Source organism: Actinobacillus indolicus, assembly GCF_004519515.1.
GTDB lineage: Bacteria > Pseudomonadota > Gammaproteobacteria > Enterobacterales > Pasteurellaceae > Glaesserella > Glaesserella indolica_A.
In genome coordinates this window covers 1,005,450-1,120,792 of sequence record NZ_CP038145.1, presented here as the reverse complement: position 1 = coordinate 1,120,792, position 115,343 = coordinate 1,005,450, and the positions used below count along the sequence as shown (strand labels likewise).

The 115,343-nt window shown below is 39.9% G+C and carries 110 protein-coding genes, 3 tRNA genes and 3 rRNA genes (1 of these 116 only partly in view); 84 read left to right on the top strand and 32 right to left on the bottom strand.

Features of this window, described 5'->3' with window-relative positions:
* The 11 genes from aldA to EXH44_RS05440 form a co-directional block, all read right to left on the bottom strand.
* Nucleotides 1–658 carry the 5' portion of an aldehyde dehydrogenase gene (gene aldA, locus EXH44_RS05490; protein WP_162856584.1) on the bottom strand. Its footprint begins 785 nt before the window's first position, so the window shows 658 of its 1,443 coding nt (coding positions 1–658); the start codon lies at nucleotides 656–658; its stop codon lies off the left edge, out of view.
* Between the two features lie 290 nt (nucleotides 659–948).
* Nucleotides 949–2,100 carry a lactaldehyde reductase gene (gene fucO / locus EXH44_RS05485; protein WP_162856583.1) on the bottom strand — a complete coding sequence of 384 codons (1,152 nt, stop codon included), beginning with the start codon at nucleotides 2,098–2,100 and terminating at the stop codon, nucleotides 949–951.
* 58 nt (nucleotides 2,101–2,158) lie between these two features.
* On the bottom strand, nucleotides 2,159–3,445 hold the full coding sequence (gene fucP / locus EXH44_RS05480; RefSeq protein ID WP_162856582.1) for an L-fucose:H+ symporter permease: 1,287 nt from the start codon (nucleotides 3,443–3,445) through the stop codon (nucleotides 2,159–2,161).
* Nucleotides 3,446–3,835: 390 nt separating this feature from the next.
* Nucleotides 3,836–4,783, bottom strand: coding sequence for an ABC transporter substrate-binding protein (locus EXH44_RS05475; RefSeq protein WP_162856581.1), 948 nt, complete (start codon nucleotides 4,781–4,783; stop codon nucleotides 3,836–3,838).
* A gap of 20 nt (nucleotides 4,784–4,803) precedes the next feature.
* Nucleotides 4,804–5,802, bottom strand: a complete 999-nt coding sequence (locus tag EXH44_RS05470; RefSeq protein WP_162856580.1) for an ABC transporter permease — start codon at nucleotides 5,800–5,802, stop codon at nucleotides 4,804–4,806.
* A gap of 11 nt (nucleotides 5,803–5,813) precedes the next feature.
* Complete coding sequence (locus tag EXH44_RS05465) at nucleotides 5,814–7,349, bottom strand: sugar ABC transporter ATP-binding protein (protein WP_162856579.1); 1,536 nt, start codon at nucleotides 7,347–7,349, stop codon at nucleotides 5,814–5,816.
* Nucleotides 7,350–7,660: 311 nt separating this feature from the next.
* Nucleotides 7,661–8,314 carry an L-fuculose-phosphate aldolase gene (fucA, locus tag EXH44_RS05460; RefSeq protein WP_162856578.1) on the bottom strand — a complete coding sequence of 218 codons (654 nt, stop codon included), beginning with the start codon at nucleotides 8,312–8,314 and terminating at the stop codon, nucleotides 7,661–7,663.
* A 9-nt stretch (nucleotides 8,315–8,323) separates the two neighbouring features.
* Nucleotides 8,324–8,764 (bottom strand): L-fucose mutarotase, encoded by a 441-nt coding sequence (gene fucU / locus EXH44_RS05455; RefSeq protein WP_162856577.1) that lies wholly within the window; start codon nucleotides 8,762–8,764, stop codon nucleotides 8,324–8,326.
* Nucleotides 8,765–8,863: 99 nt separating this feature from the next.
* Entirely contained in the window at nucleotides 8,864–10,297 is a 1,434-nt protein-coding gene (gene fucK, locus EXH44_RS05450) for an L-fuculokinase (protein WP_162856576.1), read from the bottom strand.
* A gap of 132 nt (nucleotides 10,298–10,429) precedes the next feature.
* Nucleotides 10,430–12,196, bottom strand: coding sequence for an L-fucose isomerase (fucI, locus tag EXH44_RS05445; RefSeq protein ID WP_162856575.1), 1,767 nt, complete (start codon nucleotides 12,194–12,196; stop codon nucleotides 10,430–10,432).
* Nucleotides 12,197–12,399: 203 nt separating this feature from the next.
* Nucleotides 12,400–13,146, bottom strand: a complete 747-nt coding sequence (locus EXH44_RS05440; protein WP_162856574.1) for a DeoR/GlpR family DNA-binding transcription regulator — start codon at nucleotides 13,144–13,146, stop codon at nucleotides 12,400–12,402.
* A 181-nt stretch (nucleotides 13,147–13,327) separates the two neighbouring features.
* Between EXH44_RS05440 and EXH44_RS05435 the strand changes: the two genes are divergently transcribed.
* From EXH44_RS05435 to EXH44_RS05305, 27 genes are all read left to right on the top strand, one after another.
* Nucleotides 13,328–13,567, top strand: coding sequence for a PTS sugar transporter subunit IIB (locus EXH44_RS05435; protein ID WP_162856573.1), 240 nt, complete (start codon nucleotides 13,328–13,330; stop codon nucleotides 13,565–13,567).
* 396 nt (nucleotides 13,568–13,963) lie between these two features.
* A complete protein-coding gene (gene mnmG / locus EXH44_RS05430; protein WP_162856572.1) occupies nucleotides 13,964–15,856 on the top strand; it encodes a tRNA uridine-5-carboxymethylaminomethyl(34) synthesis enzyme MnmG in 1,893 nt (630 codons plus the stop codon).
* Nucleotides 15,857–15,925: 69 nt separating this feature from the next.
* Nucleotides 15,926–16,672 carry a tetratricopeptide repeat protein gene (locus EXH44_RS05425; protein WP_162856571.1) on the top strand — a complete coding sequence of 249 codons (747 nt, stop codon included), beginning with the start codon at nucleotides 15,926–15,928 and terminating at the stop codon, nucleotides 16,670–16,672.
* Between the two features lie 15 nt (nucleotides 16,673–16,687).
* On the top strand, nucleotides 16,688–17,302 hold the full coding sequence (gene rsmG, locus EXH44_RS05420; RefSeq protein WP_162856570.1) for a 16S rRNA (guanine(527)-N(7))-methyltransferase RsmG: 615 nt from the start codon (nucleotides 16,688–16,690) through the stop codon (nucleotides 17,300–17,302).
* 248 nt (nucleotides 17,303–17,550) lie between these two features.
* The gene (locus EXH44_RS05415; protein WP_162856569.1) at nucleotides 17,551–17,937 is read left to right on the top strand and encodes an ATP synthase subunit I; all 387 of its coding nucleotides are present in this window, start codon (nucleotides 17,551–17,553) and stop codon (nucleotides 17,935–17,937) included.
* Nucleotides 17,938–17,965: 28 nt separating this feature from the next.
* Nucleotides 17,966–18,757: a F0F1 ATP synthase subunit A gene (atpB, locus tag EXH44_RS05410; protein ID WP_135676045.1), complete on the top strand. Its 792-nt coding sequence runs from the start codon at nucleotides 17,966–17,968 to the stop codon at nucleotides 18,755–18,757.
* A gap of 140 nt (nucleotides 18,758–18,897) precedes the next feature.
* The gene (atpE, locus tag EXH44_RS05405; RefSeq protein ID WP_005713637.1) at nucleotides 18,898–19,152 is read left to right on the top strand and encodes a F0F1 ATP synthase subunit C; all 255 of its coding nucleotides are present in this window, start codon (nucleotides 18,898–18,900) and stop codon (nucleotides 19,150–19,152) included.
* A 61-nt stretch (nucleotides 19,153–19,213) separates the two neighbouring features.
* Nucleotides 19,214–19,684 (top strand): F0F1 ATP synthase subunit B, encoded by a 471-nt coding sequence (atpF, locus tag EXH44_RS05400; RefSeq protein WP_005713636.1) that lies wholly within the window; start codon nucleotides 19,214–19,216, stop codon nucleotides 19,682–19,684.
* Nucleotides 19,685–19,697: 13 nt separating this feature from the next.
* Nucleotides 19,698–20,231: a F0F1 ATP synthase subunit delta gene (gene atpH, locus EXH44_RS05395; protein WP_135676040.1), complete on the top strand. Its 534-nt coding sequence runs from the start codon at nucleotides 19,698–19,700 to the stop codon at nucleotides 20,229–20,231.
* Between the two features lie 12 nt (nucleotides 20,232–20,243).
* Complete coding sequence (gene atpA / locus EXH44_RS05390; RefSeq protein WP_135676038.1) at nucleotides 20,244–21,785, top strand: F0F1 ATP synthase subunit alpha; 1,542 nt, start codon at nucleotides 20,244–20,246, stop codon at nucleotides 21,783–21,785.
* Between the two features lie 22 nt (nucleotides 21,786–21,807).
* On the top strand, nucleotides 21,808–22,674 hold the full coding sequence (gene atpG, locus EXH44_RS05385; RefSeq protein WP_135676037.1) for a F0F1 ATP synthase subunit gamma: 867 nt from the start codon (nucleotides 21,808–21,810) through the stop codon (nucleotides 22,672–22,674).
* A 20-nt stretch (nucleotides 22,675–22,694) separates the two neighbouring features.
* Nucleotides 22,695–24,068 carry a F0F1 ATP synthase subunit beta gene (gene atpD, locus EXH44_RS05380; RefSeq protein WP_005713629.1) on the top strand — a complete coding sequence of 458 codons (1,374 nt, stop codon included), beginning with the start codon at nucleotides 22,695–22,697 and terminating at the stop codon, nucleotides 24,066–24,068.
* 26 nt (nucleotides 24,069–24,094) lie between these two features.
* Nucleotides 24,095–24,511 (top strand): F0F1 ATP synthase subunit epsilon, encoded by a 417-nt coding sequence (locus tag EXH44_RS05375; RefSeq protein ID WP_021111663.1) that lies wholly within the window; start codon nucleotides 24,095–24,097, stop codon nucleotides 24,509–24,511.
* Nucleotides 24,512–24,558: 47 nt separating this feature from the next.
* A complete protein-coding gene (locus EXH44_RS05370) occupies nucleotides 24,559–25,200 on the top strand; it encodes a class I SAM-dependent methyltransferase (RefSeq protein ID WP_244238747.1) in 642 nt (213 codons plus the stop codon).
* 13 nt (nucleotides 25,201–25,213) lie between these two features.
* Nucleotides 25,214–26,203, top strand: coding sequence for a substrate-binding domain-containing protein (locus EXH44_RS05365; RefSeq protein WP_162856568.1), 990 nt, complete (start codon nucleotides 25,214–25,216; stop codon nucleotides 26,201–26,203).
* Nucleotides 26,204–26,316: 113 nt separating this feature from the next.
* Complete coding sequence (rbsD, locus tag EXH44_RS05360) at nucleotides 26,317–26,736, top strand: D-ribose pyranase (RefSeq protein WP_162856567.1); 420 nt, start codon at nucleotides 26,317–26,319, stop codon at nucleotides 26,734–26,736.
* A gap of 9 nt (nucleotides 26,737–26,745) precedes the next feature.
* Nucleotides 26,746–28,242 carry a ribose ABC transporter ATP-binding protein RbsA gene (gene rbsA, locus EXH44_RS05355; RefSeq protein WP_162857529.1) on the top strand — a complete coding sequence of 499 codons (1,497 nt, stop codon included), beginning with the start codon at nucleotides 26,746–26,748 and terminating at the stop codon, nucleotides 28,240–28,242.
* A gap of 14 nt (nucleotides 28,243–28,256) precedes the next feature.
* Nucleotides 28,257–29,216, top strand: a complete 960-nt coding sequence (gene rbsC, locus EXH44_RS05350) for a ribose ABC transporter permease (RefSeq protein ID WP_162856566.1) — start codon at nucleotides 28,257–28,259, stop codon at nucleotides 29,214–29,216.
* Between the two features lie 40 nt (nucleotides 29,217–29,256).
* Nucleotides 29,257–30,129, top strand: a complete 873-nt coding sequence (gene rbsB, locus EXH44_RS05345) for a ribose ABC transporter substrate-binding protein RbsB (protein WP_162856565.1) — start codon at nucleotides 29,257–29,259, stop codon at nucleotides 30,127–30,129.
* A gap of 71 nt (nucleotides 30,130–30,200) precedes the next feature.
* Nucleotides 30,201–31,115 (top strand): ribokinase, encoded by a 915-nt coding sequence (gene rbsK, locus EXH44_RS05340; protein ID WP_162856564.1) that lies wholly within the window; start codon nucleotides 30,201–30,203, stop codon nucleotides 31,113–31,115.
* Nucleotides 31,116–31,463: 348 nt separating this feature from the next.
* Nucleotides 31,464–33,003: ribosomal RNA gene (locus EXH44_RS05335) — 16S ribosomal RNA — on the top strand.
* Between the two features lie 103 nt (nucleotides 33,004–33,106).
* Nucleotides 33,107–33,182, top strand: a tRNA-Glu gene (locus EXH44_RS05330).
* Nucleotides 33,183–33,370: 188 nt separating this feature from the next.
* A 23S ribosomal RNA gene (locus EXH44_RS05325) occupies nucleotides 33,371–36,268 on the top strand.
* Nucleotides 36,269–36,418: 150 nt separating this feature from the next.
* Nucleotides 36,419–36,534, top strand: a 5S ribosomal RNA gene (rrf, locus tag EXH44_RS05320).
* The 16S, 23S and 5S rRNA genes sit together here with 1 tRNA gene alongside, the layout of an rRNA operon.
* 245 nt (nucleotides 36,535–36,779) lie before the next feature.
* Entirely contained in the window at nucleotides 36,780–37,754 is a 975-nt protein-coding gene (locus EXH44_RS05315) for an IS30-like element ISApl1 family transposase (protein ID WP_012478345.1), read from the top strand.
* 103 nt (nucleotides 37,755–37,857) lie between these two features.
* Nucleotides 37,858–41,262: a hypothetical protein gene (locus EXH44_RS05310; RefSeq protein ID WP_162856563.1), complete on the top strand. Its 3,405-nt coding sequence runs from the start codon at nucleotides 37,858–37,860 to the stop codon at nucleotides 41,260–41,262.
* The gene (locus tag EXH44_RS05305) at nucleotides 41,252–43,276 is read left to right on the top strand and encodes a hypothetical protein (RefSeq protein WP_162856562.1); all 2,025 of its coding nucleotides are present in this window, start codon (nucleotides 41,252–41,254) and stop codon (nucleotides 43,274–43,276) included. The genes EXH44_RS05310 and EXH44_RS05305 overlap by 11 nt, the downstream gene beginning before the upstream one ends.
* 7 nt (nucleotides 43,277–43,283) lie before the next feature.
* On the opposite strand, the gene EXH44_RS05300 is transcribed toward EXH44_RS05305, so the two are convergent.
* The 5 genes from EXH44_RS05300 to fkpA form a co-directional block, all read right to left on the bottom strand.
* Nucleotides 43,284–43,547: a DsrH/TusB family sulfur relay protein gene (locus tag EXH44_RS05300; protein ID WP_162856561.1), complete on the bottom strand. Its 264-nt coding sequence runs from the start codon at nucleotides 43,545–43,547 to the stop codon at nucleotides 43,284–43,286.
* Between the two features lie 9 nt (nucleotides 43,548–43,556).
* The gene (gene tusC, locus EXH44_RS05295; protein WP_016528613.1) at nucleotides 43,557–43,928 is read right to left on the bottom strand and encodes a sulfurtransferase complex subunit TusC; all 372 of its coding nucleotides are present in this window, start codon (nucleotides 43,926–43,928) and stop codon (nucleotides 43,557–43,559) included.
* Between the two features lies 1 nt (nucleotide 43,929).
* Nucleotides 43,930–44,283, bottom strand: a complete 354-nt coding sequence (gene tusD / locus EXH44_RS05290) for a sulfurtransferase complex subunit TusD (RefSeq protein WP_162856560.1) — start codon at nucleotides 44,281–44,283, stop codon at nucleotides 43,930–43,932.
* Nucleotides 44,283–44,939 carry a helix-turn-helix transcriptional regulator gene (locus tag EXH44_RS05285; protein WP_162856559.1) on the bottom strand — a complete coding sequence of 219 codons (657 nt, stop codon included), beginning with the start codon at nucleotides 44,937–44,939 and terminating at the stop codon, nucleotides 44,283–44,285. The genes tusD and EXH44_RS05285 overlap by 1 nt, the downstream gene beginning before the upstream one ends.
* A 67-nt stretch (nucleotides 44,940–45,006) precedes the next feature.
* Nucleotides 45,007–45,723, bottom strand: a complete 717-nt coding sequence (gene fkpA / locus EXH44_RS05280) for an FKBP-type peptidyl-prolyl cis-trans isomerase (RefSeq protein ID WP_162856558.1) — start codon at nucleotides 45,721–45,723, stop codon at nucleotides 45,007–45,009.
* Nucleotides 45,724–45,817: 94 nt separating this feature from the next.
* Between fkpA and EXH44_RS05275 the strand changes: the two genes are divergently transcribed.
* From EXH44_RS05275 to EXH44_RS05240, 8 genes are all read left to right on the top strand, one after another.
* Complete coding sequence (locus tag EXH44_RS05275; RefSeq protein WP_162856557.1) at nucleotides 45,818–46,042, top strand: SlyX family protein; 225 nt, start codon at nucleotides 45,818–45,820, stop codon at nucleotides 46,040–46,042.
* Between the two features lie 46 nt (nucleotides 46,043–46,088).
* Nucleotides 46,089–46,751, top strand: coding sequence for a thioredoxin domain-containing protein (locus EXH44_RS05270; RefSeq protein WP_244238746.1), 663 nt, complete (start codon nucleotides 46,089–46,091; stop codon nucleotides 46,749–46,751).
* Entirely contained in the window at nucleotides 46,751–47,443 is a 693-nt protein-coding gene (gene mtnN / locus EXH44_RS05265; RefSeq protein WP_162856556.1) for a 5'-methylthioadenosine/S-adenosylhomocysteine nucleosidase, read from the top strand. The genes EXH44_RS05270 and mtnN overlap by 1 nt, the downstream gene beginning before the upstream one ends.
* 164 nt (nucleotides 47,444–47,607) lie before the next feature.
* Nucleotides 47,608–48,939 carry a 30S ribosomal protein S12 methylthiotransferase RimO gene (gene rimO / locus EXH44_RS05260; protein WP_162856555.1) on the top strand — a complete coding sequence of 444 codons (1,332 nt, stop codon included), beginning with the start codon at nucleotides 47,608–47,610 and terminating at the stop codon, nucleotides 48,937–48,939.
* Nucleotides 48,940–48,957: 18 nt separating this feature from the next.
* Nucleotides 48,958–51,006: a UDP-glucose:protein N-beta-glucosyltransferase gene (locus EXH44_RS05255; RefSeq protein ID WP_162856554.1), complete on the top strand. Its 2,049-nt coding sequence runs from the start codon at nucleotides 48,958–48,960 to the stop codon at nucleotides 51,004–51,006.
* Nucleotides 51,007–51,212: 206 nt separating this feature from the next.
* A complete protein-coding gene (gene lptM / locus EXH44_RS05250; protein ID WP_162856553.1) occupies nucleotides 51,213–51,323 on the top strand; it encodes an LPS translocon maturation chaperone LptM in 111 nt (36 codons plus the stop codon).
* 65 nt (nucleotides 51,324–51,388) lie between these two features.
* Nucleotides 51,389–52,639 (top strand): diaminopimelate decarboxylase, encoded by a 1,251-nt coding sequence (lysA, locus tag EXH44_RS05245; RefSeq protein ID WP_162856552.1) that lies wholly within the window; start codon nucleotides 51,389–51,391, stop codon nucleotides 52,637–52,639.
* A gap of 17 nt (nucleotides 52,640–52,656) precedes the next feature.
* The gene (locus tag EXH44_RS05240) at nucleotides 52,657–53,274 is read left to right on the top strand and encodes a glutathione S-transferase family protein (RefSeq protein ID WP_162856551.1); all 618 of its coding nucleotides are present in this window, start codon (nucleotides 52,657–52,659) and stop codon (nucleotides 53,272–53,274) included.
* Between the two features lie 87 nt (nucleotides 53,275–53,361).
* Here EXH44_RS05240 and EXH44_RS05235 read toward each other — a convergent pair whose 3' ends face one another.
* Entirely contained in the window at nucleotides 53,362–54,315 is a 954-nt protein-coding gene (locus EXH44_RS05235) for a hypothetical protein (protein ID WP_162856550.1), read from the bottom strand.
* Nucleotides 54,316–54,699: 384 nt separating this feature from the next.
* Here EXH44_RS05235 and EXH44_RS05230 point away from each other — a divergent pair, with 384 nt between their 5' ends.
* The gene (locus EXH44_RS05230) at nucleotides 54,700–65,835 is read left to right on the top strand and encodes a YadA-like family protein (RefSeq protein WP_162856549.1); all 11,136 of its coding nucleotides are present in this window, start codon (nucleotides 54,700–54,702) and stop codon (nucleotides 65,833–65,835) included.
* Between the two features lie 174 nt (nucleotides 65,836–66,009).
* Here EXH44_RS05230 and mutS read toward each other — a convergent pair whose 3' ends face one another.
* The 3 genes from mutS to hslV form a co-directional block, all read right to left on the bottom strand.
* Complete coding sequence (mutS, locus tag EXH44_RS05225) at nucleotides 66,010–68,601, bottom strand: DNA mismatch repair protein MutS (protein WP_162856548.1); 2,592 nt, start codon at nucleotides 68,599–68,601, stop codon at nucleotides 66,010–66,012.
* A 163-nt stretch (nucleotides 68,602–68,764) separates the two neighbouring features.
* The gene (gene hslU, locus EXH44_RS05220; protein ID WP_162856547.1) at nucleotides 68,765–70,087 is read right to left on the bottom strand and encodes an HslU--HslV peptidase ATPase subunit; all 1,323 of its coding nucleotides are present in this window, start codon (nucleotides 70,085–70,087) and stop codon (nucleotides 68,765–68,767) included.
* Nucleotides 70,088–70,188: 101 nt separating this feature from the next.
* Nucleotides 70,189–70,710 carry an ATP-dependent protease subunit HslV gene (hslV, locus tag EXH44_RS05215; protein WP_162856546.1) on the bottom strand — a complete coding sequence of 174 codons (522 nt, stop codon included), beginning with the start codon at nucleotides 70,708–70,710 and terminating at the stop codon, nucleotides 70,189–70,191.
* 166 nt (nucleotides 70,711–70,876) lie between these two features.
* Between hslV and EXH44_RS05210 the strand changes: the two genes are divergently transcribed.
* Nucleotides 70,877–71,188 carry a PTS sugar transporter subunit IIB gene (locus EXH44_RS05210; RefSeq protein ID WP_162856545.1) on the top strand — a complete coding sequence of 104 codons (312 nt, stop codon included), beginning with the start codon at nucleotides 70,877–70,879 and terminating at the stop codon, nucleotides 71,186–71,188.
* 49 nt (nucleotides 71,189–71,237) lie between these two features.
* Here the strand turns inward: EXH44_RS05210 and sfsA are convergent, their stop codons facing one another.
* Nucleotides 71,238–71,954: a DNA/RNA nuclease SfsA gene (gene sfsA, locus EXH44_RS05205; RefSeq protein ID WP_162856544.1), complete on the bottom strand. Its 717-nt coding sequence runs from the start codon at nucleotides 71,952–71,954 to the stop codon at nucleotides 71,238–71,240.
* Complete coding sequence (gene gloA2, locus EXH44_RS05200; RefSeq protein WP_162856543.1) at nucleotides 71,954–72,346, bottom strand: SMU1112c/YaeR family gloxylase I-like metalloprotein; 393 nt, start codon at nucleotides 72,344–72,346, stop codon at nucleotides 71,954–71,956. The genes sfsA and gloA2 overlap by 1 nt, the downstream gene beginning before the upstream one ends.
* Before the next feature lie 110 nt (nucleotides 72,347–72,456).
* Between gloA2 and mutY the strand changes: the two genes are divergently transcribed.
* The 5 genes from mutY (at nucleotide 72,457) to EXH44_RS05175 (ending at nucleotide 75,267) form a co-directional block, all read left to right on the top strand.
* Nucleotides 72,457–73,602, top strand: coding sequence for an A/G-specific adenine glycosylase (gene mutY / locus EXH44_RS05195; protein WP_162856542.1), 1,146 nt, complete (start codon nucleotides 72,457–72,459; stop codon nucleotides 73,600–73,602).
* Nucleotides 73,592–73,867, top strand: coding sequence for an oxidative damage protection protein (locus EXH44_RS05190; RefSeq protein ID WP_162856541.1), 276 nt, complete (start codon nucleotides 73,592–73,594; stop codon nucleotides 73,865–73,867). Before mutY ends, EXH44_RS05190 begins: the two co-directional genes overlap by 11 nt.
* Nucleotides 73,868–73,878: 11 nt before the next feature.
* A complete protein-coding gene (mltC, locus tag EXH44_RS05185) occupies nucleotides 73,879–74,973 on the top strand; it encodes a membrane-bound lytic murein transglycosylase MltC (RefSeq protein ID WP_162856540.1) in 1,095 nt (364 codons plus the stop codon).
* Nucleotides 74,974–75,096: 123 nt separating this feature from the next.
* Nucleotides 75,097–75,172 (top strand) — tRNA-Phe (locus EXH44_RS05180).
* A 19-nt stretch (nucleotides 75,173–75,191) separates the two neighbouring features.
* Nucleotides 75,192–75,267 (top strand) — tRNA-Asn (locus EXH44_RS05175).
* Between the two features lie 342 nt (nucleotides 75,268–75,609).
* On the opposite strand, the gene dapF is transcribed toward EXH44_RS05175, so the two are convergent.
* Nucleotides 75,610–76,434: a diaminopimelate epimerase gene (gene dapF, locus EXH44_RS05170; RefSeq protein ID WP_162856539.1), complete on the bottom strand. Its 825-nt coding sequence runs from the start codon at nucleotides 76,432–76,434 to the stop codon at nucleotides 75,610–75,612.
* A 155-nt stretch (nucleotides 76,435–76,589) separates the two neighbouring features.
* Here dapF and EXH44_RS05165 point away from each other — a divergent pair, with 155 nt between their 5' ends.
* Nucleotides 76,590–77,912: an anaerobic C4-dicarboxylate transporter gene (locus EXH44_RS05165; protein WP_162856538.1), complete on the top strand. Its 1,323-nt coding sequence runs from the start codon at nucleotides 76,590–76,592 to the stop codon at nucleotides 77,910–77,912.
* Nucleotides 77,913–77,956: 44 nt separating this feature from the next.
* Here the strand turns inward: EXH44_RS05165 and EXH44_RS05160 are convergent, their stop codons facing one another.
* Nucleotides 77,957–78,499, bottom strand: a complete 543-nt coding sequence (locus tag EXH44_RS05160) for an RBBP9/YdeN family alpha/beta hydrolase (RefSeq protein ID WP_162856537.1) — start codon at nucleotides 78,497–78,499, stop codon at nucleotides 77,957–77,959.
* Between the two features lie 65 nt (nucleotides 78,500–78,564).
* Complete coding sequence (locus EXH44_RS05155) at nucleotides 78,565–79,323, bottom strand: DeoR/GlpR family DNA-binding transcription regulator (RefSeq protein WP_162856536.1); 759 nt, start codon at nucleotides 79,321–79,323, stop codon at nucleotides 78,565–78,567.
* A 178-nt stretch (nucleotides 79,324–79,501) separates the two neighbouring features.
* Here EXH44_RS05155 and ltnD point away from each other — a divergent pair, with 178 nt between their 5' ends.
* From ltnD to EXH44_RS05120, 7 genes are read left to right on the top strand one after another with little or no spacing between them, the layout of a single operon-like run.
* Nucleotides 79,502–80,410 carry an L-threonate dehydrogenase gene (gene ltnD, locus EXH44_RS05150; RefSeq protein WP_162856535.1) on the top strand — a complete coding sequence of 303 codons (909 nt, stop codon included), beginning with the start codon at nucleotides 79,502–79,504 and terminating at the stop codon, nucleotides 80,408–80,410.
* Nucleotide 80,411: 1 nt separating this feature from the next.
* Nucleotides 80,412–81,653 (top strand): 3-oxo-tetronate kinase, encoded by a 1,242-nt coding sequence (gene otnK, locus EXH44_RS05145; protein ID WP_075605897.1) that lies wholly within the window; start codon nucleotides 80,412–80,414, stop codon nucleotides 81,651–81,653.
* A complete protein-coding gene (otnC, locus tag EXH44_RS05140; protein ID WP_162856534.1) occupies nucleotides 81,650–82,291 on the top strand; it encodes a 3-oxo-tetronate 4-phosphate decarboxylase in 642 nt (213 codons plus the stop codon). Before otnK ends, otnC begins: the two co-directional genes overlap by 4 nt.
* Entirely contained in the window at nucleotides 82,284–83,066 is a 783-nt protein-coding gene (otnI, locus tag EXH44_RS05135; protein ID WP_162856533.1) for a 2-oxo-tetronate isomerase, read from the top strand. Before otnC ends, otnI begins: the two co-directional genes overlap by 8 nt.
* A gap of 24 nt (nucleotides 83,067–83,090) precedes the next feature.
* Nucleotides 83,091–84,038 carry a D-erythronate dehydrogenase gene (denD, locus tag EXH44_RS05130; RefSeq protein ID WP_162856532.1) on the top strand — a complete coding sequence of 316 codons (948 nt, stop codon included), beginning with the start codon at nucleotides 83,091–83,093 and terminating at the stop codon, nucleotides 84,036–84,038.
* Between the two features lie 11 nt (nucleotides 84,039–84,049).
* Nucleotides 84,050–85,516 carry a GntT/GntP/DsdX family permease gene (locus EXH44_RS05125; protein WP_162856531.1) on the top strand — a complete coding sequence of 489 codons (1,467 nt, stop codon included), beginning with the start codon at nucleotides 84,050–84,052 and terminating at the stop codon, nucleotides 85,514–85,516.
* Between the two features lie 58 nt (nucleotides 85,517–85,574).
* A complete protein-coding gene (locus EXH44_RS05120; RefSeq protein ID WP_162856530.1) occupies nucleotides 85,575–86,921 on the top strand; it encodes an alpha/beta hydrolase-fold protein in 1,347 nt (448 codons plus the stop codon).
* Nucleotides 86,922–86,962: 41 nt separating this feature from the next.
* Here the strand turns inward: EXH44_RS05120 and EXH44_RS05115 are convergent, their stop codons facing one another.
* Genes EXH44_RS05115 through def form a run of 5 tightly spaced genes read right to left on the bottom strand, consistent with a single transcriptional unit; the run spans nucleotide 86,963 to nucleotide 92,115 of the window.
* Nucleotides 86,963–88,054: an ABC transporter substrate-binding protein gene (locus EXH44_RS05115; RefSeq protein ID WP_162856529.1), complete on the bottom strand. Its 1,092-nt coding sequence runs from the start codon at nucleotides 88,052–88,054 to the stop codon at nucleotides 86,963–86,965.
* An 11-nt stretch (nucleotides 88,055–88,065) separates the two neighbouring features.
* Nucleotides 88,066–89,106, bottom strand: a complete 1,041-nt coding sequence (locus EXH44_RS05110; RefSeq protein ID WP_162856528.1) for an ABC transporter permease — start codon at nucleotides 89,104–89,106, stop codon at nucleotides 88,066–88,068.
* An 8-nt stretch (nucleotides 89,107–89,114) separates the two neighbouring features.
* The gene (locus EXH44_RS05105) at nucleotides 89,115–90,617 is read right to left on the bottom strand and encodes a sugar ABC transporter ATP-binding protein (protein ID WP_425266861.1); all 1,503 of its coding nucleotides are present in this window, start codon (nucleotides 90,615–90,617) and stop codon (nucleotides 89,115–89,117) included.
* A gap of 47 nt (nucleotides 90,618–90,664) precedes the next feature.
* A complete protein-coding gene (rfaD, locus tag EXH44_RS05100) occupies nucleotides 90,665–91,591 on the bottom strand; it encodes an ADP-glyceromanno-heptose 6-epimerase (RefSeq protein WP_160436381.1) in 927 nt (308 codons plus the stop codon).
* A gap of 11 nt (nucleotides 91,592–91,602) precedes the next feature.
* The gene (gene def / locus EXH44_RS05095; protein ID WP_005712670.1) at nucleotides 91,603–92,115 is read right to left on the bottom strand and encodes a peptide deformylase; all 513 of its coding nucleotides are present in this window, start codon (nucleotides 92,113–92,115) and stop codon (nucleotides 91,603–91,605) included.
* 96 nt (nucleotides 92,116–92,211) lie between these two features.
* Between def and dprA the strand changes: the two genes are divergently transcribed.
* A complete protein-coding gene (gene dprA / locus EXH44_RS05090) occupies nucleotides 92,212–93,339 on the top strand; it encodes a DNA-processing protein DprA (protein WP_162856526.1) in 1,128 nt (375 codons plus the stop codon).
* Nucleotides 93,340–93,383: 44 nt separating this feature from the next.
* Here dprA and fumC read toward each other — a convergent pair whose 3' ends face one another.
* The gene (gene fumC, locus EXH44_RS05085) at nucleotides 93,384–94,778 is read right to left on the bottom strand and encodes a class II fumarate hydratase (RefSeq protein ID WP_162856525.1); all 1,395 of its coding nucleotides are present in this window, start codon (nucleotides 94,776–94,778) and stop codon (nucleotides 93,384–93,386) included.
* Between the two features lie 176 nt (nucleotides 94,779–94,954).
* Entirely contained in the window at nucleotides 94,955–95,596 is a 642-nt protein-coding gene (locus tag EXH44_RS05080; protein ID WP_162856524.1) for a TfoX/Sxy family DNA transformation protein, read from the bottom strand.
* Nucleotides 95,597–96,053: 457 nt separating this feature from the next.
* On the opposite strand from EXH44_RS05080, the gene rpsJ reads away from it, so the two are divergent.
* The 33 genes from rpsJ (at nucleotide 96,054) to EXH44_RS04915 (ending at nucleotide 115,232) form a co-directional block, all read left to right on the top strand.
* Nucleotides 96,054–96,365 carry a 30S ribosomal protein S10 gene (gene rpsJ, locus EXH44_RS05075; RefSeq protein ID WP_001181005.1) on the top strand — a complete coding sequence of 104 codons (312 nt, stop codon included), beginning with the start codon at nucleotides 96,054–96,056 and terminating at the stop codon, nucleotides 96,363–96,365.
* Between the two features lie 16 nt (nucleotides 96,366–96,381).
* Nucleotides 96,382–97,008 carry a 50S ribosomal protein L3 gene (rplC, locus tag EXH44_RS05070; protein ID WP_005711168.1) on the top strand — a complete coding sequence of 209 codons (627 nt, stop codon included), beginning with the start codon at nucleotides 96,382–96,384 and terminating at the stop codon, nucleotides 97,006–97,008.
* 15 nt (nucleotides 97,009–97,023) lie between these two features.
* A complete protein-coding gene (gene rplD / locus EXH44_RS05065; protein WP_075621240.1) occupies nucleotides 97,024–97,626 on the top strand; it encodes a 50S ribosomal protein L4 in 603 nt (200 codons plus the stop codon).
* A complete protein-coding gene (gene rplW / locus EXH44_RS05060; RefSeq protein WP_005599290.1) occupies nucleotides 97,623–97,928 on the top strand; it encodes a 50S ribosomal protein L23 in 306 nt (101 codons plus the stop codon). Before rplD ends, rplW begins: the two co-directional genes overlap by 4 nt.
* Before the next feature lie 20 nt (nucleotides 97,929–97,948).
* The gene (rplB, locus tag EXH44_RS05055) at nucleotides 97,949–98,770 is read left to right on the top strand and encodes a 50S ribosomal protein L2 (protein ID WP_005711173.1); all 822 of its coding nucleotides are present in this window, start codon (nucleotides 97,949–97,951) and stop codon (nucleotides 98,768–98,770) included.
* A gap of 28 nt (nucleotides 98,771–98,798) precedes the next feature.
* Nucleotides 98,799–99,074 carry a 30S ribosomal protein S19 gene (gene rpsS / locus EXH44_RS05050; protein ID WP_005539416.1) on the top strand — a complete coding sequence of 92 codons (276 nt, stop codon included), beginning with the start codon at nucleotides 98,799–98,801 and terminating at the stop codon, nucleotides 99,072–99,074.
* Nucleotides 99,075–99,084: 10 nt separating this feature from the next.
* The gene (gene rplV / locus EXH44_RS05045; RefSeq protein ID WP_005599292.1) at nucleotides 99,085–99,417 is read left to right on the top strand and encodes a 50S ribosomal protein L22; all 333 of its coding nucleotides are present in this window, start codon (nucleotides 99,085–99,087) and stop codon (nucleotides 99,415–99,417) included.
* Between the two features lie 17 nt (nucleotides 99,418–99,434).
* Complete coding sequence (rpsC, locus tag EXH44_RS05040; protein ID WP_010786465.1) at nucleotides 99,435–100,139, top strand: 30S ribosomal protein S3; 705 nt, start codon at nucleotides 99,435–99,437, stop codon at nucleotides 100,137–100,139.
* A 12-nt stretch (nucleotides 100,140–100,151) separates the two neighbouring features.
* The gene (rplP, locus tag EXH44_RS05035) at nucleotides 100,152–100,562 is read left to right on the top strand and encodes a 50S ribosomal protein L16 (protein ID WP_006249357.1); all 411 of its coding nucleotides are present in this window, start codon (nucleotides 100,152–100,154) and stop codon (nucleotides 100,560–100,562) included.
* On the top strand, nucleotides 100,562–100,753 hold the full coding sequence (gene rpmC, locus EXH44_RS05030) for a 50S ribosomal protein L29 (RefSeq protein WP_005711179.1): 192 nt from the start codon (nucleotides 100,562–100,564) through the stop codon (nucleotides 100,751–100,753). The genes rplP and rpmC overlap by 1 nt, the downstream gene beginning before the upstream one ends.
* A complete protein-coding gene (rpsQ, locus tag EXH44_RS05025; RefSeq protein ID WP_005711180.1) occupies nucleotides 100,753–101,007 on the top strand; it encodes a 30S ribosomal protein S17 in 255 nt (84 codons plus the stop codon). Before rpmC ends, rpsQ begins: the two co-directional genes overlap by 1 nt.
* A 402-nt stretch (nucleotides 101,008–101,409) precedes the next feature.
* Nucleotides 101,410–102,306: a hypothetical protein gene (locus EXH44_RS05020; protein ID WP_162856523.1), complete on the top strand. Its 897-nt coding sequence runs from the start codon at nucleotides 101,410–101,412 to the stop codon at nucleotides 102,304–102,306.
* Nucleotides 102,307–102,412: 106 nt separating this feature from the next.
* Nucleotides 102,413–103,012 (top strand): hypothetical protein, encoded by a 600-nt coding sequence (locus EXH44_RS05015; protein WP_162856522.1) that lies wholly within the window; start codon nucleotides 102,413–102,415, stop codon nucleotides 103,010–103,012.
* Between the two features lie 13 nt (nucleotides 103,013–103,025).
* Nucleotides 103,026–104,741: an ion transporter gene (locus EXH44_RS05010; RefSeq protein WP_162856521.1), complete on the top strand. Its 1,716-nt coding sequence runs from the start codon at nucleotides 103,026–103,028 to the stop codon at nucleotides 104,739–104,741.
* Nucleotides 104,742–104,985: 244 nt separating this feature from the next.
* On the top strand, nucleotides 104,986–105,780 hold the full coding sequence (locus tag EXH44_RS05005; RefSeq protein ID WP_162856520.1) for a hypothetical protein: 795 nt from the start codon (nucleotides 104,986–104,988) through the stop codon (nucleotides 105,778–105,780).
* A 195-nt stretch (nucleotides 105,781–105,975) separates the two neighbouring features.
* The gene (gene rplN / locus EXH44_RS05000) at nucleotides 105,976–106,347 is read left to right on the top strand and encodes a 50S ribosomal protein L14 (RefSeq protein ID WP_005711998.1); all 372 of its coding nucleotides are present in this window, start codon (nucleotides 105,976–105,978) and stop codon (nucleotides 106,345–106,347) included.
* 12 nt (nucleotides 106,348–106,359) lie between these two features.
* A complete protein-coding gene (rplX, locus tag EXH44_RS04995; protein ID WP_135675885.1) occupies nucleotides 106,360–106,671 on the top strand; it encodes a 50S ribosomal protein L24 in 312 nt (103 codons plus the stop codon).
* A gap of 17 nt (nucleotides 106,672–106,688) precedes the next feature.
* Nucleotides 106,689–107,228, top strand: coding sequence for a 50S ribosomal protein L5 (gene rplE, locus EXH44_RS04990; RefSeq protein WP_047977345.1), 540 nt, complete (start codon nucleotides 106,689–106,691; stop codon nucleotides 107,226–107,228).
* A gap of 11 nt (nucleotides 107,229–107,239) precedes the next feature.
* Nucleotides 107,240–107,545 carry a 30S ribosomal protein S14 gene (rpsN, locus tag EXH44_RS04985; RefSeq protein WP_135675883.1) on the top strand — a complete coding sequence of 102 codons (306 nt, stop codon included), beginning with the start codon at nucleotides 107,240–107,242 and terminating at the stop codon, nucleotides 107,543–107,545.
* A gap of 36 nt (nucleotides 107,546–107,581) precedes the next feature.
* Entirely contained in the window at nucleotides 107,582–107,974 is a 393-nt protein-coding gene (gene rpsH, locus EXH44_RS04980; protein ID WP_005705955.1) for a 30S ribosomal protein S8, read from the top strand.
* Between the two features lie 16 nt (nucleotides 107,975–107,990).
* On the top strand, nucleotides 107,991–108,524 hold the full coding sequence (gene rplF, locus EXH44_RS04975; RefSeq protein WP_162856519.1) for a 50S ribosomal protein L6: 534 nt from the start codon (nucleotides 107,991–107,993) through the stop codon (nucleotides 108,522–108,524).
* A 14-nt stretch (nucleotides 108,525–108,538) separates the two neighbouring features.
* Nucleotides 108,539–108,892 (top strand): 50S ribosomal protein L18, encoded by a 354-nt coding sequence (gene rplR, locus EXH44_RS04970; RefSeq protein WP_005711987.1) that lies wholly within the window; start codon nucleotides 108,539–108,541, stop codon nucleotides 108,890–108,892.
* Nucleotides 108,893–108,906: 14 nt separating this feature from the next.
* A complete protein-coding gene (rpsE, locus tag EXH44_RS04965; protein ID WP_005711985.1) occupies nucleotides 108,907–109,407 on the top strand; it encodes a 30S ribosomal protein S5 in 501 nt (166 codons plus the stop codon).
* Nucleotides 109,408–109,413: 6 nt separating this feature from the next.
* Complete coding sequence (rpmD, locus tag EXH44_RS04960) at nucleotides 109,414–109,593, top strand: 50S ribosomal protein L30 (protein WP_005711983.1); 180 nt, start codon at nucleotides 109,414–109,416, stop codon at nucleotides 109,591–109,593.
* A gap of 4 nt (nucleotides 109,594–109,597) precedes the next feature.
* Complete coding sequence (gene rplO, locus EXH44_RS04955) at nucleotides 109,598–110,032, top strand: 50S ribosomal protein L15 (RefSeq protein WP_162856518.1); 435 nt, start codon at nucleotides 109,598–109,600, stop codon at nucleotides 110,030–110,032.
* 3 nt (nucleotides 110,033–110,035) lie between these two features.
* Nucleotides 110,036–111,358, top strand: a complete 1,323-nt coding sequence (secY, locus tag EXH44_RS04950; RefSeq protein WP_005711980.1) for a preprotein translocase subunit SecY — start codon at nucleotides 110,036–110,038, stop codon at nucleotides 111,356–111,358.
* A 25-nt stretch (nucleotides 111,359–111,383) separates the two neighbouring features.
* Complete coding sequence (gene rpmJ, locus EXH44_RS04945; RefSeq protein ID WP_005705974.1) at nucleotides 111,384–111,497, top strand: 50S ribosomal protein L36; 114 nt, start codon at nucleotides 111,384–111,386, stop codon at nucleotides 111,495–111,497.
* 138 nt (nucleotides 111,498–111,635) lie between these two features.
* Nucleotides 111,636–111,992 (top strand): 30S ribosomal protein S13, encoded by a 357-nt coding sequence (rpsM, locus tag EXH44_RS04940; RefSeq protein ID WP_005599322.1) that lies wholly within the window; start codon nucleotides 111,636–111,638, stop codon nucleotides 111,990–111,992.
* A 16-nt stretch (nucleotides 111,993–112,008) separates the two neighbouring features.
* Nucleotides 112,009–112,398, top strand: coding sequence for a 30S ribosomal protein S11 (gene rpsK, locus EXH44_RS04935; protein WP_005711978.1), 390 nt, complete (start codon nucleotides 112,009–112,011; stop codon nucleotides 112,396–112,398).
* 26 nt (nucleotides 112,399–112,424) lie between these two features.
* On the top strand, nucleotides 112,425–113,045 hold the full coding sequence (gene rpsD, locus EXH44_RS04930) for a 30S ribosomal protein S4 (RefSeq protein ID WP_005711975.1): 621 nt from the start codon (nucleotides 112,425–112,427) through the stop codon (nucleotides 113,043–113,045).
* Between the two features lie 32 nt (nucleotides 113,046–113,077).
* Nucleotides 113,078–114,067: a DNA-directed RNA polymerase subunit alpha gene (locus EXH44_RS04925; RefSeq protein ID WP_135675871.1), complete on the top strand. Its 990-nt coding sequence runs from the start codon at nucleotides 113,078–113,080 to the stop codon at nucleotides 114,065–114,067.
* Nucleotides 114,068–114,102: 35 nt separating this feature from the next.
* Complete coding sequence (rplQ, locus tag EXH44_RS04920; protein WP_005711970.1) at nucleotides 114,103–114,489, top strand: 50S ribosomal protein L17; 387 nt, start codon at nucleotides 114,103–114,105, stop codon at nucleotides 114,487–114,489.
* A gap of 155 nt (nucleotides 114,490–114,644) precedes the next feature.
* Nucleotides 114,645–115,232 carry an FMN-dependent NADH-azoreductase gene (locus tag EXH44_RS04915; protein ID WP_162856517.1) on the top strand — a complete coding sequence of 196 codons (588 nt, stop codon included), beginning with the start codon at nucleotides 114,645–114,647 and terminating at the stop codon, nucleotides 115,230–115,232.
* The last annotated feature ends 111 nt before the right edge of the window (nucleotides 115,233–115,343 follow it).

The window sequence follows — 115,343 nt, the reverse complement described above, 5'->3', positions numbered from 1 at the left end:
CTACTTTTGGATTTGCTGCTAATTCATTACCTACATCAGATCCTGAGCCATGCACAACGTTAAAGACCCCTTTTGGTAATCCAACACTATGTACCACCTCGGAGAACAACACGGCATTGATTGGTGAATCAACACTTGGTTTTAAAACGATAGTATTACCCGTCACCAATGCTGGTGCCATTTTGCGTGCAATGAGGAAGAACGGGAAGTTCCAAGGGAGAATACCTGTAGTTACCCCAATTGGTTTTTTATAGAGGAAAATATGCTCATTCGGGCGATCACTTTGAATAATTTCTCCTTCATAGCGGCGAGCCCATTCAGACATATAATCAATGTAATCTGCGGTGAAATTCACCTCCACACGAGCAAGTGGTAACACTTTCCCCATTTCAGATGAAATCACCTTTGCAATTTCTTCCGCTCTTGCACGAATGCCATCAGCAATTTTACGTAGATAACCCGCACGTTGAATTGCAGGCAATGCCGCCCATGCATCTTGTGCAGCTTCTGCGGCATCAATGGCTGCTTGAGCATCCTCTACAGTGCCTTTGGTAATGACACCAATTACTTCTTCTGTTGCTGGGTTTAAAACGTCAAAGGTTTTACCGCTATTGGAAATAACAAATTCACCGTTAATATACATTGGTAATGTCTTCATGTGTTTCCCCTTTATGAGTTGATGAATAAATCGGCTAGTTATGTTTATTTTTCATCACAAAAATAAAAAGATAAATTATTTTTACAATTTTGTTAAATTTTTGTGAAATAAATCACAAATCTAACCGCTTGTAGAAAAAGGAAGAGAAATAAAAATGCCCGAATTTTCGCTTTTATAGAAAATTCGGGCATACAGGAAATATCGACTTATTTTCTCACTTGCAAAATTCTAAGGGAATCTGACAGCTTGTAACTCAACAAGCGGTCTGTTTTTAGCAATTTTTTGCAAATTTAGAATGCAATTTTATACACTTCTAACAACTCTTCTGCGGTACAGTCACGAGGGTTGCCGCCAGTACAAACATCATTGAGTGCATCAATAGAGAGAGCTGGTAAATCTTCTTCTTTCACGCCGATTTGGGAAAGTTTTGGAGGAATACCAACATCAGTAGAAAGTTGTTGTACCGCTTGGATTGCAGCGTTGCGATACTCTTCTTGGGTCATGTTATCAACACCTTTCACACCCATTGCTCGTGCGATTTCACGGTATTTTTCACCTGTGTACTCTTTGTTAAATTCCATCACATAAGGCAGTAATACGGCGTTGGCGATACCGTGTGGAGTGTCGTAGTAAGCTGAAAGTGGGTGAGCCATACTGTGAACAACACCTAAACCAACGTTAGAGAAACCCATACCTGCAATGTATTGACCTAATGCCATTCCTTCACGACCTGCAGGATCGTTTTCTACCGCACCACGTAATGAACGAGCGATAATTTCAATCGCTTTTAAGTGAAGGGCGTCGGTTAATTCCCAAGCCGCTTTAGTAATGTAGCCTTCGATAGCGTGGGTTAATGCATCCATACCTGTTGCAGCAGTTAAGCCTTTTGGCATGGAGGACATCATATCGGGATCGACAACAGCAACAGCTGGCACATCGTGAACATCAACACAGACGAATTTACGTTTTTTCTCTTCGTCGGTAATAACATAGTTGATTGTCACTTCTGCCGCTGTACCTGCTGTGGTTGGTACAGCAATAATAGGAACACATTTTTGGTGGGTTGGTGCAACGCCTTCAAGGGAAAGGACATCGCTAAATTCTGGGTTGTTGATGATGATGCCAATACCTTTTGCACTGTCGATAGGTGAACCACCACCGATTGCAATCATATAGTCAGCACCAGAAGCTTTGAATTTTTCTACCCCTTTTTTGATGACACAAACAGCTGGGTTTGCTTTAACTTCATCAAAAATTTCATAAGGTAAGCCTGCTTCGTCAAGTAAGTTAGTCACTTTTGCAACAACTTGATAACGCACAAGATCTTTGTCGGTGACGATTAAGGCTTTAGTGAAACTACGGCTTTTTACTTCGTGAACAATGTGTTGAATTGCACCTTTGCCGTGATAGCTGGTTTCGTTAAGGATAAGACGATTTGCCATAATGTTTTCCTTCTTAAAGAGAGAATTAAAAAAGGTCAAAACAGCTAGACCTGCCGATTTACTTCAAAATTTTCCATGCTCTAAATCCATAAATTGCAATCGCAACAAAACAGATGAGCGGTAAAATAAAAGAGAAGTTTACTGCAGGCATACCTAGCAAAGTCCCTTGGTCAATAATCATTCCTTGTAAAGGTGGCATTAATGCTCCGCCAACAATTGCCATAACTAATCCTGCAGCCCCTAATGTTGCTTCTTCCTTCAAGCCATATAATGCAATACCATAAATAGTTGGGAACATTAACGACATAAAGCCTGAAGTCAGAATCAAACAATATAAACCCCATACACCATCAATAAATATAACACCTAAAATACTTAAAAAACCTCCGATTGCAAATAAAAATAACATCAGTTCAGCTTTCAAATACTTCATAATACTGGTACTAATAAAGCGACTTGTAATAAAAATCCCCATCGCAATAATATTAAAATTTTGTGCTTCTGCTTTGGTAAAACCTAATCTTTCTGCATATTGGATAATAAAAGTCCAACACATAATCTGAACACCAACATAAAAGACTTGGGCAATAACACCTTCACGATATTTTGCATTTACCAATAATTTAGATAATGCATTTTTAAATGTTATTTTATTCCCTTCTTCTATTTTTGTCATCGGCATTTTATATAATCCAATTATTATAAAGAATAAAACAACAACAAAACCTAAAATGACATAAGGATCACGAATAACTTCTAAATCATGTGTTCTTATAATGGCTTTTTCTGCAGCAGATAAAGTATCAAAAATTAAATTACCTGAACTGTCTCGTTTATCAGATTCAAGGCTGGTTAAAACTACTTGAGATGCAATAAACATACCAAAGATTGAACCTAATGGATTAAAGGCTTGGGCTAGATTTAAACGTCTCGTTGCTGTTTGTGGATCACCCATAGATAAGATATAAGGATTGGCGGTTGTTTCTAAAAAAGCCAAACCAAAAGTAAGAATATAAAGGGAGAATAAGAAGAAAGTAAATTCTTCATAAATCGCAGCAGGATAAAAAAGAAAAGCCCCAACAGCATATAATGCAAGACCAAGTAAAATCCCTGATTTATAACTATATCTACTGACAAATAATGCAGCTGGAATAGCCATTGTGCCATATCCGCCATAAAAAGCGAATTGCACTAAAGCTGCTTCAGATGCAGGTATTTCCATAACTGTCTGAAATACAGCAACCATGGGGTTTGTAATATCATTTGCAAATCCCCATAAAGAAAATAAACAAGTAATTAAAATAAATGGAACAATAAATTTAGATTCTAATACTTTAGCTGTCATAGCACACCCCTAGATAACACAAATAAAAAACAATGTTTAAATAGTTGTAAAATCCATGTTAAAAATATCAATTTAACTTATATTTTACGACAAAATAAATGAAATTTATTTGTTGCTATTTTGCATAAGTTTAGAAAAATAGAATAAATTTCCTTTTTATTTTGTGATTAATCTCACAAAACAAAGGTTATTTTAATTAAAAATTAAACAAAAAATAAAATTTTAGATGCCCGATTTAAGACATAAAATTCAAAATCAGTCATAACAGTCAAGTCGGTCATAAAAAACCAATAAGATAGATAGTAAAATCAGGAAAGAAACTAACCGCTTGTAATAAGAGAAAAGGGGTACATTATGACTGCACCCCTATGTTCTATTTATCAATAATTATTAGTAAAGCACTGCTTTCGCTTCTTCAGAGTCGATGTTTTCTTTCGTTACATAAACTACACCAGTATCGATTGTTTTCTCGACTTTTTCACCTTTGATGATTTTGCCGATAGTATCAACACCTTTGTAGCCCATTTGGTATGAAGATTGCACCACGATACCGTCTAAAGTTCCGTCACGCACGAAGTTTTGAAGGTCTGAATTACCATCAAAACCAACGGCAACGATTTTACCTGCAAAGCCTTTTTGTTTCACCGCACGAGCCATACCCACTGCAGTCGGTTCGTTTGCACCGAAGATCGCAGCAATGTCAGGGTTAGAACCTAAAACGTCTTCAGTTTGGTTCAATGCAGTAACCATTTCTGAATTTGAGTAGTATGGACCAACAATTTTGTAATCTGCTTTAGATTTCACTTCATCAATGAAGCCGCCGGTACGTTCAATCGCAGAAGCAGCACCTTGGGTGAATGACATCACCGCTACTTTACCGCCTTTCACTTTAGCTAATAATTTTTCAGCGGCTAATTTACCAGCTGCACGGTTATCGGTTGCAAGGAATGATTGATAGTATTTACCATCGCTGTTTAAGCCTGAGTCGATTAATACCACTGGAATACCGCTTTCATAGGCTTTTTTCACTGCTGGCACAAGAGCTACTGGGTCAGAAGCAGCAAGTACGATCCCCGCTACGCCACGGTTTACTGCGTTGTCCACCATATTCACTTGAGCATCAATCGCAGTTTCTGATTCAGGGCCTTGGAAAGTGACTTTGTATTTTCCACCTAAATCTGTACCTGCGGTTTCCGCACCTTTACGCACGTTTTGCCAGAAAGTAGAGTTAGCGGATTTTACGATTACTGCGATTTCGTCTGATTTTGCCCACGCTGAGCCTGCAAAAAGGGTTGATAAACCTAATACAGTTGCGGTTACGATTGCTAATTTTTTCATAGTTAAATCTCCTCTAGAGTTTATTTCTTACCAAGTTTTTTAGATTGACGGAGCTGGTCTAAAGACACGGCTACGATAATCACCAAACCGATAACAATCATTTGCACAAACGATGATACGCCATTCATATTCAAACCATTACGGAGTACACCGATAATGAATGACCCGATTAATGTGCCAGGGATGGTACCGACACCGCCCATCAACGATGTTCCCCCGACTACTGCACTTGCGATTGCATCTAGCTCGTAAGCCACACCGCCGTTTGGCTGTGCTGTTACTAAGCGAGAAGCAAGGATTACGCCTGTTAAGCCAGAGAGTAAGCCACTAGCAACATAGGCATAAATTTTGACAACATTGGTTTTGATACCAGATAAGCGAGCCGCTTCTTCATTTGAACCGATCGCATAAATGTAGCGACCCACTTTTAATTTAGTTAAGGCAAAGGTAAAGAGTACGGTGATAAAGATCATAATAATCACAGGATATGGAATACCTGCAAACACCACTTTCGGTAAGCCGTTCGGACCTTCTTCCACAATTTTGAATAAGGCACCGTTACCTAAGGCTGCGAAACTTTCCGGCATACCTGAAACTGGGGCTGCGTTAGTGACATAGAGTGCTAAACCACGGGCAACCATCATCATACCGAGAGTGGCGATAAATGGCGGTAATTTCATTTGGGTGACTAAAATACCATTGACTAAACCACAGATACCGCCAACTAAGATACCCAACACCATACCTAACGGCACAGGCACACCTGCATTTACAATCATTGCAGCAGCGACTCCTGAAAGAGCAACCACAGACCCCGTACTTAAGTCGATACCACCCGTTAAGATAACGCAAGTTGCGCCAATACCGATTAATGCAATGGTCGATGTTTGCAGACCAACAGTCATAATGTTGTTAGAAGTGAAGAAAAACTCATTGGTGACACTAAAAAAGATCACTAATAAAACTAATCCTGCTAATGCTGCCATTTTGCGAAGCAGATCTTTATATTTATCACTCATTTTAAAGCTCCTTAGTTTTTATATTCGTTTTTGAACATATTTCTCACGCCAGTGGCATATTGCATAATATCTTCTTGGTTGGTTTTCTTGGTTTCCAACATACCTGTCATTCTGCCCTCACGCATCACGATAACACGGTCGGTAATTCCTAAAATTTCAGGTAATTCAGAAGAAATAACAATCACACCGACACCATTAGCGGCAAGTTCATCAATTAACTGATAAATCGCATATTTCGCCCCAACGTCAATGCCTCGAGTTGGTTCATCGAAAATCATCACATTCGCATCACGGAACAACCATTTGCCGATCACCACTTTTTGTTGGTTACCACCACTTAAGTTGTTCACTAACTGCTCTGGTGTTGGCGTTTTAATTTCCATTTTCTTAATAAAGGTATCGCTCGCTTTCAGCTCCTCATTGTGTGAAATAATACCTAACTGATCGCACACTTTATCCATTGAAGCCATGGTGATGTTCTCACGAATAGACATTCTCACTGCCACCCCATTTAGCTTGCGGTCTTCAGACAGATAAGCAATACCGGCTTTAATCGAGTCACTTGGGTCACGAATAACCACTTTCTTATTCCGAACATAAATTTCGCCTCCATCAAGGGGATCTGCTCCAAAAATCGCACGAGCAAGCTCTGTTCGTTTCGCCCCAACTAAGCCTGTAATTCCTAACACTTCGCCTTTTAACAAGTCAAAGTTTAACGGCTCAAATACGCCCTTACGTTCTGCATTCATCACAGAAAGCAACAATTCATCACTGATTTTGGCGGTTTTTGGTGGGAAGTGGTTATCGAGCGTACGCCCTACCATTTTGGTAATGATTTCGTCCATCGTAATGTCTGAGAAACGGTGGCTAGACACATAAGTGCCATCACGGAAAATGGTAATGCGGTCGCAGATCTGTTTCAGTTCGTCCATACGGTGAGAAATATAGACAATACACACGCCTTTCTCTTTCAAGCGGCGGACAAGCTCAAATAATTTCTCAATCTCTTTTTCCGTGAGAGCGGAAGTCGGTTCGTCCATAATTAAGACTTCCACATCAAAAGAAAGAGCTTTGGCAATTTCCACCATTTGCTGACGAGCAACGGAAAGGTCTTTGACAAGATCGGTCGGCTTCACATCAATATCAAACATATTGAGTAAGTCGGCAGCATCTTTATTCATTTTGGCTTTATCAACAATGCCAAATTTATTTGGTTCACGGGCAAAGAAGATATTTTCTGCCACGGTAAGATGAGGAATGAGGTTTAACTCTTGGAAAATCATACTGATACCGTCTTTCTGAGCTTCCAACACAGAAGAATAATTGACGGCTTTTCCTTTATAGATGATCTCCCCTTCATCTGCTTGATAAACCCCGATCAAGCATTTCATTAAGGTGGATTTTCCAGCACCGTTTTCACCCATTAAAGCGTGGGCTTCTCCTTTATGCAGTTCAAGCTGAACATTTTTTAAGGCTTGAACCCCCACAAAAGATTTGCTGATGTTCTTCATTGAGAGTAACGGCGTATTGCTATTGACTGCGGTCATCTCTGCCTCCATTACAATATAGAAATATCTTACTAAAGTAGTGAAAGCATATTTGTACAAAGTTGACAGTTTTCAAAGTGGATTTACATTGAAATGTTAAAATTGTGAAAAGTGTCACAAAAAAATCATTTATTGATTATTTTTTCACAAAATAAACCTGCCCGATTTTTTGAAAAATATAGAAAAATCGGGCATATACAAAGCAATAATAAGCGGTAAGATCATTTGCAAAATTTGTAACTAATCCTACCGCTTGTAGAAAAAATAAGGGCGAGTAGTTTAGTTACTCGCCCTTCTGATATAACATTAAATTAATGTTTCTCTTCCACTCTCAATCCATAAGTCGAGAATTTGCCTAAAACAACCTTAATCTCTTCATCAGAAAGCACTGGGACATTAGGGGTGATAGCCAAGAGTTTCAGATACCATTCGGCTAATACCTCTACTTCATGTGCGACCCAAAGCGCTTTTTCAAGATTAACTTCGGCAGCAATCATACCGTGATGTTGTAATAAAATTGCTTTGCTTTTTGCGATACCTTGTTTTACATATTCCGCCAGTTGCCAAGTGCCGAAAGTAGCGTAAGGCACACATGGAACGTGATCTGTCCCCGTCACGCCAATCATATAATGAATAGCGGGAATATCTTTATTTAAGATAGATACGCCAGTGCAGTTGATGGCGTGGTTATGTACCACAGCATTTAACTCTGGACGGGTTTGGTACACGGCAAGATGGAATTGCCACTCGCTTGACGGCAGTTTTCCTGCTTCAAAATTGCCTTCGTTATCCACATAGACAATGTCGTCTTCCTTCATTTTTTCATAAGGCATACCTGACGGGGTGATCAGCATACCATCTTGATAACGGACACTGATATTTCCTGCCGTACCTTGGTTTAACCCCAAACGGGTCATTTCCAAACAGGTGTCAATAATTTTTCTCGCTAATGTTTGACGATTCATACTCTCCTCCTAATCTGTTAAAACTGGGGTAACGCCTTTTTTCAAGATGATGTTGCCATATTTGGCTAATTCACCTGTAATCACTACGGCATAAGCGGTTTTCGCTCTGTCATAAAAGGCGAAACGTTCAATACGTTCTACAAGCGGTGCTTTTCCGTTAATTTTTGCGATTGCCGCAAGATAACGCTCTTCAACCTCAGGATCGAGGCTGTCGCCGGGTACCACTTGCATCATGACCAATGGACATTCGACATATTGGTCATATTCAAATAATGGGGTGATCGCTTCAAGTAAGGTGGCAATTTGAATGCCATCTGCGCGGATCACTTTATGATGTAATTGATGTGCAGGAAAATGGGCATCGGACAATACGATCTCATCGCCGTGTCCCATCTCTGCAAGCACTTTCAGTAATTCAGGGGAAAGTGCAGGGTGAATGCCTTTTAACATATTTATTTAATCCTTTTCGTAGGGGCGGGGTTTATCCCCGCCCGAATAATCAATGTTATTAAATTCTGTACGGGTGGGGATAAACCCCACCCCTACGAATTATCTATATACGTTCACATTCCCACTCGGCTCAACCCGTTTAAACGCAGGTTTCATTGCCTGTTGCGCTTGTTCGATATTCTCGAATACGCCTGCACCTGTGAGCGTGAACATCGCTGCACCTAACACGGTGGTTTCAGACATATCGACCACATCAATCGGGCGGTTAAGCACATCGGCACGGATTTGGTTCCATAAGCCATTTTTTGAACCACCACCGACACAGATAATACTTTCTGCGTTGAACTGTCCGACTTGTTGCAATACATCAAGTCCTGCTTTCAAGCGGTGAGCCATATATTCCAAACCGGCACGATAAATTTCACCCCGTTGGGTGTGCATTGAAAGCCCTTCGATTGAGCCAGTTTGTTGGCTGGTGCCATCAAAATTGCCGCAAAGTTTTACGCCATTTGCCCCGGCTGTCACTTGTGAACCTTCACGGATCATTGTCGGATAATAATCGGCAGTGCCGGCGACATCACTAAAGAAGCGTTTACCAAGCCACTCCATAATACCTGAGCTGACCCATTGCACACCTGGGTTGAAATAGCCTGCTTGGCTGTCAAATTCAATAGTTAAACCGTCTTTGACATATTGCCATTCCGGTTTGGCTTGTTGGGTGCGAGCCATTAAAATTTCCCAAGTGCCTGAGCTTAATACTGGTTGATTGTAGCCTGCCCCTGAACCGAAGATCGCAAACTGGGTATCGTGTCCGCAAGAGAGAACGGGAATATCCGTTGATAAACCAAGCTCTTCGGCAAGTGTTGGCAGTAATGTGCCGATTTTTTCCCCAGCACTTTTCATCGGTGGGAAATGGTTTTCTGTTAAGCCCAACACATCTAACACTTCGCTATCCCACGAGTCGCTTGCAATGTTGGTCATCATTGATGTGCCAGCCATTGTTCTGTCGGTGCTTTGTACGCCAGTTAAACGATAAGTGAGAATGGAAGAAATAAACAAGAAACTCTCCGCTTGTGCGTAAAGTTCAGGTTTATGTTGTTTCAACCAAAGCAGTTTGAATAACGTGTTAAAGCTGTAATGCCCTACGCCGTTGCGTTGGTAGAGTTTTTCCACATCGAGATAATCGCCGAGTGCTTGCATAATCGGCTGAGTACGTGGGCATTTCCACGAAATAATCGGGTAGAGCTGTTTGCCTTGTTTATCAAAAATCGCCCCGTCCACCCCAAAGGTCGTGACTGAAATCCCGACAATATCTTGCCGTTGTTCAGGGGTAAGTTGTGCTAGGGTTTGTTTGGCACAGGTCATTAATTTTGACCAGATCTCATCAATATCCCAAATGTGATAGTCGGCTGCTTCTTCACCTTGTTGGGTATTGTTTGCAATGTGATGTACCGCCAGTAATTTGCCGTGATGATCCATTGCCACTGTGCGTAAATTGGTTGCACCACAATCGAAGATAAATGCGATTGGCATAGAGCCTCCGTATGTTCTTCATTTGTTAAATTTTCATAAATTATTCGTAGGGGTGGGGTTTATCCCCACCCGTTGAAATGTTTATTTTCTTTCGGGCGGGGATAAACCCCGCCCCTACAAAACATCACATTATTAACGATAAAGCGGTCCAAAGTTCGCACAAGCACGGTAATCTTGACCTTCTTTATCTTGTCCGAACATACTCCACGCACTTGGGCGGAACACATCTTTATCTGCCACGTTGTGCATATTGACTGGAATACGCAACATTGAAGCTAGGGTAATTAAGTCCGCACCAACGTGTCCGTAAGTAGCAACGCAGTGGTTTGCTCCCCAATTTGCCATCACAGAGTAAACATCAGTGAATGCACCTTGTCCTGTTAAACGTGGTACAAACCAAGTGGTTGGCCAAGTTTCGTTGGTACGTTTGTTGAGAATGTCGTGGACGTGCTCAGGTAAGTCGATAGACCAGCCTTCCGCAATTTGTAATACCGGGCCGACACCTTTCACGAGATTGATGCGGTGCATTGTAAACGGCATTCCGCCTTTGGTGAGATATTGTGAAGATAAACCACCGCCACGGAAATATTCGTAAACCGCTGGACACCAACGAGTATTTTCTAAGCAACGTTTGCCATCTTCTTCTGTTACTTCCCAGTATGGTTTAATCACAGGTTTGCCGTCTTTATCGGTATGTTGTCCTGTGCCGTCTAATGCAGCTGAACCTGAGTTGATTAAGTGGATAAAGCCACTTTCTGGTCGCCAGCCAGTGACACGTTCTACGGAGTCTTGGCTCCAGTAAGTACGCACATCGGCAAAAATTTGTGCTTGACCAGTTAAGAGGTTACCGAACAACATATTGACGGCATTGAGCGAGTCGTTTTCGGTCGCAAGAATATATGGCGGACGCACACCGTTCCAGTCATAAGTTGAGTTGAGTAAGGCTTCCATAAAGTCGCCGTTCGGACTGTGGTCTGTCCAATGGCGTTGTCCTTGGAAACCGGCTGCGATCGCATTGTGGCCTAAGGCTTCCTCACCAAAATTGAGTTTAGCAAGTTTTGGATTACCCACCATTAAATCACGGGTGATAATGGTCATTTTCACCAAGGTTTCACGTAATTTTGCTTTTTCTTCCGCATTCATTTGGTTTTCAGGTGCATTGACATCAACCCCTTCAATACAGAATTCATTTGCCCATTTCAACGCCAACTCATACTCTTCTTTGTCATAAATACCACGTTCCATACGGCGAGTGAGTTCAGACATATCAACATATTCGTTACGCATACCAAGGTAATCTTGGAAGAACTCTTGATTAACGATAGAGCCTGCGATACCCATCGAGACAGAACCGATAGAAAGATAAGATTTACCGCGTAAGGTCGCCACCGCTAAACCAGCACGGGCAAAGCGAAGTAATTTTTCACGCACATCATCAGGGATAGATTGATCGCTTGCTTCTTGCACTTCTGTGCCGTAGATAGAGAATGCCGGCAAGCCCATTTGGTTATGGCCTGCAAGCGAAGCGGCTAAATAAACTGCCCCCGGACGTTCCGTACCGTTAAAGCCCCAAATCGCTTTTGGCATATGCGGATCCATATCAATGGTTTCTGAACCGTAGCACCAGCAAGGTGTTACAGTAATAACAGCCCCCACATTTTCACGTTTAAATTTTTCAGCACAAGCAGCCGCTTCAAATACACCACCGATACAGGTATCGGCAATTACACATTCGACGAAATCTCCGTTTGTATGGCGAATTTCTTGGCTAATGAGCTTCGCCACCGCTTTCGCCATATTCATTGTTTGATCTTCCAATGATTCACGCACCCCAAGACGGCGACCATCAATGGTTGGGCGGATACCAATTTTTACTGGAGTTGATTTGAGTTGAGTCATAAAAATCCCCTTAACTGGTTGGTTAAAATAATTGACGAAGCTATTTTGCAACTTCTTGACAATGAAAAAAGAATTTTTACCAAATTTGTACGGATTTTGTGAATTTGCTCACAAAAAGCGAACAACAAGCGGTCAGATTACGTGATTTTTTTGCAAAAAGATTGCCCGATTTCGTGACGGAAAAGAGAAAATCGGGCAAATAATTAAAGGGTAATCGTGATTTGATGTTGATGACAAATTTTCTGAATAGAAGAAGGTGGAGTCCGATCTGTAAATAAGTGATGAATCGTAGAAAGATCACAAAGTTGTATCAGATCCTTACGGTCAAATTTGGTGTGATCCGCCAATAAAAATACTTTTTTACTTGCCGCTAACATTTTACGTTTTGCGATGGCATTCATCTCATTAGATTCCCAAATCACACCGTCAGCAATACCAGTACAAGAAAAAATCGCAATATCAATGTTTAATCGAGAAAGCAAATGCCCTGACAACGATCCGTAAAACGCATCATATTTCGCTGAATAAACCCCACCAGTTGCAATGATTTCAATACTGGTTTTATTCGCCAGCGCCCGAATATTATGCATCGAACTGGTAACAACGGTGCAAGGTAGATCTGGTAAGAGTTGAGCAAAATTCCAACTGCTTGAGCTCGCATCTAAACCAATGACTGCTCCTTCAAAAAAATGTTCTAATGCATTTTCTGCAATGGATTTTTTCACATTACTATTCATTCGACGACGAGCATCAAAAGAGCGCCCGATATCCCGATTTTTATGGCTAACCGCACCACCATGAGTACGATATAAAAGCCCTTCCTTTGCCATTTTGTTTAAATCACGGCGGATAGTTTCTAAAGAGACATTGAGATGATTTGCAAGCTCTTGAACGGAAGCCTCATGATAGGTTTCAATATATTTTAAGATAAGTTGTTGACGCTGTTGCATAGACGTTTTTCCTTGTCAAAATTCTGTAAAATTGTATGTTTTTTTTGAGAAAAGAAAACGATCTACTGCTTGATTTGTGAATCAAATCACAAATTATGTAAATCAATCAAAATCACCTAGCAGTTTAAATTGAAGAGATTAGACTATTGCGCTCAATTTTATATCAATAGGAGATTAATTTATGTCAAACCATGCAAATGAACTGGTGACTGCCCTAGGCTCAGCACAAAACATTATATCTGTTGAAGCTTGTATGACACGTTTACGCGTAGCCATTCACGATCTTAGCCAAATCAATAAAGCCAAACTTATTGAATTAGGCGCATTGGATGTATTAGAAGTCAATCAGCATATTCATGTTATTTTAGGTACGAAAGCACAACAATATCGTGATGAAATCAATCAAATCTTAGATAAATGATGATTTTTCACTCTCATTCACCTGTGGATAACTCTCAATTTTCTTGTATTTATCTTGAGATCTATTCTTGAATAACTTCTAAAAAATTCATTCCTGTGGATAACTCAACGGTTTATCCACAGGTTAGATCATTATCCTATTAAAGATCTTTACAGCATAAGATCTTGTTTAACTATTTGATTATATTATTCTTTCTTCAGTTATACACGTTATTCAAGTAAGCTAATAATAACAAAAATAAAGATCTTTATATAAAGAGATCTTTTTCTTATTAAGATCGTCGATCTCTTACAAGATCTAAACTAGGATCAAACCAAAACATTTTTTCAGATCTTAATTTTTTCAGGTAGAATAGACGACTTTTCATTTAAACAGAATTTAATCAAGGCAAATAAGATGATTTATCGTGAAATATACGATGTGATCGTAGTGGGTGGGGGACACGCAGGTACTGAAGCGGCACTAGCCCCTGCGCGTATGGGTTTAAAAACCTTACTTTTAACACACAATGTAGATACCTTAGGACAAATGTCTTGTAACCCAGCGATTGGTGGGATCGGCAAAGGACATTTAGTCAAAGAAATTGATGCGATGGGCGGTTTAATGGCAACGGCAACGGATAAAGCTGGGATCCAATTCCGCACCTTAAACAGTTCAAAAGGCCCAGCGGTTCGAGCAACCCGTGCGCAAGCAGACCGTGTACTTTACCGCCAAGCGGTGCGTACCGCATTAGAAAATCAGCCGAATTTAGATATTTTCCAGCAAGAAGTAGTCGATATTCTGGTTGAGAATAACCGTGCAGTAGGTGCGGTAACCAAAATGGGCTTAACCTTTAAAGCGAAAGCGGTCATTTTAACCGCAGGTACTTTCTTGGCGGGTAAGATCCATATCGGTTTAGATAACTACGCAGGCGGGCGAGCGGGCGATCCTGCAGCAACAATGTTGGCTGATCGTTTGCGTGATCTCAATTTGCGTGTAGATCGTTTAAAAACAGGCACACCACCACGTTTAGATGCTCGCACGATCAATTTTGATGTATTGGCAAAACAGCACGGGGACGAGGTTTTACCTGTAATGTCATTTATGGGATCGGTGGAGCAACACCCTCGCCAAATTCCGTGTTATATAACACACACTAACGAACAAACCCACGATTTGATCCGTAATAGTTTGGATCGTAGCCCGATGTATACGGGGATTATTGAAGGGATCGGACCTCGTTATTGCCCGTCAATTGAAGACAAAGTGATGCGTTTTAGCGATCGCAACAGCCATCAGATCTACCTTGAACCAGAAGGTTTAACCACCATTGAGGTTTACCCGAACGGGATTTCAACCAGTTTGCCGTTTGATGTGCAAATGGGGATCGTCAATTCAATGAAAGGCTTGGAAAACACCCGTATTATCAAACCAGGTTATGCCATTGAGTACGACTATTTCGACCCACGAGATCTAAAACCAACCCTTGAAACCAAAGCGATTGACGGCTTATTCTTTGCCGGGCAAATTAACGGCACAACCGGCTATGAAGAAGCGGCGGCACAAGGTTTATTGGCAGGGATCAATGCTGGTTTACAAGTACAAGGCAAAGATGCGTGGTTCCCAACCCGTGATTTAGCTTACACGGGTGTATTGGTGGACGATCTCTGTACTTTAGGTACCAAAGAGCCGTATCGTGTCTTTACTTCTCGTGCGGAATACCGCTTGTTGTTGCGTGAAGACAACGCCGATGCCCGTTTAACACCGATTGCCCATCAATTTGGTTTAATTGATGAAGCGCGTTGGGCTCGTTTCAACGAGAAAATGGAAAACATCGAAAAAGAGAAAGCACGCTTGAAACAGACGTGGGCGCACTTACAAATGGCGAACCTTGCGGAAGTGAATGCGTTATTAAATAGCCCACTTGCCCGTGAAGCAAGCGGTGAAGATTTAATTCGCCGTCCTGAAGTGACTTACGAAGCCTTAACTCAAATTGCCCCTTTTGCGCCAGCGATTGAAGATAAAGAAGCTGCCGAGCAAGTGGAAATTTCGATTAAATATCAAGGCTATATCGAACATCAACAACAAGAGATCGAACGCCACAAACGCCACGAAAACACCCAAATTCCAGCTGAATTTGATTACGACAAAGTGGAAAGTTTATCTAACGAAGTGCGTGCGAAGCTGATGCAACACCGTCCAGTCTCTATCGGACAAGCTAGCCGTATTTCTGGCATTACCCCTGCTGCGATTTCAATTTTGTTGGTGAATTTGAAAAAGCAAGGGATGTTGAAACGAGGGGAATTATAAATGGATTATATAAGTCGAATATTTATTCTGTTCTGCTTTTTATATTCTACTTATATAGGAGCAAGCGAAATGAGTTCTGATAAAATTTCGGAAGCTTATCGAGCTTTTGATAAAGGAGATATTCCTCACGCAATTCAACTATTAGAAGAACAGGCAAAAGAGAGGGATTCTTATAATGCAACGTATGCAATGTATTATTTAGGATTCATCTATTGGACAGGGGAATATGTTGTTAAGGATAGTTCTAAAGGAATGGATTGGTTGGAAAAGGCGGCTGATTTTGGGTCGATAGAAGCTTTGGAATATCTCGCTGAAACATATAAAAACGGTGCAGGCGTTAATAAGGATCTTGATAAAGCAATCTACTACTATGAAAAACTCGTTGAAGTTGATGTTGAACACCATAGATCTGCAAAAGCCAATATCGAGCTAAGCCGTCTTTATTTAAAACAAGGAAAAGGCGATTTATCAATAAGGGTTCTGAAGAGAATTGATTCTATAAATGGCGCTTTTTATTGGGAAGAAACGTTATTAAGTCTTGCTAGAATCTACGAGGAAGGTTTAAGTGGAGTGAATAAAAATGAAAAAGAGGCTTTTCATTACTATGATCTCTATTATAAATGGTATAAATCTTATCCAACAGTCACTTTCAAATTGGCAGAAATGTATGAAAAAGGCATTGGAACGTTAAAAAATATTCCCCAAGCAAGAAAATTTTATCGATTAACCATTGAAAATATTACAAATGACGATAATGACCCAATATGGGACGATATATTAAAGCAATCCCAAAAAGCATTAGAACGACTAAACTAAAATAGAATTTGCAAAATGTTAACCAAATTAGACCGCTTGCTCACCCAAGCAAATATTTCTTTGACCGATCAGCAGAAACAGCAGCTGGTTGATTTCGTCAAATTATTAGATAAATGGAATAAGGCATATAACCTCACCTCTGTGCGTAATCCTGATGAAATGTTAGTAAAGCATATTATGGATAGTCTCGTGGTAAGCAAGTATTTACAAGGGCAACAATTTATTGATGTTGGAACAGGACCAGGCTTACCAGGTATTCCATTAGCGATAGCCAACCCTGATAAACAGTTTGTGTTGTTAGACAGCTTAGGCAAACGCATTACCTTTATTAAAAATGCGATTCGTGAGCTAAAACTCACCAACGTAGCCCCTGTGTTAAGTCGGGTTGAAGAGTATCAAGAGCAACAATTCGATGGGGTATTAAGTCGTGCTTTTGCTTCGTTAAATGATATGGTTGATTGGTGCTACCATTTGCCGAATACAAGCGGTCACTTTTATGCGTTAAAAGGACAATATCAACCAGAAGAGTTGGCAGAAGTGATCAAGCCGATTGAGTTAGTCGAAGTGATTAAACTGAACGTGCCTGAGTTAGTTGGAGAACGGCATTTGGTGGTATTAAAACATAGATAAAATGGGAATATGTGTTTGTAAAAAATAAGATTTATTGGGTATATATTTTAGGATATATACCTTTTTTATTTGTAAATCTCAAAAATGTTAAATTTTTTCATAAAAATGTTAAGTAACCGACATTTTTACTTGGTTAGCGGTTGGAAATTTTCGTCAATCTGCGTATAATTCAGAAGATTTTGATTGCGTAACTTTAGATTAGTTTACACAAAGAAATCGTTTACTTTTTTATTAGGTTTTAGTCAAAAATGTCTGCGGTTCTTCGACAAACGAAACAACTTTATCAAAAAGCACTCGGTATAGAGTTAATTCTACTGTTCTGCGTAGCAGGAGCAGTGGGGATTGGGTTGGGCTTAAATCGCTTTATTTCGTTATTATTAGGGGGAATTGCAGCATTGCTTCCGCATTGCGTGTTTGTATATTGGGTATTTTTTCGTAAATCGGTAATAAATCCTCAAAATATGACCGCTTTTTATCGTGGGGAAGGGCTGAAATGGCTTACGGCGATCATTGTGATTGTGGTGGCGTTTAAAAGTTATGGTGCTATGCACTATGTTTCGTTTTTTTGTGGGTTCTTTTTTATAATTCTTTGTAATAGTCTTTTGCCTATTGCATTGAAGTGGCATTCAAAATAAATTTCTTTTAATTTCAAAAGGATAAACTATGGCTGGTCAAACAACGGCTGACTATATTGGTCACCACTTATCGTTCTTAAAAACAGGGGACGGTTTTTGGAATGTGCATTTAGATACTCTGTTTTTCTCGTTAGTAGCAGGTGCAATTTTCCTCTTTTTCTTCTCTCGTGTGGCGAAGAATGCAACAGATGGCGTACCAGGTAAATTTCAATGTTTTGTTGAAATGATTGTCGAGTGGGTTGATGGTTTGGTTAAAGATAACTTCCACGGTACTCGTGAAGTTGTTGCGCCTTTAGCATTAACAGTATTTTGTTGGGTATTCATTATGAATGCTATCGACTTAATTCCTGTGGATTATCCACCACAATTTGCTGCATTATTAGGGATTGACTATTTGCGTGCTGTTCCAACAGCAGACATTAGTGCAACCTTAGGTATGGCGATCTGTGTATTCTGTTTAATTATTTTTTACACCATTAAATCGAAAGGTTTTTCTGGTTTTGTTAAAGAATATACGCTTCACCCGTTTAACCACTGGGCATTTATTCCGGTAAACTTCGTGCTTGAGATCGTAACGTTATTGGCGAAACCGATTTCTCTTGCATTCCGTTTATTCGGTAATATGTATGCAGGTGAGTTAATTTTTATCCTGATTGCAGTCATGTATATGGCGGATAACTTCTTGCTTCAAGCATTAGGTTTGCCATTACACTTAGCTTGGGCGATTTTCCATATTTTGGTTATTACGTTACAAGCCTTTATCTTTATGATGCTAACGATTGTTTACTTGAGTATTGCTTATAATAAAGCAGATCACTAAACAAAACAGATTGGTGAGTGGTTATTTATTTGCAAAAAAATGTAAAAATCTAACCGCTTGTGAAGCCCGATCACATTTATTAAAACTTTGTTATTAACCCTAGCCGTAAGGCTAATTTCCTTACTTTTATGGAGAACATTATGGAAACTGTAATTACAGCAACTATTATTGGTGCATCAATCCTACTTGCTTTCGCAGCATTAGGTACTGCAATTGGCTTCGCTATCTTAGGTGGTAAATTCTTAGAGTCTTCAGCTCGTCAACCAGAATTAGCAAGCAGCTTACAAACTAAAATGTTTATCGTTGCAGGTCTTCTTGATGCGATTGCAATGATTGCAGTAGGTATTTCTTTACTTTTCATCTTCGCAAACCCGTTCATTGATTTATTGAAATAAGTCGGATTTGTTTTTAACCGTAGTTACTCAAGAGTAACTTAGCCGACTTAAGGAGGGCGTTGTGAACTTAAATGCAACACTAATAGGCCAACTGATTGCATTCGCACTATTTGTGTGGTTCTGTATGAAGTTTGTATGGCCACCGCTTATTAAAGCGATTGAAACGCGTCAAGCAAATATTGCAGACGCTCTTGCAAGTGCTGAGAAAGCGAAGCAAGAACAAGCTGATACTAAAGTTTTAGTTGAGCAAGAGCTCGCTAAAGCTCGTGAAGAAGCGCAACATATCATTGATTTAGCAACAAAACGTCGCAATGAAATTTTAGAATCTGTGCAAGCAGAAGCTGAAGCCGAGAAAGCGAAAATTATTGAGCAAGGTTACGCAGAAGTGGAAAACGAACGTCGCCGTGTTCAAGAAGAGCTTCGTCAAAAAGTGGCTGCATTGGCGGTTGCTGGTGCAGAGAAAATTGTGGGTCGTTCTGTTGATGCAGCGGCAAACAATGACATCATTGATAAGCTAGTTGCAGAATTATAATTAAGGGGGGCAGATGTCACAATTAACAACAGTAGCTCGCCCCTATGCTAAAGCAGCTTTTGATTTTGCTTTAGAACAAGGTCAGTTAGATAAATGGCAGGAAATGTTACAGTTTTCTGCATTGGTTGCTGAAAATGAAGATGTGCAACATTTTATTCATTCATCTTCTGCAGCCACTCAAGTTGCCGATACCTTTATCGCAATTTGCGGTGATCAACTCGATCAATATGGGCAAAATTTCATTCGAGTCATGGCTGAGAATAAGCGTCTTTCGGCGTTACCTTCAGTATTTGCTAGTTTTAATCAAATCCGTGCCGAGTATGAGTCCGTTAAAGATGTGTTCGTTACATCCGCAACACCTTTAACAAAAGCACAGGAAGATAAAATCGCCAAAGCGATGAAACAAAAGCTAAATAGTGAAGTTCGAATTACGACAAGTATCGATGCGTCATTAATTGCAGGCGTCATTATTCGTTACGATGATATTGTCATTGATGGTAGTAGTCGTGGTCAGTTAAATCGTTTGAGCCAAGAGTTGTGCTTGTAAGAGGAATAGAAAATGCAACTAAATTCTACAGAAATTAGTGAATTGATTAAAAAACGTATTGCACAGTTCAATGTGGTCAGTGAAGCACAAAGTACTGGTACAATCGTTTCAGTCAGCGACGGGGTTATTCGTATCCACGGTCTTGCTGATGTAATGCAAGGTGAGATGATTGCATTACCGGGTAATCGTTATGCGATTGCTTTAAACTTAGAAAGAGATTCAGTTGGTGCAGTAGTAATGGGTCCATACGCAGATTTAGCAGAAGGTATGGAAGTGAAATGTACTGGCCGTATTTTAGAAGTACCTGTTGGTCGTGGTTTATTAGGTCGTGTAGTAAACACTTTAGGTCAACCAATCGATGGTAAAGGTGAAATCGAAAATGATGGTTTCTCGCCAATCGAAGTGATTGCACCGGGTGTTATCGACCGTCAATCGGTTGATCAACCTGTTCAGACTGGTTATAAAGCCGTTGACTCAATGGTGCCAATCGGTCGTGGTCAGCGTGAGTTAATCATCGGTGACCGTCAAACAGGTAAAACAGCATTAGCGATTGATGCGATCATTAACCAACGTGATTCAGGTATTAAATGTATCTATGTGGCTATCGGTCAAAAAGCGTCAACCATTTCTAACGTAGTACGTAAATTAGAAGAGCATGGTGCATTACAAAATACTATCGTGGTTGTAGCAAGTGCATCAGAATCTGCTGCATTACAATATTTAGCACCTTATGCTGGTTGTGCAATGGGTGAATACTTCCGTGATCGTGGTGAAGATGCGTTAATCGTTTACGATGATTTATCTAAGCAAGCAGTTGCTTACCGTCAAATTTCATTGTTATTACGTCGCCCACCAGGTCGTGAAGCATATCCAGGTGACGTATTCTATCTACACTCTCGTTTACTTGAGCGTGCTGCGCGTGTAAATGCAGATTACGTAGAACGTTTCACCAATGGAGCAGTAAAAGGTCAAACAGGTTCTTTAACTGCATTACCAATTATTGAAACCCAAGCAGGTGACGTTTCAGCATTCGTTCCAACCAACGTAATTTCAATTACTGATGGTCAGATCTTCTTGGAAACCAGTTTCTTTAACGCAGGTATTCGTCCAGCGGTAAACCCAGGTATTTCGGTATCTCGGGTTGGTGGTTCTGCACAAACTAAACTTGTTAAGAAATTAGCGGGTGGTATCCGTACTGCACTTGCTCAGTACCGTGAATTAGCAGCCTTTGCGCAGTTTGCTTCAGATCTTGATGATGCAACACGTAAGCAACTTTCACACGGTCAAAAAGTAACAGAGTTACTTAAACAGAAACAATTCGAACCAATGTCTGTGGCGCAATTAGGTTTATCACTTGCAGCAGCTGAATTTGGTTATTTAGATGATGTCGAAGTTGAGCGTGTAGGTTCATTTGAATCAAATCTTTTAGCTTATGCAAATGCAAATTATGCTGAGTTTATGAAAGATTTAAGTAAATCAGGCGATTTCAATGACACTATCAAAGCGAAATTAATCGAGATTTTAGATAGTTTCAAAAAGAATAGTGCTTGGTAATCTACTTTAGCGGAGAAAGAATATGGCAGGTGCTAAAGAGATAAGAACCAAAATTGCAAGTGTTCGTAATACACAAAAAATTACCAAAGCGATGGAGATGGTTGCTGCATCTAAAATGCGTAAAACGCAAGAAAGAATGTCTGCATCACGTCCATACTCAGATGCCATTCGTAAGGTAATTAGCCATATTGCCAAAGGAAGTATTGATTATAAACACCCTTTCTTAACTGAACGTGAAGTCAAAAAAGTTGGATTTATTGTTGTTTCAACAGACCGTGGTCTATGCGGTGGCTTAAACATTAATTTATTTAAAACCGTTTTGAATGAATTAAAAACACGTAAAGATAAAGGTGTGGATTCAGTCTTAGGATTGGTTGGAAATAAAGCGGTATCATTTTTCCAATCAATGGGAGTTGAAGTGAAAGCTCAAGTAACGGGCTTAGGCGATGCTCCTGCAATGGAAGATTTAGTTGGTATTGTTAATGGTATGATTAATCGATATCGTGATGGTGAAGTGGACGAAGTCTATATCGTCTTCAACCGCTTTGTAAATACGATGTCACAGAAACCAACAGTTCAACAATTATTACCATTGCCTGAACTTGAAGATGATAACTTAGAGAATAAAGGTTCTTGGGATTATATTTATGAACCAAACTCAAAAGTATTATTAGATAGCTTACTTGTACGCTATTTAGAATCTCAAGTTTATCAAGCGATTGTAGATAATCTTGCTTCTGAACAAGCAGCTCGAATGGTAGCAATGAAAGCAGCAACAGATAACGCAGGTAATTTAATCAATGAGTTACAGTTGGTGTATAACAAAGCTCGTCAAGCAAGTATTACGAATGAATTAAATGAAATTGTCGCGGGTGCCGCAGCAATTTAACAATGAATAGAGGAACGGTAATGGCAACGGGAAAAATTGTACAAATCATCGGTGCGGTAATCGATGTTGAGTTTCCACAAGATGCAGTACCAAAAGTTTATGATGCATTAAAAGTTGAAACAGGTTTAACCCTTGAAGTTCAACAACAATTAGGCGGTGGCGTAGTACGCTGTATCGCTCTTGGTACATCTGATGGTTTAAAACGTGGCTTAAAAGTTGAAAATACGAATAAAGCGATTGAAGTACCAGTGGGTACAAAAACACTTGGTCGTATTATGAATGTATTAGGTGAGCCTATTGATGAAGCAGGTCCTATCGGTGAAGAAGAGCGTTGGACGATTCACCGTGCAGCACCAAGTTATGAAGATCAAGCTAACAGCACAGAACTTTTAGAAACTGGGATCAAAGTTATCGACTTGATCGCGCCGTTTGCTAAAGGGGGTAAAGTTGGCTTATTCGGTGGTGCGGGCGTAGGTAAAACCGTAAATATGATGGAGTTAATCCGTAACATCGCAATCGAGCACTCAGGTTACTCTGTATTCGCAGGTGTTGGTGAGCGTACTCGTGAAGGTAACGACTTCTACCACGAGATGAAAGACTCTAACGTATTAGACAAAGTATCACTGGTTTATGGTCAGATGAACGAGCCACCAGGTAACCGTTTACGTGTTGCGTTAACTGGTTTAACCATGGCGGAAAAATTCCGTGATGAAGGTCGTGACGTGTTATTCTTCGTTGATAACATCTATCGTTATACCCTTGCAGGTACAGAAGTATCAGCGTTATTAGGTCGTATGCCATCAGCGGTAGGTTACCAACCAACGCTTGCAGAAGAAATGGGTGTTCTACAAGAACGTATTACGTCAACTAAAACAGGTTCTATCACCTCGGTTCAAGCGGTTTACGTTCCTGCGGATGACTTAACAGACCCATCACCAGCAACAACCTTTGCTCACTTAGACTCAACGGTTGTATTAAGCCGTAACATCGCATCATTGGGTATTTACCCTGCGATCGACCCGCTTGATTCAACATCACGTCAATTAGACCCACTCGTTGTTGGTCAAGAGCATTATGATGTTGCACGTGGCGTACAAAAAACACTTCAACGCTATAAAGAGTTGAAAGACATCATCGCAATTCTTGGTATGGATGAGTTATCAGAAGATGACAAATTAGTGGTTGCTCGTGCGCGTAAAATTGAACGTTTCTTATCACAACCATTCCACGTGGCAGAAGTGTTCAACAGCGTACCAGGTAAATTTGTACCATTAAAAGAAACAATCCGTGGCTTTAAAGGCATTTTAGCAGGCGAATACGACCATATCCCAGAACAAGCGTTCTATATGGCAGGTTCAATTGACGAAGTGGTTGAAAGAGCCAACAAGATGTAATTGTTCTTTGAACAAAGGAGAACAAAATGACATCATTTGAACTCACAGTCGTTAGTGCAGAGCGTAAAATCTTTGAAGGTCAAGTAACGAGTGTTCGAGTTTCAGGGGTAGATGGGGAATTAGGTGTCTATGCAGGACACACCCCACTATTAACCGCCATTAAACCAGGTATGGTCAAATTCACTTTGGAAGATAACAAAGAAGAATATATCTATGTTTCAGGCGGATTCCTTGAAGTTCAACCAACCGTTGTGACAGTGCTTGCTGACGTTGCGATTCGTGGTGAAGAACTCGATGAACAGCGTATCCTTGCAGCAAAACGCAAAGCAGAAGAAACAATGAGTAAGACAAACGAAGCAGATTTAACTGCGAAATTGTCGAGAGAAATTGCGAAACTTCGTGTTTACGAACTCACCAAAACGAAATTAGCGAATAGACGTTAATTTTATTAATTAATAAAGAGCCTCAATTTTTATTGAGGCTTTTATATATGAACATTGAAATAATGGAAGAACAATATCATTTTCAAGCTGACTGGTTTAGCCATAATATACCCCCACTAGAAATTATTTTTAATGAGATTAAACCTAAGAAAATATTGGAAATAGGATCATTTGAGGGCCGTAGTACTAAGTTTTTTATTGAAATGTCGGCTAAATATACGGATGAACTTGAGATTCACTGTATTGACTCTTGGGAAGGAGGTCAAGAACATGTGAATAAATGGGATATGTCTTCTGTTGAGCAGACTTTTGAACATAATATCAATTTAGTTTTATCTCAAGTAACAAACTCTGTAAAAGTAATGAAATATAAAGGGTATTCTCATGAAAGAATGATAGAGTTACTTGCTAAAGGATACTCAAATTATTTTGATTTTATTTATGTAGATGGTTCTCACGAAGCGCCAGATGTTTTATTTGATGCTTTATTAGCTCATCGCTTGGTGAAAGTCGGTGGAGTAATCGCTTTCGATGATTATCTATGGTCACCAAATGAAGAAATGGAAGATGATCATTACCTTCTAGTTAAACCTGCAGTAGATCATTATGTAAATACATATAAAAGAAAAGTTCATGTTGTTCAGAAGTTTCCTTTATATCAATTATACGTATTGAAATTATCGGATTAATGGATGAAACTATATGGCAACCATGAAAGACATAGCTCGTCTTGCGGGCGTTTCACTTTCAACCGTTTCCCATGTGGTAAATAATTCCCGTTTTGTCAGTGAAGAAATTACCTTGAAAGTCAAAAAAGTGATTGAAGAGCTTAATTACCGACCTTCATTGGTGGCAAGAAGCTTAAAGATCAAGGAAACCAATACCATTGGTATGATTGTGACGACCAGTAACAATCCCTTTTTTGCCGAAGTGGTTCGCCATGTCGAACGTTATTGTGAACGCCATCATTACCATCTGATTTTAGTCAATACCGATGGCAACAGCCAAAATTTACAGCAACATCTAGAGAGATTGTTATTAAAACAAGTTGATGGTTTATTGCTGATGTGTGCAGAGCCACAAAATTTTGACTTAAGTGCGATGACAAATTTAACATTGCCTATGGTAGTGATTGACTGGTGGCAACAGTCGCTCAATGCCGATATTATTCACGAAAATTCAGAATTAGGCGGGTATCTTGCGACAAAAGCGTTCATCGATGCTGGTTATCATGATATAGCCATTATTACTGGTGAACTTTCAAAACCTTTGGCTCAAAATCGTTTAGCTGGCTACAAGCGGGTACTTTTAGAGAATAATTTGCAAATTCGCCCCGAATGGATTATTGAAAGCCATTTCCATTATGACGGTGGTGTCGAGGCGATGACTAAACTGTTGGCGCTGGAAAATCGTCCGCGCGCGGTTTTTGCTATGAGTGACAGCATTGCGATTGGTGCGTATCAAGTCATTCAACGTGCAGGATTACGCATTCCACAAGATATTGCAATCATCGGTTACGATAATATTGAACTGGCTCAATATCTTTACCCGCCACTTTCCACCATTCACCAACCCAAAGCTCGATTGGCAAAAGCCGCGGTTGAGAAATTAATTTTGCGTATCCACCAACCAAAAACCAAAATAGAAATGATCAAACTCACACCAGAATTGATTATTCGGGAATCCTTTTAAATTTATTTTTTGAAGTACTTCACATTTCTAAATGAATAAGGTTGTTTTTTTTATTGTTTTTATCTATCTTTTAGATATCGAAACGTTTCGATGATTTTTAAGGATGGTTTGTAATGAAAAAAACAACAATCTTAAACGCTCAACTTTCTCATGTGATTGGTACAATGGGACATACTGATGGGCTTACAATTTGCGATGCAGGTTTACCCATTCCTGTTCAGCAGCATTGTATTGATTTGGCTTTAACCAGAGGTGTGCCAGATTTTCTTACCACATTAAAAGTCGTATTTAGTGAACTCTTTGTTGAAAAAATCGTATTAGCCGAAGAAATTAAAACGATTAATCCTCAAATTGAGCAACAGCTATTAGATATCATTCATCAAACACAAATCGAACAACAAAATACCATTGAAATTGTCTATATTCCACATAGTGAATTTAAGCAACAAAGTAACCAAGCCAAAGCTGTCGTCAGAACGGGAGAATGTAGCCCTTATGCTAATGTCATTCTTTATTCTGGCGTACCATTTTAGGTGGATATGATGAAAACCTTACTCAAAATCAGCGGAATTGATAAAGCCTTTCCTGGTGTTCAGGCACTTAAAAATGCTTGCTTGAATGTCTATGCCGGTAGAGCAATGGCATTAATGGGTGAGAACGGTGCAGGTAAATCCACCTTAATGAAAATTCTGACCGGAATTTATCATCGTGATGCTGGTACGATTGAATATCTTGGACAAGCGGTGAAATTTGCTAATCCAAAAGCCTCTCAAGAAGCTGGGTTAAGTATTATTCATCAAGAGCTGAATATTTTGGGGAACTTGTCGATTGCCGAAAATATCTTTCTTGGTCGTGAATTTACACACCCTTGGGGCGGGATTGATTGGCGTAAAATGTATGCGGAATCCGACCGCTTGTTAGCTCGCCTTGGTGTTCGCCATTCCAGTAAACTTCCTGCCGGCGAGCTTTCTATCGGCGAACGACAAATGGTAGAAATTGCGAAAGCCTTGAGTTTTGAATCCAAAGTGATTGTCATGGATGAACCTACCGATGCGCTGACGGATACGGAAACTGAAGCTTTATTTGCGGTGATTCGTGAGTTGAAAGCGGAAGGTCGTGGTATTGTCTATATTTCCCACCGCATTAAAGAGATTTTTCAAATTTGTGATGATGTGACTGTTTTGCGTGATGGTCAATTCATTGGTGAAAAAGCGGTTACCGATTTAACTGAAGATCAGTTGATTGAAATGATGGTCGGACGAAAATTGGAAGAACAATATCCGCATATCGAAACCGATCAAAATAGTGTACGTCTTGAAGTCAATAATTTGACGGGAAGTGGTGTTCATCAAATTTCATTTAACCTGAAAAAAGGCGAAATTCTAGGTATTTCTGGGTTAATGGGCGCAGGGCGAACCGAGTTAATGAAGGTGCTTTACGGCGCATTACCTCGTACATCGGGTTCAGTCAGATTAGATGGTAAAGACATTCATAACCGTACCGCCCAAGATGGATTAGATAACGGCATTGTTTATATTTCCGAAGACCGCAAGGGGGATGGTTTAGTGCTAGGTATGTCAGTGAAGGAAAATATGTCTTTGACCGCATTAGCCCATCTTTCTCATTACGGAAGAATTGATAAAGTTCGAGAGAATATGGTCGTCACGGATTTTATTGATCTGTTTAATATCAAAACCCCAAATGCAGATAAAGTCATTGGTGAGCTATCGGGAGGTAATCAGCAAAAAGTGGCGATTGCCAAAGGCTTAATGACTCGTCCGAATGTGCTGATTTTAGATGAGCCGACCCGAGGTGTTGATGTCGGGGCAAAAAAAGAAATCTATCAACTGATCAATAAATTTAAAGCAGAAGGGCTTAGTATCATTTTAGTGTCGTCCGATATGCCGGAAGTGTTGGGAATGTCCGATCGTATTTTAGTGATGCGAGAAGGGCGCATCAGCGGCGAATTTAGCCGTCAAGACGCGACGCAAGAGAAATTATTGGCGGCGGCAATCGGTAAAACAGCCGGGGTAATTTGAAAGGAAATTTGCAAATGAATAAATCGTTTAACCTCACTAAATTTTTAATCGACCAACGGTCGATTATCGCGTTAATCACGTTGATTGTCGTGGTGTCATTTCTAAATCCAGATTTTTTTACTACGGATAACTTGCTCAACATTCTGCGTCAAACTTCGGTGAACGCCATTATTGCGATTGGCATGACTTTTGTGATTTTGATTGCCGGAATTGATTTATCGGTCGGTTCGGTATTGGCACTGACCGGTGCGGTAGCCGCAACGTTAGTCGGTATGGATTTACCGGTTTATGTGGTGATTCCTACCGTACTGATTTTTGGCGGTTTGATTGGCTTACTGAACGGATCACTGGTGGCGTTCGGTAAAGTACAGGCCTTTATGGCAACCTTGATTACGATGCTGTTATTACGCGGCGTGACCATGATTTATATGGGCGGTCGCCCGATTAGCACCGGTTTTTCCGAGAATGCCGATGCCTTCGCCGAAATCGGTACGGGGATTTGGTTCGGTATTCCGGTTCCAGTTTGGCTGATGTTTGTCTTATTTGCATTAGGTTGGTTTGTTCTCACGCAGACGCGTATGGGACGCTATATTTATGCTTTAGGGGGAAATGAATCAGCAACCGCCCTTTCAGGTATTAATGTAAATAAAGTGAAACTCTTTGTATTTGCGGTTAGTGGAGTACTTGCTGCCCTTGCAGGTTTAATCGTCACCTCTCGTTTAGGTTCCGCCCAGCCAACGGCAGGAACAGGCTATGAATTAGATGCGATAGCGGCTGTTGTCGTCGGTGGCACCAGCCTTATGGGTGGTAAAGGTCGCATTATCGGCACGTTAATTGGTGCATTAATTATCGGTTTCTTGAGCAATGCCTTGAATTTATTAGACATTGACTCTTACTATCAACTAGTTGCGAAAGCACTGGTAATCTTAGCTGCGGTTATCTTAGATAACTTCATTGGTCGTAAAAAAGTCTAGTTGTTCTAAGACATTATTCTTCATTACATAGGAGATTTTTATGAAAAAATTAACTTCATTAGCGATTGCGTTAGGTTTGGCATTCAGCACATCAGCAATGGCAAAAGAAACTATCGCACTAGCGGTTTCAACCTTAGATAATCCATTCTTTGTGACCTTGAAAGAAGGTGCAGAGAAAAAAGCCAAAGAATTAGGCTATAACTTAGTTGTGTTGGATTCACAAAATGACCCAGCTAAAGAGTTATCTAACGTCGAAGATGTGACTGTTCGTGGCGCGAAAGTATTATTGATTAACCCGACCGATTCTGAAGCAGTAGGTACAGCCGTTGCGGTAGCCAATAAGAAGAATATTCCAGTAATCACCTTAGACCGTGGTGCAAATAAAGGTAACGTCGTGAGTCATATTGCCTCTGATAACGTGGCAGGCGGAAAAATGGCGGGAGATTTTATCGCGGAAAAAGTGGGTAAAAATGCTAAAGTGATTCAATTAGAAGGTATTGCCGGCACCTCTGCAGCGCGTGAACGTGGTGAAGGCTTTAAACAAGCGGTGGAAGCTAATCAATTTGAATTGCTTGCTAGCCAACCAGCGGATTTCGACCGTACTAAAGGTTTAAATGTCATGGAAAACTTACTTGCCAGCCACGGTTCTGCCAAAGCGGTATTTGCTCAAAATGATGAAATGGCATTAGGCGCTTTACGTGCGATCAAAGCATCAGGCAAAAACATTTTAGTGGTTGGTTTTGACGGTACGGATGATGCGGTAAAAGCCGTTAATGGTGGACAACTTGCGGCAACTATTGCTCAACAACCAGAAAAAATCGGTGAGTTAGGGATAGAAGCAGCGGATAAAGTGTTGAAAGGTGAAAAAGTTGAAGCACAAATCCCAGTTCCGTTAAAAGTCGTCACGAAATAATCTTAAACAAGCGGTCACTTTTAGCAAAAAATTTGCAAAATCTGACCGCTTGTTTTTAGCAGGTGGTCAAAATGAAAAACAAACTCTGTGTTCTCGGTAGTATTAATGTTGATCATGTGATTCGAGTACCTTATTTCCCAAAAGCAGGTGAAACCTTAACGGGTTACGGCTATCAAATTGCCTATGGCGGAAAAGGGGCAAATCAAGCGGTTGCTGCAGCTCGTGTTGGAGCGAATGTCAGCTTTATTGGTGCGATTGGCGATGATCAAATCGGGCAAACCATGAAACAAGCCTTTGAGCAAGATGGCATTGATACTTCGGCAATCAGTGTAATCCCAAATCAATCAACGGGATTAGCGATGATTCAAGTCGCTGATTCGGGTGAGAACAGCATAGTGATTTCCGCTGGGGCAAATGCGGATCTTTCCGAATTCTTAGTTGAACAACATAAATCACAGATAGAACAAGCTGATATTTTGCTGATGCAGTTAGAAAGCCCGTTACAAGCGGTCACTTTAGCCACAAAATTTGCAAAATCAGCCGGGGTAAAAGTGGTGTTAAATCCCGCACCGGCCCAACCTTTACCGGACAGTTTGTTATCACACATTGACATCATTACCCCAAATGAAACGGAAGCGGAAATACTGACAGGGATTAAAGTGACCGATGAACAAACTGCAGCTGTAGCCGCCAACCATTTTCATCAACTTGGGATCGAAACGGTTTTAATTACCCTAGGTTCAAAAGGTGTGTATTACAGTGAAAAAGGGCAAGGCGAAATTATTCCAGGTTTCCGAGTTGACGCAGTAGATACAACCGCTGCAGGCGATACCTTTAATGGCGCTTTTGTGACGGCATTATTGGAAGGAAAATCAGCTAAAGACGCGATTCGTTTTGCACATGCAGCTGCCGCTATTTCTGTCACGAGAATGGGGGCTCAAACGGCAATACCTAATAGAGAAGAAGTCGATAAGTTTTTTATATAGCATTATTGTTTAAAAACAATCTGATTTAGCATTTAAAATAAACTTTTTGAATCAAAATTCAACAAGCGGTCACTTTTTTTTAATTTTTTGCAAAAAGTACTTGCGTTGATTTAGGATTTCTCTATAATGCGCACCACACAACGACGCGCTGTTGTGAGTAGTTAAATTTGACAGTGCGTCGTTCTTTTTTGCTCTTTAACAATTTATCAGACAATCTGTGTGGGCACTTGTTGATTGACTTTGTTTGAAAAATTAATTTTAAAACTTGAGTCTTGATAAGTGCTTAACTTGAAATTCATATTAATGTGATTTTTTATAGTCAGTACATATTGAGCGATTAAACTTTTTGAATTGAAGAGTTTGATCATGGCTCAGATTGAACGCTGGCGGCAGGCTTAACACATGCAAGTCGAACGGTAGCAGGAGAAAGCTTGCTTTCTTGCTGACGAGTGGCGGACGGGTGAGTAATGCTTGGGAATCTGGCTTATGGAGGGGGATAACTACGGGAAACTGTAGCTAATACCGCGTAATGTCTAAGGACTAAAGGGTGGGACTTTCGGGCCACCTGCCATAAGATGAGCCCAAGTGGGATTAGGTAGTTGGTGGGGTAAAGGCCTACCAAGCCGACGATCTCTAGCTGGTCTGAGAGGATGACCAGCCACACTGGAACTGAGACACGGTCCAGACTCCTACGGGAGGCAGCAGTGGGGAATATTGCACAATGGGGGGAACCCTGATGCAGCCATGCCGCGTGAATGAAGAAGGCCTTCGGGTTGTAAAGTTCTTTCGGTGATGAGGAAGGTGTTTGTTTTAATAGAACAAGCAATTGACGTTAGTCACAGAAGAAGCACCGGCTAACTCCGTGCCAGCAGCCGCGGTAATACGGAGGGTGCGAGCGTTAATCGGAATGACTGGGCGTAAAGGGCACGCAGGCGGTGACTTAAGTGAGATGTGAAAGCCCCGAGCTTAACTTGGGAATTGCATTTCATACTGGGTCGCTAGAGTATTTTAGGGAGGGGTAGAATTCCACGTGTAGCGGTGAAATGCGTAGAGATGTGGAGGAATACCGAAGGCGAAGGCAGCCCCTTGGGAAAATACTGACGCTCATGTGCGAAAGCGTGGGGAGCAAACAGGATTAGATACCCTGGTAGTCCACGCTGTAAACGCTGTCGATTTGGGGATTGGGCTTTAAGCTTGGTGCCCGTAGCTAACGTGATAAATCGACCGCCTGGGGAGTACGGCCGCAAGGTTAAAACTCAAATGAATTGACGGGGGCCCGCACAAGCGGTGGAGCATGTGGTTTAATTCGATGCAACGCGAAGAACCTTACCTACTCTTGACATCCATAGAATTCTGCAGAGATGCGGAAGTGCCTTCGGGAACTATGAGACAGGTGCTGCATGGCTGTCGTCAGCTCGTGTTGTGAAATGTTGGGTTAAGTCCCGCAACGAGCGCAACCCTTATCCTTTGTTGCCAGCGATTCGGTCGGGAACTCAAAGGAGACTGCCAGTGATAAACTGGAGGAAGGTGGGGATGACGTCAAGTCATCATGGCCCTTACGAGTAGGGCTACACACGTGCTACAATGGTGCATACAGAGGGCTACGATACCGCGAGGTGGAGTGAATCTCAGAAAGTGCATCTAAGTCCGGATTGGAGTCTGCAACTCGACTCCATGAAGTCGGAATCGCTAGTAATCGCGAATCAGAATGTCGCGGTGAATACGTTCCCGGGCCTTGTACACACCGCCCGTCACACCATGGGAGTGGGTTGTACCAGAAGTAGATAGCTTAACCGAGAGGGGGGCGTTTACCACGGTATGATTCATGACTGGGGTGAAGTCGTAACAAGGTAACCGTAGGGGAACCTGCGGTTGGATCACCTCCTTACCTAGATGAAGCGATTTGCAAGTGTTCACACAGATTGTTTGGTAATTGTAGACAGTGAAGAGAATATGTTATAATGGCAAAGTGGAAAGCATCTTTAAATGTTGTCCCCATCGTCTAGAGGCCTAGGACATCGCCCTTTCACGGCGGTAACCGGGGTTCGAATCCCCGTGGGGACGCCATTTAAAGATGATTTTTTTGTCGAAAGATAAGTGATTATCGAATTGTTCTTTAAAAATTTGGAAACAAGCTGAAAAACTGAGAGATTTTCGAAAGAAAGTCTGAGTAGTAAGAAAATCTTGACTGAACAAAAGCAGTCAAGTGTTTAGTAGTTAATATCGACTTCGAATAAAAATGTTTGAGGTTGTATGGTTAAGTGACTAAGCGTACACGGTGGATGCCTAGGCAATCAGAGGCGAAGAAGGACGTGCTAATCTGCGAAAAGCTTGGATGAGTCGATAAGAGGCGTTTAATCCAAGATGTCCGAATGGGGAAACCCAGTAGATGAAGAATCTACTATCACTTGTTGAATACATAGGCAAGTGAGGCAAACCGGGAGAACTGAAACATCTAAGTACCCCGAGGAAAAGAAATCAACCGAGATTTTGTAAGTAGCGGCGAGCGAAAGCGAAAGAGCCAGTTAGTGATAGCAGTTTAACTTAGAGGAATGAGCTGGGAAGCTCAATCGTAGAGGGTGATAATCCCGTACTTAAAAAGTAAATTGTGGTACTAGGCTAACAACAAGTAGGGCGGGACACGAGAAATCCTGTTTGAAGATGGGGGGACCATCCTCCAAGGCTAAATACTCCTGATTGACCGATAGTGAACCAGTACTGTGAAGGAAAGGCGAAAAGAACCCCAGTGAGGGGAGTGAAATAGAACCTGAAACCGTGTACGTACAAGCAGTGGGAGCCCTTTTGGGGTGACTGCGTACCTTTTGTATAATGGGTCAGCGACTTATATTTTGTAGCGAGGTTAACTGAATAAGGGAGCCGAAGGGAAACCGAGTCTTAACTGGGCGGATAGTTGCAAGGTATAGACCCGAAACCCGGTGATCTAGCCATGGGCAGGTTGAAGGTTGGGTAACACTAACTGGAGGACCGAACCGACTAATGTTGAAAAATTAGCGGATGACTTGTGGCTGGGGGTGAAAGGCCAATCAAACCGGGAGATAGCTGGTTCTCCCCGAAATCTATTTAGGTAGAGCCTTGAGCGGACACCTTCGGGGGTAGAGCACTGTTTCGGCTAGGGGTCCATCCCGGATTACCAACCCGATGCAAACTGCGAATACCGAAGAGTGATACTCAGGAGACACACGGTGGGTGCTAACGTCCATCGTGGAGAGGGAAACAACCCAGACCGCCAGCTAAGGTCCCAAAGTCTATATTAAGTGGGAAACGAAGTGGGAAGGCTTAGACAGCTAGGATGTTGGCTTAGAAGCAGCCATCATTTAAAGAAAGCGTAATAGCTCACTAGTCGAGTCGGCCTGCGCGGAAGATGTAACGGGGCTAAAATATAGCACCGAAGCTGCGGCATCAGTAGAAATACTGTTGGGTAGGGGAGCGTTGTGTAAGCGGATGAAGATGGATTGAGAAGTCTGTTGGACGTATCACAAGTGCGAATGCTGACATAAGTAACGATAAAACGAGTGAAAAACTCGTTCGCCGGAAGACCAAGGGTTCCTGTCCAACGTTAATCGGGGCAGGGTGAGTCGGCCCCTAAGGCGAGGCTGAAAAGCGTAGTCGATGGGAAACGGGTTAATATTCCCGTACTTGTCTTCATTGCGATGTGGGGACGGAGAAGGTTAGGTTAGCAGACTGTTGGATGTCTGTTTAAGTTGGTAGGTGGGGAGCTTAGGCAAATCCGGGCTCCTACTAACACTGAGAGATGATGACGAGTCTCTACGGAGATGAAGTAACTGATACCACGCTTCCAGGAAAAGCCACTAAGCTTCAGATGAAGATAAACCGTACTGAAAACCGACACAGGTGGTCAGGTAGAGAATACTCAGGCGCTTGAGAGAACTCGGGTGAAGGAACTAGGCAAAATAGCACCGTAACTTCGGGAGAAGGTGCGCTGGCGTAGGTTGTAGGGATTTACTCCCGAAGGCTGAACCAGTCGAAGATACCAGCTGGCTGCAACTGTTTATTAAAAACACAGCACTCTGCAAACACGAAAGTGGACGTATAGGGTGTGATGCCTGCCCGGTGCTGGAAGGTTAATTGATGGTGTTATCGAAAGAGAAGCTCCTGATCGAAGCCCCAGTAAACGGCGGCCGTAACTATAACGGTCCTAAGGTAGCGAAATTCCTTGTCGGGTAAGTTCCGACCTGCACGAATGGCATAATGATGGCCAGGCTGTCTCCACCCGAGACTCAGTGAAATTGAAATCGCCGTGAAGATGCGGTGTACCCGCGGCTAGACGGAAAGACCCCGTGAACCTTTACTATAGCTTGACACTGAACATTGAATTTTGATGTGTAGGATAGGTGGGAGCCTTTGAAGCAGTCACGCCAGTGATTGTGGAGGCGTCCTTGAAATACCACCCTTTAACGTTTGATGTTCTAACGAAGATTGCGGAACGCGGTCTCGGACAGTGTCTGGTGGGTAGTTTGACTGGGGCGGTCTCCTCCCAAAGAGTAACGGAGGAGCACGAAGGTTTGCTAATCACGGTCGGACATCGTGAGGTTAGTGCAATGGTATAAGCAAGCTTAACTGCGAGACAGACAAGTCGAGCAGGTGCGAAAGCAGGTCATAGTGATCCGGTGGTTCTGAATGGAAGGGCCATCGCTCAACGGATAAAAGGTACTCCGGGGATAACAGGCTGATACCGCCCAAGAGTTCATATCGACGGCGGTGTTTGGCACCTCGATGTCGGCTCATCACATCCTGGGGCTGAAGTAGGTCCCAAGGGTATGGCTGTTCGCCATTTAAAGTGGTACGCGAGCTGGGTTTAGAACGTCGTGAGACAGTTCGGTCCCTATCTGCCGTGGGCGTTGGATGATTGAGAGGGGCTGCTCCTAGTACGAGAGGACCGGAGTGGACGCATCACTGGTGTTCCAGTTGTCTCGCCAGAGGCATTGCTGGGTAGCTACATGCGGAAGAGATAAGTGCTGAAAGCATCTAAGCACGAAACTTGCCTCAAGATGAGTCATCCCAGTCTATAAGACTGTAAGGGTTGTTGGAGACTACGACGTAGATAGGCACGGTGTGTAAGTGTAGTGATACATTGAGCTAACGTGTACTAATTGCCCGAGAGGCTTAACTATACAACCTCAAGCGTTTTTGAAGAAGAAGCGCAAGAGAGTTGAAAGCTGAATAAAAGCAACAAACTAACTAAACAAAATAAAGACACTCAGAGCAGCTTGTTTCGAAATGAAAGAACAGACAATAAGATAGAGAAAGTCATCAAAGATTTTCCTGATGGCCATAGTGCTGTGGTCCCACCTGATTCCATTCCGAACTCAGAAGTGAAACGCAGTAACGCCGATGGTAGTGTGGGGTTTCCCCATGTGAGAGTAGGGCACCATCAGGGTTTTATTAAAGAGAAAGAGACCGTAAGTTAGAGATAGCTTGCGGTTTTTTGCGTTTAGGGATAAACATCCCGCAAACAAGCGGTGAGATGGTGGGAGAAATTTGCAAAAGGATTTGCAAAAAAATGGAGGGAATCTGACCGCTTGTATTTATTTAATTTGCTGAATTTACAATCCAAGTGCAACAAAAAAAGAAGTACTCATCAACTAGAATATAATTTTGTTTCCACACAAAAACCACTTCCAAATGATGAGTACTTCCTACCGACATCTTACAATAAACGAGCGAGAAAAGATAATGATTTTACTCGCACAGGGCAAAAAACAAGCAGAAATTGCCAAAGCACTGGGACGTAGCTCCAGCACCATTTCTCGCGAGCTGAAACGACACGCTCTAGAAAGCTACAGTGCAACGAACGCACAAAACAGCTATTTGAAGCATCGTCAAAATAGCAAAGCACAGCGCAAATTAGAGCAGCCTGAATATTTCAATTTGGTGCAAGAAAAGTTTCTGACAGAAAACTGGTCGCCCGAACAAATCAGCGCACGATTAAAATTGGAAAAATCTGAATTATCCATTAGTTATTCAACCATTTATCGTGGTATTTATTCAGGGTTGTTTGATATAGGCGAACGCAAAGCCAGTCGCAAACTGCGCCACAAAGGCAAAACACGGCATACAAAAAATCATCATGAAAAACGTGGCAAAATTCAGATATCCAACCATTTGAACGACCGTCCCATTTCGGCGCAAAATCGCAGTCGCTTTGGACATTGGGAAGCCGATACCGTACTGGGTAAAGCGGGTGGAGCTTGTTTGCTGACGCTGACGGAACGCAAAAGTCGTTTTGAGTTGGTGAAGAAAATTCCTGCCAAAAAAGCCGAAGCAGTCCAAAAAGCCATGATTGAATTGCTGGATTCACATATATTGCGGTCAATTACGCCAGACCGTGGTAAAGAATTTGCCCAACATCGTTTGGTAACAGAAGCACTGGGTGTAGAATTTTACTTCCCCGAGCCGCATCAACCGTGGACACGGGGAACGAATGAAAATACAAATGGGTTACTTCGTGAATACTTTCCGAAGCACCAAGACATCAATCAGTGGAGCGAAGTTGATATTCAACAGGTGATCAATAAACTGAATTTACGACCACGTAAATGTTTAGGTTGGAAAACACCTTATGAAGTTTACTTCAAAAAATCGTTGCACTTGGTTTGACAATTCAAGTTGTTATCTTTGTCACAAAACTAGAATTTTTTTGCTTGTTTTCTGTTGATTTTATGTATGATATATAACCAATTTTTTTGTTGGGGAATATAAAATGAAAAGAATCCTTCAGTATCATTTATGGAAACAGAAAAGTGGTTTATTATTACTAGATATGCCTACAGGAAGTGGTAAGACATTTGATGTTGTCGATTGGATTGCTCAAAATATAGATACTCTTTCTTCTAAAAAGCGAAAAATTCTTTTTATTACTCACCGAAAGAAAAATTTACCTGTTGAACAACTTAAATCACTTTTGGAGTACTATCATAAATCTTCCTACTTTGATGAAAATTGTTTAGTTGTTCAATCAAAACAAGATGCTTTTTTTGAGCATTTTCTCGAATATGAACACCAAATTAAGCGTTGTTTTCCTAAATTTGATTCTTCTAGTTTTCGAATATTATTAGAGTTTTGTAAGACTCATCATTTACCATCCAATAAAATTGAAAGAGATGTACAAGAAATAGCATCTGAGTTACGCAATCTTATTTGCGATCATTTAAAAACTATTTCACCAAATAGGGATGATCGTTTGCTCTTGATTATGAAAGATCCTAAGTGGGTATGGGTTTCAAAGCTATTTCCAAGCGTACTAACATTGGAAAAGACCGTATTATTTATGTCTGTAAAGAAAGCGGTATATCCTTATGATACTTTAATTGAGCCTATACAACCATTACATCAATTATTATCAGATTACCAAGTTGTTTTATTTATTGATGAATTTGATGCTGCAAAAAGAGATATGTTAGAGGCAATAATTGATCAAAATGTCGACAATGTCACAGAGTATATACCAATAGTTCAACGTATAGCATCTCGTTTAAACGAATCAAAATTTCCCTCAACACTTATCTTTAATAGACAACTTCTCGTAAAACAACCATCCTCTCAAGAAATAGAAAAAAATCTAACTGAACAGTCATTTGAAATTTCTAAAAAGTTTTCTTTAACATTAAGTTTGAAAAGTAAAGCACAAAAATCCTCTTTTAAACCTTTTATTTTCTATGATAAAACACCCTATTATCTTATTGATGCTAAGTGGAATATATTAACTTTATCTAAAGATATACAAAATAATTCATTATGGATTGAAATGTCAAAATTAAATAAAGAGGGGGATTCTTTAGTTCTCAGTAATTTGTTGTTTCGTTCTCGTGCTTTTCTCAGTTATTTTGAGAGAGGAATTGGTATGTTAGCTCAGGAGTATTTAGCTCATCGTAATCAAATATCACAAGATCGTAAAATCACTTTAGAGGATGCGATTTATTCTTTTCTTGATTTTTTTGATTTCGATAAAAAAATTGAACAGAAATTATTGAAAGATATTTTGCACTATTATTTCTACCGTAAATTAAAAAAGCAACACTCAGAAAAAGAAAATAGTAAGATTGAATTACCTATGTCTGTGGATTTTTATGAAAATGGCTTTGTTTATCATACTATTTTAGATTCTGAAGAACATGCAGGTCGCTCTAAAGTGGTGAGTTTTAATTTTAATCAGTCGCCAGAAATCCAGTTATTAAATTGGGCTGAACAATTTATGGTTGTAGGTATTTCTGCAACAGCAAATTTGCGAACGTGTTTAGGAAATTTTGATTTAGGTTATTTAGAATCTGCCCTTTCTTCAGATTATTATCATTTAACCCCTAAGGATAAGAAAAGGCTCGAAAAAAGGCTTCAGGATCAAACAAAAGGCTATGATAAAGTTTCTATTTCTGCGGAAGTTATTGAAAGTCAATCAGATAATGAATCCATAATTATTGAAAATTTATCTTTGTTGTTTCATGACATTGATATTGTTGAATGTTTAATTAATAAAGTTCAACAAGTGGAAGGAGATAATTATTCAATATACCAACTTAATCAATACTATAAGATTTTTCTTTGTTATCAGCACTTTTTGCAGAAAAATATTTATGCTTTTCTTGCTTTTTTCAATCGAAAATATGTTGGAGAAGCCCTCACTCTCATTATTAATTTTTGCAAAATATTAGAAGAAAAATACCGCTTGTCAGAATGTATTGAAATTAAATGCGTATCAGGAGAAGAAAGCGAGAAACAATTAGATTCGATTAAAGAAAGCCTAAATCAAGGTAGGCGACATTTTGTTCTTTCTACTTATAGTACATTAGGTGCTGGTATTAATATTCAGTATCCAATACCTTCTCAACAAAAATCTCATCTAATTAAAATTAATCAACGGAATGCAGATAAATATGTTGATTTTGATGGGCTTTATCTTGATAAACCAACAAATGTACTGGTCAATATGGTTAATAAGAAAGATTTAACACCTTTTGAACTTGCCATATATTTATATCAGTTAGAATACTTAAGAATTACAAATTCTGGAATGTCAAAATCCGAATTTGAATATTATCTTGAGAATGCTTTTGCTGTTTATTCACAGCGTAATCCGAGATATAAAAATGATATTAAAAGTTTGTATAAATACTTAGATTTTAAGCTGAATATTATGCAGTATTTAATACAAGCTGTTGGTCGAATATGTCGGACAAATATGAAACGTCCTCAAATTTATCTTTTTGTTGATCAGCATTTGGATGCTGTTTGGAGTAATGAGCTAGGTGAAATTCCATTACTACCTGAATTTAAGGCTATTCAGAAAACTATGCAAAAATATCAGAAACTAGCTGTAGATAAAAATAGAATAACTGGGCAACCTAAGCGTTATATTGATTCTCTTTATCGTAAATTCTCAAATCAATCAGCTTCAGAAAATGATATATATTTATGGCGACAGTTACGTGAAATTTGCCTTAAATACCCTCAAAAAAATACTCATTCAGATCATAATTTCAATTTTCTATATATTACTTTTGATAAATCAGTAAAAAGTTATTGTTATCAAACAGAAGATGATTATCAAAATGTTTATTTAACTAAGTCAGGTTTAAAAGTTAGCCATGCAACATCTCGTTTAGATCTGTTGATGAAAATACCACTTCTTAAACAACATTTTATTAAAAATAACTATCCTTTTATGCTTGATTCTTCAAAGATTTGGTTAAGCCCTGTTGTTTTTAATAATATTTATAAAGGTGCCTTAGGAGAGGAATGTGGTAAAGTTTTATGGGAATCTTACCGCTTACCATCTTTAAATGAGCTTCCATTATCTATATATGAGTTTTTTGATTTTCAAATCTCTTCTCATATTTTTGTTGATTTTAAACATTGGTTGGATGTCCAATTAGATGGGGAAGATATTCGTGAGCATATTTTTAATAAAATGAAAATCTGTGGTGCGAAATTAGTTTTTATTATTAATATTTTTTCAGAAAAGAATTATTATCCTTTTAGATGTTATTCTCACTCTGAATCACCGCTTACTATTGTGGAAATTCCAACATTCTTTTCTTCATCGTCTATTCAGATAAAAAATATTATTCAGTGTATTGAGCAAAAAATTATGGAGACAGAAAATGAGAACTAATAAACTCGTTTTTAAAACAAATTTTGATGAACTAAATAATTTATTTGTTTTTTTATGTTTTGAATGGATTGGAAAGTTTGAATGGGCAAATAGTCAACATTTAGATAAGCTTTTATCAGAACAACGTGCAGAAGCTTGTTTATATCGTTATGGAAAATTTGCTTATGCATTGTTTAAACGTAAAAATGTTAATAATCCTGAATCATTAAGACAAAAAATTGCTTCTTTACCTGAGTTTAATCAGATTAAAGTTTCCCTTGTTCAAGCAACTGATCAGGGAAAAGGTAACGTAATTACAGGAGGCTGGTTGTATCAATTATTATTAAACGCATTGATGAATAGTCCTATTGAATCTCTTGCATTTCATAACTTGAATGGTGAATGTTTTCTTATACCTCAGCCATTGAAAAAACGGGATAGCTTTATTGCTTATCAACTTGTTATAGATAAATCTGATATATTTCGTATTCAAGCGGTTACATTTCGTCAAAAATTTTCTATTTTGCAAGATTATCCAGATAAAACCCGTCAAGCTATTCTGAATCGTCCTACTTATATCATTGAAATGAATACATTAAAACGTGATTTTTCACGAAATAATTATAGCTATATTAAAGCGGGAGAGAGAAGTACACATAGTAGTAGTGAAGCTATTAACATTAGTAATCTGAGTAAATTTAAGCAAAGTCGTTTAGGGATTTTGCATTTAATGAAAGAAAAATATAATCGTTATTATGATGGTATAAGTCAAGCTTCTTGGTTTGAACGAAAGGTTGAACAGAAAATTGATAGCCGTTTTCGCTTATTAAATGAAGGAAGTAATGAATCTAAAAAACTTATAAAATTATTACAAGGTATGCAAATTGCATTGATCGATAAAATTCAAACTAATGAGAGTCATAATTTAATTCAAGATATTCAACAACAGTTATCAAATATAGGTTTCCCATCCAAACTAGTTAATTCAGAACAAAAAAATATCTCTCATCTCTGTTTAATTAAATCTTCAAATAGATATCAAGATGGTGAAGATCCTTATCAACAAGATTCTTATATTCGTCAACATCTTAGTGATTCTCTTTATTTGGATTATTATCAAGAAGATATGGAGAAAGGTGCTTGCAAGCGAGTTGTTTTATTGAAAAATTTACTAAAAGAAATGTGGATTAAAGCTGATGTTCAACAGAAAAAAATAAGCTTGTTTGAAACTCAACATGTATTGAGTGGGCAATGGATATTTGGGACTATTTCTTCAGATGCTGAAAGTATTATTGATCTACTTGTATTAAAACACACAGGAGAAATTGCTTATTTCAGAGATACTTTACTGTGTCCATCCATCTATCATGCGGATTTACAAGATGTGAGAGATTGGATTGAGGAAAATAAGAGTAGAGTTGAAAGTTTTATTATTTCAAATCGCGGAGATATAAATCTTATTATTAGAACCAATGAGATTGTTCTGCCAAAATTGGATCTAATATATAAGGAAATTATGGATGTAGATATGCCATTACCACCCAAATATCAAGATGCGAAAAAAGTGGCGATGGAGTTGGAATCTGCTCATATTGATAAATCTGAAACGCTCATTTCTATATTGAATCAATTTTCTGAGCCACTAACGAAGCAGATATTAACTAAATTACTAAGGCAATATGCAAGAGGAAATAAAGCGGTGCGAGCTTACCTCAGAACATTAGGTATTGTACTTAGTTTTAGTAAAACAAATGTGCATTTAGCTGAAAAAATGGGTGATCTATTTAGTATAAATGGAGGGGTAATAGACGAAAAAACCGCTTGGTATAGTGTTGGTGGATATGTTGATGGTTTGCAACAACATTTACCTCATTTTATTCATTTGAGAGAAATTATTGCACTCAAAGGTGAGAATCGTTATATAGATATTTTACCTCTTTTAGATGTTGATTTTGTTCGTTTTAAAGGAAATACGGTTCAGCCATTTCCATTAAAATATTTAAGGGAAATGAAAGCTTGCACTAAACTGAGATAACCCATGTTTATAATGCAATTTGTGGAAAATATTGTTCGCTCAGCTTAACTAATTCTTCTAGCGAAATAGTTGGGAATGTTGTTTTTAATCCCCTAGCTATGAGATCATTTTTTAAGATAAAGATCTGTTTATTTGCAAAAAGTTGTGGGTATTTCACCGCTTGTAATACGCCATCTTGCCATAACAAAATCGCATCATCAGGGGTAACTTGTTCAAGAATAGCGTTTAGTGTTGATAAGTCATATTGTGCTTTGGAAAATGTGTAGAGCATAGTATGTCCTTAGAATGTGAGTACTTTTTCAGCTTGATGAAGGGTATCAAATAACGCTGTTCGGCTAACAAACTGGAGTTCAGGCAGTATCCATTCTGCGTGATGTAGTCCTCGCTCATCTACTGATTGTTGGCAGACAAAACATTCAGTTAAATCATAGAGATCGATTAGCTTGAATGTGGATATATGATCTTTTTGTAAAATCTTTTCAGGCTGTTGATTGGCAACTAGATTGAATACGCCATCATTGAGAAAGCAAATGGCAATTTCATCTTCATTGCAAAAAGCACTGGCAGCCAACAGAGCATCAAGACCTTCTCTGCTTGTTGATGTGCCGAATGGGGGTTGAGTAAAGAGAATAGCAAGTTTATAACGTTTCATTTTAAATAGTCAGTAATCGATCTGCAGTAAATACCGCTTGGCTAAATTCACCAAGACCTGCAAGGGTAAAACCTTCAGCGAGATTTTGCTCTACAATGCCACGCCGTTGAGCAGCTGCAATACAGAGATGTAACGACAAGCGGTGAGATTGCGCTAATATTTTCCAAGCCTCAACCAAATTCAGTTCATCGCTGGCGGGGTCAATGAATTGATTTGCATTGCTAACCCCCTCTTGAAAAAAGAAGATCTGTTCAATCTTATGCCCTTGAGCTAAAAGTGCTTGAGCAACTTGATAGGCTAGATACGCCCCTTGTGAGCCATATACGCCGTGTTTGACTGCCAACACATATCGCATTATTCACCGTCCTGTTTGAGCTGGCGAATGTAGAGATAAACCGTGTGGCGAGAAATCTCTAAGCGGTCGGCAATTTGGTTGATCGCATCTTTAATATCAAAAATACCTTTTTCAAATAAGGCAGTGACAATATGGCGATTTTTATTGCTGTTAGAAATGTTGCGATCGTTTTTTACTTCGACAATGGTGCTTTCAATGGTTTGAGCCACCAAGTCTTCAACAGAACTTGCAAAATTCACTGAGCCTTCGGTTTCCTGTGGGGCAATAAAACTATTTAAAAATTGCGATACAGGGACATCAAGATTGATATTAATGCAAATTAAGCCGATAACGTGTTGTTTGCCGTTGCGAATAGCAATGGTGACAGATTTCATCAATACTCCACCTTTGGCACGAGTGAAATAAGGTTTGGATACGCTGTCGGTTTGCATATGATGAAGTGACCATAAAGCCCGATCTGTAATCGGCGAGCCAATTTTGCGGTCGGTGTTATGCCCATTGACGATATAAATTGCAGAGTGTTCTAAGAACTCAAGGGAATGCAGTACGATTTCGCAATGCTCACCAATGAGCGCTGCAATACCATCAACAACGGGAAAGTAGGAAGCCAAAATGGCGTGATCTTCATCAGAAAGCGGATTGAATTTTGCTGTCATACTTTGTCGCTACATAAAATTAAAAATAAGGGCACAAATTGTGCCCCTATAATGTGTTTAAGTAAACTTATTTTGCTGGTTTGAAATCTAATAATTCGATCTCAAATTTTAATGTAGAGTTCGCAGGAATTTTTCCTGCTTGACGGTCACCGTATGCTAATTGTGGTGGAGCAACGATTTCCATTTTGCCACCTTTTTTCAACATAGGGATGGCTTCAATCCACGCAGGAATTAATTGATTTAATTGGAATTCAATTGGCTCGCCACGGTCATAAGAGCTGTCAAACACCGTACCATCTGGTAATGTCCCTTTATAGTGTACTTTTACGGTATCTGTTGCTTTTGGTGATTCACCTTCACCCGCTTTTTCTATCTTATAGAGTAAGCCTGATGCAGTTTTCTTCACATCTGCTTTTTTCTCATATTCAGCACGGAATTTATCACCCGCTTCAATGGTAGATTTACTTTTTTCTGCTTGAATTTTAGTTTCTTGATCCATTAAATAGGTATCAAGTTCTTTCAATTGTTTTTGTAAATCTTCATCTGTCAGTTTACCTGTTTTTTTCAAGGTATCTTGTACACCAGCAAGGATGCGTTCTTGGTTATAAGAGAAAATCTCTTTTTGTGAACTAATCACATCTTCAATATTTTTGCCCATTAACACACCAACGGCATAGGATGAATCGTCAATGAATTTAGTATCTGCTTTTTCTGCAAAACTGACTTGTGTAGCAAAGAGAGTTGCACTGATGATAGCTAAAGCAGAAAGTTTGTTTTTTAACATAGTTTTTCCTTGTAAAAGTCATTAAATAGTTTGTTAAAACAAAGGTAGATAGGGTAAAGTGTATTCCTTCTTAACACAACCTTTTTATTTTAAAATGCAGGCAGATCTTAATAAAATTTTGGTATATGTAACAGAGCTAGAAACCAAAATTGCTTTTCAAGAGCATACCATTGAAGAACTAAATCAAGCTGTGATTGATCAACAATTTGCACTAGATAAATTACAACAACAAGTACGCCATTTAGCTGAAAAATTACAAGGAATACAACCGAGTAATATTGCAAGCCGAGCTGAAGAAACGCCGCCTCCGCATTATTAGAGTCAGTATTATGCATTTTGTTCAATTGAGATATAACAAGATGAAAATGAAACAAAAATTAATGTTATTGATCAGTATTATCGGGTTATTAGGTTCCAGTTTTGCAGAAACAGCAACAGAAACAGCGAAAGAACCTTTATTTAAAGATGGTAAGGGATATTATTCCTATAAAAAACCGTTAGCATTAACGTTACCTTCGGACAATAAAGTCTTGATTACTTATTTTTATCAATATGGGTGCAATGTTTGTTTAAATGCGGATGATGCATTAAAACAATATGCGGCACGTAATGCGGATCGCGTGGTATTACAACGATATCCTGCCGTTAACAAAGATGATCATCTCACATTAGCATTTGACTCTATCTTTAAAGCATTAGGCAAACCCGAATTAAGCGATCAGTATTTATTTGATAGTGCAGACACAAAAGATAAATTGCTGAAAAACAATACTGAAATCAAACGTTGGCTTACGAAAAATGGAATTAGCGAAGAGCAATTCCAGTATTTGTTAAATTCAGACAGTACAAAACAAATTGCGAATCAAAGTAAAAATATGAATATTCAATATTCCCCAATTATGCCACCGATGGCTATATTGAATGGAAAATACATACTAGTGAAGGATACGCTTTATAATGACGACTATACCTTTGCGGTATTAGATTTTTTAGTGGATAAATTACAAAAAGAACAGGAGAACAAATAATGAAAATTGGCATTATTGGTGCAATGGAACAAGAAGTAAAAATTTTATTAGGCTATATGTCAGAACCTAAATTAACGGACATTGCAGGGTGTAAAATTTACGAAGGTAAAATTAATAATGTGCAAGTGGCATTGCTTCAATCAGGTATTGGCAAAACAGCGGCAGCAGTAGGAACAACCTTATTATTACAATTAACCAAACCCGATATGATTATTAACACAGGATCTGCGGGCGGATTAGACGTTAATTTGAATGTAGGAGACATTGTTATCTCAAGCGAAGTGCGTCATCATGATGTAGATGTGACAGCTTTTGGTTATGAAAAAGGGCAATTACCCGCAAATCCTGCGGCATTTATGGCTAACGAACAATTAATTCAAATTGCATTAAAAGAAGTACAGAAAGCAAATTTTAATACTTCTCTCGGATTAATTTGTAGTGGCGATCTGTTTGTCAATGGCAGTGAAATGATTGCACGTATTCGTCATGATTTCCCACTGGTTAAAGCGGTTGAAATGGAAGCGGCTTCTATTGCACAAGTTTGTCATGCTTTTAACATTCCGTTTGTGGTAGTTCGTGCAATTTCAGATGTTGCAGATAAAGAATCTCATCTTTCATTTGATGAATTTTTACCTCTTGCTGCTGAAAAATCCTCCGAAATTGTGTTAGCCATGTTGAATAATTTTGCCTAATCTAAATTACAAGCGGTGGTTTATCACATAATCTTTGCAAATTTTTACTATAAACAAACCGCTTGTTATCGAAATTTATCTTCAAATTTTGTACAATTCTACTTCTTTAGCCTATGCAAAACATAGGCTTATTTATTTGATTATCTATTTATTGAGATTGTTTTATGAGTTCATCACCAAATATTGGTTTTGTGAGCCTAGGCTGTCCGAAAAACTTAGTGGATTCGGAACGTATTTTGACTGAGCTTCGCTCAGACGGTTACAACATTATTTCTAGTTACGAAGGCGCAGATTTAGTGATTGTCAATACTTGTGGGTTTATTGACAGTGCTGTACAAGAGTCTTTGGAAAGTATTGGCGAAGCACTAGAAGCTAATGGCAAAGTGATTGTGACAGGCTGTTTAGGTGCAAAAGAGAACCAAATTCGTGAGGTTCATCCAAAAGTCTTGGAAATTACAGGACCACATAGTTATGAAGCGGTTATGAAGCACGTTCATAAATATGTGCCTAAGCCTGAATATAACCCTTACGTTAGCCTTGTACCTAAACAGGGAATCAAGTTAACCCCGAAACATTATGCTTATTTGAAAATTTCGGAAGGTTGCGATCACCGTTGTACATTCTGCATCATTCCATCTATGCGTGGCGATTTAGATAGTCGCCCAATTGTACAAGTTTTAGATGAAGCGAAACGTTTAGTCGATTCTGGTGTCAAAGAGCTACTGATTGTGTCTCAAGACACCTCTGCATATGCTTTAGATAAGAAAAGAGAAGAAGGCTCTAAAACGGTTTTCTGGAACGGTATGCCAATCAAAAATAACTTAATCACCCTCTGTGAACAGCTTGGATCAATGGGTGTTTGGGTTCGTTTGCATTATGTTTACCCGTATCCACACGTGGATGACCTTATTCCATTGATGGCTCAAGGAAAACTTCTGCCTTATTTGGATATCCCGTTACAACACGCAAGTCCAAGAATTCTTAAAGCGATGAAACGCCCTGGATCGATTGACCGCACTTTAGAACGCATTAAAAAATGGCGTGAAATCTGCCCTGATTTAACCTTGCGTTCAACATTTATCGTTGGTTTCCCTGGGGAAACAGAAGAAGATTTCCAAATGTTATTGGATTTCTTAAAAGAAGCACAATTAGATCGTGTCGGTTGCTTTAAATTCAGCCCTGTTGATGGTGCTGTTGCAACTGAAATGGAAGATCAAGTGCCAGAAGAGGTGAAAGAAGAACGCTTCCACCGCTTTATGCAATTACAACAACAAATTTCAGCAGATCGTTTACAACAGAAAATTGGCAGAACCTTGTCAGTGATTGTCGATGAAATTGATGAAGAAGGAATAATTGGTCGCTCAATGGCGGATGCCCCTGAGATTGATGGCGTTGTCTATGTAGATAACCTTTCAGGTGCAGAAGTGAAAGTGGGTCAAATTATTTCAGTAACCATTACCCAAGCAGATGAATATGATCTGTGGGGAACTTGTTAAGTTTTATAAGGAAACATTATGTCTGAAAATCAACAACCAAGTGTAATTCGCTTTGAAAAAGCGGTTGAAGAAAAAAATTACGAGCTATCTTGTAATGAACTATTAGATATTCTAGGCAAACTGGATAATAATTTTGGCGGCATACAAGGGATTGAAATTGATTTACCAAAACAGTTAGTTTTAGAGAAAGACACAACCATCTATTTCTGTACAAGGATGTCGGTGGCAATCACAAGTTTATTCCAAGATCCGAGTTTAAGTATTTCTGACAAGGGTGCTCAGAGATTTTTAACACTTCAACGTTGGATTTCAATGTTATTTGCAAGTTCTCCATTCGTGAATGCAGACCACATTTTAAGAACTTACAACCGCGCTAAAGATAAAACGGATCCAAATAATATCGAATTAGAGGCAACTAAAAATGCCTTTATCAAATTCTGTATTTTATATTTACCAGAATCTAATATCACATTGAATTTAGATGCTATGTGGAATTTAGATCCTGAGTTATGTGCGTCACTTTGTTTTGCGTTACAGTCACCACGTTTTATTGGAACACCACATTCATTTTCAAAAAGAGCCGCTATTTTACAGTGGTTCCCAGAAAAATTAGCTCAAATTAAAAATTTGAACAATATTCCAAGTGCGATTTCTCATGATGTGTATATGCACTGTAGCTATGATGTAGCAGAAAATAAGCATTTAGTGAAAAAAGCGCTAAACCAAGTTATCCGTCGTCATTTAGTGGAATGTGGTTGGACAGATAGAGATGTTTCTCATATTGGATATAAAAATGGCAAGCCAGTCATGGTGGTATTACTAGAACATTTCCACTCTGCACACTCTATTTATCGTACACACTCAACCTCTATGATTGCTGCTCGCGAACATTTCTATTTAATTGGTTTGGGTGGCGAAGCGGTAGATAAAGCGGGGCAAGATGTTTTTGATGAATTTCACCTTTTGAAAGGCGATAGTATTTTTGACAAATTACTTTTTGTGAAAAATATTTGTGAAAAAGAAGGTGCATCCATTTTATATATGCCAAGTATTGGAATGGATTTAAATACTATTTTTGCAAGCAATACCCGTTTAGCACCAATTCAAGCAGTGGCTTTAGGGCATCCTGCGACAACGCATTCAGAATTTATTGAATACGTTATTGTTGAAGATGACTATGTTGGCTCAGAAGCGTGTTTTAGTGAAACATTATTGCGTTTACCAAAAGATGCTCTACCTTATGTTCCATCTGCACTAGCGCCGACGAACGTAGAATACCGTTTACGTGAAAATCCAGAAGTGGTAAACATTGGTATTGCTTCAACTACGATGAAGCTAAACCCCTACTTCTTGGAAGCGTTAAAAGCGATTCGTGATCGTGCCAAAGTGAAAGTACATTTCCATTTTGCACTAGGTCAATCAAGCGGTGTTACACATCCTTATGTAGAAAAATTTATTAAGAGCTTCCTAGGGGATAGTGCAACAGCACATCCACACACACCATATCATCAATATCTCTCAATTCTGCATAACTGCGATATGATGGTGAATCCATTCCCATTCGGGAATACGAATGGCATCATTGATATGGTAACTTTAGGTTTAGTGGGTATCTGTAAAACAGGCCCAGAAGTTCATGAACATATTGATGAAGGCCTATTTAAACGTTTAGGCTTACCTGAATGGTTAATTGCGAATACTGTAGATGAATATGTTGAACGTGCGATCCGTTTAGCAGAAAATCATCAAGAGCGTTTAGAGCTTCGCCGTCATATTATTGAAAATAATGGATTAAAAACATTATTTACGGGTGATCCGCGTCCAATGGGTCGTGTATTCTTAGCAAAATTAAATGAGTGGGCGGCAGAGCATAAAGTGGAATTAACTTTACTTGCTGAATCTCAAGCATTACTTCCTGCAAAAGAAGAGGCCCCAAAGAAAACTGTAGCAAAAAAAGCGTCGGAGAAAAAAGCACCAGAGAAAAAAGCTGAAACAGTAGCTAAAAAGCCTAGTGCAAAAAAAAGCTCTCCGCTTAAAGATGCAGCTGAAAAGCTCAAAAAGAAATAAGAAAGGAGTATAATATTTATCAAAGCGCACTAGTAATGTAATTGGACATTATGTGAAGCTATATTTGGTGGTGTTATCGGTAGCCAAGTCGGTAAATAATATCTTTATTCTTCGTAAGCCGTCTGGATTTTATATTCAGACGGCTTTTTCTTTGCGTCCTATTTTGTTCTAGCGTACAATCCAATCTTTCCAATTTGGAGGTGACTATGAAAAAAATTGCATTCGTTATGCTGATCGCAAGCTTAGGCTTAACCGCGTGTGGCGTAAAAGGCCCACTCTATTTCCCTGAAAAAACAGAACAGACTCAAACTCAATAAGCGGTCAGATTTTGCAAATTTTTTGCAAAATCTATCCGCTTGTAAACACAACTCGGATATTTTAAATGGATTATTTTAACTATAAAAATCAACAGCTTTTCGCAGAAGATGTGGCGATTAGCGACATCATTGCACAACACGGCACACCAGCTTATATTTACTCAAGAGCGACGCTTGAACGCCATTGGCACGCGTTTGACAATGCTTTTGGCACTCATCCACACTTAATTTGCTTTGCGGTAAAGTCTAATTCTAACATTGCCTTATTGAACGTGATGGCGCGTTTAGGATCTGGCTTTGATATTGTGTCGCAAGGTGAATTAGAACGTGTCTTAGCCGCAGGCGGAGAGGCAAGCAAAGTGGTTTTCTCTGGTGTGGCAAAATCTCACAGCGAGATTGCCCGCGCGTTAGAAGTAGGAATTCGTTGCTTTAACGTGGAATCAGTTTCTGAATTAAAACGCATTAACGAAGTCGCAGGGCAACTTGGCAAAATTGCGCCTATCTCATTGCGTGTCAATCCCGATGTTGATGCTAAAACCCACCCTTATATCTCAACAGGGTTAAAAGAGAATAAATTCGGTGTCAGCGTGAAAGAAGCTCGTGAAGTGTATCGCTTTGCTAAAACCTTACCGAATGTCAAAATCACAGGTATGGATTGCCATATCGGCTCGCAATTAACCGAATTACAGCCGTTTTTAGATGCGACTGACCGTGTTATTGTGCTGATGGAACAGTTGAAACAAGATGGCATTGAATTACATCATCTCGATCTTGGTGGTGGTTTAGGGGTGACTTACACCAATGAAGCGCCTCCACATCCAACAGAATATGTAGCGGCATTACTTGATAAACTCAAAGCGTACCCAAATCTCGAAATCATTTTAGAACCGGGCAGGGCGATTACTGCAAATGCAGGGATTTTGGTGACGAAAGTCGAGTACATCAAACAGAATGAAGACCGTAGATTTGCGATTGTGGATACAGGGATGAACGACATGATCCGCCCTGCGTTATATGAAGCCTATATGCAAATTATTGAAGTCAACCCATCGCTTGTACGTGAAAAAGCCGTATATGATGTTGTAGGCCCAATTTGCGAAACCTCGGATTTCTTAGGGAAACAGCGAGAGCTGTCCATTGCTGAAGGCGATCTGATTGCTATGCGTTCGGCTGGAGCTTATGGTGCAACCATGTCATCAACTTACAATTCGCGCCCACAAGCCGTAGAAGTGATGGTAGATGGCAATAATGCTCATCTCATTAAATCTCGCGCCAGCTTTGAAGAGTTATGGCGTTTAGAAAAATTATTACCTTAATACATAGGAAAAATAGTATGAAACTTTATTATCTCCCGGGCGCTTGCTCATTTGTTCCACATACAGCGTTAGAATGGATTGGCCAACCCTACGAAGCGGAAGCGGTCAGTCGTGACAAAATTAAATCACCTGAATACCTGGCATTAAACCCGCAAGGTGCGGTACCGCTTTTAGTGGATGGTGATTTCGCACTATCACAAAACATTGCGATCTTAACTTACCTCGATAACCTTCATCCTGAAGCGAAACTGTTTGGTAGTGATACAGCGCAAGACAAAGCCAAAGCAATGCGTTGGTTATCTTTCTTCAATTCAGATGTACATAAAGCCTTTACCCCGTTTTTCCGCTTACCACCTTATGCACAAGGAAACGAAGCCTTAACGGCAGAAATTCGTCAAAATGCGGCGGACAACGTGTTAAGCATGTTAGAAATTGCGAACGATCACTTAGAGCACCATGCATTTTTTGGCGAGCGTCTCTGCGTGGCGGATGTGTATCTCTACACCATGTTAGGTTGGGCGAAACGTGTTGGGTTGGATGTTAGTCATCTCACTCACTTCAAGTCATTTATCGAGCGTGTGGAAGCAGATAAAGGCGTGGATGCTGTACGCATTCAGGAAGGTTTAAAAGCATAACAAGCGGTGAGATCTCACCCTTTTTTTGCAAAGGGTGCTTTCTTAAGGCAAACAAATTTAGGGTGGGCGAAATGCCCACCCTTGTCATTAAAAAATCGCTTCAATACGGAAGAAGGCACCTAAGTGATGTTTTCTATCCAACTTTTTATTATTGTAATAATGGACTTCAGGTTGAATAAAAAGCCATTCTCTTAATATCGGCTGACGCCAGTTAATAAAAGGCCCATAATAATGGACATCCACTTTTTTACGATTAATCTCCCCACCAACAAATAATCCATAATTTAAACGTTTATGCCCGACAAAATCATGTTGTTGATAAAGACTGTTTCCCCAAAATAGTTTTTCATCAATATCATGCGTATATTCTAGGAATGTATGATTATTAATAAAGGTAATATCAGTGCGTTGATATTTATTTTCTAAGTTCGTACGTAAATAATGTTTACTATTTATCCCATAACGGTAGATTTGTTCTAGGCGTGTAGAATATTGCTCATCATATTTCCATGTTTTTGCGGCTTTCGCTCTCACAAAAATATCTGCCCCAGAACGAATCCCTAAGTCAATATCCGTTTCAATACCAAGTCTATCCGTTTCTTTAGACCAACGAAGTGCCAGAGAGGCATTATCATCACGGCTTTGCTTACCGTCATATTTTTTATCTTGTTCTAACGGTATTTTATAGTTGCGGTGAAGTTGGTTTTTATCTCGAGATTGGTTATCTAAGTCTTCATCACCAAAGACAACACTTAAGTGCTGTTTTAGCGTGGGCAATTTAATTTTGCCTCGAATACGGGGTTTAATCGAATAGCCATCATAATGATTCCATTCATTATCTAACATGATACGAATGCTCGCAGAGGCAGGTTGAGATGGATCAGGTGTACCCAGCCAGCTATCTATGGTATTAGACCAAGAATGCAAACTCTCTTTGATCGTGGAATGTTGTTTATCTGCCCATGTAGTATTTGCATAACTGATATTCGAGTAGGTGCCAAACAATATCATCAAAGAGATTACTGAATATGAATGTTTCATGGTTTCTCCTTTATTATGCTTATTATCATAGCCTAATTATTAGGCGACTACTTGATTAATTTAAGTGATTTTGTGTAAATTTTGTAATGTTGGTGTGGTTTGTATCTATGCTTTTTTGATCTTAAACAACCTTTGTTTTTTTACCATATTTATTGTGGATATTATATAAATTATTGTTTTTAAACGGTTGATTCTGTTTTTTTTGCTAATTGTGTTTTTTTTTTGTGCTTTTTTGGTTTGTTTTTAGAGTTTTATTGGTTTCTTTTGTGACTTTTATTTGGTTGTTAATTGTACTTTATTTTTTTAAAATAATGACGCTTTTTAATATAAAGTGTCATTTTTATAAAATACAAACTTGAATAAGTTTCAACAAGGGGAGTTTTCATGAATAAAATCTTTAAGGTTATTTGGAATCACACAACACAACGTTTTGACGTTGTGTCGGAATTAACGAGGTCGAAGGGAAAATCGTCTTCTCAAACAGATAAGCGTATTTCATTAGTTAAAAACGCAGTGGCTCTAGCAACTGTTGGTGGTGCAGTGATTGGTGGACAGGCACAGGCGGCGGTGGTTACATATGCGCCGATATACGGCACAATTGATAATCAGTGGTCTATTAAAGGAACTGCTATTGGTTCAGGCTCTAAATCTATTGGCGAAAGTACAGTTGCTTATGGTACAAACGCACAGACTTTAAAGCTTTCAGATGTTAGCAGTAGCCCTAAAGCGTCAACGTTGGTACCTGGTGGGGCTGCAAGCATTCAAGATGGAGATAGCATTGAAAAAAGTTCATCTGTTTTAGGTGCAGAAGCTAGAACATATGGACAGCAAGCAACAGCAGTAGGTAATTCAGCTGAGGCGGTGATTTTCTCAACTGCTGTAGGTCAAAATGCTAAAGCAATGCAATATGCTTCTGTAGCAACTGGTCAAGATGCACATGCGACAGGAAAATGGTCAACCGCAACAGGTGTGCAAGCCAAAGCCTTAGCCGACTACTCAAATGCTATCGGTGGTAAAGCACAAGCGAATAGTTGGGGCTCAACGGCGGTTGGTAAAGAAACCATTGTTACAGGCGATGAAGGTACGGCAGTTGGTTATCATGCCGATGTCAAAGGTCGTGACGGTACGGCTTCGGGTGCTCAATCTTTGGCAGGTGAAAAAGCCACAGCAACGGGTGCACAAGCCAAAGCAGAAGGTACTAATGCAACAGCATCAGGTTTTAAATCAAATGCATCAGGTAATAACTCAGTCGCATCTGGTGTCAGCTCAACGGCTAATGCATCAGGTGCTATCGCTATCGGTGATAGTTCAGGAGCAACTAAGGAAGATGCGATTGCTATCGGTCACGGTGCCGCATCAGGTGGTGTAAGCTCAACGGCTATCGGTGATGGCACGATGATTATGCCAGGTGCGGTCAATTCTACTGCTATCGGTACGGCATCAAGTATTCAAGGCACATCAACCAATGCGTATTCACTTGGTACGCATAACTCTATCGGTGCATCAAACGTTGCGGTCGTGGGTAATAATAACATCATCCAACCCACTGCAAGCAACACAATGGTGCTAGGTAACAACGTTACCGCAACCAAGCCAAATAGCGTCATCTTGGGCGAGGGCAGTACTGACCGAGATTATACGCAAGTCACATGTGTTACCATTCCAAATATCGCTGATGGTACGTCTATCGTTTATGATGGATTCAATGGTACAGCGACAGGTATTGTGAGTATCGGTAGCAAGGGTAAAGAACGTCAGCTGACCAATGTTGCCCCTGGTGAGATTTCAGCGACATCGACAGATACCATCAACGGCTCACAGCTTTATGCCGTCGCGTATAAACTTGGCGAGCAAGTTTCAAATATCTATTTCCATACCAATCTGAATGAAGCCAATCAAGGTGCCGGCGACCCTACCACCAACAAAGGTCGTATCCTAGATAAAGCAGGTGCGACAGGAGCGTTTTCTATCACTGCGGGTGTGGCAGCTAAAGCCATTTCTGAAAATGGTATTGCAATTGGTAAAAACTCAAACTCAACAGGTTCAGCCGTTGTGATTGGTGCCAATGCCGCAGCAACAGGCCTTGAGGATGATGTAAATACGGCAAATAGAGAAGATGCACAACAAGGTGCAAATGGTGCAGTGGCAATTGGTGAGAATGCTCGTGCTAGTGCATCTAAAGGATCGCAACCAGCATCTATTGCTATCGGTCAAAGTGCGACAGCGGCGGGCGTGTCTGTTTCTAAAACTACCATGCGTGATGGTAATGAAGTCAATCTAGGTACAGCGATTGCAATCGGTGCAAAGGCGACAGCTAAAGACGCAAGTGTGGCAATTGGTCAAGCGGCAGATGCTGGTCTGGCACAATTTGCTACGGCAGTGGGTGTGAATAGCCGTGCATTAGGCGATCGTTCTAGTGCCTATGGTGTGAGTTCGCTTGCTAATGGACAGCAAGCGGTTGCTGTTGGTTTTGAGTCCAAAGCTGAAGCACAGTATTCTACCGCCATTGGTTCGGGCAGTTTGGCTAGCCAAGATGGTGCAACCGCAATCGGTTCAGGGGCAACATCGCAAAGTACACTTGCTATTGCATTGGGTAAGGGTTCGTTGGTACATAGCGGTGCTGACCGTTCAATGTCAATTGGTGATATGTCCGAAGCGCACGCTACAGCTACAATTGCACAGGGTTATTATGCGATTGGCAAGGGGGCTGATGGTGTAGCAATCGGTACGGCTTCTCGTAACTTTGGAGCAAATTCGACTGCGGTGGGTAGTCGAGCACGTGGCACGGGTGCGAGTGCTTCAGCATTTGGTCATCAGTCTCATGCCACAGGTGATAATACTACTGCTGTAGGTCGATTGGCGATTGCTTCTGGTGCAAATGGCATTGCGATTGGTCAGTCTTCGTTGGCTGGTATCGCTAAGGCTGATGTGGATGCCTTTACCAAAGCACAAAATGATTTATTCACTAATGAGCGTAGTACACGTGTTGCTCAAGGTAAATTGGCTGAAGCAATTGCCAAAAATGACACGCCGAATATTACCAAATATCAAACAGAGTTAAATGGTTTGACTGCGGCGGTATCCAGCCTTGAGCAGGCATTTGCTACTGCCAAAACCAAGCTTGATACTGCAAAAGCAGACACTATCGCCATTGGTACAAGCACCAAAGCGTTGGGCACTGAATCTATCGCCATCGGTAAAAGCTCAAATGTCACTGGCAATCAGTCTATCGCAGTCGGTGTTGGCCACACCGTCGAAGCTGACAACGCTGGTGCGTTCGGTGATCCATCACATCTAACCGCAGAAGCGATTGGCTCTTATGCTGTCGGTAATAACAATACCATTACATCGGCTAATACCTTTGTACTAGGTAGCGGTATCGGACGTAGCTCGACCGATTTGGCGGTTGATTCTGCCGAAGGCACGGTAGCTAACTCTGTCTATTTGGGTAATGAATCAGAGGTGACCAAGGGGGTGGGTCTTGTTGGTACTGATGGCGTTGGTACGCTTAAGACGTGGGATAAAGACCAGCAAAGTGGCGCCACAGCGACAACAGCAGGTGCTGGTGGCACAGTCTCGACAGCCAAAGTTGGCGGTATAACCTATGGTACGGCATCAATCGGTGGTCAAGCCTTTGCAGGTGCGACATCAGATGGTGCAGTCTCTGTCGGCTCATCAGGTGCAGAACGTCGTATCCAAAACGTCGCCGCTGGTGAAATCTCAAAAACATCAACAGACGCCATCAACGGCTCGCAGCTCTATGCTGTCGCCCATCAAGCCTCTAAGCCAATCACCTTTAAGGCCAATAGCAACAAAGATACTCTAAATGCCACTATGAACTTTGCTAGTGAGAATGGCTTAGAGCGTGTCTTGGGTGATGAGATTGTTATCAAGGGTGCGAATGGAAACATACCAAACTTGTCTCGCAATAGCGATGCAGCAACCGCTGGTACCTACAGTGCGCGTAACGTCCAAACGGTAGTCGATGATCAAGGCGTACAAATCCAAATCGCCACTAATCCAATCTTTGACAGCGTACAGTTTGGTAGTAATAGCGGTCCAAAAATCACCAATGAGGGCACTGGTAGCATCAAGGTTGGCTCGTCATCAGGCTCACCTGTCAAAATCACCAACGTCGCCGCAGGTAGTCAACCAAATGATGCAGTGAACCTATCACAGCTAAATGCAACGAGTGCATCTGTCGAAGCTGGGGATAATACCCATGTTAAAGTAACAGATTCGGCAATTGGCGGCAAAATCTATACTGTCCATGCGGATAAAGCAGTAGTACAAGGTGGTAATGGTGTTGATGTAGCAGCAAATACCGTAACCAATCAGGCAAATGGTACCAAAACCACTACTTATACTGTGACAGCCAAAGTGGATGACACAACCATCGGTGTCACATCAGACGGCAAACTGTATTCAAAAGTCGTTGATACCGATACCAACACCGATACTTCTGCACACGTCAAAGCGGCAGATGGTAGTCTAGTGACTGTTACTAAAGCGGATGCTACTCGTGCTGATGGTATTACACAGATTACTGATTATACCGTTGACATCACCAAAGGTGCATTCAATGGCGTAACAACAGCAGGTAAGCTAAATGCTGACGGTACGACAGCAGGCGTAGCAACTGTAGCTGACGTGATTACCGCCGTGAATTCAGGCTTCTGGACAGCGAATGTTGATGGCAACACTAAGGTGGCTGATGTGAAATTCGGTGACAGCGTTAACTTTGCTGATGGCAACGTGACTGATGCGAAATTAGCGGCTGATGGTAAATCTGTCACCTTTGATGTGAAAACTGATGGTACGACAATCAAAACTGAAGGTGGCCAACTTTCTGTTAATGTTGACAACTTACCGAAAGCAGTTGTGGCTGAAGGCAGTAATGTGAAAGTCAAGGCAGATACACAAGGCACAACCACAACTTATACTGTACACGCAGATAAATCTGTCGTTGCTCCAGCCGCAGGTACAACAAGTGTGACTGTGACACCATCAGAACAGGTAGATCAAACAACTGGCTCTAAGACGACAACTTATAACGTTGATTTAAGTGCAGAAACCAAAGCACAAATTGCCAAAGTTGAAACCGTTGTTGCAGGTGATTCAGGTCTTGTGACTGTTGATGATAGTGCAGTTAACACTTCAACTGGTAAAGAATTTAAAGTTGATATTGCCAAAGGCACCTTCAACAACCCAAGTACAACAGGTGAATTGGCAGCAGGTAACACTGGTGTAGCAACTGTAGCGGATGTCGTTGATGCAGTGAATAAAGGCTTCTTAACCACAAAAGTTGCTGGCAACCAAGTTGAGCAAGTAGGCTTTGGCGATGACATCAACTTCGTGAACGGTGCAGGTACAACTGCAAGAATCGTTGACGGTGTCAATGGTGATAAAGGCATCACATTTGATGCAAACCTTGTATCAAGCGATAGCTCTATAACCATCGCAGATAAAGATGGTGCGAAGAACCTAACTGTTAATACAGGTGTTTCAAGAGTTGAAGACGGTGGTAAAGCAGTCACAACTGACGGCGACCAAGTAGCTAATCTTGGTGATGTTGTTGAAACCATCAACAAAACCTCTTGGAAAGTGAACTCTACTGCACAAACAGGCGGTGAAGGCACCTATACAGCAAATGAAGAATCTAAGATCAATGCTGGTGATACACTCAACATCGATGCAGGTAAAAACATCAAGATCTCTGGTGCAGGCAATACATTGCTTGTAGAAACCAAAGACGATGTGACCTTTGATGAAGTCACAACCCGTAACCTCACTGCAACTGGCGATACAGTAGTTAAGAACTTTACAGTTCAACCACAATCAACTATTAATATGGGTAACAACCAGATTAAAGGTGTTGCTGAAGGTACTGAAGGTACTGATGCAGTGAATGTGGATCAGCTAAAACGTGAAGTAGCGACAGCTAAAGCCGTTGAAAAAGTAACAGCGGACACTTCAGCAGATAACATCGCAACGGTAACACAAAAATCTGGTAAACCAGCGGGTGAAGCAAACGAAGAATACGTGGTTAGCGTATCTAAAGCTGCAGTGAAAACAGCGGCTCAAGAAGCCATTGAAGTTGTTGGTGATGCAAAAGCAATCACTGTTGATAAGACAGATGTTGGTGGCGTAGAAACCTTCAAAGTAAACTACAATGGTGCAGAAGCAGCAAAAACCACACCATTAACTTACAAAGCCAATGGAGAAAACCGACAAACCGTTAACCTAAGCGAAGGTCTAAACTTCACCAACGGTGACAAAACAGTTGCTACTGTCGGTGCAGATGGCAAAGTCAGCTTTGATCTAAGCAATGAAGCAAAAACTCAGCTTGCTAAAGTTGAAACCGTTGTTGCAGGTGATTCAGGTCTAGTGACTGTGAATGACACAGCAGTAAACACCTCAGGCGGTAAAGAGTTTAAGGTTGATATTGCTAAAGGCACATTCAATGCACAAACTGCTAACGGTGCACTGGGTGATGTAACCAACACTAATGGTGTCGCAACCGTTGCTGATGTTGTCTCTGCAGTGAATTCAGGCTACTGGACAGCTAAAGTAGATGGTGCAGAATACAGCAAAGTGAAATTCGGTGACAGCGTTAACTTTATTGACGGTGCAGCAACAAATGCCAAAGTGGGTACTGATGGCATCACCTTTGATGTGAAAACTGATGGCACAACCATCAAAGTGGACAATCAAGGCAACTTGGCTGTGAACACCGATGGTCTTGCAAGCACTGAAGTTGTATCAGGTAAAAATACCACAGTAACCCCAACTGTGACTGGTAATAAGACAACTTATAAAGTGGATGCAACCAAAACTACAGTGACCGCAGCAACTGATGGTAAAGTAGAAATCACTGGTGGTACTGAAGATCCAAATGGTGTCATCAACTACACAGTTGGCTTGGATGCAGCAACGAAGAACATCATTAACAATGCAGTGGTGGATGTAGTTGATACTGATACGGTTGATTTAACCAAAACAGCGGACAACAAAATCCAAGCAGATGTGAAAACAACAACCTTGACAGCTGTTGCAGCAGGTGCGGATAAAGCAGGTCAAGTGAATGCACCAGTCGCAGATGATGCGAAAAAACTGGTGAATGCACAAGACTTGGCAACAGTCATCAATAACTCAGGCTGGAATGTCAAAGGTGATGTTGTTGATGGTGGTATGAAGAAAGGTACACACGCAACGACCTTAATCAACCCAGGTGAAACAGTCACCTTGCGTGCAGGTAAAAACTTGGCATTAGACCAAGCGACAGATGTATTTACATATTCATTGCAAGATGATATTTCACTCAACAGTGTAACTACCGTTGACTTGACTGCAACGGGCACAACAACAGTCAATGACTTTACTGTGAAGCCAAATTCAGCAGTCGATATGGGTGGTAACACCTTAACAAATGTTGGCACAGGTGGTGATACAGACACCAACGGTGCAAACATTGGTGATATCAAACGTATTGCAGCTAAGTCTGTTGAAAAAGTCGTCCTAGATAACACAGTGGCTGACAACATTGCAACGGTGAACACCGAATCAGGTGATGCTGCAGGTAATGCAGGTGAAACCTATAAAGTGGGTGTATCTAAACAAGCAGTGAAAACAGCTGCCAAAGAAGCCATCAATGTCACAGGTACAGCACCAATCTCTGTAGCTAAGACAGATGAGGGCGGTGTCGATACTTATACAGTCAAATTTGATGGCACAAAAGCGGCTGAATCTATCCCATTGACCTATAAAGCCAATGGTGTAGATAAGCAAACCGTGAGCCTAAAAGATGGTCTAAACTTCACCGACGGTGACAAAACTGTTGCAACTGTGGGTGTAGATGGCAAAGTCAGCTTTGATCTAAGCGATGAAGCCAAAGAACAACTTGCTAAAGAAGAGTCTGTATCTACAGGCACTCCAGACTTGCTAACGGTCACTAAAGATAAGTTGAATGACACCAAAGGTCAAAACTACAAAGTTGATGTTGTTAAAGGTGTGTTTAACACAGTGACTAACCCAACAGGTTCAATCGCTGCGCCGACCAAAGATGGTGTGGCGACAACCAATGATGTAGTGAATGCAATCAACCAAGGCTACTGGACAGCGCAAGTGGGCGGTACAACGCTTAAGCCTGTACACTTCGGTGATACGCTCAACTTCGTCAATGGCAACGGCACTAAAGCTGTCGCTAAAGAAGGTGCGGTATCTTATGATGTGAACCTAGTTTCTACAGACAGTACGGTGACGTTCGCTCCAGGTGCTGATGGTGCTGTTGACATCAAGGTCAATACAGCCAACCTACCAAAAACTGTCGTGAAGGCAGGTTCTGGCCCAGTGAAAGTCGATGCCGAAGGTAATAATTACACTGTTTCTGTCAATACAACGACAATTACACCTTCTGCAGACCAGAATACCAATGGCTCTGTAGGTGGTGCAACCGATCCATCTGCAGTGATGACTGCTGGTGATGTGATTACCACCATCAAAAATGCAGGCTTCAAGCTAACTGCATCGGCTAATGGTGGTGCAGAAACTGGCTCAACTGTCGATAGCGAAGTCATCAATCCAGGTGATACTGTCGATATGGCAGCGGGCAAAAACTTGGTTGTGAAGCAAGAAGCGAACGGCAAGATTACCTATGCAACTGCCGACGTGGTTAGCTTTACAGATGTGAACACCAATAACCTAACCGCAACAGGCAATACCAAGGTGAATAACTTCGCTGTGGGTGCAGGCTCAACGGTTGATATGGGTGGTAACCAAATCAACAATGTTGGTGCAGGTGTTGAAGATGGCGATGCAGTGACGATTGCACAGCTGAAAGCCAACACAACCAAAGTTGTGGCAGGTGACAACATTGCAGGCGTAGAAACATCAAAAGATGCAAATGGTGTGACTTATACCATTAACGCCAAGGGTGCAGAAGTTGCACAAGGCGATGGCATCACAGTAACTGCGACACCTAATGCAGATACTAATGTAACCACTTACACAGTCGCTCTAGACCAAGCAACCAAAGATAAGCTTGCTGAAGAAACTGTGGTGGATGCAACTGGTCTTGCAACAGTGAAAGCAAGCAAAACTGGTGCGACCACGACTTATACAGTCAATGTGGAGCAAGGTGAATTTGGCTCAGTAACTACTGACGGTGAGCTTGTAGCAGATAAAGATGGTGTAGCAACTGTAAATGATGTTGTTAAAGCAGTGAATGAAGGCTACTGGACTGCCAAAGTAGATGGTACAGAGCACAGCAAAGTGAAATTCGGTGATGCGATTAACTTTGCAAATGGTAAAGGTACTGATGCGAATGTAACCGCTGAAGGTTCGATTACCTTCGACGTCAAAACCGACGGCACAACCATCAAGCTTGATAAAGATGGCAACCTAACTGTAAACACTGACAATCTACCAAAAACCAAACTGGTTAATGGTAAAAACACCACTGTTGAAGGCACAGGTACTGATGCTGACCCATACAAAGTCAACGTCCAAGGCAACCTGGCTGACATCACCTCAATCAGCAATGGTGACACCACCATCAAGCTTGGTGATGCGACTGTGAATGTGGGTGGTGCAACGATTACCAATGTCGCCAATGGTACCAAACCGGGCGATGCGGTGAACTATGAACAGCTACAAGCATCGCAAGAAGAAGTAGTCTCTACTGACAAATCAGTGACAATCACTGAGGGTAAAACGGCTAACGGTGCGAAGAAATTCGACCTATCTGTGACCACCGATGGCACAACCATCATCAAAGGTACAAATGGCGAGTTAAAAGTTAGCACCACAGATTTGACCAACACACCAGAAGGTAAGGTAAATGTACCAACGGGTGCAGAGGCAAATAAACTTGCAACTGCAAGCGATATCGCAACTGCAATCAACGATTCTGGCTTTACGGTCAAAGCCAATGGTGATGCAGGTGAGCTTGTAAATCCAGGCGATGTGGTTGAGTTTAAAAATGGTAAAAACATCAACATCACCCGTGATGGTTCTGTATTCACTGTGAAGACGGTAGATACGCCAGTATTTAGTTCAGTGCAGTTCAATGCAAACGGCCCAATCATCAAAGCTGATGCAAGCAACAACATCAATATTGGTAAAGCTGATGGTTCAGCAACCAAGATTACCAATGTTGCAGAAGGTACAGCGGACAACGATGCTGTTAATGTGAAGCAGTTGAAAGATGCTGTTGCTGCCAATAAGACTGAAATCAAAGCGGGCGATAATGTCAATATCACTGGCGATGGTAGTAAGGATAAACCTTATGTCATCAACGCCAAAGATACCACCGCTACAGCCTCTGTCAAAGCTGGTTCAAGCGAGTTCTTGACTGTGACCGCAAATGGTGCAGTGACAGCAAATGGCACTACCACCATTGATTATGCGGTTGGCTTGACTGACAAAGCTAAAGCAGTGCTTAACAACGCAGCTACTAAGGTTGAAGATACTCACACTGTGAACTTAACCAAAACTGGTGACACTATCAAAGCGGATGTTATTGCTACTGACGGTAAGGGCACCACAGCGAATGTGACAAGTAAAGGTCTAACCTTCGATGTTAAAATAGACGGTGATACTATTACCTTTGACAATAATGGTAACCTGACTGTCAATACTGCTAACCTAGCAACAACAAAACTTGCAGATGGTAAAAACACCAAAGTCACAGGAAAAGGCTCTGAGTCTGACCCATACAAAGTCAATGTTGAAGGCGATCTAAAAGATATTAGTTCTATCAGCAATGGTGATACGAGTATCAAATTAGGCGATGCAACAGTGAATGTGGGTGGTGCAACGATCAGTAATGTAAAAGCTGGTGAGAAAGACGGTGATGCTGTTAATGTTTCACAGTTAAATGAAACTAACCAAGGTTGGACAATTACTACATCAGGTAATACCGATTCCAAAGGTGTTTCAAGCCAAGTTAAGTTAGGTAAATCAGCGAAACCTGCTGAAAAAACTGTGACGATCAGTGGTGGTAAAAACATCAAGGTGAAACAAGAAGGTAATACAGTTTCTGTTGCAACTAGCGATACGCCAACATTTGAAAGTGTGACAGTTGGTGGGGATAAAGGCGTTACAGTCACTTCTACAACATCGAAACTTGATGGCAAGAAAGAGTTAAGTGTAGGCACGGCTGATGCTCCTACGCGTATCACGAATGTTGCTCCAGGTGTGAAAGATACGGATGCAGTGAATGTTAGCCAATTAAAACAGGTACAGGGTAATGTCAATGCGGTCAACAGAAAAGTTGATAAGTTAGATAAACGTGTACGTGGTATTGGTGCAAGCTCTGCGGCAGCATCTTCACTTCCACAAGTGTATATCCCGGGTAAATCAATGGTTGCAGCCGCAGCTGGTGGTTACGATGGCGCTTCAGCCGTTGCAGTGGGTTACTCAAGAGCAAGTGACAATGGTAAACTTATCTTGAAACTTCAAGGTACTGCAAATAGCCAAGGCCATGTATCTGGCGGTGTAGGTGTAGGTTACCAATGGTAATTTAGCCAAATCCTTTTAAACAAAAACCTCTTCTTAGGAAGAGGTTTTTTATTGGCAAAGTAGAGGCGAACCGATGTATTCGCCTAAAACAATACAAAACAAGGGCGGACACATCGGTCCGCCCCTACAATCATTTCATATTAAGATATTTTTGAAATCAACATATTTCAAATTTTATTTGGTAAATTGCTTTAACTGATACAACGCTTCCAACGCCTGTTTCGGTGTGAGTTCATCGGGATCAATCTTTGCAAGGGCTTGTTCGACTTTGGACGGCTCTACAAGCGGTGAGATTGGCTCAACATTTTGCAAATTCGCTGAAAAGAGTAAATCTTGCTGTGGATTTGCGTCTAATTGTGCCGTTTGTTGTGAAAGTTGTTCAAGCTGTGTGAGTTTCTGTTTCGCAAGTTGGATCACTTGCTTTGGTACGCCTGCTAGGGCGGCAACGGCTAAACCATAACTTTTACTTGCTGCCCCTTCTTGTACACTGTGCATAAAGGCGATGGTGTCGTTATGTTCCAACGCATCTAAATGGACATTGGCAACGCCTTTGAGCTGGTTTGGTAAGCTGGTTAGCTCAAAGTAGTGGGTGGCAAATAGGGTGAGCGATTGGGTTTTCTTCGCTAACCATTCGGCACACGCCCAAGCGAGCGATAAGCCATCGTAGGTCGATGTGCCTCGCCCGATTTCATCAACAAGAACAAGGCTGTTTTCGCTGGACTGGTGCAGAATGTTCGCCATTTCGGTCATTTCCACCATAAAGGTTGAGCGTCCTGACGCTAAATCATCAGAAGCACCGATACGGGTAAAAATACGGTCAATCGGTCCGATCTCTGCACTGTCCGCAGGCACAAAACTGCCGATATATGCCATTAAGGTAATCAAGGCAATTTGTCGCATATAGGTACTTTTACCACCCATATTCGGGCCTGTGACGATCAACAAATGGCGTTGTGGATTGAGCAGTACAGGGTTGGCAATAAACGGCGTTTTTAGCACTTGTTCAACAACTGGGTGGCGACCGCCTTTGATATTCACGCCTCGCTGATGGCTGAAACTTGGCATCACATAATTCAGACTGTCGGCACGTTCAGCAAGGTTGGTCAGCACATCAAGTTCCGCTAACACAAGGCTTGCCAACTGCAATTCGCCCAAACGTGGTATTAACAGTTCAAACAGTTCATCATAAAGCTGTTTTTCAAGGGCAAGAGAAGCCCCTTTTGCTTTCAACACCTTATCTTCATAGGTTTTCAGCTCAGGGATAATATAACGTTCCGCATTCTTTAACGTTTGACGGCGGACATAGTGGATCGGAGCTTTGTGAGCCTGTCCTTGACTGATTTGGATATAGTAGCCGTGTACCGCATTGAAGCCGATTTTAAGGGTATCAATGCCTGTTTGGGCTCGTTCTTTTGCTTCTAAATCTTCAAGGAATTTGGTTGCCCCTTCTGCCAAACTTCGCCATTCGTCCAGTTCGGCATTGTATCCTTCAGCAATAACGCCACCGTCACGGATAAGTTGCGGTGGGTTATCAATGATTGCCTTACTTAATAACTCGAATAGTTCGCTAAAGTCAGCGATCTGCTTCAACGTATTGTCTAAACAAGCGGTTAGATTTTGTGAATGTTTTACAATATCGGGGATATGCTCTAAGGCTGTGCGTAAACGGGTTAGGTCACGGGGACGTGCGGTGCGTAACGCAATGCGAGCCAAAATCCGCTCCATATCGCCCACTTGTTGTAGCAAGGGTTGAAGCGGTTCGATACGCTCATTTTTTTGCAATGCCAAAATGGTTTGCTGGCGAGTATGCAGTTTGGCTAAATCACGAATAGGTTGATGGATCCAACGTTTGAGTAAACGACTACCCATTGGGGTGACGCATTTATCCAAAACCGATGCAAGTGTATTTTCTGTACCGCCAGCAAGATTGGTGGTTAATTCCAAATTTCGGCGAGTTGCCGCATCAAGTAAGACAGTATCGCTATTTTGAGCCAAATGAATGCTGTTGATATGTGGCAGTGCGGTGCGTTGAGTTTCTTGAGCATAATGCAAGACACAACCTGCCGCACACAAGGCAACCACCGCCTTTTCTACCCCAAAGCCTGTAAGATTTTGTGTCCCAAATTGGCGATTAAGCAACTGAATGGCTGTAACTAGCTCAAATTCCCAAACAGGTCGGCGGCGTAAGCCTTTGTAACCCTGTAAAATACCTGCATCAGAAAAATCTTCAGGATACAAAATCTCGGCAGGTTGGGTGCGTTGTAACTCGGCAGACAGAGCCTCCTTGTTAGGTAATTCGCTAATCAAAAAACGCCCAGAAGCCATATCTAATGTCGCAAGGGCGAAAACACCTTTTTCTTGATAAATTGCGGCGACCAAATTATCTTGGCGTTCTGGTAGCAATGCTTCGTCGCTGACCGTTCCAGGTGTGACAATTCTTACGACTTTACGCTCAACAGGGCCTTTACTGGTTGCAGGATCGCCAATTTGCTCACAAATCGCCACACTCTCACCCAATGCCACCAACTTCGCCAAATAACCTTCAACAGCGTGATACGGCACACCTGCCATTGGAATTGGCTCACCTGCTGATTGCCCACGTTTAGTCAGAGAAATATCTAACAACGCAGCCGCTTTTTTGGCATCGTCGTAAAATAACTCGTAAAAATCGCCCATACGATAGAACAGAAGAATATCGGGATTTTGGGCTTTGAGTTGGAGATATTGGGCCATCATTGGCGTGTGGGTTTGGTTGTTTTGAATCATCGCATCATTTGGTTTGAAAAATTTTCAGGCATTTTAGCAGAAAAGCAAAGGGGAATCAGGTGATAGAACTCGTCTATTTTGTGAGATTGCTAGAGATGTTAGAAAATAGTGCAAGCGGTAAGATTATTTGCAAAATTTGCAAACGATCTTACCGCTTGTAAGATTAAAGAATAAAGCGACTTAAATCTTCATTCTCAACTACATCATTTAACGCATCAGACACATACTTCTCGTCAATCACGATTTTCTCGCCTGAACGTTCGCTAGCATCGAATGAAATACCGTCCATTAAGCGTTCTAACACGGTGTGTAAGCGTCTTGCACCGATGTTTTCGGTTTTTTCGTTCACTCGGAATGCGGATTCGGCGATACGGCTGATACCGTCTTTGGTAAATTCAATATCCACACCTTCGGTTTTCATTAACTCACGGTATTGTAAGGTTAAAGACGCATTCGGCTCGGTTAAAATACGCTCGAAATCTTCTTTATTAAGTGATTTAAGCTCTACACGAATTGGCAAACGACCTTGTAATTCTGGTAGTAAATCAGACGGACGAGCCACTTGGAAGGCACCAGAACAGATAAAGAGAATGTGATCGGTTTTGACCATACCGTGTTTAGTATTGACTGTCGAACCTTCGATAATCGGCAGTAAATCACGTTGCACGCCTTCACGGCTTACATCGCCGCCACTGTGTTCGCCTTTTTTACAGATTTTATCAATCTCATCAATAAAGACGATACCGTGTTGTTCAACCGCTTCAATCGCTTGCTGTTTCAACTCTTCAGGATTAACCAGCTTCGCCGCTTCTTCGTCCACCATCACTTTTAACGCATCTTTAATTTTCATTTTGCGTTTTTTCGTTTTGTTTGGCGACATTCCCTCAAAGAGAGATTGCAGTTGGGAAGTCATCTCTTCCATACCAGGTGGGGTCATAATTTCAACACTCACTTGGGCTGCGACATCAATTTCAATCTCTTTATCGTCAAGCTGACCTTCACGCAATTTTTTACGGAAGATTTGGCGAGTAGAAGCGTTGTCACTCTCTTGTACATTACCCCATTGATCTTTAGCTGGCGGTAATAACACATCTAAAATGCGATCTTCCGCTGCATCTTGCGCACGCATACGATTTTTTTCAACCGCTTGTTGGCGAACCAATTTCATTGAAACATCAGCAAGATCACGAATAATCGAGTCCACTTCTTTACCCACATAGCCGACTTCGGTAAATTTCGTTGCTTCAACTTTGATAAACGGTGCATTGGCAAGTTTTGCCAAACGGCGAGCAATCTCGGTTTTACCCACACCCGTTGGGCCGATCATCAGGATATTTTTCGGGGTAACTTCTTGACGCAGTTCTTCAGGCAACTGCATACGACGCCAGCGGTTACGTAAAGCAATCGCCACCGCACGTTTAGCTTCATTTTGTCCGATAATATGTGCGTCTAATTCAGACACAATTTCACGAGGGGTCATTGACATAGTGTTATCTCTGTAAAAATCTTGTAGGGGCGGGTCCTGTGCCCGCCCGTACTTCTATGATATTTTCGGGCGGGCACAGGACCCGCCCCTACACAATAGGTTTAAACCTCTTCAATCACATGATTATGGTTGCTGTAAATATCAATATCCCCAGCAATTTTTAACGCTTCTGCTACGATTTCTTTGGCAGACAGATTATTTTCCGTTCTTAATAGGGCAAGAGCAGCAGCTTTTGCATAGTTACCACCTGAGCCAATGGCTAATACATCAAATTCAGGCTCGATTACATCACCACTACCTGAAACCAATAAAAATTCACTTTCATTGGCTACGATCATCATCGCTTCTAATTTGCGAAGTGAACGCTCGGTACGCCATTCTTTTGCAAGTTCAACCACAGATTTGACTAAATGCCCTTGGTGTAATTCCAATTTTTTCTCAAACAGATCACGCAAAATAAAGGCATCTGCCGTTGAACCTGCAAAGCCTGTGACCACTTTATCTTTATATAAACGGCGAACTTTACGCACTGTACCTTTTTCTACGCAATTACCTAAAGTTGCTTGCCCGTCGCCCCCGATAGCCACTTTGCCATCTTTGCGAACACATACAATCGTTGTCATTGAAATTCCTATTTGTCTAAAAAACTGTGTGCATATTTGAGGGCAATCTCATCAGTTTCAAGTGCAAGCGGTGAGATAGGCAAAAAAATTTGTAAAGTGAATAGAAAATAAGGTCAGAAAGCTTAAAATATCAACGTCTATTTGATTTAATGTAAGGAGCATAAAAATGGTACAAATTTTAAAAAATATCTTTGGTTCAGGAAGAACAGCACAAAGTGATGCACTTTCTGTAGAGGAAATGGCACCTAAAATTATTGATGCGTTAGGAACTGCGGAAAATATCGAATCTTTAGATTTCTGTTTAACGCGTTTGAGAGTTCAGCTTAAATCGAAGGATAAGGTTGATCGAAAAGAATTAAAAGCATTAGGTGCGGCCGAAGTGGTTACGATTCATGACAATAATATTCATGTCATTTTCGGCACAAAATCGGAAAGTTATGCTAATGCGATTAATGCGATCTTGACAGCAAAAGCCTAATAGCAAAGCAATAAAGCCACTTTGGTGATACAAGGTGGCTTTTTCGTGATTAGGCAAGATGTACTTTTTGAGAAAGTGTTAAGCCAATAGGAATATTATTTTCAATCTGAACATTTGCTTTATAGGCAAGTGCGTGTACCTTTTCGCTGAGTGCAACGTTGAACAGTTCGGCATATTTCGGATCGATCTGCTTTGCCACTTCAAACCGTTCAATCCCTGTGTGTAAAATCGCAAAGAAAATCACCGCTTGTTGACCTTGTTGAGCAATGGATGTCAGCTCTCGCAGATGTTTTTGTCCACGTGTTGTTTTGGCATCAGGGAACATCCCAACACCTTCATCTACCAATAAAGTCGTTGATTTTACTTCAACGAAACAGTCCGCTAAGCCTTGCTGTTTTAACAGAAAATCAATACGGCTATTTTCTTCACCATATTTCTGTTCAGGTAGAATTTCGGTGTAATCTGCTAATTCGCTGATCCAGTTATTTTCCAAGGCTTCCGCAACAAGTTGATTGGCTCGTTGCGTATTAACGCAGATAAAATCCCCCGCTTGAGTCTGAGTAAGTTCCCAAGTATGAGCGTATTTGCGTTTGGGGTTATCGGAGGTGGAAAACCAGACGGTATCCCCTGCATTTGCACAGCCTGTCATTGCACCAGTATTGGGGCAGTGAATTGTGATTTGTTCGCCATTCGGTAAGAGAATATCCGCTAAAAAGCGTTTATAGCGTTGGATTAAAATACCCGATGTCAGAGTTGGGAAAATCATCAACCTACCTCGTAAAATTCAAGGGGTAAATCGTCGGGATCACGGAAAAAGGTGTAGCGTTTTCCCGTTAATTCATCAATGCGAATCGGTTCAGAAATAACGCCTTTTTGGGCTAATTCTGCGACAGCGTGTTCAATATTTTGGACTTTAAAGGCTAAATGGCGTAGCCCGCAAGCTTCAGGTGCATTGACTCGTTTTGGCGGATTGGGAAAACTGAATAGTTCAATTTGCGAACCATCAGTAAAACGTAAATCCAATTTATAGCTTTGTCGTTCTGCACGATAAGTTTCTGCGATAATCTTTGCGCCGAGAATATCGGTGTAAAACGATTTAGATTTGGCATAATCAGAAACGATAAGTGCCACATGGTGAAAACCGATTATTGATTTCATATTGTCCTTTTAACCAAGCGGTGACTTTTACGCAAAGTTTTGCAAAATTTTAGCAAAATCTGACCGCTTGCGATACTATGAGATGTTTTTTTGAAGTGTACTCTATCTCTATGAAAAAAGAAAAATCTGAATTTCCTTTAGCGCAATCCCATGTCGATGCACCTTTTGCCAAAGGCGTGTTGGCGTGGTATCAGCAATATGGGCGTAAACATCTGCCGTGGCAACAAAATAAAACTTTGTATGGCGTTTGGTTATCCGAAGTGATGTTACAGCAAACCCAAGTCGCAACGGTTATTCCCTATTTTGAGCGTTTTATTCAACGTTTTCCCACCATTGTTGATTTAGCGAATGCACCGATGGATGAAGTGTTGCATTTATGGACGGGATTAGGCTATTACGCAAGGGCAAGAAATTTGCATAAAGCGGCACAACAAATTCGAGATGAATTTGGTGGTCAGTTTCCAACGGATTTTTCCGATGTTTTCGCACTTTCAGGTGTCGGCAGAAGTACAGCTGGGGCGGTGCTCTCTTCCGTACTTGATGCACCTTACCCGATTTTAGATGGCAATGTTAAACGTGTGCTTTCTCGTTATTTTGCTGTTGAAGGTTGGTCGGGCGAAAAAACGGTTGAAAATAAATTGTGGGATCTGACCGCTCGTGTTACACCAACTTCGCAAGTGGCTGATTTTAATCAGGCGATGATGGATTTAGGGGCGATGATTTGTACACGCTCTAAGCCGAAATGTTCTCTCTGTCCATTAGAAAAGGAGTGTCAGGCAAATGCTAAACAGGCTTGGGCGGATTTTCCAGCAAAAAAACCGAAAAAGGCGTTGCCAGAAAAGCAGAGCTACTTTTTGATTTTAAAACAGGGAACAAAGGTCTTATTAGAAAAGCGTGAAGCAAAAGGGCTTTGGGGTGGGCTTTATATCTTTCCGCAATTTGAACATTTAGAGAATCTCAAGCGGTCAGTTTCAGACAAAAATGTGCAATTTACCCAATTAATTGCCTTTCGGCATACTTTTAGCCATTTTCATTTGGATATTTATCCTATTTTGGCGGAACTTAGTTTACAAAAAAATGCCGAAATCCTACCGCTTGGGGTGGCAGAAAATCAGGGAAATTATCATTTGCGTGTATCTTCAACAGCGGATTATTGGTATGATTTAACTCAACCTAGCGAAGTGGGTTTAGCAACCCCGATAAAACGCATTTTAGACGAATTAACTTTGACATTAGGACAGAAAAATGGCGCGTAATGTATTTTGTGTATATTTGAAACAAGAAGCAGAAGGTTTAGATTTTCAGCTTTATCCGGGGGAATTGGGTAAACGGATTTTTGATTCCATCAGTAAACAAGCATGGTCAGAATGGATTAAAAAACAGACAATGTTAGTCAATGAGAAAAAACTCAATATGATGAATCCTGAACATCGTAAATTGTTAGAAACGGAAATGGTGAATTTTCTGTTTGAAGGAAAAGATGTGCATATTGAAGGCTATGTACCTGTAGAGTCAAAATAAAGAGATACCCAATGAATAAATATAAAAAATTCCTGCCGTTATTGGTGCTGATTCCTTTTTTAGCATCTTGTGGAAGCGATACCCCGACGCGAAAAACGTCTAAAAAAACACGTCCTGACTACTCTAAAGATACCAATGGTTTAGATATTTTAATGGGGCAATTCTCCCGCAATATTGATCAAATTTGGGGTGTTAATGAACTGCTCCAAGCAAGCCAAAAAGACTACGTCAAATATACGGATAAATATTACACTCGTAGCCACATCAGTTTTGAAGATGGTCAAATTACGATTGAAACATTAGGTGATCAAAATCGTCTACGTAATTCGATTATTCATACCTTGTTAATGGGCTCTGATGCATCAGGTATTGATTTGTTCGCATCAGGCGATGTGCCGATTAGTAGTAACCCTTTCTTAGCAGGTCAGGTGGTCGATCAGTTTGGTCGTTCTGTGACAAATATTGCTATTGCCAATGACTTTGCAACTTATTTATTACAGAATAAGCTTAAAACTCGCCGTTTACAGAATGGGCATACGGTAACTTATGTCTCTATTCCAATGGCAGCAAACCACGTAGAAGTCCGTGCAAGACGTTATTTACCAATGGCACGTAAGGCTGCAAAACAATACAACATTGATTTAAGTCTGATTTTAGGGATTATGGAAGTCGAATCTGCGTTTAACCCTTATGCTGTCAGTTATGCGAATGCGATTGGTTTGATGCAGGTGGTTCCGCGTACTGCAGGGCGTGATATTTTTGCCCGCAAAGGTTTTGGTGGTCAGCCTGATCGTGATTACTTATATAATCCTAGCCAAAATATTGATGCGGGTACAATGTACTTAACTATTTTACGAGATGAATATCTTGATGGCATTACTGATCCTACTTCTAAACGTTATGCAATGATTTCTGCTTATAACAGTGGTGCAGGTGCGGTATTAAGAGTGTTTGATAGTGATAAATGGGAAGCGATTGATCGTATCAATAACCTAGATTCAGGGGCAATTTATCGAATTTTAACCACGGCACACCCATCTTCTCAGGCAAGAAATTACTTGGTGAAGGTGAATAAAGCTCAGCAAAAATACCGTAACGTAAGATAACACGTTGTTTTTTAAACAAATTGAATAAAAAGCGATCCATTAAACAGATTTTTTTATTTTTTTGAAAAAAACGTTTGACGAGCGGGACGAAAATCAGCATAATGCGCCCCGTAACGACGAGATGCCTCGATAGCTCAGTCGGTAGAGCAGGGGATTGAAAATCCCCGTGTCGGTGGTTCGATTCCGCCTCGAGGCACCATTTCATGTTACAACTCTTTTCCTCCTTAGTTCAGTCGGTAGAACGGTGGACTGTTAATCCATATGTCGCAGGTTCGAGTCCCGCAGGAGGAGCCATATTTTGAAGCCCTGATGAGAAATCATCGGGGTTTTTTCTTTCTTTGATCTCAACTTATTTATTGAACGAAGTTCATCTTTATCAAAATCAAAAAATATTTTAATTTTGTGATCTTGCTCCAATTTTTGAAAATTGGTTGAAATATTTCTTCACTTTTGTAAATTATTTAGAGTATGATTATGCCATCCAGATAACAATAAGAAAGATTCCTCAATATCGTCTAATGTTTGTGCGACATTATTTAATCCAATAATGTCGCATTTTTTATTTGCAAAAAATAGGGCTGAACTGACCGCTTGTAATAAAAAAGCCCTGCCAAATGAGTAGGACTTTTTCTTCAACTATAATTTTATAAAACCATCATAAATATGTTCGGCATCACCTGTCATATACAACGGATTTCCCTCTCCATTCCACTCAATATATAACGAGCCACCAGGCAAATCCACCTGCACTTGATTATCCAACAACCCTTGCATAATGCCTACCGCAACAGCCCCACAAGCACCGCTACCACAGGCTTGTGTTTCCCCTGCACCACGTTCAAACACTCTCAGTTTGATATGATTGCGATCGATCACCTGCATAAAGCCGATATTGGCACGCTCAGGGAAACGTTCGTGGCGTTCAAGTAACGCGCCCAATTCATTCACATTTGCTGTTTGAATATCATCAACTTGGAGCACACAGTGCGGATTTCCCATAGAAACTACACCGCATAGCACCGTTTGAAGATCGGTACGTAAAATATAGTTTTTCTCAAATTTATTGGCTGTAAAAGGAATTTGAGCGGGCTCCCAAATCGGCTCACCCATATTGACACGAATCTGTCCATCGTCTTTTAAGCTCAACACCATTTTGCCTTTTGCGGTGCTGACGCCAATATCTTGTTTATTGGTCAATCCTTTGAGCGTAACGAAACGTGCAAAACAGCGTGCGCCATTACCACATTGAGACACTTCGCTCCCATCCGCATTAAAAATACGGTAGTGGAAATCCAGTTCTGGATCGTAAGGTGGCTCCACTAATAAAAGTTGGTCAAAGCCAATCCCACGATGACGATCGGAGAGTTTACGGATAATCTCTTCCGTTAAGTAAACATTCTGAGTCACACCATCAATGACCATAAAATCATTGCCCAATCCGTGCATTTTTGAGAATTGCATATTTTTTCCTATGATTAGAATTTTTTATTGATCTAGATTATAGCGATAATAAATAGTTATGCTATATTGCATCCCTTTTTACAAAAGGGCGAATTATCGCCAAATAATGCCTTATATAATGAGGGCTTTTTCGTTAAATTACAATGGAGCAATTTATGTCAGCGATGTTTCTTCTGCAATTTGCCGTTGTGTTACTCTGTATTTTAATCGGTGCACGCCTCGGCGGTATTGGTTTAGGGGTAATGGGCGGTTTAGGTTTAGCAGTTCTATCTTTTGGATTTGGCTTAAAACCTGCGGGTCTTCCAATTGACGTTATGTTTATGATTATGGCGGTAGTTTCTGCAGCTGCAGCAATGCAAGCAGCAGGCGGTTTAGACTACATGATCAAAATCGCAACGAACATTTTACGTCGTAATCCAAAACATATTACCTTTATCGCACCTGCGGTAACTTGGACATTTACCTTTTTAGCAGGTACGGGCCACGTAGCGTATTCGGTATTACCTGTGATTGCAGAAGTGAGTCGTCACAACGGTATTCGCCCAGAGCGTCCACTCTCTATGGCAGTAATTGCTTCACAATTTGCGATTGTCGCGAGCCCAATTGCTGCGGCGGTGGTTTCTGTGGCTGCGATGATCGAACCACAAGGCTACAGTATTGGTGATATTTTATCTGTCACTATTCCAGCTACCGTATTAGGTATCTTCTGTGCTTGTTTATTTGTGAATAAAATGGGTAAAGAATTAAAAGATGACCCGAACTATCAACGCTTACTGCAAGATCCTGAATATGTTGCACGTAATCATTCAGATACTAACCCAACAGATATCAAAATTAGCCCAACAGCAAAAACATCAGTAGGCTTATTCTTATTTGGTGCATTGTTAGTTGTGTTCATGGGTACATTCAAAGAGTTACGCCCAGTATTTGAAGGCAAACCAATGGGTATGGCACATACGATTGAAATCGTGATGTTAAGCGTTGCAGCATTAATTATGCTTATCTGTAAACCAAACGGCAATGCCATTACCCAAGGTTCTGTATTCCACGCAGGTATGCGTGCGGTAATTGCGATCTTTGGTATTGCATGGATGGGCGATACTCTAATGGATGCACACATGACCGAAGTAAAAGACATGGTAAAAGGTTTAGTGGAAGCTGCACCATGGGCATTCGCTTTCGCATTATTTGTACTTTCTGTGTTAGTTAACAGCCAAGGTGCAACGGTCGCAACCTTATTCCCATTAGGTATTGCCTTAGGTATTCCTGCCCCAATCTTAATCGGGGTATTTGTAGCAGTAAACGGTTACTTCTTCGTACCAAACTATGGCCCGATTATTGCCTCTATTGACTTCGATACCACAGGTACCACGAAAATTGGTAAATATATCTTTAACCACAGTTTCATGATCCCAGGCTTACTCAGCATGGTATTCAGTATTATCATCGGATTACTATTAGCGAATGTCATTCTCTAAAAATCTTAATGAATAAAAAAGCGAGCTTAATGCTCGCTTTTTTATTACCCAAATTGTTTTTTGATTAAATCTATGAGAAGGGGAAATTCAGTCCATCCTTCTCGATCTAAAAAATGTCCACCGGATGGTAAACGGATGTAATCTGCTTGTAAATGTTTGGCTAATTCATCGCTGTATGGATGTGGCACAATCGTATCATCTAGTGCGGCAACAACATAAGACTTAAATGCTAAACAGTTTGGTGCAACAGCATAGCTATTTGAAAATGAACTCAGTTCTGGAATCGTATCTAACGGCTGATAAAACCCTGAAACAAAAATAGCCACTTTAGGTTTTAAAAAGTTTCTTGCCAAAAAGTTAAGCCAAGCAACACAGCCTAAACTGTGGCCTACGACGATAGTCTCATCATCAATGGTAACCTGTTCTTCCAAATGTTTTAACCATTTATCCGGATTCGGGTTACTTGAATCAGGCATATTCAAGCGATGGCACTCCACTCTGATTTTTGCTAATTCCTGTTCTAACCACGGAAACCAATGTTTATCTGCAGATGCAGTATAACCGTGAACAATATAGACTTTTGCCATAAAACCTCCTTAATACAAGCGGTCTGATTTTGCCATAAATTTGCAAAAAAAATCAAAAAACTAAATTAAACTAATAGTAGATTAACATTCATACTGCTAATAGATTCTTGGGCATTCTCTAATAATCCTTTATCGCAAATGATCTGGTCAAATATGGTGAGAGGGTACACAAAAAAAGTCGCAAACTTTCCATACTTAGAAGAATCAGTGACAAGAATATTTTTACGAGAGGCTTCTATAATTGCTAGCTTCACCGGAATTTTATTTTCGTTAGGTGTTGTGAGCCCTTTAAGATTCCATGATGAAGTCGAAATAAATGCGATATCAATAGATAGGTTTTTTAAGAATTGTGCAGCAAGCATACCTGTCGTAGATAAATTTTCTTTACAGACACTTCCACCAATGTGAATGATTTCACATCGACCAGAGTTACTAAGAAAATGAGCGATAACAAAATCATTAGTAATAACTAAGATATCATTGCGTTCTGCGATTTGATGTGCAATTTCTAGTGTAGTTGTTCCTGCATCAAGGTAAATCGTAGCATTATGAGGAATTTGTTTTGCTGCAGCTATGCCAATCGCCCATTTTTGATCGTGAAATAATTGAGATTTATCACTATGGGTGGGTTCTGCCGTTAGTCTCTCAAGTGACTGAACTCCTCCTGATACCGAGGATATTTTCCCTTCTTCTTCCAATTTCTGAATATCTCTGCGGATTGTCATGTGTGAGACATTCAAACGGTTAGCAAGAAAATTAATACTTGTGCTACCAAAACTATTAACAATTTGAATAATCTGTCTTTGTCTTTCAGCTGGAATCATATTCTTTCCTTACATTATCTTCGACCTATTCATTATACCCATTTATTTTACCTTGAGTGATTAACAAAATTTAACAAAAATTGTTAAATTTTGTGAGTTTTATCACAGATTTTATTTTTATAGTTATGTATGATTTGTAAACATAATTCATGAGACATTATTTTATGAGGAGTTAGTTATGAGTAAACCTACTTATAGTATCGCAGTAATTGGGCTTGGTGCAATGGGAATGGGGGCAGCTAAGTCTTGTATTACAAAAGGATTAGATACCTATGGTATTGATCTGAATTCTAAAGCGTTAGAAACACTAAAATCCTTTGGCGCAACTGATATTGGGGAGAGTGCCATTCCTTTTGCATCTAAATTAGATGCTGTATTACTACTTGTTGTGAATGCTACTCAAGTGAAATCAATTTTATTTGGAGAAAATGGATTAGCTCCTCACCTAAATAAAGGTACGGTTGTAATGGTTTCATCTACCATTTCGGCTCAAGATGCTAAAGAAATTTCACATAAATTAACAGAATTAGGGTTATTAATGTTAGATGCACCTGTTTCAGGTGGAGCTGCTAAAGCAGCTAATGGTGATATGACCGTGATGGCATCTGGTTCTAAAGAAGCTTTTGAGAAATTAGAGCCTGTGTTAGAAGCGGTGGCAGGAAAAGTTTATAACATTGGTGAAGAAATTGGACTTGGAGCTACAGTCAAAATCATCCATCAATTGTTAGCGGGTGTTCATATTGCAGCAGGCGCTGAGGCGATGGCATTAGCAGCAAGAGCGGGAATTCCTTTGGATTTGATGTATGACGTGGTGACTAATGCTGCAGGTAATTCTTGGATGTTTGAAAATCGCATGAAACATGTTGTTGATGGAGATTACACACCATTATCAATGGTTGATATTTTTGTAAAAGATCTTGGACTTGTCACTGATACCGCGAAAGCATTGAAATTCCCACTTCCTTTAGCAAGTACCGCATTCAATATGTTTACATCGGCAAGTAATGCTGGGTATGGCAAAGAAGATGATAGTGCAGTGATTAAGATCTTCGATGGTATTGAGTTACCAAAAAAGGGAGATAAATAAAATGTTAGGCGTTATTGCAGATGATTTCACTGGGGCAAGCGATATTGCCAGTTTTTTAGTTGAAAATGGATTAAAGACCATTCAGATGAATGGTGTGCCAACATCAAATTTAGTAGAACCTGTTGATGCTGTAGTTATTAGTTTGAAATCACGCTCGAATCCAGTTAATGAGGCGATTGAGCAATCATTAGATGCATTGAAATGGTTACAAAATAATGGCGGAAAACAGTTCTATTTTAAATATTGTTCTACTTTTGATAGCACAGAGAAGGGCAATATAGGTCCTGTTACAGATGCATTACTTGATGAATTGGGTGAGGATTTCACAATTATTTGCCCTGCGTTACCAATCAATGGGCGGACCATTTTTAATGGCTACCTTTTTGTTGGAAATGTATTACTGAATGAATCGGGCATGCAAAATCACCCGATTACACCAATGAAAGATGCCAACCTTGTTCGTTTAATGGATATGCAGGCACGTGAGAAAACCGGTTTAGTAAGCTGTGCTGAATTATTCAAAGGTTCTGACTATGTTAAACAACGTTTTATGGAGTTAAAACAACAAGGCTATCGATATGCTGTAGTTGATTCAGTGGACAATACTCAGTTAGCTGTTTTAGCAGAATCGATTGAAAGTTTTAAATTAGTGACGGGTGGCTCCGGGTTGGCTGCATATATGGCTGAAAGAATTTCAGGTGGTAAAAAAGGTACTGATGCCTTTACGCCAACCAAGGCGAAAACCGTTATTTTATCAGGATCTTGTTCTGTGATGACTAATAAGCAAGTTGGGTATTATCAGAAACATGCACCTAGCTATTTCTTAGATGCTGAACAAGCTATCAATAATCCTGAATATGTAGAACAGCTCTACCAATGGGTGATTTCTCACCTAAACCAACCGCTTGCTCCAATGGTATATGCAACAGTCCCTCCTGAAACATTAAAAACAATCCAAGCCCAATTTGGTGCAGAGAAAGCGAGTCATGCTATCGAAACTACCTTTGCTCGTTTGGCAGAAAAACTTAAAGATACAGGCATCACTAATTTTATTACGGCTGGAGGAGAAACATCGAGCATTGTGGTTCAGCAACTAGGTTTTTCCGGTTTCCATATAGGTAAACAAATTGCACCAGGGGTTCCTTGGCTAAAAGCGGTAGAAGAACCGATTTATTTAGCATTGAAATCAGGTAACTTTGGAAAAGAGGATTTCTTTAAATTCGCTCAGGAGATGTTTGTATGACGGATTTGGCACAAAAAATCCAAATGGTTGAACTTGCAAAGTCGTTATTTGATCGAGGATACACAGTAGGTGGTGCTGGAAATCTTTCTGTCAAGCTTGATGATAATAGGGTGCTTGTCACACCTACAGGTTCATCTTTAGGACGATTAGAAGTTAATCGTTTATCTGTTTTAGATATGAAGGGAAATCTCATTGAGGGTGATAAACCTTCCAAAGAGTCTGTATTTCACTTAGCGCTTTATCAAGCAAATCCTCAGTGTAAAGCGATAGTTCATTTACATTCAACTTATCTCACAGCCTTATCTTGTTTGGAAGGAATAGATACTACAAATGCGATGAGAGCTTTTACACCATACTATGTTATGAGAGTTGGACAACTTCCAGTGATCCCTTATTACAAGCCTGGTGATATCAATATCGCAAGAGAGTTGAGTGAAAGAGCATTACAGGCTAAAGCTTTTCTACTTGCCAACCATGGTGTTGTAGTAACAGGACACAGTTTAGTGGATGCGGTGGATAACACGGAAGAGTTAGAAGAAACTGCAAAATTATATTTTATTTTGCAAGGGAAAAATATTCGCTATCTCTCTGAGAGTGAAGTGAAGGATCTAGAAAATAGGGGAAATAAAAATGCCTAAGTTTGCTGCAAATTTAACGATGATGTTCAATGAAGTACCTTTTTTAGACAGATTTGAAGCGGCTGCCAAAGCAGGATTTAAATATGTTGAATATTTATGGCCTTATGAATATGACAAAGAGGTATTAAAGCGCTTGTTAGACCAATATGAGTTGAAACAAGTTTTATTTAACACTGCAGCAGGTAATGTATCTGCTGGTGAATGGGGTGTTTCTGCAATACCAGGGCGAGAGGCTGATAGCCATAAGGATATTGATATGGCACTGGAATATGCTTTAGCACTAGGTTGTGAAAATGTACATGTCATGGCCGCAGTTGTGCCAGAAGATCAGGATAGAGAAGCATATAAACAAACATTCATTGAGAATGTGCGTTATGCAGCGGATAAATTCAAACCTTATGGTATTAAAGTATTACTTGAAGCATTAAGTCCGGAAGTCAAACCAAACTATCTATTAAAAAGTCAATTTGACACATTAGAAATTGTAGAAGCTGTACAGAGAGAGAATGTGTTTGTTCAGCTAGATTATTTTCATGCCCAGAACGTGGATGGCAATTTATCTCGATTGACAGATAAGTTGAATAACAAATTTGCTCACGTCCAAATTGCATCTGTTCCAGATAGACATGAGCCGGATGAGGGCGAAATCAATTATGCTTATATTTTCAACAAATTAGATGAAATTGGTTATGAAGGCTATGTAGGTTGTGAATACAAACCACGAGCAAATACTATTGATGGTTTGCAATGGTTTCAATCATACAAAAATTGTTAATCTATTTAGATGAAGGAGAAAGAGATGAAAGTCGTAATTACAGGTGGACAAGGTTTTTTAGGTCAAAGACTTGCTCGTACTTTATTAAATCAGCATTCAGAGAAAATTGATGAGCTTGTGTTAATTGATGTAGTAAAACCGGTTGCCCCAAATGGTGATCCAAGAGTTCGTTGTTTAGAGATGGATTTAAGAAACCCAGAAGGATTAGATCAAATTATTACAAAAGAAACAGACGCTATTTTTCATTTAGCTGCAATTGTGAGTAGCCATGCGGAACAGGATCCAGATTTAGGTTATGAAATTAATTTCCTTGCAACAAGGAATTTATTGGAAATCTGCCGTAAAAATAATCCTGCTGTACGTTTTATATTCTCTAGTTCTTTAGCTGTTTTTGGCGGTGAGTTACCTGATGTAATTGTTAATGGAACAGCTGTTACTCCACAATCTACTTATGGTACACAAAAAGCGATGTGTGAGCTGTTAATTAACGATTACAGTCGTAAAGGATTTGTAGATGGCATCGTCGTTCGTTTACCAACGATTTGTATTAGACCAGGAAAACCGAACAAAGCGGCTTCTTCTTTTGTAAGTAGTATCATCCGTGAGCCATTACATGGTGAAGAAGCAATTTGTCCGGTTTCACAAGATCTACGTTTATGGCTATCAAGCCCAAATACGGTAATCAATAATTTCATCCACGCAATGACATTACCACCTCTTCCAGCACGTCATTGGCATGTGATTAATCTACCTGGTTTTACCGTGAGTGTGAAACAGATGTTATCTGATTTAGTTCAAGTAAAAGGAGAATCAATTCTAGAAAAAGTCCGCTTTGATTTTGATGTAAACATTAACAATATTGTCGCAAGTTGGCCTGCTGAAATAGACAATACTTATGCTCTTCAATTAGGTTTTACTGCCGATAATGATTTTAAAGACGTTATTCAACAATTTATTCAATATGATATGTAGGAGAAAACATTATGTTTGGACTACCGATTCCTATCATTGGGCTAATCATTGCAGTTTTTGTTTTAGTCTATTTAGTTCTTAAGACACGTGTTCATGCATTTATTGCGATGCTTATTGCATCTGCGATAGCAGGTTTAATCGGCGGTATGACGGTAAATGAGACACTTGGGGCAATTAGTAAAGGTTTTGGCGGTACTTTAGGTGGTATTGGTATTGTCATTGGTTTAGGGGTTATGATGGGGAGTGTGCTTGAAGTCTCTGGAGCAGCAGAAAAAATGGCATATAGCTTCATCAAAATGTTAGGTAAGAAAAAAGAAGAGTGGGCTTTAGCAATCACTGGTTATGTAGTGAGTATCCCGATTTTCGTTGATTCAGCATTCGTTATTTTATATCCGGTCGCCAAAGCGTTAGCCAAAAATGGTAAACGTTCTTTATTGACTCTTGGTGTAGCTTTAGCGGGTGGTTTAGTCGTAACTCACCATACTGTTCCACCAACACCGGGTCCATTAGGCGTAGCAGGATTATTTGGGGTAGATATTGGTGTAATGCTTTTGGTTGGTATGGCTATGGCAGTATTACCTGTTATCGGTATTGTTTTATATGCAAAATGGCTAGATAAAAAATATCCTGAATTTAACCAAGAAGTATTTAGTAAAGAAGAGCTAAAACAAAAATACGATGACTATATTGAAAGTCGTGAGAAAAAGAATTTACCAAGCTTAGGTTTATCTCTTCTCCCAATTGTATTGCCAATTGTACTAATCTTTATTAAAGCGATTTTAGATTTAGTAGCAAAATCAAATTCTACGATTGCAGACATGGCACTTTATGATGTATTTGCTTTCATTGGCCATCCGATGATTGCTTTAGCAATTAGTGTCTTAGTCGCTGTTTATACGTTACTTCCGCATGCTGACAAAACGACAACCGCATTACATCTAGAAGAAGGTGTTAAAACTGCTGGTATTATTCTATTAGTAACAGGTGCTGGTGGTGCTTTAGGTACCGTTTTACGTGAGAGTGGTGCAGGTGCTCAACTTGCAGAGCAAATTGCGAATTTACCGATTTCTCCTATCTTAATTCCATTTATTGTTTCAACACTTGTACGCTTTATTCAAGGTTCAGGTACTGTTGCAATGGTGACTGCTGCATCAATCTCTGCTCCAATTCTAGCACAAATTCCAGGTGTGAATATGATTCTTGCCGCACAGGCAGCAACAATGGGTTCTCTTTTCTTTGGGTATTTCAATGATAGTTTATTCTGGGTGGTAAACCGAATGATGGGTATCAATGATGTGAAAAAACAAATGATTGTATGGTCTGTACCAACTACCATTGCTTGGGGTATTGGCGGTATTAGTGTCATCTTAGCAAATTTAATTTGGGGTAATGATGGCTCACTATTCGATCTCGTTCTTCCTGTTGTAGTTATGATAGGTATTGGCTTATATATCAAAGCTCAAAATAAACATCTTTAATTTTTAAGGATAGGCTGTAAATACTATATTTACAGCCTGTTTTATTTAGGAGGAAAAAATGAAAACTTTATATGCTTTATTAGGTCTATTTTGTGTATCCCATTCTTATGGGATAGATGATCAACCTCAAAAAGTATCAGAAAAAGTAGATATAACTTTTCTAGCAGAAACTACAGCTAAAGGTCAAAAAATAAAAGCTCTTGCTTTAAAGTATGAAGATAATATTTTATCAGGAAGTGATTTATCACAATTATATAAAGTAACACCATATTTGGATGGAAAACCTCTTAAAGATAGGGTTATTTTAAAAGCCTATGTAAATGATCAACCTGATGTTTCCTTTAAATCAAAACAAGGTAAATTTGTTATTATTGAGATGGATGTTAGAGATAAGGGTTCAGATTTATACGAAATTAAAGTAGAAAATGATACTCCTATGTTATTTAGAGAAAAGGATATTCAAGGTAATATCATCTCTAGTGAGAAAAAACAGGCAATAAGAGTACCAGTATTCTATGGAGAAAGGCTATCATATAATATAGAACAAACAGGTTTTTTAAAGTTAACTAATGGTAAAACATTAGATAAAGAACAATGGGCAGAAACGATTCTTCGGGATAATTTAAAAACAGACACAGATAGTTTTGTGGAAGGAGCGGTTACTATCGGTGATCCAAAAAATAAATTAAATTATAGATTACATATTCCCTCTTCCTTAAATAAACAAAAATATCCTCTAACCATTTTCTTACATGGCTCAGGACAAGTAGGAAAAGACAATATTGCTCATTTACTATCAAGTAAAGGTGCTATAGCTACTTTACAGTATGAAGATGGATTTGTCTTAGCACCTCAGTACGATAGTGTTTTTGATTCTTTTGATAATTATCCAACAGGTAGTAAAGGGGGGGTTCATTGGCAAACAGATAATCGTCATAACCTCTTGTTTAAAATGATTGACAATACATTGAAATCTTATCCGATGATAGATCCTAACAGAATTTATATTACGGGATTATCTCGGGGCGCAGAAGGTGGGCTATATTTGTTATTAAAGCGTCCAGATTTCTTTGCAGGAGCACTTTTAATGGGTGGTAGAGAGGCTTATACCATTGAATGGATAGATGGTAATGCAACTAAAGAGAATTTATCTCCAATTAAAAATATACCGATTTGGTTTTTTCACAGTAAGGAAGATAAAGTTTCTCCAGTAAAAGGCTCTAGAATTAATTATCAAATACTTACTAAAGAACTAAATGCTCCTTATGTTAAATATACAGAATTTAGCACGGAGAAAGAAGGAGATAATGGAATTATTAATAATAATCCACATAATACGTGGGATGCTGTATTTAATAGTCCAGAAGTATTAAACTGGTTATTACAACAAAAACGAGCTAATTAATGTAGCGAACTCCCCATTTATTTGGGGAGTTTTCATATAAATTATTTTACTCCCCAAATCTCTTTATACACTTCCCTATATTTATTCTGTGGATCATACTGATTTTTATCTCCCCCATTTACATGGATATTCTCATGAGTGACCAAATATGCAGGGGTGACATATCCAGACGGTTGTTCATTGGCAAATGCACGGTTCAATTCATCAATAAGTTGCCAACCGTGAAGGTTTAATGGCTCTGGAACCGTGGCAAGTTGATGGCTGTTATTACGGATGCGTTGGTAGGCGGTAATAGAGCCATCTCCAGCAGAAATGTTATGTATTGTTTTATTTGATGAACGTAATGAGGGTGCCATGAAATCAAAATAAAGATCGTTAATGCCTAATGCATATCCAAGTTTATCCCCATATTTTTGTATTAAACTAAAAGTTAAATTAGGCATACGACTTGAGGTGTCAGCAAGAGGTGTATCAATTAACTCTAATACCTCACATTTTTGACATTTAGATAATGTTTCTTGCATAATCTGTGCTTTACGAAGAGCTATTTCATAAAGCGAGTCTGTAAAAATAATCGCTTTGGCGTTTCCTTCAGAGTGAGCAACTGCATACATTGCAGAGAGTTTTGCGATTTCATCGGAATCAGAGGTGACATTATAGAATATGCCATAAGCATCTAATGCACTTGCTTTGGGGCTTGCGTGCCAAGCGGTGAGTTTAATACCGTTTTTTACAGCTTTTTTGAGAGGAATTTTTGCTATATTAGGATTCCATCCGCCAATCACTATTCCATCAGGTTTGCGAGCAATCGCTTGGTTAAGGGCTGAAAGCTGATTATTTACAGAGCCTGCACCATCTAAGACATCAAGTTTCCATTGTGCATGATGAGCTGCTTCTTTCATGCCATCAATAACCCCAAGAACACCGCCATTCTTCATATCAGACGCAATAAAAATAATATGTTTGTTAGATTGAATTTTAGGCCCTGTTGTTGGCCCGTCCCAAGTAGTTTGAATAGCGGTTGCTTTGGCAATATAGTTTTTTGCTTCATCCACAAAGGGGTCTTGTGCAATCACTGAATTTGATATGAATAATGATGCGATAATAGTCAGTTTATGTCGAAAAGGTATCATAAAAAATCTCCTTAATTCTCGTTTTTGATGCTTTTTTGTTTATTTTTAGGGTGGTATAGACGTTTACGTTGTGCATAGCCTACGATAGTAATGGCAAGTAATAAGGTGATGCCGTTAAAGAGCGGTTCTACCCAAAATGCACCGCCAAACTGTTGAATACCAGAAATGCCTATCGCTAATAAAGCTATTCCTACAATGGTTCCCCAAACATTGACTCTTCCTGGGCGGATTGTTGTACTACCTAAGAATGCACCTACAAGTGCAGGAAGTAAATAATCAATCCCCACGCTTGCTTGCCCCACGCCTTGTTGTGCAGCAATTAAAATCCCCGTAAAAGCAGTCAATGTACTTGATGCGATAAAGGCATAGATCGTATATTTTTTAACATTAATACCGTTCAGATAGGCTGCAGTAGGATTGCTACCCACAGCATACATTTTACGTCCTATAGCACTATGTTCAGTGATAAGCCAAAGTATTATGGCAACTAGCATGACATAGAAAGCAGAAATAGGCAGTCCAAAGAGTTCATAGCTATTAAGTGTAATAAAAGCATCAGGAAGTTCGCCTACAATTTGCCTTCCTTCAGTGTGCCAGAGTGCAAGTGCATAGAGGGTTGTCCCAGAACCTAATGTTGCAACAAAGCTATCAATATCAGTAAACGCAACTAAAATGCCATTAAGTAATCCATAGATTGCACCTATAGTTAAGACAAGTAATACAGACATTTGCCATGATAAACCGTATTGTACTTGGAAGGTAATGGCGAGGATATGCCATAAGACAATCCCAAATCCCACATTGAGATCAATTTTCCCAACGATCATGGTGATTGTTGCAGCAAGAGCCAGCAAAGCAATTTTAGATTTTGTTTCTAAAATCGCATTTAGGGTAAAAAGAGAGGCAAAAGAATCCGTCGTAAAAGAAAAAAGTGTAATAAAGAATATACAGAGCCATACTAAGCTATAGCGAGTAAAAATTTGAAGAACGCCTTGTGGTGTTAAGGAAATAGGATGTTCTAACGACGTTGATTTAATATGTGTTTTTGCCATATTGTTCCTTACAAGCGGTAAGATTTTTCTTCTATTTTACCATTTTTTGATGATATATCGCCTGTTGCATATAAGAGTAAATTGGATGTAGAAAGTTGTTCACCAGAGAGCGTCGCACAAATTTTACCTTGACGGAAAACAAGAGCTTGGTGACTTAATTGTACAACTTCCTCAAAGTCGGTAGAAATTAATAATACCGCAACTCCTTTGTTTACAGCCTGATTAAGTAATTGATAGATTTCAGCTTTTGCACCAACATCTACACCAGCAGTGGGATCTTCTAAAATTAAAATCGGAGTATTTAAGTGAAGCCAACGGGCAAGAACCACTTTTTGTTGATTGCCACCAGAAAGCGAGTGAATAGGTAATGTCGCATCTGTTGGGCGAATATCAAATTGTGAAATATACTTGGATGTTAATTTTTTTTCTTCAGTGATGGACTTAGGATTAAGAAAGAGATTTTCTTGTATATTCATTGACATAATCACACTTTCTTGAGTTCTATCACTTGCAACAAAGCCAATACCTTGTCGAATAGCATCTTCAGGTGAATTTGCTTGATAAAGAAGCTGATGATGTAAAATATAGCCTTGATCTAACCGCTTACACCCAAAGAGTAAGCGTCCAATCTCTTCTTGCCCTGCACCATTTAATCCTGTTAGAGAAATTATTTCGCCTTGATGTAGGGAAAAAGAAATAGGGCCAATATCATCAACACAAACATGATTTAATGAGAGAATCTCTTTCCCTTTTTCTCTCTCTACGATCTGCTGATGTTGTACTTTTTTCCCTGAAATGGCATACGTTAATTGTTCGATTGTATAGTCGCAGGTCTTTCCTTGAGTAACACAAGAACCATCTCGCATAACGAGTAAACGATCAGAAATCGTTTTTATCTCATCTAGACGATGACTGACATAGATCATGCTTACACCCTGTTGACGTAGGCGGTGAAGTAGTGAAAAAAGGTGGGTGACATCTTGAGCCGGTAATGAAGCGGTTGGTTCATCAAGGACTAAAATTTCAGCGTTGGTCGTAATTGCTCTCGCAATGGCGAGTAACGATTTTTCTGTTCGAGTTAAATCAAAGATGCGTGTATCGACTGATAAATCTAATCCCACTTTAGCCAATACATTTTCTGCTTGAGAACGCACTTTTTTCCAATCAATCAAACCAAACTTACGTGGAAATCCGAGAGTTAATGCGATATTTTCAGCAATCGTAAACCATTCAATCAGCCCAAGATCTTGATGGATAAAAGCGATAGCGTGTTGAAGAGATAATGCGGAATCAATGGGATGTCCATGAAAATAGAGTGTACCTCCATCTGCTTTATGAATACCTGCTAGAATTTTTATCAAGGTGGATTTTCCAGCACCATTTTCACCAAGTAAGGCAAGAATCTCCCCTGGATGAATCTCTAAATTGAGTTGATTGACCGCAAGATGAGAACCAAAAAATTTGCTGATATTCTCAAAACGTAAAATAGGGATATTTTTCATAAGTGAGATAGCGGTCACATCTTGCAAAACATTTACAATATATCACCGCTTGCATTTTATCTATTTAACCACTCCATATAAGCCTTAGTCCCTTCTGCAACGGTTTTAAACGGCTTATCATAACCTGCTGCACGCAGTTTGGTTAAATCAGCTTGCGTAAAGGTTTGGTAACGAGATTTTAAATGATCTGGGAATGGAATAGTTTCGATTTGCCCTTTTTGATGGAACGCCAACACCGCATCAGCAACGGCACGGAAAGACTCCGCATTGCCCGTACCCAGATTGAAAATACCCGAAATTCCATTTTGCCACGCCCAAATATTCACCTGAGCCACATCTTCCACATACACAAAATCACGCAAAAAGGTTTCTGAGCCTTCAAATAACTTCGGATTTTCGCCTTTGAGAATTTGCGTATTCAAGTGGAACGCCACACTTGCCATCGAGCCTTTATGCTGTTCGCGTGGGCCATACACATTGAAATACTTAAAGCCACACACTGGCGACTCTGCTTCAGGCAGAATTTTACGCACATATTCATCAAACAAAAATTTAGAATAGCCATAAACATTTAACGGCTGTTCAAATTTTCTCTCTTCAATAAAGTTGTCCGAACGACCGCCGTAGGTCGCCGCACTTGACGCATAAAAGAAAGGAATTTGGCGATCTAAACAGAAATGCAACAACTCTTTAGAATACTCATAGTTATTTTGCATTAAGTATTTACCGTCCCACTCCGTCGTGGCTGAACAAGCCCCTTCGTGGAAAATCGCATCAATCTCACCAAAATCATCGCCAGCAATAATAGAAGCAATAAAATCTTCTTTATCACAGTAATCTGCAATGTCTAAATCGACTAAATTAACAAACTTCTCACCATTTTTCAGGTTATCAACTACTAAAATATCGGTTCTACCGATAGCATTTAACGCCTTAACAATATTGCTACCGATAAAGCCAGCACCGCCTGTTACAATAATCATTGTCTTCTCCTTTATTTCGCACGCTCAATCTGTTTTTTCAGTTTGAGCATTTTTTCTTTGATACGTTGGCGTTTAAGTTGGGAAATATGATCCACAAACAACACCCCATTTAAGTGATCGATTTCGTGCTGAATACAAATGGCTAACAAACCATCTGCTTCAAGCGTAAATGTTTGACCTTCACGATTTAACGCTTTAACTGTCAATTTCTCTTTGCGTGGCACTAAAGCTCGACAACCAGGAATAGACAAACACCCTTCTTCAATACCTGTTTCACCACTGCTTTCCAAAATCTCAGGGTTAATCAACACGATTTGATTAGTTTTATCCCCTTCAATATCAATAGTAATCACACGTTTAAGCACATTGACTTGCGGTGCAGCAAGCCCGATCCCCTCGTGTTCATACATTGTGTCAAACATATTATCAATAAAAGTATTTAGTTCTGCGTCCACCGTTTCTACGGGTTGGCAAACTTTAGCTAAATTCTCATCTGGGTAAATTAAAACGTCTAAAACAGCCATTTTTGCGATCTCTGTCGAAAAATTAAAAAGAATATGTTGGCTATTTTAAACTTTTTATTAGGATTAGGGAAATTTAGGTGGTAAATAAGGTGGAAAATGACACATCTCACAAAATTATTAGCCCTGTTACAAGTGCCACAGCTTGGCGCGCAACGTATCGGGCGGTTACTCTCGGAAGTGGACTTTGGCGAATTTTGTCAATATGACAAAACCGTATTAAAGCAAATAGGCTGGAATGAACGGCAAATTCAGCGTTGGTTTAATCCTGAGTATAAATGGATCGATCAGGCGTTGCAATGGGCGGAACAGGGTCAGCAACGGATTTTAACTTTATTTGACGAAGATTATCCTTTCTTGCTGAAGCAGATCAGCACCGCTCCTCCTGTGCTTTTTGTGCGGGGGAATGTTGAAAGTTTATCGTTACCGCAGATAGCCATCGTCGGCAGTCGAGATTATTCCCACTATGGCGAACACTGGGCTGGGCATTTTGCGGCGGAATTAGTGAAACACCAGCTTGCTGTCACCAGTGGCTTAGCCATAGGCATAGATGGATTTTGCCATCAACGTGCGGTCAATGAAAACGGAATTACCATTGCGGTTCTAGGCAGTGGGCTAGACCAAGTCTATCCTGCCCGCCACAAAAAACTTGCGGAACAAATCGTTGAGACAAGCGGTGCGTTGGTGTCGGAATTTTTCCCTAGTCAGCCACCGCTTGCTGAAAATTTCCCTAGACGAAATCGTATTATCAGCGGATTATCGCTCGGAACATTGGTTATTGAAGCTACGGTGAACAGTGGCTCGCTCATCACTGCTCGTTATGCGTTAGAGCAAGGACGAGAAGTTTTTGCATTACCAAACTCAATACAAAACCCTTATAGCGAAGGGTGTCATAAATTGATTAAAGAAGGGGCATTACTGGTTGAAAATGTTGAAGATATTTTAGATGCGATTGCGTGGCAACGGCAGTCAGTGCATATTCAACCAAGTCTGTTTGATACGAAACCTAAACAAGCGGTGAAATCCGAACCTAAGTTTGCAAAAAATCTACCTGAACTGACCGCTTGTCAGCAACAACTGTTTGAACAGATTAGCCTTGAGCCGATCAGCATTGATGATCTTGCCAAAGCGACAGATATAGCAGTAGAAACCGCATTGATTGAGCTGTTGAATTTGGAGTTGTTGGGTGTAGTGAAGCAGGTGAGTGGGGGATATGTGAGGATCTAAAAAGGCACGCCGAAGCGTGCCATAATATAAAAAGAGGGAGAATATTATTTCAAACTTCCCACCATATCTTCAGGGCGTACCCACTCATCAAATTGTTCAGCTGTCACTAAACCTAAGTTGATCGCTTCTTCTTTGAGTGTTGTACCGTTTTTGTGTGCAGTTTTCGCAATTTTCGCTGCATTTTCATAACCGATATGGGTATTTAATGCGGTTACAAGCATGAGAGATTGATCTAATTGCTGTTTAATACGCGGATAATTCGGTTCAATACCGATTGCACAATGTTCATCAAATGATACGCACGCATCACCTAATAATTGTGCAGATTGTAAGAAGTTGTACGCCATTACCGGTTTATACACGTTTAATTGGAAGTGACCTTGTGTACCTGCAAATGAAATCGTCACATCGTTACCTAACACTTGTGCGCAAACCATTGTCATCGCTTCACATTGGGTTGGGTTTACTTTACCCGGCATAATTGATGAGCCTGGTTCATTTTCAGGGATTAAGATTTCGCCGATACCTGAACGTGGGCCAGAAGCCAATAAACGCACATCGTTAGCGATTTTGTAAAGTGAAACCGCTAATTGTTTTAATGCACCGTGAGTTTCTACGATCGCATCGTGTGTTGCGAGTGCTTCAAATTTATTTTGTGCAGTCACGAACGGTAAACCGGTGAATTTCGCAATGTAGTCTGCAACTTTCACATCGTAGCCTTTTGGTGTATTTAAACCTGTACCTACCGCTGTACCGCCTAACGCTAATTCTGCCAAGTGCGGTAACGTATTTTCTAACGCTTTAATACCGAAAGCTAATTGTGCAGCATAAGCAGAGAACTCTTGACCTAATGTTAATGGGGTTGCATCCATTAAGTGAGTACGACCAATTTTAACTACATCTTGGAATGTAGCAGCTTTGTCCGCTAAGGTTTTTTGTAAGCGTTTTACACAAGGGAGGGTATGTTCAACTACTTTTTTGTATGCCGCAATGTGCATCGCTGTTGGATAAGTATCGTTTGAAGATTGTGATTTGTTCACATCATCATTTGGGTGAATAATGGATTTCTCGCCAAGTTTACCGCCGTTTAAAACGTGTGCACGATTTGAAACCACTTCATTCACATTCATATTAGATTGTGTACCTGAACCTGTTTGCCAGATGACGAGTGGGAATTGATCATCTAATTTGTTTGCTAGGATTTCATCACAGGCTTGAGCGATTAAATCACGCTTTTCAGCAGAAAGCACACCTAAATCATGGTTTGCATAAGCTGCTGCTTTTTTTAAGTAACCAAAAGCTTCAATAATTTCAGCTGGCATTGAACCTTCAGGCCCGATCTTGAAGTTATTACGTGAACGTTCTGTTTGTGCAGCCCAATATTTATCGGCAGGTACTTGCACTTCGCCCATGGTGTCTTTTTCAATACGGAATTCCATTGTGTTCTCCTAAGTTGACATAAAAATTAAGATAATAAACTGTCTAAATCGTAACACTCTAAAAGTAAGAAAGGAATGAAAAGAAGAGATTCATTCGATACTTTTTCTATTTTTTGTGATGTGGATCATAAATCTAATGTTATTACATGATTTGTTGATGGCTGAGAGTTAATTTATCATTTGATTTTAAAACGCTTTCGTAAGCCTGCTTCGTATAATGCACTATTTGCTTCTTGTAGGAGGTTTTGTTTTTCTTGCTCGGAAAGTGTATATATGTATTGATGCTTAATTGCACCATAAAGTCGAAATAACATCGTTTGATCCACATCGATACCTAGTTTCAACAGCTTAATAAAAATAGGAATTTCGCCTTGTTCTATTAATTCATCTGGAGAGTGTATATCAAGTTTTTTCAGCATTCTTTCAAGCTGGATATTCATATTAGGTAATGCTCTAATAAATTGTTTCTTTTTAGATTGTTGTAATTTTTTACTTGCTGTGATCTCGGCAATACTTTGAGTAATCCAATGTGTATAGTTGGATAAATTTTTTATGATGTATTCAGGGAGTCTATAGAATGATTTTGAATAAATACCGTATTGGACATCATTTAATAAGGTAATTGCTGGATATTGTGTTACTTCTGTTAAGCAATCTTTTGATATATACAGATAAAAATTTCCATTTTTATACAAGGCAAACATTACATCATCTTTCATAATGCCATAGTAAGAAAAATAAGTTTTTGCTCTTGTTGTTCCAGTGATAGGATAGAGTAATTCTCTAATGTGTTGTGTTTGTTTATCAATGTACTTCATAGTAGCCTCTTTTTTCATTTCCTATGTAAATTAGGGATGTGTTGAGCAAGGTTTACTCGAACAGGATAATTACTCTTACGCTGAGCAGAATGCAATGAGTGAAGAGAGTTATTTTTGTGACATAAATCGAAAAATAAGAAAAATTTTTTAACATTGAATTAAAAATAACCGAATTTCGTTAATGTAATGAAAACTTAGTAAGAAAAGTACTAAGAAAAAAAGAAAGAATTAGGCTTGCCAAGTAGAAACTTTTTCAGTAGAATTCTCGCACTTTAGACTTTCACGCTAAAGTCGCTTGATGTAATCATTTATCAAGTGGTATTACCGATAGGGTAGTACGTAACAATGTTTCCGATTTGGAAACTATAACAAGGTATGACTGTGCCCCCTTAACTTAAGTCTGTTAAGCGGTGGTTCGGTTTTTTTATTAGCTAAAATTTAATGGAGCTCTGGTCTAATGCAGAACCAAAGAATCCGTATCCGCTTAAAAGCATTTGATCATCGTTTGATCGATCAATCTACTGCGGAGATCGTAGAAACAGCTAAACGTACTGGTGCACAAGTTCGTGGTCCGATTCCTTTACCAACTCGTAAAGAACGTTTCACCGTGTTGATTTCTCCACACGTAAACAAAGACGCTCGTGACCAATACGAAATTCGTACACACAAACGTTTAGTAGATATCGTAGAGCCAACAGAAAAAACTGTTGATGCATTAATGCGTTTAGATTTGGCTGCCGGCGTTGACGTGCAGATCAGCCTAGGTTAATTAAGAGGTTATTACAATGATTGGTTTAGTCGGTCGTAAAGTTGGTATGACCCGTATCTTCAATGAAGACGGCGTGTCAGTTCCAGTTACCGTTATCGAAATCGAAGCCAACCGTGTGACTCAAGTTAAAACTCTTGAAAACGATGGCTATACTGCAGTTCAAGTTACTACTGGCTCTAAAAAAGCAAGTCGTGTAACTAAGCCTGAAGCAGGTCATTTCGTTAAAGCAGGTGTTGAAGCTGGTCGCGGTTTATGGGAATTTCGTACTGAAGGTGAAGAATTCACTTTAGGTCAAGAAATCAACGTAGACATCTTCACAGATGTTAAAAAAGTAGATGTTACTGGTACATCAAAAGGTAAAGGTTTCCAAGGTGGTGTTAAACGTTGGAACTTCCGTACTCAAGATGCTACTCACGGTAACTCTTTATCACACCGTGTACTTGGTTCTATTGGTCAAAACCAAACTCCAGGTCGTGTGTTTAAAGGTAAAAAAATGGCTGGACACTTAGGTGCTGAGCGTGTAACCGTTCAATCACTTGAAGTTGTTCGTGTAGATGCTGAGCGTAAATTATTATTAGTTAAAGGTTCTGTACCTGGTGCAACTAATAGTGATGTTATTGTTAAACCAGCAGTTAAAGCATAAGTCTAGGAGATAGAGATGGAATTACAAGTTGTAGGTGCTAACGCACTAGCTGTTTCTGAAACTACCTTCGGACGTGAGTTTAACGAAGCGTTAATCCACCAAGTAGTTGTTGCTTATGCAGCAGGTGCTCGTCAAGGTACACGCGCACAAAAAACTCGTGCTGAAGTGTCTGGTTCAGGCAAAAAACCTTGGCGTCAAAAAGGTACCGGTCGCGCTCGTTCGGGTGATATCAAATCACCAATCTGGCGTTCAGGTGGTGTAACTTTCGCAGCGAAACCACAAGATCACAGCCAAAAAGTGAACAAGAAAATGTACCGTGGTGCAATCAAAAGCATTCTTTCTGAATTAGTTCGTCAAGACCGTTTAGTGGTTGTTGATAAATTCGAAATCGATGCACCAAAAACTAAAGTTTTAGTACAAAAATTAAAAGATATGGCGTTAACTGACGCTCTTATCATCACTGCAAGCTTAGATGAAAACCTATTCTTAGCGGCACGCAACTTATACAAAGTTGATGTACGCGATGTACAAGGTATCGATCCAGTAAGCTTAATCGCTTTCGATAAAGTGGTTATCACTGTTGATGCAGTAAAACAAATTGAGGAGATGTTAGCATGATTCAACAAGAACGTTTGCTAAAAGTGCTTAAAGCACCACATATCTCTGAGAAAGCGACAAATAACGCAGAAAAAGGCAACACAATCGTATTTAAAGTAGCATTAGACGCTAACAAAGTGGAAATTGCGAACGCGGTTGAGCAACTTTTCGAAGTTAAAGTAGATTCTGTTCGTACAGTGGTTGTTAAAGGTAAAACTAAACGTCACGGTGCAAAATCAGGTCGTCGTAGTGACTGGAAAAAAGCTTATGTAACTCTTCAAGAAGGTCAATCACTTGACTTCGTTGAAGGTGCGGCAGAGTAATTTCGGAGGAATAGAAAACTATGGCTATCGTTAAATGTAAGCCGACCTCCGCTGGTCGTCGTCATGTAGTTAAAGTTGTTAATACTGAGCTTCACAAAGGTAAACCTTTTGCAGCACTTTTAGATACTAAATCTAAAACTGGCGGTCGTAACAACTTAGGTCGTATCACTACTCGTCACATCGGTGGCGGACACAAACAACACTACCGTTTAATTGACTTCAAACGTAACAAATTAGACATTCCAGCTGTTGTTGAGCGTTTAGAATACGATCCAAACCGTTCTGCGAATATCGCATTAGTACTTTATAAAGATGGTGAACGCCGTTACATCTTAGCACCAAAAGGCTTAGCTGCAGGTGATACGATTCAAGCGGGTGCTTCAGCGCCAATTAAAGTCGGTAACTCATTACCAATGCGTAATATCCCAGTAGGTTCTACTGTTCATAACGTAGAATTAAAACCAGGTAAAGGCGGTCAAATCGCTCGTTCTGCTGGTGCATATGTGCAAATTATCGCACGTGAAGGTAACTATGTAACTTTACGTCTTCGTTCAGGCGAAATGCGTAAAGTATTAGCTGAGTGTTCTGCAACCATCGGTGAAGTAGGTAACTCAGAGCATATGCTTCGCGTACTTGGTAAAGCAGGTGCAAACCGTTGGAGAGGTATTCGTCCAACCGTTCGTGGTACTGCGATGAACCCAGTAGACCACCCACACGGTGGTGGTGAAGGTCGTAACTTCGGTAAACACCCTGTTACACCTTGGGGCGTTCAAACCAAAGGTAAGAAAACTCGTCACAACAAACGTACTGATAAATTCATCGTACGTCGTCGTGGCAAATAATTTTTTAATTAATTAAAGAGGATAAGCCATGCCACGTTCTCTCAAGAAGGGTCCTTTCCTTGACCTACACTTGTTGAAGAAGGTAGAGAAGGCGGTGGAAAGCGGGGATAAAAAACCAATCAAAACTTGGTCCCGTCGTTCAATGATCATTCCATCAATGATCGGATTGACCATCGCAGTCCATAATGGTCGTCAGCATGTTCCAGTTTATGTTTCTGATGAAATGATCGGTCATAAATTAGGTGAATTTGCACCGACTCGTACATACCGCGGTCACGCCGCAGATAAGAAAGCTAAGAAATAAGAGGTAAAAGATGGAAACTATTGCAAAACATCGTTACGCTCGTACTTCTGCACAAAAAGCTCGCTTAGTTGCTGATTTAATCCGTGGTAAGAAAGTTGCGCAAGCACTAGAAATCTTAACTTTCACCAACAAAAAAGCAGCAGCTTTAGTGAAGAAAGTGTTAGAGTCAGCTATCGCAAACGCAGAGCACAATGACGGTGCAGATGTCGATGATCTTAAAGTTGCGAAGATTTTCGTTGATGAAGGTCCAAGCATGAAACGTGTTATGCCACGTGCTAAAGGTCGTGCAGATCGTATTTTAAAACGTACTAGCCACATTACTGTGGTAGTATCAGATCGTTAATCAGTAGGAGAATAGCAATGGGTCAGAAAGTACATCCACATGGTATTCGCCTTGGTATTGTTAAGCCTTGGAGCTCTACTTGGTTCGCGAATACACAAGATTTCGCTGATAACTTAGAAGGCGATTTCAAAGTACGTCAATTTTTAAACAAAGAGTTAGCGAACGCATCTGTATCTCGTATTACTATCGAGCGTCCAGCAAAAAGCATTCGTGTAACTATTCACACAGCTCGCCCAGGTATCGTTATCGGTAAAAAAGGCGAAGATGTTGAAAAATTAAGAAACGCAGTATCTAAAATTGCTGGCGTTCCTGCACAAATCAACATTTCTGAAGTGAAAAAACCAGAGCTAGATGCAAAATTAGTTGCAGATAGCATTGCTGCTCAACTTGAGCGTCGTGTAATGTTCCGTCGTGCAATGAAACGTGCGGTACAAAACGCAATGCGTTTAGGTGCTAAAGGTATCAAAGTTGAAGTAAGCGGTCGTTTAGGTGGTGCAGAAATCGCACGTTCAGAATGGTATCGTGAAGGTCGTGTGCCTCTACATACTCTTCGTGCTGACATCGACTATAACACAGCTGAAGCTCACACAACTTACGGCGTAATCGGCGTTAAAGTGTGGATCTTCAAAGGTGAAATTCTTGGTGGAATGGCTGCAGTGATTGAATCTGAGAAAGAACCAGCGGCACAGCCTAAAAAGCCAGCTCGCAAAGGTCGTAAATAAGGAGATCACTGAATGTTACAACCAAAACGTACAAAATTCCGTAAAGTACACAAAGGCCGTAACCGTGGTATCGCGGGCGGTACAGAAGTGAGCTTCGGTTCATTCGGCTTAAAAGCAATTGGTCGTGGTCGTTTAACAGCTCGTCAAATCGAAGCAGCGCGTCGTGCGATGAGCCGTGCAGTAAAACGTCAAGGTAAAATCTGGATCCGTGTGTTCCCAGACAAACCAATTACTGAAAAACCATTAGAAGTCCGTATGGGTAAAGGTAAAGGTAACGTAGAGTACTGGGTAGCCTTAATCCAGCCGGGTAAAGTTCTCTATGAAATGGATGGTGTATCTGAAGAAGTTGCACGCAATGCATTCGCATTAGCAGCAGCTAAACTTCCGTTCAAAACCACATTTGTAACTAAGACGGTGATGTAATGAAAGCTCAAGAACTACGTAACAAAAGTGTTGAAGAGCTGAATGGTGAATTAGTGAACCTTTTAGGTGAACAGTTCAAATTGCGTATGCAAGCAGCCACCGGTCAGCTTCAACAAACCCACCAGTTAAAACAAGTGCGTCGTAGCATTGCACAAGTTAAAACTGTATTAACCGAAAAGGCGGGTGAGTAATGACTGATAAAATTCGTACAGTACAAGGTAAAGTTGTTAGCGACAAAATGGACAAATCATTTGTAGTTGCTATCGAACGCACAGTTAAACACCCAATTTATGGTAAGTTTATCCGTCGTACAACAAAATTACACGTACACGATGAAAACAACGAAGCTAAATTAGGCGATGTAGTTGAAGTGAAAGAGTGTCGTCCACTCTCTAAAACTAAATCTCATACTTTAGTTCGTGTTGTTGAAAAAGCAGTAGCTTAATCAACAAGCTAAAACGATTAAAACCCCCAGCAGAAATGCTGGGGGTTTTTACTATGCTTGTTGCACATATACCCGAATACCTTCATTCTAGTAAGGATGTTATTCGCCTAATCCCTTCTCTACACAAAGGCGATATTCCGTGTAGCGGACACATGTAGTGTATTCCTACATTCTTTCATTGTTAAGAGGCTCTAATTCTTCGAAAATTTTCTCTTATATCTTACCGCTTGTATTCAAGCAAAAACAAAGCTGAAAGGCTCTATTTTTATCTAGTGGGTGACAAGTTGTGTCGTGACAATTTTGCAAGAAGGAAGTATACTTCCTTTAGTTGTTATTGACATAACAACTAAACAAACTCGGAGAAAAAATTTTTCTTAATTATTCGAAAAGTAAGGATAAAAAATGATCGATTTTGTTAGAGACACGTTGCCTTTTCTTTATAATATTTCAGAACAAAAATTACTAGTTGGCTCAATTATTACTATATTTGTTTTAGGATTAATTGCAACAAGAGACTTGTTCATTTCTGTTGGTTGGATAGTGCTCAGTGCAATTATTTATGGTGTAACCTATTATTTTTTGGATGGGTTTAAACTTGTTGATGCAGTTTCAGTGCTACTCTTTGGTATTATTGTTCTTGTGATCATAAGCCTAATATCAGGTATTGTTATGACAATAACAAATAAAATCAAAGTTAAAGCGAAGGCAGAAAGAATTGCGAGAGAGGAAGCCGAAGAAGCGGAAAGAATTGCGAGAGAGGAAGCCGAAGAAGCGGAAAGAATTGCGAGAGAGGAAGCCGAAGAAGCGGAAAGAATTGCGAGAAAGGAAGCTCAAGAAGCTGAGCGTGAACGGCAAGAAAAAATTTGTCCTGCTTGTGGTGCGGAAGATGCTATTCACCGTTTAAAAGATGCTGATATTTGGAAACCCTATGTTTTTAAAGGAATGACAACAATCAAAGGGCGTAGAATGGAGTATTTCCAAAGAACAGTTGATAGAATAAAAGGTTGCAACCAGTGTGATTATCGAGAGGTAATTAAATCGGATACTTATGATTATACTGTAAGGGAAATGGCTGATGATGGCTACGAATGTCCAAAATGTGATACTAAAAATGCGATTTATCTCAAAGGTGTTGAAGTGAAAGATCGTTATGCATCTAGTAGAGAGGTTGAAGAAACCACATCAAGAGGTTCGAAAACTCGTTATATTAAAGTGATGAAAATACTAGAAGAAGAGACTTATGCGTGTAAAAATTGTGACTTCACAAGTGTAGCATCAGTGGCTAAAGATCTAGAATAATTACTATATTAATGAGTTAAATAAATTTAGATGAATTAGTGAATTTTTTCATTCAATCTAAGGCTGTGTTATTTCTAACATAGCCTTTTTAATAGAGGATAAAATTATGATTATTCAAAAACCTACTATTGCCGAAGTAAAACAATACGAAGATAAACTTCAAAATAATGAAAGTTTAGAACATTACCGTGCGCAACAAGTTGTGCTGGATTTGTTATATAAGCAACCAACCTATAAAAACGATAATCTAGAAACTTTGTTATTAAAGGTAACGGTATTAAATGATTTTTATAGTACCAATATATTTGATACTTATTCCGTGGCAAAACATATTCTAACTATTCCAAATTTAGATCAGCGTTTGGTGGACGGTGATGAAAGTTTAGTGAAAGATATTCAAACCGTAACGATTGCGGGAAAAACTAAAAATTTCTACTCTTTCGCAACTAAATTTTGTAGTAATCACAACCCTGAAGCATTCCCGATTTATGATAGATTTGTTGATGTAATGCTTAGATATTTTAGAGTAGAATACAAATTTTCAGATTTTAAAAATGGTGATTTGAAAGATTATGCTACATTTAAGCAAGTAATCAAGGAATTTCAAACCTATTTTGATTTAAAAGAATGTTCTTTGCGTGAAATTGATCATTATTTATGGTTATTAGGAAAAGACGCAAAAAGATATGGTTTAATTAAAATTTAACGGAATAATTCAGATGAACCCTCAACCAAATATATTAAAAGCTCGCCTCGCCTCTATTTTTAAAGATAGCCTAGACGGTGATAAATTATCAAAAAGTATTAACTATACGATATTAGGCTTAATTGCTTTATCAATGGTGAGTATTTTCCTTTCAACGTATGAAAATATTAATCAACAATATGGCTTTTGGCTTAATCTCATTGATTATATTACCCTTGCTTTTTTCTCGGTTGAAGTTTCATTGCGTATTTGGTGTGCGGATTTAATTGATAAAAAATATCAAGGGGTTATGGGAAGAATAAAATACTGTTTTTCCTTTTTTGGTTTAATGGATATTCTTTCGACCTATACTTTCTTTCTGACTTTTATTTTCCCAATTTCTCCTGTAACGGTGCAACTTTTACGTGTATTGCGTTTATGTCGCATCTTCCGTTATTTAAAATCTATTCAAATTTTAGCTCGTGCCTTTAGTGCTAAGAAAGATGAAATGAAGGTGTCGTTAGAATTTTTGGTTATTGTGACATTGATTCTTTCCTTTATTTTGTATTTTGTTGAACATCAAGCACAACCTGAAGTGTATAACAACGGCTTAACTTCGGTAGTTTGGGCATTTTTACAATATATTGGCGATCCAGGTGGCTTATCCGATACACCGCCGATTACGACTATAGGACGTATTATTGCGAGCATTATTGGTGTTTTAACGATTGCAATTTTTGCTGTACCAGCAGGTTTAATTGCCAGTGCCTTTTCTGAAATTATGCAGGAAGATAAAGCTACTGAGGAATTTGCCAATTTTAAATCTCGTATTTTGCACTCCTTCCGTTTTAATTATGATAGACATAATACACAACTTTATTATGTACCACGTTATCAACCACTAAGTACGATTTTAACGCGTAAATATATTTCAGAAACTGAAATTATTAAAACAGTTGGCGACTCAGACTGTTTCCACTTATACAATTTAGCGAATGCAATTTCACCTGCTGAAAATCCAACAGATAAAATTGTGGTGGTCAATTATAAAAAGAATCGTCCTTATGGCTGTTGTATCGATCGCGGTTCAAAAATTACAATTATGAGTACATCTGGTTTTGCAGAGCCAGTGACCAGTTGGTTTGCGTACCATATTGCTAAAATTGGTGGGTTTAACTTTATTGCAAAAGAAGTAGAAACAGATCCTGATGATCCAATTAGTTACTATTTGGTGAATGATGAAAAAAAATGCCCTAATTTTGCATTATTTTTAGACGATATAAATAAACTAGCCAATCATGAAGGTAGTTGGGTTTTCCCGATTTTAGGTGCAGTAGCTCCTTCAGAACGCCCAAGTCAATTCCATTTTTGTTATTCTCCTGAGAAATCTGATACAAGTTATGGAAATGCGAAGAGTACGATTAAAAACAGTGAGCAATTCGAAGCAATGTACCAAGCATTTGCATCAGCAGTAGAAGAACATTACCAATTAAAATGCGATAAAAATCAGTATTTTAATATTACATCAAAAAATATTGCGAGGTTTATACAAGCAGACAATAGTTGTACCTTGCGTATTAATACTAAATTGTTTGTGTTTGATACAAAATCCATTGCTTATGCCAAATTAATTGCGGATATGTTTAATCAATATTTAGAACCAGATGTAGTAAAAGCAATCCCGACAGAAATGCTATCTCGGTGTAAAGAGGCATTTGGAATGGAAGGGTATGAGGATACGTTGATATAAAAAAGAGCAATCACAATCTCTATTTATTATTTAAGCCTTCTATTCTACAAGCGGTCATTTCCTTCAGAAAATTTGCAAATTTTTATAGGGAAGTGACCGCTTGCATTTATTCACTTTTTGAAAATCTATACTGATTTTTGGTCAATTATAAGATAGGATAATCGCTACTATTTTATTCATTCTGTTATTTTTAGATAAAGCAATAGTAAATTCATTTATGACAAACTGAGGGAAAGCGTACAAAATGAAGGGAAAAGTTAGTTTAGCTACAGGGTTAATGGTGAGCATGTTAGCACAAGCGGAATCTCAACCTCTGAATCAAATCTACCATGTTTTAGATTATAGTTGCTATCAAGCCAAAGATGGTACGGATAATGTGGTGGAATATTGCACCCCTGTCCATACCGATAGTGTAGAAAATTTCAATGTGCCAATGGGAGGATATTTAACTCCAGAAGGGCGTGTGGATGCCGCTAAAAAATATGCTGCGCAAAAAAATAAGGCGATAGAAAAAGCGGAAGAACCACCTAAACATGCTAAAAACAAGGACAATCCAGAGTATGGCACAGTGGAATATAGTCAAAAATATGGTGAGAGTACAATGCCAGTATCTGTGGCTGCAAGTGGTGGGCTAGGTGGCTCAACGGCAACAACGTCTGCAGGCGGAGATTTGCGTAAAAAGAATCCAAAGCATGTGCTGGAGAAAGCTGAAATTGCAGTAAAACAGGCAGAGAAGCAGTACCAAGTTGATCTTAGACGTTTGGAATCTGCAAAGCGTGAGCTTGTGCAATTAGAAGCAAAAGTTGAAGAAACCAGACGTGCAGCTGAAGAAGCGATAAAAATTGCTCAAGCAAATCCAACAAATATAAATAATCAAAAAGCACGAGAGGCGGAAGGTGTCGCAAGGTATCATCAATCTCGATTGAGCTCTTCAAGAATTGAAACCTATGAAAAAAGAGTTGAAGCTAGTGCTAAGCGATTGGAAGATGCTCAAGTAAAAGCAGAAGAAGCTAGAGCAGTTTATGAGTCTGGTGAGTGAGATGAAATAGTGAATAATTGAACGATATTTCACACTCTGCAAGCGGTGAGATTTTGCCTATTTTTTGCAAATCGATGAATTGCTTAAAATTCAGTTGATCTTGTAAAGCCGATTGCGATATAATCCGCACCCTGTTTGCATAGGGCAAACAGGTTCGTCCCGAAAGGGTGTTTTTTATTTTAACGGAGCACTAATATGATCCAAGAACAGACTATGCTGGATGTTGCTGATAACTCAGGGGCTCGTAGCGTAATGTGTATCAAGGTTCTAGGTGGATCGCACCGTCGTTACGCTGCTATCGGCGATATCATCAAAGTTACTGTGAAAGAAGCAATTCCACGCGGTAAAGTTAAAAAAGGTGATGTGTTAAAAGCAGTTGTTGTGCGCACCAAGAAGGGTGTTCGTCGCCCAGATGGCGCAGTTATTCGTTTCGATGGCAATGCTTGTGTAATTTTAAACAATAACACTGAGCAACCAATCGGTACTCGTATTTTTGGACCTGTGACGCGTGAACTTCGTTCTGAGAAGTTTATGAAGATCATTTCTTTAGCTCCAGAAGTACTATAAGGAGAGAATGTAATGGCTGCAAAAATCCGTCAAAACGATGAAGTAATTGTTCTTGCTGGTAAAGACAAGGGCAAACGTGGTAAGGTAACTTCTGTGTTACCAAACGGTAAAGTGATTGTTGAGGGTATCAACATTATCACTAAACACGAAAAACCAGTTCCTGCGTTAGGCAAAGCTGGCGGTTTAGTGAAGAAAGAAGCTGCGATTGATGCGTCAAACGTTGCGATTTTCAACCCAGAAACAAACAAAGCTGACCGTGTAGGATTTAGATTCGAAGATGGCAAAAAAGTCCGTTTCTTCAAATCTAACGAGAAAACAATTTAATTAACTGGAGTAATGCGATGGCGAAACTGCATGATTACTACAGAGATACAGTAGTTAATGAATTAAAAGCGAAATTCAACTACTCATCTGTCATGCAAGTCCCACGAATCGAAAAGATAACCCTGAATATGGGTGTGGGTGAAGCATTGACCGACAAAAAACTGTTAGACAACGCAGTAGCAGATTTAACAGCAATCAGCGGTCAAAAACCTTTAATTACTAAAGCACGCAAATCTGTTGCAGGCTTTAAAATCCGTCAGGGATATCCAATCGGATGCAAAGTAACCCTACGTGGTGAACGTATGTGGGAATTCTTTGAAAGATTGATTACTATCGCTGTTCCACGTATCCGTGACTTCCGCGGTTTAAACGCGAAATCATTCGACGGTCGTGGTAATTACAGTATGGGTGTTCGTGAACAAATCATTTTCCCTGAAATCGACTACGATAAAGTAGATCGTGTACGTGGTTTAGATATTACTATCACCACAACGGCGAAAAGTGATGAAGAAGGCCAAGCTTTATTAGCGGCTTTCAATTTCCCATTCCGTAAATAAGGTAGGTTATCGTGGCAAAACAATCAATGATTGCACGTGACGTAAAACGTGCGAAATTAGCTGATAAATTCTACGCTAAACGTGAAGAGTTAAAGAGAATTATCTCTGATGTAAATTCTTCAGACGAAGAACGTTGGGATGCAGTGTTAAAATTACAAACACTTCCACGCGATTCTAGTCCAATCCGTCAGCGTAACCGTTGCCGCCAAACTGGTCGTCCACACGGTGTACTTCGTAAGTTTGGTTTAAGCCGTATTAAGGTACGTGAAGCTGCAATGCGCGGTGAAATTCCAGGCCTTAAGAAAGCAAGCTGGTAATAACCTCTTTTAATTTGGAATCATGGGAGTAAATACATGAGCATGCAAGATCCAATCGCAGATATGCTGACCCGTATTCGTAACGGTCAAGCTGCGAATAAAGTTGCAATCAGTATGCCTTCATCTAAGTTAAAAGTTGCTATTGCAAGCGTTTTAGCTGAAGAAGGTTATGTTGAGAGCTTCAAAGTTGTTGAAGGTTCAAAACCTGAGTTGGAAATCACTTTAAAATATTTCCAAAACAAACCAGTTGTAGAAAGTATCCAACGCGTAAGCCGTCCAGGTCTTCGTATTTATAAACGTAAAGACGAATTACCAAAAGTAATGGGTGGTTTAGGTATCGCAGTTGTTTCTACATCTAAAGGTGTAATGACCGACCGTGCAGCGCGTCAAGCGGGCCTCGGCGGTGAAATTATCTGTTACGTAGCATAATAGTGAGGTAGGAAAAATGTCTCGTGTTGCAAAAGCACCTGTCGCTGTTCCTGCCGGCGTTCAAGTTACTTTGAATGGTCAGCTATTAACAGTAAAAGGTAAAAATGGCGAGTTATCTCGCGAAATTCACAATGCAGTTGAAGTAAAATACGAAGCTGATACTTTAACATTCGCTCCAAAAGCGGGTATCGTTAATGCAGATGCGCAAGCAGGTACAGCTCGTGCCCTCGTTAACGCAATGGTTATCGGTGTTACTGAAGGCTTTACTAAGAAATTGCAATTAGTGGGTGTTGGTTACAGAGCTCAAATGAAAGGCAACACTGTTGCATTAAGTTTAGGTTTCTCACACCCGGTTGAACATGAGTTGCCAGCAGGTGTAACTGGTGAATGTCCATCACAAACTGAGATTATTCTTAAGTCTGCGGACAAACAGTTAATCGGCCAAGTGGCAGCTGATATTCGTGCATACCGCAAACCAGAGCCTTATAAAGGTAAAGGTGTACGTTACGCTGATGAAGTTGTACGTACTAAAGAAGCGAAGAAAAAGTAAAGTAAGGTAACACTATGGATAAGAAAGTAGCTCGTATCCGTCGTGCAAGCCGTGCACGTCATTTAATGAGAGAGCAAGGTGCAACACGTTTAGTTGTGCATCGCACACCTCGCCATATTTATGCGCAGGTGATTGCACCTAATGGCTCAGAAGTTTTAGCAGCAGCTTCAACTGTTGAGAAAGTAATTAAAGAGCAAGTTAAATATACTGGTAATAAAGAAGCGGCAGCAGTTGTTGGTAAAATCGTTGCTGAGCGCGCTTTAGAAAAAGGTATTAAAGCAGTTGCATTTGACCGTTCAGGTTTCAAATACCACGGTCGTGTGCAATCATTAGCAGATGCTGCTCGTGAAGCTGGTCTTCAGTTCTAATAGAGGAATTTGAGATGTCAAACATCGAAAAACAAGCTGGTGAACTGCAGGAAAAGCTAATCGCGGTTAACCGTGTATCTAAAACCGTAAAAGGTGGTCGTATTATGAGTTTCACTGCTTTAACAGTAGTGGGCGATGGTAACGGTCGTGTAGGTTTTGGTTACGGTAAAGCTCGTGAAGTTCCGGCAGCAATCCAAAAAGCGATGGAAAAAGCTCGTCGCAATATGGTTAATGTAGCGTTAAACGAAGGTACATTACAACACCCTGTTAAAGGTTCTCACACTGGTTCACGCGTATTTATGCAACCAGCTAGCGAAGGTACAGGTATCATCGCAGGCGGTGCAATGCGTGCAGTATTAGAAGTTGCAGGTGTTCACAACGTACTTTCTAAAGCGTACGGTTCAACTAACCCAATTAACGTTGTTCGTGCAACAATTGATGCACTAGCAAATATGAAATCACCAGAAATGGTTGCTGCAAAACGTGGCAAAACCGTTGAAGAAATTTTGGGGTAATTGAATATGGCTAAAACTATTAAAGTAACTCAAACTCGTAGCTCTATCGCTCGTTTACCGAAGCATAAAGCAACGTTGAAAGGCTTAGGTCTTCGTCATATTCGTCATACCGTTGAGTTAGAAGATACTCCAGCAGTACGTGGTATGATCAATCAAGTTTCATATATGGTTAAAGTGGAGGAATAATAGAATGCGTTTAAATTCTCTTTCTCCAGCTGAAGGTGCTAAACACAGTGCAAAACGTTTAGGTCGCGGTATTGGTTCTGGTTTAGGTAAAACTGGTGGTCGTGGTCATAAAGGTCAAAAATCTCGTACAGGCGGCGGTGTTCGTCGTGGTTTCGAGGGTGGTCAAATGCCTTTATACCGTCGTTTACCAAAATTTGGTTTTACTTCTCTTAAAGCATTACACGTAGCTGAAATCCGTTTAAGTGACTTAGCAAAAGTAGATGGTAATGTTGTTACTTTAGAAGCGTTAAAAGCAGCAAACGTAATCACAAAAGATATTTTATCTGCAAAAGTAATTCTTTCAGGTAAAGTTGAAAAAGCAGTAGTGGTTAAAGGCTTAGGCGTAACTAAAGGTGCAAAAGCTGCTATCGAAGCTGCTGGTGGTTCTATCGAGGAATAATAAATGGCTAAACAACCAGGATATCAAGGTAATACCCAAAAAGGGACTGGTGAATTAAAATCACGATTATTGTTTGTTTTAGGGGCTTTAATCGTTTTCCGAATCGGTTCTTTTATTCCTGTTCCTGGTATTGATGCTTCTGTATTATCCGAGCTAGTACGACAACAGCAAGGCACCATCATTGATATGTTCAATATGTTCTCTGGTGGTGCTTTAAGTAGAGCTTCTATATTTGCGTTAGGGATTATGCCCTATATTTCAGCGTCAATTATTATTCAATTATTGACAGCGGTACACCCAGCACTTGCCGAATTGAAAAAAGAAGGTGAAGCAGGGCGTCGTAAAATTAGCAAATATACGCGTTATGCTACGTTGTTATTAGCATTTATTCAGTCTATTGGTATTTCATTAGCCCTACCGAATATGCTAGCTGGATTAGTTCCTAATCCAAATATGCTGTTCTATGTAACTTCTGTAATTAGTTTAGTAACAGGTACTATGTTCCTGATGTGGTTAGGTGAGCAAATCACTGAACGTGGCATTGGCAATGGTATTTCGTTAATTATTTTTGCAGGGATTGTTGCTGATCTTCCATCAGTAATCGGGCAAACTATTGAACAATCTCGCCAAGGTGAGATTTCATTATTAGTGTTATTACTAATAGCTGTAGTTGCATTTGCTGTAACATATTTTGTTGTCTTCGTGGAACGTGGACAAAGAAGAATTGTTGTAAACTATGCAAGTCGCCAGCAGGGAAGAATGATGGCACCTGCAAGACAATCTCATTTACCATTAAAAGTAAATATGGCTGGTGTAATCCCAGCAATCTTCGCTTCAAGTATTATTTTATTCCCAGCAACCATTGCACAATGGTTCGGAACAAGTGAAGGTTTTGAATGGTTATTTGATTTATCACAGTTATTACAACCAGGTCAGCCACTCTATATTGTATTATTTACAATGGCTGTAATCTTCTTTGCATTCTTTTATACGGGAATGCAATATAATCCTCGTGATACAGCGGATAATTTGAAAAAATCAGGTGCGTTTGTACCAGGTTATCGACCAGGCGAGCAAACATCTCGTTATATCGATAAAGTAATGACACGTTTAACCTTAATTGGTGCGTTATATATTACCTTTGTTTGTTTGGTTCCTTATATCATAACATCATTATGGAAAGTATCTTTCCAATTAGGCGGTACTTCATTATTGATCGTTGTGGTTGTTATTATGGATTTCATCGCACAGGTTCAAAGTCATCTCATGTCTTTACAATATGACTCTGTGTTGAAGAAAGCCAATTTGAAAGGCTTAGGGCAATAATCCCTTAGATCAAAAAGGATAAGCAATGAAAGTTCGTGCTTCAGTTAAAAGAATGTGTCGTAACTGCAAAGTTGTTAAACGTGAAGGTGTTGTACGCGTAATTTGTAGCGACCCTAAACATAAACAACGTCAAGGTTAATTGACATTATTTCTTGCAAAGAACCTGCTGAGCAGTTATACTGCTCAGCTCATTTCGTCCTGATATGCTGTTTGAGTATCCTGAAACGGGCTTTTCAAGATCAGCATATCAATAACTTTAGTTAAATAGGAGTGCATAGTGGCCCGTATTGCAGGCATTAACATTCCTGATCAAAAACACACCGTAATCGCACTAACTGCTATTTATGGCATCGGTAAAACTCGTGCAAAAGCGATCTGCGCTGCAACGGGTATTGCTGAAGATGTGAAGATCAGAGAATTGTCTGAAGAGCAGATTGAAAAACTGCGTGAAGAAGTTGGTAAATTTACTGTCGAAGGTGATTTACGTCGTGAAGTAACTTTAAGCATCAAACGTCTTTTAGACCTAGGTTGCTACCGTGGTTTACGTCATCGTCGTAGTTTACCAGTACGTGGTCAACGTACTAAGACTAATGCGCGTACTCGTAAGGGTCCACGCAAACCGATCAAAAAATAATCGGAGTAGATAAATAATGGCTAAAACACCAGTTCGTGCACGTAAACGTGTAAAAAAACAGATCGTAGATGGCGTAGCTCATATCCACGCATCTTTCAATAATACAATCGTAACCATTACTGACCGTCAAGGTAATGCTCTAGCTTGGGCAACTGCGGGTGGTTCAGGTTTCCGTGGTTCTCGTAAATCAACTCCATTCGCTGCTCAAGTTGCTGCAGAGCGTTGTGCAGAAATGGTTAAAGAGTTTGGTTTAAAGAATTTAGAAGTTATGGTTAAAGGTCCGGGTCCAGGTCGTGAATCAACAATCCGTGCATTAAACGCAGCGGGTTTCCGTATCACGAACATTACAGATGTGACTCCGATTCCACATAACGGTTGTCGTCCACCGAAAAAACGTCGTGTTTAAGACGTTAGGATAATTGGAGAAAGAAAATGGCAAGATATTTGGGTCCAAAACTCAAGCTAAGCCGTCGTGAAGGTACCGATTTATTCCTTAAATCAGGTGTTCGCGCGATCGAGTCAAAATGTAAAATTGATACAGCACCAGGTCAACACGGTGCTCGTAAACCACGTTTATCTGACTATGGTAGTCAGTTACGTGAAAAACAAAAAGTTCGCCGTATCTATGGTATTTTAGAACGTCAGTTCCGTAACTACTATAAAGAAGCTAACCGCTTAAAAGGCAATACCGGTGAGAACTTATTAGTATTGTTAGAAGGTCGTTTAGACAACGTTGTTTACCGTATGGGTTTCGCGGCTACTCGTGCTGAAGCACGCCAATTAGTAAGCCACAAATCTATCGTAGTGAATGGACGCGTTGTAAACATCCCTTCATATCAAGTTTCTGTTGATGATGTGATTGCTGTTCGTGAGAAATCTAAAAAACAAGCACGTATCAAAGCATCATTAGAGTTAGCAACTCAACGTGAAAAACCAACTTGGTTAGAAGTTGATGCAACTAAAATGGAAGGTGTATTTAAACGTACTCCTGAGCGTTCTGATCTATCAGCAGATATTAATGAACATCTGATCGTTGAGCTTTACTCTAAATAATAGTTAAAGCTTAAAAGCAAAGAGAGGATAAAATGCAGGGTTCTGTAACAGAATTTTTAAAGCCACACTTAGTGAATATTGAGCAAATTAGTTCAACTCACGCAAAAGTGACCTTAGAGCCGTTAGAGCGTGGTTTTGGCCACACTTTAGGTAACGCACTTCGTCGCATTTTACTTTCATCTATGCCTGGTTGCGCAGTTACAGAAGTAGAAATTGATGGTGTATTACATGAATACAGCAGCAAAGAAGGCGTGCAAGAAGATATTCTTGAAGTATTGTTAAACCTTAAAGGTCTAGCGGTAAAAGTGCAAAATAAAGATGATATTATTTTGACACTCACTAAATCTGGGATTGGCCCTGTAACTGCAGCCGACATTACTCACGATGGTGATGTTGAAATTGTGAATCCAGATCACGTAATCTGTAACTTAACGGATAAAAACGCATCTATTAACATGCGTATCCGTGTTCAACGTGGTCGTGGTTATGTACCAGCATCTGCTCGTGTACATACACAAGACGACGATCGTCCAATCGGTCGCTTATTAGTGGATGCACGTTTTAGCCCAGTAGATCGCATTGCTTACAATGTTGAAGCTGCTCGTGTTGAACAACGTACAGACTTAGATAAGCTCGTTATTGAGATGGAAACTAACGGAACATTAGATCCAGAAGAAGCCATCCGCCGTGCTGCAACGATTTTAGCAGAGCAACTCGCTGCATTCGTTGATTTGCGTGATGTTCGTCAGCCAGAAGTGAAAGAAGAGAAACCGGAATTTGATCCAATTCTTCTTCGTCCAGTAGATGACTTAGAGCTGACAGTTCGTTCTGCTAACTGTTTGAAGGCAGAGACAATTCACTATATCGGTGATTTAGTACAACGTACAGAAGTTGAGTTATTAAAAACTCCTAATCTTGGTAAGAAATCACTTACTGAAATTAAAGATGTTCTCGCTTCTCGTGGCTTATCACTCGGTATGCGCCTTGAGAATTGGCCTCCAGCAAGTATTGCTGAAGACTAATTTTAGGTTTAGATTTTCTTAGAAGGAATAAGGTTATGCGCCATCGTAAGAGTGGACGTCAACTAAACCGTAACAGCAGCCATCGTCAGGCGTTGTTCCGTAATTTAGCAAGTGCATTAGTTAGTCACGAAATCATTAAGACAACGTTGCCAAAAGCAAAAGAATTACGTCGTGTAGTTGAACCATTAATTACTTTAGCAAAAGTAGATAGCGTTGCTAATCGTCGTTTAGCTTTTGCTCGTACTCGCAACATCGAAACCGTTGCTAAATTATTCAATGAATTAGGTCCACGTTTTGCAAACCGTGCGGGTGGTTATACTCGTATCTTAAAATGTGGTTTCCGTGCAGGTGACAACGCGCCAATGGCTTACATTGAGTTAGTTGATCGTCCTGAAGTTGCAGCTGAACAAGCGGCAGAATAATTCTACATTGACTTAAAAAGCCCGATATTTTATCGGGCTTTTTTTGCAAAAAATTTGAATGATCTAACCGCTTGTCTAGAACGATTATTTCTTTTTAGATTCAGATAAACTAATGCATAGTTATTCAATCGTATTTTCGATCTTCGGAGTTTTTTATGAAAAATGTATTAGTGATCAAATCAAGTATTCTTGCAGATAATTCCACTTCAAATAAATTAGTTGATTACCTTAAATCTAAAATTTCAGCAAACTTTACTGAACATGATTTCGGAGTAAGTCCACTTCCTTATTATGATTTAAATGCGGCATCTGGTACACGTGGTGAACCACAAAATGACGCGCAACGTGCAGCACTGGATTTATCTAATAAATTAATTGGTGAGGTAAATAACAGCGATGTACTTGTATTTGCTGTACCAATGTACAATTTAGGTATCCCTGCTCAACTTAAAACCTATATTGATTACTTAAACCGTGCAGGTGTCACTTTCCGTTACACAGCGAATGGTCCTGAAGGTTTAATCAAAGGTAAAAAAGCAGTGGTAGTACTTGCTCACGGTGGTATTTATAAAGATGGTCCTGCGGACTTAACTAAAATGTATATGCAAACGGTGTTAAACTTTATCGGTATTACTGATGTTAAGTTTGTATATGCAGAAGGTATTGGCTATGGTCCAGATGTTGCAGCGAAGGCAGTTGAAGCTGCAAAAATTGAATTAGATCGTATTGCTCAATCGCTTTAATTTCTTTTAAAAATACCACCGTAATAGGTGGTGTTTTTATGTAATCGTTTGTCTTTTATCCATATCAAATAACTACACAATATTTACAAATAATCATTTCAATCTTACCGC

Bases quoted from the DNA above. Each gene is read 5' to 3' on its own strand.
- tusC (WP_016528613.1), bottom strand. From the start codon at position 43,928: ATGAAACGTTATAAACTTGCTATTCTCTTTACTCAACCCCCATTCGGC.
- EXH44_RS05020 (WP_162856523.1), top strand. From the start codon at position 101,410: ATGATCGATTTTGTTAGAGACACGTTGCCTTTTCTTTATAATATTTCA.
- EXH44_RS05125 (WP_162856531.1), top strand. From the start codon at position 84,050: ATGTTTGGACTACCGATTCCTATCATTGGGCTAATCATTGCAGTTTTT.
- lysA (WP_162856552.1), top strand. From the start codon at position 51,389: ATGGATTATTTTAACTATAAAAATCAACAGCTTTTCGCAGAAGATGTG.
- atpG (WP_135676037.1), top strand. From the start codon at position 21,808: ATGGCAGGTGCTAAAGAGATAAGAACCAAAATTGCAAGTGTTCGTAAT.
- EXH44_RS05120 (WP_162856530.1), top strand. From the start codon at position 85,575: ATGAAAACTTTATATGCTTTATTAGGTCTATTTTGTGTATCCCATTCT.
- rplN (WP_005711998.1), top strand. From the start codon at position 105,976: ATGATCCAAGAACAGACTATGCTGGATGTTGCTGATAACTCAGGGGCT.
- EXH44_RS05305 (WP_162856562.1), top strand. From the start codon at position 41,252: ATGAGAACTAATAAACTCGTTTTTAAAACAAATTTTGATGAACTAAAT.
- EXH44_RS05365 (WP_162856568.1), top strand. From the start codon at position 25,214: ATGGCAACCATGAAAGACATAGCTCGTCTTGCGGGCGTTTCACTTTCA.
- rpsQ (WP_005711180.1), top strand. From the start codon at position 100,753: ATGACTGATAAAATTCGTACAGTACAAGGTAAAGTTGTTAGCGACAAA.
- fucA (WP_162856578.1), bottom strand. From the start codon at position 8,314: ATGAATCGTCAAACATTAGCGAGAAAAATTATTGACACCTGTTTGGAA.
- sfsA (WP_162856544.1), bottom strand. From the start codon at position 71,954: ATGATTTTCCCAACTCTGACATCGGGTATTTTAATCCAACGCTATAAA.
- rimO (WP_162856555.1), top strand. From the start codon at position 47,608: ATGAGTTCATCACCAAATATTGGTTTTGTGAGCCTAGGCTGTCCGAAA.
- EXH44_RS04915 (WP_162856517.1), top strand. From the start codon at position 114,645: ATGAAAAATGTATTAGTGATCAAATCAAGTATTCTTGCAGATAATTCC.
- mltC (WP_162856540.1), top strand. From the start codon at position 73,879: ATGAATAAATATAAAAAATTCCTGCCGTTATTGGTGCTGATTCCTTTT.
- rplP (WP_006249357.1), top strand. From the start codon at position 100,152: ATGTTACAACCAAAACGTACAAAATTCCGTAAAGTACACAAAGGCCGT.
- rpmD (WP_005711983.1), top strand. From the start codon at position 109,414: ATGGCTAAAACTATTAAAGTAACTCAAACTCGTAGCTCTATCGCTCGT.
- EXH44_RS05470 (WP_162856580.1), bottom strand. From the start codon at position 5,802: ATGAGTGATAAATATAAAGATCTGCTTCGCAAAATGGCAGCATTAGCA.
- rpsK (WP_005711978.1), top strand. From the start codon at position 112,009: ATGGCTAAAACACCAGTTCGTGCACGTAAACGTGTAAAAAAACAGATC.
- EXH44_RS05080 (WP_162856524.1), bottom strand. From the start codon at position 95,596: ATGAAGTACATTGATAAACAAACACAACACATTAGAGAATTACTCTAT.
- rpsS (WP_005539416.1), top strand. From the start codon at position 98,799: ATGCCACGTTCTCTCAAGAAGGGTCCTTTCCTTGACCTACACTTGTTG.
- rfaD (WP_160436381.1), bottom strand. From the start codon at position 91,591: ATGATTATTGTAACAGGCGGTGCTGGCTTTATCGGTAGCAATATTGTT.
- EXH44_RS05425 (WP_162856571.1), top strand. From the start codon at position 15,926: ATGAGTTCTGATAAAATTTCGGAAGCTTATCGAGCTTTTGATAAAGGA.
- fucI (WP_162856575.1), bottom strand. From the start codon at position 12,196: ATGACTCAACTCAAATCAACTCCAGTAAAAATTGGTATCCGCCCAACC.
- fkpA (WP_162856558.1), bottom strand. From the start codon at position 45,723: ATGTTAAAAAACAAACTTTCTGCTTTAGCTATCATCAGTGCAACTCTC.
- def (WP_005712670.1), bottom strand. From the start codon at position 92,115: ATGGCTGTTTTAGACGTTTTAATTTACCCAGATGAGAATTTAGCTAAA.
- rpmC (WP_005711179.1), top strand. From the start codon at position 100,562: ATGAAAGCTCAAGAACTACGTAACAAAAGTGTTGAAGAGCTGAATGGT.
- atpH (WP_135676040.1), top strand. From the start codon at position 19,698: ATGTCACAATTAACAACAGTAGCTCGCCCCTATGCTAAAGCAGCTTTT.
- EXH44_RS05475 (WP_162856581.1), bottom strand. From the start codon at position 4,783: ATGAAAAAATTAGCAATCGTAACCGCAACTGTATTAGGTTTATCAACC.
- rplV (WP_005599292.1), top strand. From the start codon at position 99,085: ATGGAAACTATTGCAAAACATCGTTACGCTCGTACTTCTGCACAAAAA.
- atpA (WP_135676038.1), top strand. From the start codon at position 20,244: ATGCAACTAAATTCTACAGAAATTAGTGAATTGATTAAAAAACGTATT.
- otnC (WP_162856534.1), top strand. From the start codon at position 81,650: ATGACGGATTTGGCACAAAAAATCCAAATGGTTGAACTTGCAAAGTCG.
- EXH44_RS05270 (WP_244238746.1), top strand. From the start codon at position 46,089: ATGAAACAAAAATTAATGTTATTGATCAGTATTATCGGGTTATTAGGT.
- rplQ (WP_005711970.1), top strand. From the start codon at position 114,103: ATGCGCCATCGTAAGAGTGGACGTCAACTAAACCGTAACAGCAGCCAT.
- atpE (WP_005713637.1), top strand. From the start codon at position 18,898: ATGGAAACTGTAATTACAGCAACTATTATTGGTGCATCAATCCTACTT.
- EXH44_RS05015 (WP_162856522.1), top strand. From the start codon at position 102,413: ATGATTATTCAAAAACCTACTATTGCCGAAGTAAAACAATACGAAGAT.
- mtnN (WP_162856556.1), top strand. From the start codon at position 46,751: ATGAAAATTGGCATTATTGGTGCAATGGAACAAGAAGTAAAAATTTTA.
- lptM (WP_162856553.1), top strand. From the start codon at position 51,213: ATGAAAAAAATTGCATTCGTTATGCTGATCGCAAGCTTAGGCTTAACC.
- otnK (WP_075605897.1), top strand. From the start codon at position 80,412: ATGTTAGGCGTTATTGCAGATGATTTCACTGGGGCAAGCGATATTGCC.
- fumC (WP_162856525.1), bottom strand. From the start codon at position 94,778: ATGGAATTCCGTATTGAAAAAGACACCATGGGCGAAGTGCAAGTACCT.
- rpmJ (WP_005705974.1), top strand. From the start codon at position 111,384: ATGAAAGTTCGTGCTTCAGTTAAAAGAATGTGTCGTAACTGCAAAGTT.
- mnmG (WP_162856572.1), top strand. From the start codon at position 13,964: ATGATTTATCGTGAAATATACGATGTGATCGTAGTGGGTGGGGGACAC.
- EXH44_RS05285 (WP_162856559.1), bottom strand. From the start codon at position 44,939: ATGACAGCAAAATTCAATCCGCTTTCTGATGAAGATCACGCCATTTTG.
- rpsD (WP_005711975.1), top strand. From the start codon at position 112,425: ATGGCAAGATATTTGGGTCCAAAACTCAAGCTAAGCCGTCGTGAAGGT.
- EXH44_RS05230 (WP_162856549.1), top strand. From the start codon at position 54,700: ATGAATAAAATCTTTAAGGTTATTTGGAATCACACAACACAACGTTTT.
- EXH44_RS05435 (WP_162856573.1), top strand. From the start codon at position 13,328: ATGTCAAACCATGCAAATGAACTGGTGACTGCCCTAGGCTCAGCACAA.
- secY (WP_005711980.1), top strand. From the start codon at position 110,036: ATGGCTAAACAACCAGGATATCAAGGTAATACCCAAAAAGGGACTGGT.
- fucP (WP_162856582.1), bottom strand. From the start codon at position 3,445: ATGACAGCTAAAGTATTAGAATCTAAATTTATTGTTCCATTTATTTTA.
- fucK (WP_162856576.1), bottom strand. From the start codon at position 10,297: ATGCCAATCGCATTTATCTTCGATTGTGGTGCAACCAATTTACGCACA.
- rplC (WP_005711168.1), top strand. From the start codon at position 96,382: ATGATTGGTTTAGTCGGTCGTAAAGTTGGTATGACCCGTATCTTCAAT.
- EXH44_RS05440 (WP_162856574.1), bottom strand. From the start codon at position 13,146: ATGCAACAGCGTCAACAACTTATCTTAAAATATATTGAAACCTATCAT.
- rbsK (WP_162856564.1), top strand. From the start codon at position 30,201: ATGAAAAACAAACTCTGTGTTCTCGGTAGTATTAATGTTGATCATGTG.
- EXH44_RS05375 (WP_021111663.1), top strand. From the start codon at position 24,095: ATGACATCATTTGAACTCACAGTCGTTAGTGCAGAGCGTAAAATCTTT.
- dprA (WP_162856526.1), top strand. From the start codon at position 92,212: ATGACACATCTCACAAAATTATTAGCCCTGTTACAAGTGCCACAGCTT.
- rplX (WP_135675885.1), top strand. From the start codon at position 106,360: ATGGCTGCAAAAATCCGTCAAAACGATGAAGTAATTGTTCTTGCTGGT.
- rsmG (WP_162856570.1), top strand. From the start codon at position 16,688: ATGTTAACCAAATTAGACCGCTTGCTCACCCAAGCAAATATTTCTTTG.
- hslU (WP_162856547.1), bottom strand. From the start codon at position 70,087: ATGTCAATGACCCCTCGTGAAATTGTGTCTGAATTAGACGCACATATT.
- hslV (WP_162856546.1), bottom strand. From the start codon at position 70,710: ATGACAACGATTGTATGTGTTCGCAAAGATGGCAAAGTGGCTATCGGG.
- EXH44_RS04925 (WP_135675871.1), top strand. From the start codon at position 113,078: ATGCAGGGTTCTGTAACAGAATTTTTAAAGCCACACTTAGTGAATATT.
- rplB (WP_005711173.1), top strand. From the start codon at position 97,949: ATGGCTATCGTTAAATGTAAGCCGACCTCCGCTGGTCGTCGTCATGTA.
- EXH44_RS05005 (WP_162856520.1), top strand. From the start codon at position 104,986: ATGAAGGGAAAAGTTAGTTTAGCTACAGGGTTAATGGTGAGCATGTTA.
- rpsH (WP_005705955.1), top strand. From the start codon at position 107,582: ATGAGCATGCAAGATCCAATCGCAGATATGCTGACCCGTATTCGTAAC.
- rplE (WP_047977345.1), top strand. From the start codon at position 106,689: ATGGCGAAACTGCATGATTACTACAGAGATACAGTAGTTAATGAATTA.
- EXH44_RS05370 (WP_244238747.1), top strand. From the start codon at position 24,559: ATGAACATTGAAATAATGGAAGAACAATATCATTTTCAAGCTGACTGG.
- rbsB (WP_162856565.1), top strand. From the start codon at position 29,257: ATGAAAAAATTAACTTCATTAGCGATTGCGTTAGGTTTGGCATTCAGC.
- EXH44_RS05235 (WP_162856550.1), bottom strand. From the start codon at position 54,315: ATGAAACATTCATATTCAGTAATCTCTTTGATGATATTGTTTGGCACC.
- tusD (WP_162856560.1), bottom strand. From the start codon at position 44,283: ATGCGATATGTGTTGGCAGTCAAACACGGCGTATATGGCTCACAAGGG.
- rplF (WP_162856519.1), top strand. From the start codon at position 107,991: ATGTCTCGTGTTGCAAAAGCACCTGTCGCTGTTCCTGCCGGCGTTCAA.
- atpD (WP_005713629.1), top strand. From the start codon at position 22,695: ATGGCAACGGGAAAAATTGTACAAATCATCGGTGCGGTAATCGATGTT.
- rplR (WP_005711987.1), top strand. From the start codon at position 108,539: ATGGATAAGAAAGTAGCTCGTATCCGTCGTGCAAGCCGTGCACGTCAT.
- EXH44_RS05190 (WP_162856541.1), top strand. From the start codon at position 73,592: ATGGCGCGTAATGTATTTTGTGTATATTTGAAACAAGAAGCAGAAGGT.
- EXH44_RS05240 (WP_162856551.1), top strand. From the start codon at position 52,657: ATGAAACTTTATTATCTCCCGGGCGCTTGCTCATTTGTTCCACATACA.
- dapF (WP_162856539.1), bottom strand. From the start codon at position 76,434: ATGCAATTCTCAAAAATGCACGGATTGGGCAATGATTTTATGGTCATT.
- EXH44_RS05315 (WP_012478345.1), top strand. From the start codon at position 36,780: ATGATGAGTACTTCCTACCGACATCTTACAATAAACGAGCGAGAAAAG.
- rpsJ (WP_001181005.1), top strand. From the start codon at position 96,054: ATGCAGAACCAAAGAATCCGTATCCGCTTAAAAGCATTTGATCATCGT.
- EXH44_RS05310 (WP_162856563.1), top strand. From the start codon at position 37,858: ATGAAAAGAATCCTTCAGTATCATTTATGGAAACAGAAAAGTGGTTTA.
- EXH44_RS05210 (WP_162856545.1), top strand. From the start codon at position 70,877: ATGGTACAAATTTTAAAAAATATCTTTGGTTCAGGAAGAACAGCACAA.
- rbsD (WP_162856567.1), top strand. From the start codon at position 26,317: ATGAAAAAAACAACAATCTTAAACGCTCAACTTTCTCATGTGATTGGT.
- fucO (WP_162856583.1), bottom strand. From the start codon at position 2,100: ATGGCAAATCGTCTTATCCTTAACGAAACCAGCTATCACGGCAAAGGT.
- EXH44_RS05165 (WP_162856538.1), top strand. From the start codon at position 76,590: ATGTCAGCGATGTTTCTTCTGCAATTTGCCGTTGTGTTACTCTGTATT.
- rpsC (WP_010786465.1), top strand. From the start codon at position 99,435: ATGGGTCAGAAAGTACATCCACATGGTATTCGCCTTGGTATTGTTAAG.
- fucU (WP_162856577.1), bottom strand. From the start codon at position 8,764: ATGTTAAAAGGCATTCACCCTGCACTTTCCCCTGAATTACTGAAAGTG.
- EXH44_RS05155 (WP_162856536.1), bottom strand. From the start codon at position 79,323: ATGATTCCAGCTGAAAGACAAAGACAGATTATTCAAATTGTTAATAGT.
- atpB (WP_135676045.1), top strand. From the start codon at position 17,966: ATGGCTGGTCAAACAACGGCTGACTATATTGGTCACCACTTATCGTTC.
- EXH44_RS05255 (WP_162856554.1), top strand. From the start codon at position 48,958: ATGTCTGAAAATCAACAACCAAGTGTAATTCGCTTTGAAAAAGCGGTT.
- rpsE (WP_005711985.1), top strand. From the start codon at position 108,907: ATGTCAAACATCGAAAAACAAGCTGGTGAACTGCAGGAAAAGCTAATC.
- ltnD (WP_162856535.1), top strand. From the start codon at position 79,502: ATGAGTAAACCTACTTATAGTATCGCAGTAATTGGGCTTGGTGCAATG.
- rplW (WP_005599290.1), top strand. From the start codon at position 97,623: ATGATTCAACAAGAACGTTTGCTAAAAGTGCTTAAAGCACCACATATC.
- denD (WP_162856532.1), top strand. From the start codon at position 83,091: ATGAAAGTCGTAATTACAGGTGGACAAGGTTTTTTAGGTCAAAGACTT.
- EXH44_RS05300 (WP_162856561.1), bottom strand. From the start codon at position 43,547: ATGCTCTACACATTTTCCAAAGCACAATATGACTTATCAACACTAAAC.
- EXH44_RS05110 (WP_162856528.1), bottom strand. From the start codon at position 89,106: ATGGCAAAAACACATATTAAATCAACGTCGTTAGAACATCCTATTTCC.
- EXH44_RS05160 (WP_162856537.1), bottom strand. From the start codon at position 78,499: ATGGCAAAAGTCTATATTGTTCACGGTTATACTGCATCTGCAGATAAA.
- EXH44_RS05115 (WP_162856529.1), bottom strand. From the start codon at position 88,054: ATGATACCTTTTCGACATAAACTGACTATTATCGCATCATTATTCATA.
- gloA2 (WP_162856543.1), bottom strand. From the start codon at position 72,346: ATGAAATCAATAATCGGTTTTCACCATGTGGCACTTATCGTTTCTGAT.
- rbsA (WP_162857529.1), top strand. From the start codon at position 26,746: ATGAAAACCTTACTCAAAATCAGCGGAATTGATAAAGCCTTTCCTGGT.
- rbsC (WP_162856566.1), top strand. From the start codon at position 28,257: ATGAATAAATCGTTTAACCTCACTAAATTTTTAATCGACCAACGGTCG.
- rplD (WP_075621240.1), top strand. From the start codon at position 97,024: ATGGAATTACAAGTTGTAGGTGCTAACGCACTAGCTGTTTCTGAAACT.
- EXH44_RS05415 (WP_162856569.1), top strand. From the start codon at position 17,551: ATGTCTGCGGTTCTTCGACAAACGAAACAACTTTATCAAAAAGCACTC.
- EXH44_RS05275 (WP_162856557.1), top strand. From the start codon at position 45,818: ATGCAGGCAGATCTTAATAAAATTTTGGTATATGTAACAGAGCTAGAA.
- EXH44_RS05465 (WP_162856579.1), bottom strand. From the start codon at position 7,349: ATGACCGCAGTCAATAGCAATACGCCGTTACTCTCAATGAAGAACATC.
- rplO (WP_162856518.1), top strand. From the start codon at position 109,598: ATGCGTTTAAATTCTCTTTCTCCAGCTGAAGGTGCTAAACACAGTGCA.
- EXH44_RS05010 (WP_162856521.1), top strand. From the start codon at position 103,026: ATGAACCCTCAACCAAATATATTAAAAGCTCGCCTCGCCTCTATTTTT.
- mutY (WP_162856542.1), top strand. From the start codon at position 72,457: ATGAAAAAAGAAAAATCTGAATTTCCTTTAGCGCAATCCCATGTCGAT.
- otnI (WP_162856533.1), top strand. From the start codon at position 82,284: ATGCCTAAGTTTGCTGCAAATTTAACGATGATGTTCAATGAAGTACCT.
- mutS (WP_162856548.1), bottom strand. From the start codon at position 68,601: ATGATTCAAAACAACCAAACCCACACGCCAATGATGGCCCAATATCTC.